This window comes from Streptomyces sp. (assembly GCF_035645055.1).
Lineage (GTDB): Bacteria > Actinomycetota > Actinomycetes > Streptomycetales > Streptomycetaceae > Streptomyces.
Window position 1 is genome coordinate 57,672 of record NZ_DASQNH010000050.1, and the last position, 109,449, is coordinate 167,120.

The 109,449-nt window shown below is 72.4% G+C and carries 96 protein-coding genes, 3 tRNA genes and 3 pseudogenes (1 of these 102 cut by a window edge); 56 read left to right on the plus strand and 46 right to left on the minus strand.

The window, feature by feature from the left end:
• The 5 genes in view from VE614_RS16630 to VE614_RS16650 are tightly spaced (at most 6 nt apart) and all read right to left on the minus strand, a layout consistent with a single transcriptional unit that may run on beyond the window.
• Positions 1–103, minus strand: the 5' portion of a protein-coding gene (locus VE614_RS16630; RefSeq protein ID WP_414719581.1) for a polysaccharide deacetylase family protein. The gene continues 674 nt to the left of window position 1, outside the view; only the first 103 of its 777 coding nucleotides appear in the window; it begins with the start codon at positions 101–103; its stop codon lies off the left edge, out of view.
• Complete coding sequence (gene murJ, locus VE614_RS16635; protein ID WP_324937198.1) at positions 87–1,724, minus strand: murein biosynthesis integral membrane protein MurJ; 1,638 nt, start codon at positions 1,722–1,724, stop codon at positions 87–89. The genes VE614_RS16630 and murJ overlap by 17 nt, the downstream gene beginning before the upstream one ends.
• A complete protein-coding gene (locus tag VE614_RS16640; RefSeq protein WP_324937200.1) occupies positions 1,721–3,079 on the minus strand; it encodes an O-antigen ligase family protein in 1,359 nt (452 codons plus the stop codon). The genes murJ and VE614_RS16640 overlap by 4 nt, the downstream gene beginning before the upstream one ends.
• A gap of 6 nt (positions 3,080–3,085) precedes the next feature.
• The gene (locus VE614_RS16645; protein ID WP_324937202.1) at positions 3,086–4,558 is read right to left on the minus strand and encodes an exopolysaccharide biosynthesis polyprenyl glycosylphosphotransferase; all 1,473 of its coding nucleotides are present in this window, start codon (positions 4,556–4,558) and stop codon (positions 3,086–3,088) included.
• A complete protein-coding gene (locus tag VE614_RS16650; protein ID WP_324937205.1) occupies positions 4,555–5,766 on the minus strand; it encodes a glycosyltransferase family 4 protein in 1,212 nt (403 codons plus the stop codon). Before VE614_RS16650 ends, VE614_RS16645 begins: the two co-directional genes overlap by 4 nt.
• Positions 5,767–6,414: 648 nt before the next feature.
• Between VE614_RS16650 and VE614_RS16655 the strand changes: the two genes are divergently transcribed.
• From VE614_RS16655 to VE614_RS16670, 4 genes and pseudogenes are all read left to right on the plus strand, one after another.
• A complete protein-coding gene (locus VE614_RS16655) occupies positions 6,415–6,693 on the plus strand; it encodes a hypothetical protein (protein ID WP_324937207.1) in 279 nt (92 codons plus the stop codon).
• Between the two features lie 293 nt (positions 6,694–6,986).
• Positions 6,987–7,403, plus strand: coding sequence for a tyrosinase family oxidase copper chaperone (locus VE614_RS16660; RefSeq protein WP_324937209.1), 417 nt, complete (start codon positions 6,987–6,989; stop codon positions 7,401–7,403).
• Positions 7,387–8,253, plus strand: a complete 867-nt coding sequence (locus VE614_RS16665; RefSeq protein ID WP_324937211.1) for a tyrosinase family protein — start codon at positions 7,387–7,389, stop codon at positions 8,251–8,253. Before VE614_RS16660 ends, VE614_RS16665 begins: the two co-directional genes overlap by 17 nt.
• Before the next feature lie 90 nt (positions 8,254–8,343).
• Positions 8,344–8,539 (plus strand): annotated as a pseudogene (locus tag VE614_RS16670) (IS481 family transposase); the annotation flags it as partial.
• Positions 8,540–9,055: 516 nt separating this feature from the next.
• Here VE614_RS16670 and VE614_RS16675 read toward each other — a convergent pair.
• Positions 9,056–9,793 (minus strand): VOC family protein, encoded by a 738-nt coding sequence (locus VE614_RS16675; protein ID WP_324937213.1) that lies wholly within the window; start codon positions 9,791–9,793, stop codon positions 9,056–9,058.
• 1,929 nt (positions 9,794–11,722) lie between these two features.
• Between VE614_RS16675 and VE614_RS16680 the strand changes: the two genes are divergently transcribed.
• On the plus strand, positions 11,723–12,031 hold the full coding sequence (locus tag VE614_RS16680; protein WP_324937215.1) for a hypothetical protein: 309 nt from the start codon (positions 11,723–11,725) through the stop codon (positions 12,029–12,031).
• Between the two features lie 364 nt (positions 12,032–12,395).
• Here the strand turns inward: VE614_RS16680 and VE614_RS16685 are convergent, their stop codons facing one another.
• Entirely contained in the window at positions 12,396–13,262 is an 867-nt protein-coding gene (locus VE614_RS16685; protein WP_324937216.1) for a DUF4365 domain-containing protein, read from the minus strand.
• Between the two features lie 484 nt (positions 13,263–13,746).
• Between VE614_RS16685 and VE614_RS16690 the strand changes: the two genes are divergently transcribed.
• On the plus strand, positions 13,747–14,307 hold the full coding sequence (locus VE614_RS16690; RefSeq protein WP_324937218.1) for an HD domain-containing protein: 561 nt from the start codon (positions 13,747–13,749) through the stop codon (positions 14,305–14,307).
• On the opposite strand, the gene VE614_RS16695 is transcribed toward VE614_RS16690, so the two are convergent.
• Both VE614_RS16695 and VE614_RS16700 read right to left on the minus strand, forming a co-directional pair.
• A complete protein-coding gene (locus VE614_RS16695) occupies positions 14,295–14,765 on the minus strand; it encodes an NUDIX domain-containing protein (protein ID WP_324937220.1) in 471 nt (156 codons plus the stop codon). The genes VE614_RS16690 and VE614_RS16695 overlap by 13 nt on opposite strands.
• Positions 14,766–14,793: 28 nt before the next feature.
• Complete coding sequence (locus VE614_RS16700) at positions 14,794–15,525, minus strand: XRE family transcriptional regulator (protein ID WP_324937222.1); 732 nt, start codon at positions 15,523–15,525, stop codon at positions 14,794–14,796.
• 158 nt (positions 15,526–15,683) lie between these two features.
• On the opposite strand from VE614_RS16700, the gene VE614_RS16705 reads away from it, so the two are divergent.
• The 12 genes and pseudogenes from VE614_RS16705 (at position 15,684) to VE614_RS16760 (ending at position 22,954) form a co-directional block, all read left to right on the plus strand.
• Entirely contained in the window at positions 15,684–16,037 is a 354-nt protein-coding gene (locus tag VE614_RS16705) for a hypothetical protein (RefSeq protein ID WP_324937224.1), read from the plus strand.
• Between the two features lie 3 nt (positions 16,038–16,040).
• Positions 16,041–17,396 (plus strand): FtsK/SpoIIIE domain-containing protein, encoded by a 1,356-nt coding sequence (locus VE614_RS16710; protein ID WP_324937227.1) that lies wholly within the window; start codon positions 16,041–16,043, stop codon positions 17,394–17,396.
• Positions 17,397–17,476: 80 nt separating this feature from the next.
• Positions 17,477–17,680 carry a hypothetical protein gene (locus VE614_RS16715; protein WP_324937228.1) on the plus strand — a complete coding sequence of 68 codons (204 nt, stop codon included), beginning with the start codon at positions 17,477–17,479 and terminating at the stop codon, positions 17,678–17,680.
• On the plus strand, positions 17,680–18,369 hold the full coding sequence (locus VE614_RS16720; RefSeq protein WP_324937229.1) for a DUF2637 domain-containing protein: 690 nt from the start codon (positions 17,680–17,682) through the stop codon (positions 18,367–18,369). The genes VE614_RS16715 and VE614_RS16720 overlap by 1 nt, the downstream gene beginning before the upstream one ends.
• A gap of 19 nt (positions 18,370–18,388) precedes the next feature.
• The gene (locus tag VE614_RS16725; protein WP_324937230.1) at positions 18,389–18,583 is read left to right on the plus strand and encodes a hypothetical protein; all 195 of its coding nucleotides are present in this window, start codon (positions 18,389–18,391) and stop codon (positions 18,581–18,583) included.
• Between the two features lies 1 nt (position 18,584).
• Complete coding sequence (locus tag VE614_RS16730) at positions 18,585–18,776, plus strand: mobile element transfer protein (protein ID WP_086741780.1); 192 nt, start codon at positions 18,585–18,587, stop codon at positions 18,774–18,776.
• 10 nt (positions 18,777–18,786) lie between these two features.
• Positions 18,787–18,942: a hypothetical protein gene (locus VE614_RS16735; protein WP_324937233.1), complete on the plus strand. Its 156-nt coding sequence runs from the start codon at positions 18,787–18,789 to the stop codon at positions 18,940–18,942.
• 12 nt (positions 18,943–18,954) lie between these two features.
• Positions 18,955–19,263 (plus strand): SpdD-like protein, encoded by a 309-nt coding sequence (locus VE614_RS16740; RefSeq protein ID WP_324937235.1) that lies wholly within the window; start codon positions 18,955–18,957, stop codon positions 19,261–19,263.
• Between the two features lie 89 nt (positions 19,264–19,352).
• A pseudogene (locus tag VE614_RS16745) lies at positions 19,353–19,892 on the plus strand (GGDEF domain-containing protein); the annotation flags it as partial.
• Between the two features lie 274 nt (positions 19,893–20,166).
• On the plus strand, positions 20,167–21,546 hold the full coding sequence (gene repSA / locus VE614_RS16750) for a replication initiator protein RepSA (RefSeq protein ID WP_324937237.1): 1,380 nt from the start codon (positions 20,167–20,169) through the stop codon (positions 21,544–21,546).
• Positions 21,543–21,731: a helix-turn-helix domain-containing protein gene (locus VE614_RS16755; RefSeq protein WP_324937239.1), complete on the plus strand. Its 189-nt coding sequence runs from the start codon at positions 21,543–21,545 to the stop codon at positions 21,729–21,731. Before repSA ends, VE614_RS16755 begins: the two co-directional genes overlap by 4 nt.
• Positions 21,731–22,954 (plus strand): tyrosine-type recombinase/integrase, encoded by a 1,224-nt coding sequence (locus VE614_RS16760; protein WP_324937241.1) that lies wholly within the window; start codon positions 21,731–21,733, stop codon positions 22,952–22,954. Before VE614_RS16755 ends, VE614_RS16760 begins: the two co-directional genes overlap by 1 nt.
• A gap of 87 nt (positions 22,955–23,041) precedes the next feature.
• Here the strand turns inward: VE614_RS16760 and VE614_RS16765 are convergent.
• Positions 23,042–23,117: transfer RNA gene (locus VE614_RS16765), tRNA-Arg, on the minus strand.
• Positions 23,118–23,437: 320 nt separating this feature from the next.
• Here VE614_RS16765 and VE614_RS16770 point away from each other — a divergent pair.
• The 7 genes from VE614_RS16770 to VE614_RS16800 all read left to right on the plus strand — a co-directional run bounded on the left by VE614_RS16770 (position 23,438) and on the right by VE614_RS16800 (position 32,498).
• A complete protein-coding gene (locus tag VE614_RS16770; RefSeq protein WP_324937243.1) occupies positions 23,438–25,048 on the plus strand; it encodes a dynamin family protein in 1,611 nt (536 codons plus the stop codon).
• 3 nt (positions 25,049–25,051) lie between these two features.
• Positions 25,052–27,178, plus strand: coding sequence for a YfjP family GTPase (locus tag VE614_RS16775; protein ID WP_324937245.1), 2,127 nt, complete (start codon positions 25,052–25,054; stop codon positions 27,176–27,178).
• Between the two features lie 224 nt (positions 27,179–27,402).
• Positions 27,403–27,891, plus strand: a complete 489-nt coding sequence (locus VE614_RS16780; RefSeq protein WP_324937384.1) for a single-stranded DNA-binding protein — start codon at positions 27,403–27,405, stop codon at positions 27,889–27,891.
• Between the two features lie 261 nt (positions 27,892–28,152).
• Positions 28,153–29,568, plus strand: coding sequence for a Cys-Gln thioester bond-forming surface protein (locus tag VE614_RS16785; protein ID WP_324937247.1), 1,416 nt, complete (start codon positions 28,153–28,155; stop codon positions 29,566–29,568).
• 168 nt (positions 29,569–29,736) lie between these two features.
• Entirely contained in the window at positions 29,737–31,401 is a 1,665-nt protein-coding gene (ettA, locus tag VE614_RS16790) for an energy-dependent translational throttle protein EttA (protein ID WP_324937249.1), read from the plus strand.
• A gap of 6 nt (positions 31,402–31,407) precedes the next feature.
• Positions 31,408–31,824, plus strand: a complete 417-nt coding sequence (locus VE614_RS16795) for a thioesterase family protein (protein ID WP_324937251.1) — start codon at positions 31,408–31,410, stop codon at positions 31,822–31,824.
• Entirely contained in the window at positions 31,821–32,498 is a 678-nt protein-coding gene (locus VE614_RS16800) for a hypothetical protein (protein WP_324937253.1), read from the plus strand. Before VE614_RS16795 ends, VE614_RS16800 begins: the two co-directional genes overlap by 4 nt.
• A gap of 51 nt (positions 32,499–32,549) precedes the next feature.
• Here the strand turns inward: VE614_RS16800 and VE614_RS16805 are convergent, their stop codons facing one another.
• Positions 32,550–32,963, minus strand: coding sequence for a globin (locus VE614_RS16805; RefSeq protein WP_324937255.1), 414 nt, complete (start codon positions 32,961–32,963; stop codon positions 32,550–32,552).
• A 102-nt stretch (positions 32,964–33,065) separates the two neighbouring features.
• Here VE614_RS16805 and VE614_RS16810 point away from each other — a divergent pair, with 102 nt between their 5' ends.
• The gene (locus tag VE614_RS16810) at positions 33,066–34,052 is read left to right on the plus strand and encodes a methyltransferase domain-containing protein (protein WP_324937257.1); all 987 of its coding nucleotides are present in this window, start codon (positions 33,066–33,068) and stop codon (positions 34,050–34,052) included.
• 17 nt (positions 34,053–34,069) lie between these two features.
• Here VE614_RS16810 and VE614_RS16815 read toward each other — a convergent pair whose 3' ends face one another.
• From VE614_RS16815 to VE614_RS16880, 14 genes are all read right to left on the minus strand, one after another.
• Positions 34,070–35,632 (minus strand): FHA domain-containing protein, encoded by a 1,563-nt coding sequence (locus tag VE614_RS16815; protein ID WP_324937259.1) that lies wholly within the window; start codon positions 35,630–35,632, stop codon positions 34,070–34,072.
• 83 nt (positions 35,633–35,715) lie between these two features.
• The gene (locus VE614_RS16820) at positions 35,716–37,062 is read right to left on the minus strand and encodes a VWA domain-containing protein (RefSeq protein WP_324937261.1); all 1,347 of its coding nucleotides are present in this window, start codon (positions 37,060–37,062) and stop codon (positions 35,716–35,718) included.
• Positions 37,063–37,164: 102 nt separating this feature from the next.
• Positions 37,165–38,790 carry a PP2C family serine/threonine-protein phosphatase gene (locus tag VE614_RS16825; RefSeq protein WP_324937263.1) on the minus strand — a complete coding sequence of 542 codons (1,626 nt, stop codon included), beginning with the start codon at positions 38,788–38,790 and terminating at the stop codon, positions 37,165–37,167.
• A 3-nt stretch (positions 38,791–38,793) separates the two neighbouring features.
• The gene (locus tag VE614_RS16830; protein ID WP_324937265.1) at positions 38,794–41,292 is read right to left on the minus strand and encodes a serine/threonine-protein kinase; all 2,499 of its coding nucleotides are present in this window, start codon (positions 41,290–41,292) and stop codon (positions 38,794–38,796) included.
• Between the two features lie 8 nt (positions 41,293–41,300).
• Entirely contained in the window at positions 41,301–42,659 is a 1,359-nt protein-coding gene (locus tag VE614_RS16835; protein WP_324937266.1) for a hypothetical protein, read from the minus strand.
• Positions 42,660–42,668: 9 nt separating this feature from the next.
• Positions 42,669–43,685, minus strand: coding sequence for a glutamate ABC transporter substrate-binding protein (locus VE614_RS16840; RefSeq protein WP_324937268.1), 1,017 nt, complete (start codon positions 43,683–43,685; stop codon positions 42,669–42,671).
• Positions 43,686–43,729: 44 nt separating this feature from the next.
• Positions 43,730–45,142: a hypothetical protein gene (locus VE614_RS16845; RefSeq protein WP_324937386.1), complete on the minus strand. Its 1,413-nt coding sequence runs from the start codon at positions 45,140–45,142 to the stop codon at positions 43,730–43,732.
• A 210-nt stretch (positions 45,143–45,352) separates the two neighbouring features.
• Complete coding sequence (locus VE614_RS16850; protein ID WP_324937270.1) at positions 45,353–46,327, minus strand: N-acetylglucosamine kinase; 975 nt, start codon at positions 46,325–46,327, stop codon at positions 45,353–45,355.
• The gene (locus tag VE614_RS16855; RefSeq protein WP_324937273.1) at positions 46,318–47,586 is read right to left on the minus strand and encodes a 6-phospho-beta-glucosidase; all 1,269 of its coding nucleotides are present in this window, start codon (positions 47,584–47,586) and stop codon (positions 46,318–46,320) included. Before VE614_RS16855 ends, VE614_RS16850 begins: the two co-directional genes overlap by 10 nt.
• Before the next feature lie 6 nt (positions 47,587–47,592).
• Positions 47,593–48,429: a carbohydrate ABC transporter permease gene (locus VE614_RS16860; RefSeq protein ID WP_324937275.1), complete on the minus strand. Its 837-nt coding sequence runs from the start codon at positions 48,427–48,429 to the stop codon at positions 47,593–47,595.
• Positions 48,426–49,370 carry a sugar ABC transporter permease gene (locus tag VE614_RS16865; protein ID WP_324937277.1) on the minus strand — a complete coding sequence of 315 codons (945 nt, stop codon included), beginning with the start codon at positions 49,368–49,370 and terminating at the stop codon, positions 48,426–48,428. The genes VE614_RS16860 and VE614_RS16865 overlap by 4 nt, the downstream gene beginning before the upstream one ends.
• Positions 49,371–49,377: 7 nt before the next feature.
• Positions 49,378–50,724, minus strand: coding sequence for an ABC transporter substrate-binding protein (locus VE614_RS16870; protein WP_324937279.1), 1,347 nt, complete (start codon positions 50,722–50,724; stop codon positions 49,378–49,380).
• A 51-nt stretch (positions 50,725–50,775) separates the two neighbouring features.
• Positions 50,776–51,972: an ROK family transcriptional regulator gene (locus VE614_RS16875; RefSeq protein ID WP_324937281.1), complete on the minus strand. Its 1,197-nt coding sequence runs from the start codon at positions 51,970–51,972 to the stop codon at positions 50,776–50,778.
• 133 nt (positions 51,973–52,105) lie between these two features.
• The gene (locus VE614_RS16880) at positions 52,106–53,200 is read right to left on the minus strand and encodes a mechanosensitive ion channel family protein (RefSeq protein WP_324937388.1); all 1,095 of its coding nucleotides are present in this window, start codon (positions 53,198–53,200) and stop codon (positions 52,106–52,108) included.
• A 319-nt stretch (positions 53,201–53,519) separates the two neighbouring features.
• Between VE614_RS16880 and VE614_RS16885 the strand changes: the two genes are divergently transcribed.
• Positions 53,520–54,056 (plus strand): HNH endonuclease, encoded by a 537-nt coding sequence (locus VE614_RS16885; protein WP_324937282.1) that lies wholly within the window; start codon positions 53,520–53,522, stop codon positions 54,054–54,056.
• Positions 54,057–54,178: 122 nt separating this feature from the next.
• Here VE614_RS16885 and VE614_RS16890 read toward each other — a convergent pair whose 3' ends face one another.
• From VE614_RS16890 to VE614_RS16905, 4 genes are all read right to left on the minus strand, one after another.
• Positions 54,179–55,531 (minus strand): FtsX-like permease family protein, encoded by a 1,353-nt coding sequence (locus VE614_RS16890; RefSeq protein WP_324937284.1) that lies wholly within the window; start codon positions 55,529–55,531, stop codon positions 54,179–54,181.
• Positions 55,528–56,238 carry an ABC transporter ATP-binding protein gene (locus tag VE614_RS16895; protein ID WP_324937286.1) on the minus strand — a complete coding sequence of 237 codons (711 nt, stop codon included), beginning with the start codon at positions 56,236–56,238 and terminating at the stop codon, positions 55,528–55,530. The genes VE614_RS16890 and VE614_RS16895 overlap by 4 nt, the downstream gene beginning before the upstream one ends.
• Positions 56,235–56,768, minus strand: coding sequence for a PadR family transcriptional regulator (locus VE614_RS16900; protein WP_324937288.1), 534 nt, complete (start codon positions 56,766–56,768; stop codon positions 56,235–56,237). The genes VE614_RS16895 and VE614_RS16900 overlap by 4 nt, the downstream gene beginning before the upstream one ends.
• Before the next feature lie 79 nt (positions 56,769–56,847).
• Positions 56,848–59,754, minus strand: coding sequence for a beta-N-acetylglucosaminidase domain-containing protein (locus tag VE614_RS16905; protein WP_324937290.1), 2,907 nt, complete (start codon positions 59,752–59,754; stop codon positions 56,848–56,850).
• A 291-nt stretch (positions 59,755–60,045) separates the two neighbouring features.
• Here VE614_RS16905 and VE614_RS16910 point away from each other — a divergent pair, with 291 nt between their 5' ends.
• The 3 genes from VE614_RS16910 to VE614_RS16920 all read left to right on the plus strand — a co-directional run bounded on the left by VE614_RS16910 (position 60,046) and on the right by VE614_RS16920 (position 62,861).
• Positions 60,046–60,285 carry a hypothetical protein gene (locus VE614_RS16910; protein WP_324937291.1) on the plus strand — a complete coding sequence of 80 codons (240 nt, stop codon included), beginning with the start codon at positions 60,046–60,048 and terminating at the stop codon, positions 60,283–60,285.
• Entirely contained in the window at positions 60,286–62,430 is a 2,145-nt protein-coding gene (gene malQ / locus VE614_RS16915) for a 4-alpha-glucanotransferase (RefSeq protein ID WP_324937293.1), read from the plus strand.
• A 149-nt stretch (positions 62,431–62,579) separates the two neighbouring features.
• Positions 62,580–62,861 (plus strand): hypothetical protein, encoded by a 282-nt coding sequence (locus VE614_RS16920; protein ID WP_324937295.1) that lies wholly within the window; start codon positions 62,580–62,582, stop codon positions 62,859–62,861.
• A gap of 104 nt (positions 62,862–62,965) precedes the next feature.
• Here VE614_RS16920 and VE614_RS16925 read toward each other — a convergent pair whose 3' ends face one another.
• Entirely contained in the window at positions 62,966–63,535 is a 570-nt protein-coding gene (locus VE614_RS16925) for a TetR family transcriptional regulator (RefSeq protein WP_324937297.1), read from the minus strand.
• A 112-nt stretch (positions 63,536–63,647) separates the two neighbouring features.
• Here VE614_RS16925 and VE614_RS16930 point away from each other — a divergent pair, with 112 nt between their 5' ends.
• Positions 63,648–65,180, plus strand: a complete 1,533-nt coding sequence (locus VE614_RS16930; RefSeq protein WP_324937299.1) for an FAD-dependent monooxygenase — start codon at positions 63,648–63,650, stop codon at positions 65,178–65,180.
• Here the strand turns inward: VE614_RS16930 and VE614_RS16935 are convergent.
• Positions 65,170–65,718 carry a DUF1062 domain-containing protein gene (locus tag VE614_RS16935; RefSeq protein ID WP_324937301.1) on the minus strand — a complete coding sequence of 183 codons (549 nt, stop codon included), beginning with the start codon at positions 65,716–65,718 and terminating at the stop codon, positions 65,170–65,172. The two genes, VE614_RS16930 and VE614_RS16935, sit on opposite strands and share 11 nt — an antisense overlap.
• Positions 65,719–65,936: 218 nt before the next feature.
• On the minus strand, positions 65,937–66,461 hold the full coding sequence (locus VE614_RS16940; RefSeq protein ID WP_324937303.1) for a MarR family transcriptional regulator: 525 nt from the start codon (positions 66,459–66,461) through the stop codon (positions 65,937–65,939).
• Positions 66,462–66,604: 143 nt separating this feature from the next.
• Here VE614_RS16940 and VE614_RS16945 point away from each other — a divergent pair, with 143 nt between their 5' ends.
• Entirely contained in the window at positions 66,605–67,555 is a 951-nt protein-coding gene (locus VE614_RS16945) for an EamA family transporter (RefSeq protein ID WP_324937305.1), read from the plus strand.
• 40 nt (positions 67,556–67,595) lie between these two features.
• Positions 67,596–67,870 (plus strand): annotated as a pseudogene (locus tag VE614_RS16950) (LysR substrate-binding domain-containing protein); the annotation flags it as partial.
• 12 nt (positions 67,871–67,882) lie between these two features.
• On the opposite strand, the gene VE614_RS16955 reads toward VE614_RS16950, so the two are convergent.
• Positions 67,883–68,368, minus strand: coding sequence for a DUF1203 domain-containing protein (locus VE614_RS16955; RefSeq protein ID WP_324937307.1), 486 nt, complete (start codon positions 68,366–68,368; stop codon positions 67,883–67,885).
• 111 nt (positions 68,369–68,479) lie between these two features.
• Here VE614_RS16955 and pepN (VE614_RS16960) point away from each other — a divergent pair, with 111 nt between their 5' ends.
• The 3 genes from pepN (VE614_RS16960) (at position 68,480) to VE614_RS16970 (ending at position 73,147) form a co-directional block, all read left to right on the plus strand.
• Entirely contained in the window at positions 68,480–71,059 is a 2,580-nt protein-coding gene (pepN, locus tag VE614_RS16960; RefSeq protein WP_324937309.1) for an aminopeptidase N, read from the plus strand.
• A 154-nt stretch (positions 71,060–71,213) separates the two neighbouring features.
• Positions 71,214–71,840, plus strand: coding sequence for an NADPH-dependent F420 reductase (locus VE614_RS16965; protein ID WP_414719584.1), 627 nt, complete (start codon positions 71,214–71,216; stop codon positions 71,838–71,840).
• Between the two features lie 86 nt (positions 71,841–71,926).
• Positions 71,927–73,147 (plus strand): MFS transporter, encoded by a 1,221-nt coding sequence (locus VE614_RS16970; protein ID WP_324937311.1) that lies wholly within the window; start codon positions 71,927–71,929, stop codon positions 73,145–73,147.
• 47 nt (positions 73,148–73,194) lie between these two features.
• On the opposite strand, the gene VE614_RS16975 is transcribed toward VE614_RS16970, so the two are convergent.
• Positions 73,195–74,223 (minus strand): aspartate-semialdehyde dehydrogenase, encoded by a 1,029-nt coding sequence (locus tag VE614_RS16975; protein ID WP_324937313.1) that lies wholly within the window; start codon positions 74,221–74,223, stop codon positions 73,195–73,197.
• Positions 74,224–74,343: 120 nt separating this feature from the next.
• Positions 74,344–76,515 (minus strand): TerD family protein, encoded by a 2,172-nt coding sequence (locus VE614_RS16980; RefSeq protein ID WP_324937315.1) that lies wholly within the window; start codon positions 76,513–76,515, stop codon positions 74,344–74,346.
• Positions 76,516–76,621: 106 nt separating this feature from the next.
• Between VE614_RS16980 and VE614_RS16985 the strand changes: the two genes are divergently transcribed.
• Positions 76,622–77,170 (plus strand): sigma-70 family RNA polymerase sigma factor, encoded by a 549-nt coding sequence (locus VE614_RS16985; protein WP_324937317.1) that lies wholly within the window; start codon positions 76,622–76,624, stop codon positions 77,168–77,170.
• A gap of 1 nt (position 77,171) precedes the next feature.
• Complete coding sequence (locus tag VE614_RS16990; protein WP_324937319.1) at positions 77,172–77,942, plus strand: hypothetical protein; 771 nt, start codon at positions 77,172–77,174, stop codon at positions 77,940–77,942.
• Between the two features lie 65 nt (positions 77,943–78,007).
• On the opposite strand, the gene VE614_RS16995 is transcribed toward VE614_RS16990, so the two are convergent.
• Together VE614_RS16995 and VE614_RS17000 are read right to left on the minus strand one after the other, a co-directional pair.
• Positions 78,008–81,313, minus strand: coding sequence for a S8 family serine peptidase (locus VE614_RS16995; protein WP_324937321.1), 3,306 nt, complete (start codon positions 81,311–81,313; stop codon positions 78,008–78,010).
• 206 nt (positions 81,314–81,519) lie between these two features.
• A complete protein-coding gene (locus VE614_RS17000) occupies positions 81,520–82,062 on the minus strand; it encodes a CGNR zinc finger domain-containing protein (protein ID WP_324937322.1) in 543 nt (180 codons plus the stop codon).
• 115 nt (positions 82,063–82,177) lie between these two features.
• Here VE614_RS17000 and VE614_RS17005 point away from each other — a divergent pair, with 115 nt between their 5' ends.
• The 4 genes from VE614_RS17005 to argG are packed head-to-tail and all read left to right on the plus strand — an operon-like array spanning position 82,178 to position 85,465.
• Complete coding sequence (locus tag VE614_RS17005) at positions 82,178–82,621, plus strand: VOC family protein (RefSeq protein ID WP_324937324.1); 444 nt, start codon at positions 82,178–82,180, stop codon at positions 82,619–82,621.
• Positions 82,621–83,511, plus strand: a complete 891-nt coding sequence (locus VE614_RS17010) for a pyridoxamine 5'-phosphate oxidase family protein (RefSeq protein WP_324937326.1) — start codon at positions 82,621–82,623, stop codon at positions 83,509–83,511. The genes VE614_RS17005 and VE614_RS17010 overlap by 1 nt, the downstream gene beginning before the upstream one ends.
• A gap of 9 nt (positions 83,512–83,520) precedes the next feature.
• Positions 83,521–84,009: an NUDIX domain-containing protein gene (locus tag VE614_RS17015; protein ID WP_414719585.1), complete on the plus strand. Its 489-nt coding sequence runs from the start codon at positions 83,521–83,523 to the stop codon at positions 84,007–84,009.
• Positions 84,010–84,016: 7 nt separating this feature from the next.
• Positions 84,017–85,465, plus strand: a complete 1,449-nt coding sequence (gene argG / locus VE614_RS17020) for an argininosuccinate synthase (protein WP_324937328.1) — start codon at positions 84,017–84,019, stop codon at positions 85,463–85,465.
• A gap of 95 nt (positions 85,466–85,560) precedes the next feature.
• Here the strand turns inward: argG and VE614_RS17025 are convergent, their stop codons facing one another.
• Positions 85,561–86,619, minus strand: a complete 1,059-nt coding sequence (locus VE614_RS17025; protein WP_324937330.1) for a hypothetical protein — start codon at positions 86,617–86,619, stop codon at positions 85,561–85,563.
• Between the two features lie 217 nt (positions 86,620–86,836).
• Positions 86,837–89,413 carry an aminopeptidase N gene (pepN, locus tag VE614_RS17030; protein WP_324937332.1) on the minus strand — a complete coding sequence of 859 codons (2,577 nt, stop codon included), beginning with the start codon at positions 89,411–89,413 and terminating at the stop codon, positions 86,837–86,839.
• 149 nt (positions 89,414–89,562) lie between these two features.
• Between pepN (VE614_RS17030) and VE614_RS17035 the strand changes: the two genes are divergently transcribed.
• Positions 89,563–90,201: a DsbA family protein gene (locus tag VE614_RS17035; protein ID WP_324937335.1), complete on the plus strand. Its 639-nt coding sequence runs from the start codon at positions 89,563–89,565 to the stop codon at positions 90,199–90,201.
• Positions 90,202–90,293: 92 nt separating this feature from the next.
• The gene (locus VE614_RS17040; protein WP_324937337.1) at positions 90,294–90,911 is read left to right on the plus strand and encodes a histidine phosphatase family protein; all 618 of its coding nucleotides are present in this window, start codon (positions 90,294–90,296) and stop codon (positions 90,909–90,911) included.
• A gap of 108 nt (positions 90,912–91,019) precedes the next feature.
• Here VE614_RS17040 and VE614_RS17045 read toward each other — a convergent pair whose 3' ends face one another.
• Entirely contained in the window at positions 91,020–91,661 is a 642-nt protein-coding gene (locus tag VE614_RS17045) for a superoxide dismutase (RefSeq protein WP_324937339.1), read from the minus strand.
• A gap of 161 nt (positions 91,662–91,822) precedes the next feature.
• Between VE614_RS17045 and VE614_RS17050 the strand changes: the two genes are divergently transcribed.
• The gene (locus tag VE614_RS17050; RefSeq protein WP_324937341.1) at positions 91,823–92,242 is read left to right on the plus strand and encodes a hypothetical protein; all 420 of its coding nucleotides are present in this window, start codon (positions 91,823–91,825) and stop codon (positions 92,240–92,242) included.
• Positions 92,243–92,484: 242 nt separating this feature from the next.
• Here VE614_RS17050 and VE614_RS17055 read toward each other — a convergent pair whose 3' ends face one another.
• Complete coding sequence (locus tag VE614_RS17055; RefSeq protein ID WP_324937343.1) at positions 92,485–93,873, minus strand: amino acid permease; 1,389 nt, start codon at positions 93,871–93,873, stop codon at positions 92,485–92,487.
• A gap of 375 nt (positions 93,874–94,248) precedes the next feature.
• Between VE614_RS17055 and VE614_RS17060 the strand changes: the two genes are divergently transcribed.
• The gene (locus VE614_RS17060) at positions 94,249–94,836 is read left to right on the plus strand and encodes a biotin transporter BioY (RefSeq protein ID WP_324937345.1); all 588 of its coding nucleotides are present in this window, start codon (positions 94,249–94,251) and stop codon (positions 94,834–94,836) included.
• A 4-nt stretch (positions 94,837–94,840) separates the two neighbouring features.
• Here the strand turns inward: VE614_RS17060 and VE614_RS17065 are convergent, their stop codons facing one another.
• Both VE614_RS17065 and VE614_RS17070 read right to left on the minus strand, forming a co-directional pair.
• Positions 94,841–96,154, minus strand: coding sequence for an FAD-dependent oxidoreductase (locus VE614_RS17065; protein WP_324937348.1), 1,314 nt, complete (start codon positions 96,152–96,154; stop codon positions 94,841–94,843).
• Positions 96,155–96,298: 144 nt separating this feature from the next.
• The gene (locus tag VE614_RS17070) at positions 96,299–97,786 is read right to left on the minus strand and encodes an amino acid permease (RefSeq protein WP_324937350.1); all 1,488 of its coding nucleotides are present in this window, start codon (positions 97,784–97,786) and stop codon (positions 96,299–96,301) included.
• 203 nt (positions 97,787–97,989) lie between these two features.
• On the opposite strand from VE614_RS17070, the gene VE614_RS17075 reads away from it, so the two are divergent.
• A complete protein-coding gene (locus VE614_RS17075; RefSeq protein ID WP_324937352.1) occupies positions 97,990–98,478 on the plus strand; it encodes a ribose-5-phosphate isomerase in 489 nt (162 codons plus the stop codon).
• Between the two features lie 68 nt (positions 98,479–98,546).
• Positions 98,547–99,356, plus strand: a complete 810-nt coding sequence (locus VE614_RS17080) for an Fpg/Nei family DNA glycosylase (protein ID WP_324937354.1) — start codon at positions 98,547–98,549, stop codon at positions 99,354–99,356.
• 10 nt (positions 99,357–99,366) lie between these two features.
• Here the strand turns inward: VE614_RS17080 and VE614_RS17085 are convergent, their stop codons facing one another.
• Positions 99,367–100,617: a GNAT family N-acetyltransferase gene (locus VE614_RS17085; RefSeq protein ID WP_324937356.1), complete on the minus strand. Its 1,251-nt coding sequence runs from the start codon at positions 100,615–100,617 to the stop codon at positions 99,367–99,369.
• A gap of 162 nt (positions 100,618–100,779) precedes the next feature.
• Between VE614_RS17085 and VE614_RS17090 the strand changes: the two genes are divergently transcribed.
• Together VE614_RS17090 and VE614_RS17095 are read left to right on the plus strand one after the other, a co-directional pair.
• Positions 100,780–102,030, plus strand: a complete 1,251-nt coding sequence (locus VE614_RS17090; protein ID WP_324937358.1) for a PP2C family protein-serine/threonine phosphatase — start codon at positions 100,780–100,782, stop codon at positions 102,028–102,030.
• Positions 102,031–102,042: 12 nt separating this feature from the next.
• Entirely contained in the window at positions 102,043–102,501 is a 459-nt protein-coding gene (locus VE614_RS17095; protein WP_324937359.1) for an HD domain-containing protein, read from the plus strand.
• A gap of 77 nt (positions 102,502–102,578) precedes the next feature.
• On the opposite strand, the gene VE614_RS17100 is transcribed toward VE614_RS17095, so the two are convergent.
• Positions 102,579–103,778 carry an acyltransferase family protein gene (locus tag VE614_RS17100; protein WP_324937362.1) on the minus strand — a complete coding sequence of 400 codons (1,200 nt, stop codon included), beginning with the start codon at positions 103,776–103,778 and terminating at the stop codon, positions 102,579–102,581.
• Between the two features lie 397 nt (positions 103,779–104,175).
• Here VE614_RS17100 and VE614_RS17105 point away from each other — a divergent pair, with 397 nt between their 5' ends.
• On the plus strand, positions 104,176–104,370 hold the full coding sequence (locus VE614_RS17105; protein ID WP_324937364.1) for a hypothetical protein: 195 nt from the start codon (positions 104,176–104,178) through the stop codon (positions 104,368–104,370).
• Positions 104,371–104,469: 99 nt separating this feature from the next.
• Here VE614_RS17105 and VE614_RS17110 read toward each other — a convergent pair.
• Positions 104,470–104,540 (minus strand) — tRNA-Gly (locus VE614_RS17110).
• Positions 104,541–104,708: 168 nt separating this feature from the next.
• On the opposite strand from VE614_RS17110, the gene VE614_RS17115 reads away from it, so the two are divergent.
• From VE614_RS17115 to clpX, 5 genes are all read left to right on the plus strand, one after another.
• Positions 104,709–104,785, plus strand: a tRNA-Pro gene (locus VE614_RS17115).
• A 197-nt stretch (positions 104,786–104,982) separates the two neighbouring features.
• Positions 104,983–106,371, plus strand: a complete 1,389-nt coding sequence (gene tig, locus VE614_RS17120) for a trigger factor (protein ID WP_324937366.1) — start codon at positions 104,983–104,985, stop codon at positions 106,369–106,371.
• Positions 106,372–106,603: 232 nt separating this feature from the next.
• Complete coding sequence (locus VE614_RS17125) at positions 106,604–107,215, plus strand: ATP-dependent Clp protease proteolytic subunit (protein ID WP_324937390.1); 612 nt, start codon at positions 106,604–106,606, stop codon at positions 107,213–107,215.
• Between the two features lie 100 nt (positions 107,216–107,315).
• Positions 107,316–107,996, plus strand: coding sequence for an ATP-dependent Clp protease proteolytic subunit (locus tag VE614_RS17130; RefSeq protein ID WP_324937368.1), 681 nt, complete (start codon positions 107,316–107,318; stop codon positions 107,994–107,996).
• Positions 107,997–108,166: 170 nt separating this feature from the next.
• A partial coding sequence (gene clpX / locus VE614_RS17135; RefSeq protein WP_324937370.1) for an ATP-dependent Clp protease ATP-binding subunit ClpX occupies positions 108,167–109,449 on the plus strand: 1,283 nt, incomplete at its 3' end.

The window sequence follows — 109,449 nt, forward strand, 5'->3', positions numbered from 1 at the left end:
CCACCGAGTGGTACATCGCCACCCACGGGGGAGGACCGGGCCTGCGCGGGGGCGTGGCCGGCGCGGGAGGGGTGGAAGGGCCGCGGTCAGCGGAAACGGGCATGCGGAAGCCTCCGGGAGACGGTGCGCAGGGCGGGTGCGAGGTGCTGCGCGCCCGAGGGCCGGGCGAGCAGGAGGAAGACGACGGTCACGGCCGTGCCGCCGGCCGCGAGCCCGAGGGCGGGGGAGTCGATGCGGCCCGCGCAGAACCCGCCCACGCCGCAGGCGACGACCGCCGCGCGCAGCGGCCTGCCCATCCCGGTCAGCACCGCCCACGTGCGGATCGGCACTCCGCGCGTCTTCATGCCGTACAGCAGGATCAGTGCGGTGAGGGTGATGCCGGCCGCGTTGGCCGCGGCGATCCCCAGCACGCCCCACGAGCCGACCGTCGCCGCGCCGATCCAGGACGTGGCGACGATCCCGGCGGCCATGGCGGCCACCGGATACCAGGTGGGCCGCCCCGCCGAGAAGTACGACCGGACGAGCACGCCCACCAGTGCGTGGCCGAGCAGCCCGAGCGCGTACACGCGCATCACGGCGGCGGTGGCCGCGGTGTCCTGCGCGGTGAACGCGCCCCGCTGAAAGAGGAGGTGGACGAGGTGCGGGGCACACGCGACGACGGCCGCGGCGCCGAGCAGCACGACGCACGACACCACCGCGAGGTCGCGTTCGACACGGTCGCGGGCCCGCTCGGTGTCGCCCTCGGCCAGCGCCTGCGCCACGACCGGAAAGGTGACCGTGCACAGCATCAGGGCGAGCACCATCGGCATCTGGCCCACCTTCTGGGCGTAGTTCAGGTGCGAGATGGCGCCGGCCGGGAGCGTGGAGGCCAGGAAGCGCTCGATGAGGACCTGGGACTGGCGGCACAGGGCGAAGAGCAGGACGGTGACGATGAGGGCGAGGTTCATGGCGCGCCGGTCCGCCGGGTCCGCCGCGTCCTCCGGGAGGACCCTCCGCTTGCGGTGCGACTGCCGGAGAACGGCGGGCAACTGGGCGACGACCATGAGCACACCGCCCACCGCGACACCGACCGCCGCCGCTCCTACGCCCCAGCGGCCGCCGAGGACGAACATCGCCGTGATGATGGCGGCGTTGTAGGCGACGTAGATGGCCGCGGGCGCGACGAACCGGCGGTGCGCGCGCAGGAACGCGCTGCAGTAGCCGGCGAGACCGAAGGTGAGGACACAGCTGCCGGTCAGCCGGGTGCAGTCCACCGCGAAATCCGGGTCCGGGATCCCCGGCGCCAGGGCCCCGACCACGTACGGCGCGCCGCAGACGAGCAGCGCCGACACGGCGGCGAACGCCAGCGACAGGCGGGGCAGCGTGCCGCGGACCAGGACACGCACCGGGTCGCCCGCAGCGCCCTGGGCTCGGCGGGCCACGGCGGCGCTGAACGCCGGTACGAGGACGAAGGCCAGCCCGTCCTCGATCAGCAGCGTCGCCGCGAACTCCGGCACGGTCCAGGCGACCAGGAAGGCGTCCGTGTCGCTCCCCGCCCCGAAGAGGTGTGCCAGCGCCTGGTCCCGGCCGAGCCCCAGCAGCGCACCGGCCAGGGAGAGGACGACGGTGACGAGGGCGGCCCGGGCGAGAAGGCCCTGCGAGAGGGGTCCGGGACCGCCGGTGTCCGTGCCGGCGGGTGCCGGGGGGAGCGTGGTGTCCCTGGCGTCGGGAGGGGTGATCGTCATCGTGCCACGGCCTTCCGGGAGGCGGCCGGGTCGTCACTCGCCAGCGCCCACCACGCCGCCAACCCGAAGCAGACGGCGGTGAGGACGGTCGTGGGCCCGCCGATGTCGGCGTACGCGAAGTCGATCAGATGCCAGATCAGCAGCCCGCAGGCGACCAGCGCGCAGTCGAGGCCGGGGCCGTTCGCCCGGCGTGCGCGGACCAGCCGCCGCAGCCCCAGCACCAGCAGGGCCAGCCAGCTCCCCGCCAGCGCCAGCAGCCCGATGAGTCCCTGCTCGCTGAGCACCAGCAGGTACATGTTGTGCGGCGACAGCAGCGGCTGCTTCCGGTACGCCGCGCCCGCGCCCTCCGTGTCGCTCCCTGAGGACAGGGCCAGCGAGGCGTGCCCGTCGCGGTGCTCGGGGAAGCCTTTGAGACCGACGCCCGTCAGCGGCCGCTCGCGCCACATACCCGCGGCCGCCGCCCACATCGTGTACCGGTCGGTCACCGACTGGTCGGGTGCGTCGGCGACCTGCCCGAGGGTGCTCAGCCTCTCCTGGAGCAGCGCGGAGCCGACACCGAACCCGCCGACGAGGAGCACGGCGCCGGCGGCCACGACCGCTCCCGCCGTCACCGCCCGCCGCATGCCCGCCAGCGCCAGCTGCGCCCCGCAGGCCAGGGCGGTGGCAATCCACGCGCCCCGGCTGAAGGACACCGCCAGCGGCACCACCAGCAGCAGCGCGCACACCACGGCCCACACCCGCCCCCAAGCTCTCGGCTCCGTTCGAGCAGGGAGGTGCCCCCTCCGTACCGGCGCGGGTCCCAGCGCCAGCCCCACCGCGCACACCAGCCCGAAGGAGACCACGCTCGCCATCGCCATGACGTCGCCCGGTCCGAAGGTGCCGACGGCGCGGATCTCCCGGCCCATGTACGAGGCGCCGGTCCCGGTCGCGTACTGGTGCACCCCGACGGCTCCCTGCCACAGCGCGAGCCCCACCACCGCCCAGGCCAGCAGCCGGACGTCGCGCCGGTCACGGACGAGCAGCAGGACGGCGGCCGGGACGAGCACGAAGATCTGCAGACAGCGCCCGAAGCCGGTGACCGCCGCGCCCGGCACGGCGGCCCCCGTCGCCGCCACCGCGAACCCGGCCACGGGCAGGCCCAGCACCACGGCGGCGGTACGCGACAGGGGGCGTCGCCGGTGGAGCAGCAGACGTACCACGCACCACAGAACCAGGACACCGGACGCGGCGTCCGCGGCGGTCGCGCCCCCCTCACCGCCCGGGGCGACGGGCACCGCGAGCAGGGCGATCACCGCCACCACCGGCAGGACGGGCGCCGCCTCGCGCGCGGCGGGCAGGGCGTACGCGTGGCTCACCGGGCTTCAGCTCCCCGTCGCGCGGACCAGCGCGGCGGCCGTGCGCAGCAGGATGCACACGTCCTGCCACAGCGACCAGTCGTCGATGTACGCGTTGTCGAACCGGGCGCGGTCCTCGATGGAGGTGTCGCCGCGCAGGCCGTTGATCTGGGCGAGCCCGGTGATGCCGGTCCGCATGCGGTGGCGGGCGGCGTAACCGGGGTAGCTCTCGCTGAACACGGCGACGAAGTAGGGGCGTTCGGGGCGTGGGCCGACGAGGCTCATGTCGCCCCGGAAGACGTTCCACAACTGGGGCAGCTCGTCGAGCGAACTGCGGCGCAGGAAACGGCAGAAGCGGCTCATGTCCCGCTCGCCCGCCACGCTCCAGCGGGTGGCGGACTCGTGTGCGTCGGACGGGCGATGGGTGCGGAACTTCAGCAGCGTGAAGGGGCGGCCGTCCTTGCCGACGCGCTCCTGACGGAAGACGACGTCCGGCCCGTCGCTGACCCGGAGCACGAGCGCGCAGGCCAGCAGCACCGGGCTGACCAGGAGCAGCAGGGTCCCGGAGACCAGCACGTCGAGGGCGCGCTTGGCGGGGCCGCCGCGGTGTCGGCCGGCCTCCAGGCGGCGGCAGGAGAAGCCGGCGATCCGCTCGCGCGGGACCCGGTCGCCGGCCGTGCGTCCGGCTTTGTCGTACGCGGCGCTCCGGGCCCGGTCGTACGCCGGTGCGTCCGCGTCGACCTCCCACAGCGCGCAGCCCGTCTCGGCCAGTGACCGCAGCAGCGGGCCGCGTTCGCCCGCCGGGCCCACGATGAGCACGGCCCGTACGCCGTTCTGGATGACGGCCCGGTGCACCTCCTCGTCGGTGCCGAGCACCGGCAGTCCCTCGCCGCCGGCCGGGCCGTCGGCGAGGACGCCCACCGGCCTGAGACCGCACCCGGGGTGGCGCAGGAAGGCGGCGGCCACGCGCTGTGCGGTGGCGGCAGGACCGACGACGAGGGCCGCGGCGGGGTGGCGGACCAGCGCCCGGCGGCGGCGCCAGTGCACCATGCCGCGGCCCGCGCAGCTCGCCGCCGACTGCAGGGCGCAGCCGGTCAGCAACGCACGGACGGACAGGGCATGCGCCGGGGCGAACGCCGCGACCAGGGCCGCGAGCACGCACCAGCTCACCGCGATCCGGGCGCAGACGGCGGGGAGTTCGTCCAGGGCGGCGGGCACGGCGGCGGGGCGGTACAGCGCCGCCCGTGCGTTCAGACAGAGGACGGCGAGCAGCAGGGGCGCGGCCAGCAGGGGGTGGGGGAGTGCGGGGGCGGCGGTGAGCGCGGCGGCCGCGTCCGCGGCGAGCAGCGGCAGCCACGGAGCGGGCCGCGCCGTGGGGCGTTGCCCTGCGGGGCGCCGCAAGCCGTCGGCGGTCCCGCGCGGCGGAATGACCGAGACGGGCGGCAATCCGTGCTCCGGTGGCTGGCTGCCGGGGGGAGCGACGGTACGTTCGGCGGTCACGAGCGGATGGACTCCCTGCACTCGGTGCGTTCCGCGCGATGGGTCCCCGTGCGTCCGGCGTCGAGGAGTTCGCGGTAGAGGGCCGCGACCGCCTCGGCCGAGTGCCGCACGTCGTGCGCGGTCAGTACGTGGCGGCGCCCCTGGTGGCCGAGCGACTCCCGCAGCAGCGGATCGAGCAGAGCACGGGCGAGCGCGTCGCCCAGCGGGCCCGGTCGGCCGGCGGGCACCAGACAGTGCGCCCGGTGACCGGGCGGCAGGCTCTCGCGCGCCCCGGCCACGTCCGTGACCAGGACGGGACGCCCGCACGCCATCGCCTCCAGCGGGGCCAGCGCCATGCCCTCCCAGCGCGACGGCAGCACCACCAGGTCGGCCGCCCGGTACCAGGGGACGGCATCGGCCACGGCCCCGGCGAACAGCACGCCCTCGGGCGCGCGGTGTCGCAGCCGCGCTTCCTCCGGCCCGTCACCGACGAGTGCCAGCCTGGCCCCCGGCACCCGCTGCAGCACCGAGGGCCACGCCTCGAGCAGCACGTCCTGCCCCTTCTGCCGGCACAGCCGCCCCACGCAGACCACCAGCGGAGCGGCCGGATCGAGGCCGGTGAGCGGCGCGAGGGCGGCTCGTGCGGTGGTGACGGCGATGGGATGGAAGCGCGCCGGGTCGATGCCGTTGGGGATGACCCGCCAGCGTGCGCGCACTCCGGCGCGCACACCTCGCTCGCGTTCCGCCTCGCTGACGCAGACCACACGGGCGGCCCACCGTGCCCCCCACCGTTCCCACGCCGTGGCGGTCGCCGCCGTGACCCCGCCGACCGCCTCGAACGACCAGGCGTGCGGCTGGAACACCGTCGGGATGCGCCCCCGTACCGCCAGCCGGGCCGCGAGCCCTGCCTTGGCGCTGTGCGCGTGCAGCACGTCGGGGCGGACGTCGTCGGCGACATGCGCGAGCCGGCGTACCTCAGCGGGTAGCGACCGTCCCGGCGCCCGCGTGGCGGGCCAGTTCCGTACGCTCGCGCCGAGTTCCCGCAGTGTCTGCGCGAGGCCGCTCTCGGGGCACGCGACCGTGACGCCGAAACCGGCCGCACGTTGCGCACGCACCAGCTCGGTGACCACTCGGGCGACTCCGCCGTCCACCGGCTGGGTGACATGGAGGACGCGTGGTGAAGCCGCCCGTGTCGCGCTGCGCGACGATCCCGAAGACCGGCTGGTCATCACCGTGCGGGACGACGCGGAGGGCGGAAGCCGCGCCCTGACGGGCCGTCGGGCAGGTGGATCCCCGTGCGTGTCGCAGTGGAAAGATCCCGGGCGTGACGCATGACCGGCGTTGCCCCTTCGTGATGAACATCAACTTCTCGGCTGAATCAGGACGCATCACTCTATCCCGAAGTTTCACATTTATCGGGCAAGAGTGACACGTGTGTTGAAACCTCCCTGATTCGCGCAGGGTTGGCGCCTGATGGCGGGGGAGGGGGGGCGGCGCCGGGCCAGTGCCGTGCGGTCCCGATCTCGCGAGGCGCATGGGCGCGAGGCGCAAGGTCGGGAGGTGCAAGGCCGCGAGGTGCGAGGCCGCGAGGTGTGAGGCCGCGAGGTGTGAGGCCGCGAGGCCTGCCGTGGAGGCTCCGATCACCGTTGTCGGGTCCGGTGAACCGGCCGGCGCCACGGACTTCATGGTCTCCCGCGTTCATCCCGCGTTCATAGGAGGATGAGAAACCCAGATAAGACATGCCCTTCATTCGGGTGAGCTTGCGCGCGGGGCACCGGAATTTTCTGTGTGCGGAGTTTCCGCGGCGTCCGGGGCTCGTTAGAGGCGATGAAGCAATTCCCCCTGGTGACTTTCCAGTTGCCGAAGAAAGGAACACGATGAAGTCTCTGAAGGCTGCCGCCGTCATCGCCGGATCCATGGTCGTGGCCGGTATCGCCGCTCCCGCCGTCGCTCTGGACGTCGCGGCGGGCAAGCCCGACGTCACCGGTGTGGTGAACAAGGTCGCCAAGGACCCCGCCGACCTGGCGCTGCTGGACCAGGCGAATGTGCTCGACAAGAAGAAGAGCGGTCTGTCGGGCACCGTCGAGGGCGCGAAGACCACCCTGACCGAGCAGGCCGAGGGCCACGTGCTGGACGGACGCACCCTGCAGGTCTGAGCGGTTCGGGCGTTCTTTCGTCTCAGGCTTTTGCCCGGACCTTCATTCCGGGCTTTCTGCTGGACTTGTGTAGCGGGCGCTTGTGCCGTCCAGGGGCCGATCCCGTCGCGTGCGGGATCGGCCTCTGGATTGTGTGCCACATGGCTGTCAGGTGTCCGTCGTGACGAGGAGGAGACAGACCCTTGCGAACCAACAGACCACTTCGGTGTCCGTCGGTGCACAGTGAGGCCGGGCCCGCTGACGACCGTCCGTCAGCCGTCGCCGGTCCCCCGCGTGCCACGGGACGGCGGCGGGTGCTGTGGGGGCTGTCCGCGTCGGCGGTCGGCGGGATGTTCGCGCCGTTCCTGACGGCGTCGAGGCCGGCCGGGGCGGAGAAGGCGCGGTTCGCCGAGACGTATCGCGGGCGCCGCATCGTCGGCGTCGGGGAGGGCGACGGGCGCGGGCGCGACGGCTCCGGCGCATGGCACGTCACCGTGGACGGGCGACCGCTGCATCTGATGCGGCGGGCGGACGGCAGCTGGATGAGCATGGTCGACCACTACTGCTCGTATCCGACCCCGCTCGCCGCCGCGCGCGCGGCCGTCGACGAACTCGGCCCCGCCGAACAACTGGGCACGCCGGACGACGGGGGCAGCGGCATGGAGCCCAGCGGTACGCCGCGCGGAGGCAAGGCAACCGAGGGAGATCACCACCATGGTGTACACGCGTAAGGACGTCAGCACCCTCACCCGGTCCGAGCGGCGCCGGTTCGTCAACGCGCTGCTCGAGGTCAAACGCCGCGGCGAGTACGACGAGTTCGTGCGCACGCACATCGAGTACTACGTCTCCGACGGCGAACGCGGGCTGCGCACCGCCCACATGGCACCCTCCTTCCTGCCCTGGCACCGCAGGTTCTTGCTGGACCTGGAGGACGCGCTGCGCCGGGTCGACGAGTCGGTGACCGTGCCGTACTGGGACTGGACGCGCACCCGCACCCCCACGGCCGTACCGTGGACCGAGGACCTGCTCGGCGGGACCGGGCGCCCGTCCGACCGGCAGGTCATGACGGGCCCCTTCGCCTACCGCAACGGCGAGTGGACCATCAAGGTGGGAATCACCCGAACCGAGTTCCTCAGGCGCGACCTGGGCCGCTCCCGGGACCCGATCGCCCTGCCCACGGCCGGCGATGTGAAACGGGCCATCGACGACCCCGTCTACGACACGGCCCCCTGGGACTCCACGTCCGCCAAGGGGTTCCGCAACAAGCTGGAGGGGTGGGGGCGAGGCCGGGGCGCCGCTTCGTGGCACACCCACAACCGGGTCCACCGCTGGGTAGGCGGCCACATGGTCGGCGGTGCCTCCGTCAACGACCCCGTCTTCTGGATGCACCACGCCTTCGTCGACCTCCTCTGGTCCCGCTGGCAGCGGCGGCACCGGGGCGCCCGCTACCTCCCCGCGAAGCCGCTCGCCCGGGGCGACGCCCAGCGCGGCCGGATCGTCGCACGGCACGAGAAGTTGCCGCCGTGGGACGTGACACCCGCCGAACTGGAGGACCACAGCGGGATCTACCGGTACGCCTAGAGCCTTCGTTCGGGATCGTCCCGACTCCGAGTGACAGTGCCTGGCCGCCTCCGCGGTCCCGGAGTGATCCGGAAGACGGTCCCTGGCCGCACGGCACCGCACCGGACGCCCGCCGCGGTCGAGGCCCACGTCTGCCGCCCACGGACCGGGCACAGGCCCGCGACCCGGCCCGCATCGGCCGGGTCCCCTGCCTGCTCGCCTCGACCGTGCACCGCGTCCCGGGCCGGTGCACGGCCTGAACCGCCTGGCCTGGCTCGACCGGCCCGCCGGCCGGCCGGCGCGCCGGCGCGCCGCTACGAGCGGGCTCTGGGGGGGGTGAGCTGATCCACGTCGCCATCAGGAGCGAGAGGAGTCGCACAGGCGAACCGGCCAGGTAGCCCGACTCCATCGCCAACACGCATTCCAGCTGCGTGGTGGGGTGGTGGGGTGGTGGGGTGCGTGCGGGTGATGGCGCTCTTCGAAAGCGGCCACCCCCTGATCGGTAGTCACCCCACACCTGCTCGATGGATCTCCCCAGCCATAGGGCACCTGACCTGCCGCCGGGCGCCACAGGGGAGAGGCCGCCATGGGCAGCCGGTTCCCCCTGCGGGCTGCCCAGGGTGACCTAGGGCCGGCGCCAAGCGCCGCCGTAAGCACCGGAACCGTACGGGCACGACCCACGACTACGGGCCGCTCGTGGCCTTCTTGCCCCCGAGGACGCGCGCTGGCTCACAGGGGACGCCTTCCCCGTCTCCGGCGGCAAGGGTTGACGCCAAGCGGTCATCGCCGCGTTCCCGGAGTCAGCCGGAGTCGTTGCTCAAGGTCAGCGAGGGGTGAGGAGGCAGAACTCGTTGCCTTCCGGGTCGGCCAGAACCGTCCAGGAGATTGCGGACTGATCGATATCGGGGTCGGTGGCGCCCAGGGCGCGCAGTCGCGCTGCCTCTGCGGCCAGGTCGTCACCGGGGTAGGGGCAGACGTCGAGGTGGACGCGGTTCCACACGCTCTTGGTGTCAGGGGTGCGGAGGAACTCCAGGTAGGGGCCTACGCCTTTGCCGGAGCGCATGGTCGCGTGGTCGTCGGTGACCTCGTGCAGCGTCCAGTCCATCGCCTCGCCCCAGAACCGGGCCATCCCTCGTGGGTCGGTGCAGTCGACCACCACTGCGGCGATCGGCCCGGTGTCCTGGTAGACCGGACGGGGCTCCAGGACACAGAACTCGTTGCCTTCCGGGTCGGCCATGACCGTCCAGGGGACGTCGCCCTGACCCACGTCGGCGAGCGTCGCGCCGAGATCCTTCAAGCGCGCGACCAACTCCGCTTGATGGGCAGTCGAGGTGGTGGCCAGATCAAGGTGCACGCGGTTCTTGACCGTTTTGGGTTCCGGGCGGGCGACGATGTCGATGCAGACGGCAACGGGGTCGGGGTAGGCGAAGCCCACGGGTTCGAGGTTGGTCACGCCGGGCCCCTCGCTGTCGACACCCCAACCGAGTGCCTCCGCCCAGAACCGGCCGAGCGCGGAGTCGTCCTGGGCCTTCATGTTGATCTGCACGAGTCGTGTTGCCATGCCGCAGATCCTAGAATTTCTGCCGGTCCAGGCCGCCGCGATCAGACATGTGCTCGACCAGGTGCTGACTGTGGTCGCGCTTGCCGAGACTTCCGACCGGGCGAGTCCTTGTGAACGAAGGCGCGCACCGACGCCGACGCCACTGACCGATCCTGCTGCTCAAGTTGGCGCCGGCCGACTCGGGCCCACACGCTCCACGAGCGGGCGACCCCAGCGGACAACCCGCGCGACGCTGGCTGAGGCACCCCACTCCGTTGAACTCCGGACCAAGTGGGGCGACGAGTAGCCTTGGCCGTTTTCCGAGATTCTCATCACGGGGGCGTTCACCTGAGCCACTCGGTGAACGGCCCATGTGCGCCGGGGCTCCAGAAGGCGAAGTCCTCCTCGATGTTGTCCACGGCCATTGCTGCTCGGTAGCCGATCACATGGAGTCCAAGTGCGGCGCCGGCCGCGCGGTGGCAGGCGGCTCCACGCCTTCTTCGCCGCGCTGTACTACTGCGGGCAACCGCGGCCCGAGGCAGCCGTGGCCATGCGGGTGGAGGACGGCAAGCTGCCGGAACCTGACGCCGAGGACCGGTGGTGCGGGCTCCTGATCCACGCGGCGACGCCGGAGATCGGAATACAGTGGACCGGCACGGGTGAGAAACACGAGCGCCGCGACCTGAAGGGCCGCGCGGAGGGCGGGACACGCACGTCCCGGGATATCCGGCTCTCACTCGCATCCTGCGCCGGTGCATCGCCGACGAACAGCTCAAGCCGGGTGATCTGCCCTTCCAGGGTGAGGTCGGCGGCGTCCTCGCCGGTTCCGTCACCGCCGGGCGTGGCGCGGTGCGCGCAAGGCCGTGCTGCCGCCGCACGTCTTCGACTCGCCGACCGGGCGGCGCGTGACGACAACCGGCACACGCGCTTGACGAGTGGCTCAACGACGGGGTTCCGCCCGCCCAGGTGGCGGAGTGGGCCGGGAACAGCGTGGCCGTGCTCCTCGCCACGTACGCACGGTGCGTCGACGGGCAGCCGCCCGATCTGAAGCGGCGGCTCGAAGCCGCGGGCGACCTGCCGGAGGCGCCCGCGCCGGCTGATCCTCCGGCCGGGATCTTCGACACGTATTCGACACAGCCACCCGCGAAAACCCGGTGACAGCCGTACGGCCCCGGATCCCGCCTTTGATCATCAAGGGGCCTTCCGGGGCCTCGCCGTGTCGCCCCGCACCCACCCTGACCAGCAAAAAGCCCTCCCATGAGGGAGGGCGGAGACTTGCGCCCCCGGCAGGACTCGAACCTGCGGCCAAGCGCTTAGAAGATGCGGGCACGCCGTGGTGAGCCGGTCCGATCGTCCCATGTCGGTATCGTGCTGGGCCGCCGAGTGCTGCTGCCGTCCGCCGTCGTTGCCGTCAGCACTGCCGTCACTGCCGTCGGCGGCGCTGCCGTGTGACCACCGCATTAGGAGTTCGATTCGCGCCCACTCCGGCTGCGGTCGGCGACTGGTGCGATGGCCGGACGAAGACACTGGTGTACGCCTCCGTCCGACGTCGTTGATGTCAGCCGTGGATGTCAGAAACCTTCTGTTCCGTAGCTCTACAGAGATCGGTCATTGAAGGTCATACGGGCTGCCGGAAGGGCCATGAGGGCTGGTGTCGGGCTCAGTCGGTTGCTGGGGTTGCTGAACTTCGCTGCCGTATCGCAGCCAGGGACGTCGCTCCCGCTGCGGCGGCCGCCCGCCCTATGCGGCTCGGTCAGCGACCGGCATCGCGACCGCTTGAGGCCCCCTAGCGAGACTCTGTCCGACAGGGGCAGCGCCGGCCACTATGGATCAGGGAGGGTGCTCAGCCAAGGTGCGAGTAGGGGGCCAGGGAGAGAGACTGGAGGAGCGCCACTGCAGACAGCGGGTGCTTAGCTTGGTGATCTTATGTCAACGGAACCTATGAAACCCGTGGACCAGATCCTCGATCGGCTCCCTAGACTGGCTCGTAAACGAAATCCGCAAGTTGCAGCGTTCTGGGGGTTCGTTTTGGGGGGGTTGGCCTTGGGAATTTACTTTAGGTCATTCATCGACTTCATCATGCCGATCATATTCGTGGTGGTGATGACATATTTTGTCGGCGATCTTGGATTTCTCGTAGGCGCGGTAGTCGCTTCGGCGTACGGGTATTTCCGGGCCGAAAATTCAAACAAGCGACTGGAAGCCGAGGAAACCCACTTACAGATGGCCGACAATGCGCCGCACGCGCTCTCAGCTTAGCTCGGGGTCTCTATGGGTGGGTTGCTGGGCTGACCTGTGAGGGCGGCTATGGGCCTGCTTGGCCGGCGGCCTGGCCTCCGTCGTTCCCGGTGGTTGCCCGCACGATCTGGCACGGATCTGGCACGACCTCTTCGTCCCGAAGCAACTTGGGTGGGCCCCTGACCTGGGGCTGGTGTGCCTCTCACCTGCTGGGATGGTCCACGAGTGTGCGTGGTTATTCGCCGCTGTCCGTCTGCGTTGTCACGCAGTTAGACACTCACCTTGGCGACGGTCGGGCAGGGGGGCTGCTGCCGTTTCGCCGGGCGCGGCGACCGCCCACCTCCCTGTCGTTATTGGCACTGCGGGTGTTGTTTCCCGAGTGCTGCTAAGGCCCCGTACGTGGTCCAGCGGCCCACCAATTCTCAATGGTGCCGTAATGTGTCAAATATAGGTGGGTTACCGCTCCGACCAACTCGCCCCAAAGTGTCTGTGGGACGCCTAGTTCGGGTTCGATACTGTCCATGTGGGCGAGAATGGACAGATGGATAGCTCCATCGAAACGCGTTTCCGGGGTGGAAAAGTAATCTGCGTCTTCGATGTTCACATAGGCGGCGCGAACCATACTGTCGAAGGCGGGGGGAGGAATGGCGTCATCAACGAAGAGCCCGATCTTCATTAAGAAACTGAAAGCGGCTGCGATCGCCACTCCGTGTGCGGCTTGCGCGCCTTCTGAATTATTCAAATCTTTGAAGTTGCGCTGCTGTGTGCGGGCGTGTTCAAGCTGCCTAGCGACGTGACGCGTGCGGGCAAGCCATGTGAGGCGTCGAGCGGCAGCGGCGTCGAATGCGTGATCGGGGTGGAAGTAAATGCCGACCGAGTCCGTTTGGCTGATCATCAAGGAAAACGGATTTATCTGCTCCTGAGGTAGGGCGTACCATCCTTTCCCTTGGGAAATGTCCCAGATCGCTATCACAACAGTGTCAGCGGTATTTGCCCAGCGAGACGCGTGACCTGTTGGGACTCTGAGTGCTGGTAGCTCGCCTTTTCGGTTCCTCTTTACTGTTTCCCGTCCTTTTACCTGCACCCAGATGCGACAGTCATCCATCTCCCCCTCCCAGGATGTCTGCACCAACAGGTCCTCTCCGTAGTCATTTCTTATCTCCTCTACGGCGGCTCCGCTCTTGATCCATTCTTGACTGACGGCGGATACGGCTAGCGCCGCAATCTCGTGACTGCGTGGCCGATTCGTCATGTCGGTCCCCCTAGTTCCTCAGTAGGGGGAAGCTACCAAGGGCCACTGACAGTGTGCCGATGGATACGCGAGAAGGTCGGCGGAGCGGCTTTGGCCGGTAGCCTGCCCGGTTTGGGGTCGAGCATGATCAGGGGGCCGTACGCTGGTTGGCAACTCGGGCAGGCTTTGGACCTGCCCGCAATGTGCACGAGTGGCCCCCTGGTCTTGCTCGACGCGGGACCCGGACCGGGGAGGTGGCTAAAGCCGTGGAGCCGACCGGCCCAGCCACAGAGGGTGTCTCCCACGTCATGCCCGCAGCTCGCCAGCGCGCCGCCGGGCGCGGCCAGCCGGGGCGAAGACAGGAGGCAGGCCGCGCCGCAGAGGCGGCGCGCGCCCGCGCCGTGCGCGGGCACTTGATGAAGTAGGGAAAGTCTTACCCCACCTTGATCGGTGCCCTCGATCGTGGCCTGTCGGCTCACCGCTCGACTCGGCTACCGTTCCATCCATGTCTTCTGCACTGGACACGCCCCAGGGAGCGGCTGAACTCGCTGAGTCCCTGCTTCCCCCGCTCGGGAACCGCTGGCTGCACACTCAGGCCGTGGCTGCTCGGGCGCGCGAGGCATCCGTGGCTGTGTCCGAGGTGGACCGGGATCTCCTCGTCGCTGCCGCGTGGCTGCATGACATCGGCTACGCACCGGAGCTGCGTGATACCGGCTTCCACCCTCTCGACGGTGCTCGGCATCTGGAATCGCTGGGTGCGCCGGCGCGCCTGGTGCGGCTGGTCGCGCATCACTCCGGAGCCGTGTACGAGGCGGAACAGCGCGGGCTGTCGGCGGAGCTGGCCGTCTACGAGCGGGAAGACTCTCCGGTCCTGGATGCCCTGATCTTCGCCGACATGACGACCGGTCCCGCCGGGCAGTCCTTCGACTTCGATGCCCGGATCGACGAAATCCTCGTGCGCTACGAGCCGGGCACTGAAGTGCACAACGCGATCAGCAAGGCGCGGCCGTACCTGCGGGGCGCTGTCGAGCGGACCCTTGACCGCATGGCTCATCAGCCGATGTAGGGCTCTGCCCGGTCGGTCAGGCCGTGCTCGATCCGCATGCGCATCGACGGGTGGATGTTCAGTTCGCCCAGCTTGCTCGGGTCGACGAAGGCCACTTCCTTGCTCTCGCTGCTCGTCCGCAGCTCGCCACCGGTGATGCGGGCGTGGAAGCAGATGGAGAACTGCTGCCGGACCTCGCCGTCGTCGTACGCCATGACGTGCCCGGGGTTGGTGTAGATGCCCACGAGGCCGGTCACCTCCACGTCGAAGCCGGTCTCTTCCTTCGTCTCGCGCACGGCTGCGTCCGGTGCTGACTCGCCCAGGTCGACGCCCCCTCCGGGTAGGGCCCAGAGGTCATTGTCGGTCTTGTGGATCAGCAGGACCTCTCCGGCCTCGTTGCGGGCGACGGCGGTCACGGAGGGAACGAGGCTGTTCGCCTTTGGGGCGTTGGGATCGTTGAAGTAGTCGACGCGGGCCATGCGTTCAGCCTTGCACGTCCGCGGCCTGTTATGCCGCCCGGCCTCGCTCCCATGCGTAGTCGAAGCTCCGCATGTAGTGCCGGAAGGTCCGCGCTCCGGGGAGGTACCGGAAATGCATCACCGGGTTCTGGCCGGCGGGAGCCCCGAGGACGTGCGGGTTCACCAGGACGTCCTCGTCGAACCGGTAGATCGAGTTGTAGAGAATCGTGTCGTGCAGCCGGACTTCGACGCCGGGCGTCGACATGGCGGGCTCTAGGTAGCGGCGGGTGATCCGGGCGCGTGCGGCCAGATCGCCATCGATGCCCTCCTCTTCGCCGCGCTGGCGGACCGCTTCGGAGTCGGGGTCGCCGAGCAGGATGCGGACCTGGGCGCCGGCCTTCGCCTTCTCGGCCAGCTGGTCGGGCAAGTCCGGGTGACTGTCGAAGAGGAACAGTCCGGCGTACACCAGGATGTCGACCTGGTCCGTTGCGTTCTCGATCAAGGATGACCAGAGCGGAGCGGGAACCGCACCACGGTGCGGGTAGTACGTGATCAGCTCGGATGCGCTGGCCTTCTCCGCTTGCTTCTCCACCGACGGCCAGAGGTAGACCTCGTCGACTCCGAGGAAACTCGCCGCCTTCCAACGGTGCCCTCGGTGCGGAGTGCGGTTGGTGGTGATCCACCGTTCGACGCTCTTGGGGTCCACGCCGACGTGCTCGGCAACGGACTGGATCGTCTCACCCTTCGCTGAGATGGCCGTCCGTAAACGCTCGTTCGCCACGTCCTGTCCTTCCGTCCGGACCTCTGGGGACGTTTTGACGGTAGCTCAGACGTCCCCAAACGTCCATACGGGCGGTGATGCGTCCACCCCCTCACGCGGTCTCCTGATTCCACCGACGGGATGTCGGTCAACACCTCACTTCAGCAGGAGATAAGACGATGCGTCAGATCCCCGTGGACACCTCCAACGCCACCGTGATGGTCGCCAAGGCCCCGCAGCCCAAGGTGAAGGACCGTCGGACCGGTGAGATCGCCACCGACAAGGACGGCGTCACCCTGATGGTCGTGGAGGTCATGTTCTCCACGCCCGACGAGGTCGAGATCCTCAAGCTCACCGTCCCGCAGTCCGGCGTCTCGGAGGACCTGACCATGGGCACCCCGGTCGTCCTGACGGGTCTGGTCGCTTCGGCGTGGGAGAACGAGTTCAACGGCCAGAAGCGGCACGGGATCGCCTTCCGCGCGGTCGCGGTGACTTCGCTGGCCGCTGCGGGCTCGGCCTCGAAGGCGGCCTGAGCCGTGGCCTGGCTGCTCGTCGCCCTGGTGCTGGTCGTCGCCACTGCGGGTCTGCTGCGGTGGCGGCGCCCTGCCTGGTACTGGCTGACCTTCGGGGTCACCCTCGCCGCGCTGCGGGTTCTGGTCCGGTATGGCTCGGTCATGGACGCCTGCGGCCTGACGGTCCCGGCCCCTCGCTGGCGTCTGGCGCTGGCCCGGATGGCCAACCGGCCTGTTCCTCGGCCTCGTGCCCCGCGCATCCTTCGGGTGCGAGTGACCCGGACGGGCTTGGTGCTGCGGCTCAAGCTCCGCCCCGGCCAGGACGCCTTCGACGTGGCCGCCTCGTGTGACCGGCTGCGGCACTCGTTCGCCATGTACGGCGTCACCTCCCGCGAGCTGCGCTCGGGTGTGGTCGAGCTGCGGATGACCGGCTACGACGTACTCAAGCGGGTGCAGATGCCCGCCCGGCTCGACAGTCGGCCGATGCGGGTCCCGGTCGCCCTGCGCGAAGACGGGGCCGTGCACTACCGCGACTACCGGGCCGTTCCTCACGCACTCACCCTCGGCGCTACGGAGTCCGGCAAATCCGTCTACCAGCGCAACCTTGTCGCCGCGCTCGCGCCGCAACGAGTCGCCCTGGTCGGCATCGACTGCAAGCAGGGCGTGGAACTGTTCCCGCTGGCCCGCCGGTTCTCCGCGCTCGCCGACAACCCCGACACTGCCGCCGAACTCCTCGACGCGCTGGTGGCCCACATGGAGGACGTGTATCAGCTCATCCGGGCCGAGCAGCGGATTACCGCTGACGTGCCGGATGCGGAGATCGCCGCCGACATCTGGGACCTGCGCGAGGACCTGCGACCGGTGCCGATTGTGGTCCTGGTGGATGAGGTCGCCGAACTCGCCCTGTTCGCCACCAAGGTAGGGGAGAAGCGCCGGGACCGGATCATCACCGCGCTCGCTCGGCTCGCCCAGCTCGGCCGCGCGGCTGGCATCTACCTGGAGATCTGTGGGCAGCGCTTCGGTTCCGAACTCGGCAAGGGCATCACCATGCTCCGCGCCCAGCTCACCGGCCGCACCGCCCACCGCGTCAACGACGAATCTAGCGCGAACATGGCCTTCGGCGACATCGCCCCGGACGCCGTCCTGGCCGCGATCCAGATCCCAACCGACACCCCCGGCGTCGCCATCACCGGCGACTCGACCGGCGGCTGGGCTCGCATCCGCGCCCCGCACACCTCCCTGCGTCAGGCCGTGAACATCTGCAACCGGCACGCCGACCTGGTCCCGGACATACCTGCCCTGGCAGCTTTCCGGCCCGCGCTCGGCACTCTCGCCTCGGTTCCGGCCCCGGCTGTCGAGTCTGCCCCGACCGCCGCCTGACCCCACACATCTGCCCCGGTCGGCGCGACCGCTTCGCGCCAGGTCCCTAGCCCCGTCATGCCAGAAACCGGAGGTGAACCGTGGACATCCGCGAGGACTTCAACCGCACGGTGCAACTGCTCAGCGCCCTGGCCCTGTACGCCCACACTCTCGGCGCCGACCCCGATTTCGTCGACGCCATCGGCCCTTCTCTGGCCGCCTCCTTGCCCGAGCCGCCGCCGGGCGTCTTCCCGCCCGGCTACGACCCCACCGACGGCCCCCAGTACCCCGGCGGGCAGTACTGATGGCTCGCCCCCCTCTCCGCGTGGACGCCGTCCTGGTGCAGGCGGTCATCGCCGGGGCGTTGTCCTTCGCCCACCTGCACGATCTGGCCGCCGCTGCCGGACAGGATGGCTGGAAGGCCTGGGCCTACCCGGTCTCGGTGGACCTGCTGCTGGTTGCCGCCTGGCGACGGCTGCGCACGGACGGGCCGTCCCGGCTGGCCTGGTGCTGGTTCCCGATCGCCCTGGTCGCCTCGCTCGGCGCCAACGTCGCCACCGCCGGACTCCTCGACCTCGGCGCCGTTCCGGCCTGGCTCCGCATCCTCGTCGCCGCCTGGCCCGCCCTGGCCTTCATGGGCGGCACCCTCCTCGCCCACACACCCACCCGACAGGAGCCGGACGCGCCGGCACCCCGCGGTCCGGACCCCCTGCCCGAACCGATCGCCGACGAACCGGCCACCGTCTCTAGGCCGGACTCAGTGGCCGAACCGGCCGAGGTTCCGGCACCCGAGGAAACCCCGGCCCTGCCCACCCCCGTACCGTCCCCGGCTTTCCCGCCTGTGCCGGTCCCGGCCGCGCTGGTCGACCACGCCCGCAAGGTCGCCACCGACCACGAGCAGCGGACCGGTTCCCAGATCGACACCGACACCCTGCGCGCCCGCCTCGGCGTCCCGCCGCACCTGGCCGACGCAATCGCCGCCCAGCTCACCTGACACCGACGGGAGACACGTCTTGACCCGTGACCCGGCCGACTTGACAGCCGCCGATCACCTCGACGCCGCCCGCGAGATGACCGCCGCCAACCGGCCCTACCTCGCCCACCTGCTCGCCGAACAAGCGGCCCGCCTCACCACCGACCCGGCCACCGCCGTCGGCATCCGCGCCGCCTTCCCCGACCCGACCACCACCCGCAAGGAGACCCACTGACATGCCCGCCCGCGACTTCTTCCACTCCGTGATGCGGATCGGCCCTGTACAGATCGGCACTCACCGCGACCGCAACGGCCAGACCAAGCACGCCGCCGTGTGCAGCAACGACGGCTGCGGCTGGTCCGCCGACTACTCCAGCCAGTCCGCCGCCCAGCTCGCCGCCCGCACCCACCGCTGCAAGGTCCGCTAGGAGGCACCTCATGGACGTCCCGCTCTGGTTCGCCCTGCTGGTTGTCGGAGTCCTCGGCGTCAAGCTCATCCGCCCGCCGCTCTGGCTGGTCCTGGTGCTGTTGCTGGGCGGCTACCTCCGCGCCGACAGCCTCCTGGCCCCGGTCATCGACACCACCGTGAAGTGAGGAGATCCGCCCATGTTCCGGCCCAAGCTCCCGGCCATGCCCCAGCCCACCGGCACGGCTACCCCGCCCGCGGTCGTCGTCGAGCCGACCACCATCACCCCCGGCACTCCGGCCTCGCCGCCTGCCCCGGTTCCGTCCCGGCCCACGGTTCAGCTCACCCCCGGCACCGTGCTCGCCCTGGTCGGCGGCGGTACCGCCGTGGTCCTGGTCGTCGGCGCCGTTCTGGTCTCCATGCTCCTGGCCGTCGCCGTCACCGCCACCTCGGTCGCCGTCTGCGCCGTCGTCCTGCGCTCACTGCTGACCTCCCAGCACCGCCGTTGACCGGCCCCGGGGCGACGCACAAGCCGCCAGCACGCCGCCGCCTCCGGGACCCCTGCTCCGCCAACCGCCGTCGTCAAGGGAGAACACCCATGGACCTGCACATAGCCGCGAGCCTGGTGCCGTTACTGGGCTGGGTCGTACACGGAGGCATCCTCACGCACCGGCTCGTCTCCGCCCGCCGCGACCCGCTCACCGGGCTGCACACCCGCGCCGGATGGACCGCCCGCGCCGAACACCTCATCCGCCGGCACCCGGCCGCGGCCGTGCTCCTGGTCGACCTCGACCACTTCAAGACACTCAACGACACCCACGGCCACGCCGCCGGGGATGCCGCGCTCATCGCCACGGCCGACCGGCTCCGCGCCTGGTGCGGCCACAACGGCACCGCCGGTCGCCTGGGCGGGGATGAGTTCGTGGCCGTCATCCGGGACTTGGCCGCCGCCGACCTCGACGCGCTGACCGCCGCATTGCACCAACCCTTGGCCTACGCCGGGAGGTCACTGCCGCTGGCCGCTTCGGTCGGCGTCTGCAGCGTCGCCGATCTGCCGATGCCGCTCCTGACCGACGCGCTCGCCGCCGCCGATGCGGCCATGTACGTGGCCAAGGGACGTGGCCGCCGGGGCGCGCGCCACTTCGCTGACCGGCCGCCGGGTGGCGCACAAGCCGCCAAGCACGCCGCCACCCGGGGCCGTTCCTTCCAACCGCAATCGAAAGGCACCACCATCATGACCCAGCACACCCCGCTCGCGCCGAGGAGCTGCCAGGCCTGCGACGGCTTCGCCTCCGCCGCGATCACCCTCGGCGGTCGAGACGCCCGTGGCCACCTGCGCATCATCAACGTCCACTGCCCGGCCTGCCACGGCACCGGAACCGCTTCCGCCCGCCGCGTCCGGGAGGGCGCTGGTGCCTGAGACGCTGCTCGACCCGGCCACCCTCGGCGACCTGCTGAGGGTGGCCTCGGCCTCCGACTACCACCGCTGGGAAGAACAGATCCGCCGCACCGGCGGCTGCGCCGACCCCATCCACCTGACCGGCTGGGTGCTGCACAAGGACAAGACCACCGGCCAGACGCTGCACCACTACTCGACCAAGGACGAGCCGGGCGGGCGCCTGAGGGTGGCCTGTGGCAACCGGCGCGCCTCCCGTTGCCCGGCCTGCGCCTGGACCTACGCGGGCGACACCTACCACCTCATCCGCGCCGGCCTCGCCGGGGACGACCGCCGCGACATCCCCGCCACCGTCCGCGACCACCCCCGCGTCTTCGCCACCCTCACCGCACCCTCGTTCGGGCCGGTCCACAACCGCCCCGACCGAGGCACCTGCCGCTGCGGCACCCGCCACGCCCCGGACGCCCCGGAACTGGGCACCGCCCTCGACCCGGAAGCGTACGACTACGCGGGCGCGGTGCTGTTCAACAACCACGCCGGGCAGCTCTGGCAGCGCTTCACCAACCGGCTCCGCCGCGAAATCGCCGCCCGCGCCGGCCTTTCCCGCCGGGAACTCGCCGACCACTGCCGCGTCTCGTACGGCAAGGTCGCCGAGTTCCAGAAGCGCGGCGCCGTGCACTTCCACGCGGTGATCCGCCTCGACGGACCGGACGGGCCCGACACCCCGCCGCCGTCCTGGGCGACGGTCGGCCTCCTCGCCGACGCGATCCGCGCCGCAGCCGCGCACTCCTACACCTCGGTCTCCGTCCCGGCCGCCGTCGACCAACCGGCCCGGACCTTCCGCTGGGGCACCCAGCTCGACGTCCGGCCGGTCAAGGCATTCGGCGACGGTTCGGAGATCACGGAACAGGCCGTCGCCTCCTACGTCGCCAAGTACGCCACCAAGGCCGCCGAGAACACCGGCACCCTCGACCGCCGCATCGGGGAACTCTCCGAACTCGACCGCCACCAGGTCCCCGACCACACCCGCCGCCTGATCGAAGCCTGCAAGGTGCTCGATCCGGTGTATCCGGAACGCCGTCTGTGGGCCTGGGCGCACATGCTCGGCTTCCGCGGCCACTTCTCCACCAAATCCCGCCGCTACTCCACCACCCTCGGCGCCCTCCGTCAGGCCCGTGCCGACTACCGCGCCGCCCAGGAACACGCCGCCCTCGGCCTGGACGACACCGAGCCGGACACCGTCCTGGTCCTGGCCGACTGGCAGTACGCCGGCCACGGCCACACCCCTGGTGAATCCGTCCTCGCCGCCACCATCGCCCGGGACATCCGGCTCAACCGTGAAACCGCCCGCGAAGCCCTGCGCGACCAACTCGCCCTGGAAGGAGCTGCCGCATGACCACCGCCACCCCCGAACTGCTGACCGTGCCCGAAGTCATGGCGCGGCTCAGGCTCGGCCGCTCCACGGTCTACGACCTGATCCGCTCCCGTCGGCTGATCTCCATCACCGTCGGCCGTTCCCGCCGCATACCCGCCGACGCCCTGCGCGACTTCATCAACCGCGAGATCGAGGAGACCGCCTGATGGCCAAGCGCAACCCCAACGGCGAGGGCACCATCTACCGCCGCAAGGACGGACGGTACGAGGGCGCGGGCTACGTCCTCATGCCGGACGGCACGCAGAAGCGCCGGCGGGTCTACGGCAAGACCTGGGAGGAAGCCCGGAAGAAACTAACCGAAATGCTCGCCAAGAGCGACCAGGGCATCCCGGCGGCCGACACGGCCGAAAGCCTCGGGCCGTACCTTGCCTACTGGCTCGAACACGTCGTGCGCCACAAGGTGCGGCCTTCGACGGTCTACAGCTACAGCAAGTGCGTCAACGCGTACATCGTCCCCCGGCTCGGAAAGAAGAAGCTGGCCCGGCTGTCCGCCAAGGACGTGCGCCTCTTCCTCGACTGGGCACGGCAGGCGTGCCAGTGCTGCGCCCAGGGACGGGATGCCGCTCGTCCGGCGGGGGAGCGCCGCTGCTGTGCCGCAACGCCCAAGCGGTGCTGTGAGCGTCGGCTGTCGCCGCGCATGGTCCAGTACCTGCACGCCGTGCTGCGGAACGCTCTGCAGCACGCCGTCCGTGAGGAGCTGGTGCAGCGCAACGTCGCGAAGCTGGTGCAGGTTCAGACGCCGCGTTACCGCGTCGGCCGCGGGCTCTCCGTCACTGATGCGAAGAAGCTGCTGGCAGAGGTGCGTGACGACCGGCTCAGCGCGGCGTACGTGCTCGCGCTCTATCTCGGCTTGCGGCGGGGTGAGCTGCTGGGCCTCCACTGGTCGGACGTTGATCTGGATGGGGGATCGCTGGAGATCCGAACGGCCCTCCAGCGTGTTGACGGAGAGCTGACGCTGACCGCGCCCAAGACGCGCCGCTCGGAGCGTCCCGTACCGCTGCCGACCGTGTGCGTGGACGCCCTGCGCCGGCACCGCGAGCACCAGGCCGAGGAACGGCGGGCGGCGGGGGAGCGGTGGCAGGAGACGGACTTGGTCTTCACCACCAGGCGGGGCACCCCGATCGAGCCGCGGAACCTGAACCGGCACTTCTACCCGATCCGTGAGCGGCTGGGCCTGGACGTCCGGTTCCACGACCTGCGGCACACCTGCGTGACCCTGCTGCTCGGCCTCGGCGTCCCGCCGCACATCGTCCGCGACATCGTCGGGCACAGCGCCCTTGACGTGACCATGAACATCTACGCGCACGCCGACATGACGGAGAAGCGGGCCGCTCTGGACCGGCTGGGGAGCCTGCTGGCCGTCGAGTGACGGGGCCGTTGCCGTCAGCGTTGCCGTCAGAGACACGAAACGCCCTGGAGGGGAGATCCCCTCTGGGGCGTTTTGGCTGGTGGCGGGTGGCGCCCCCGGCAGGACTCGAACCTGCGGCCAAGCGCTTAGAAGGCGCCTGCTCTATCCACTGAGCTACGGGGGCCGGTGTGGTGGCCTCTGTCGTGGTGCCCGGGTGTGGGCTGATCCGTGACGTTGCCGGGGACAAGGATAGGGCTCCCGGATCCTTGACCCTGTTGCTTCGCCTCCGTGGCTCGATGTGGAGGTTCGGTGAAGCGGTCCTGATAATCGCAGGCAGGTACGAATCGTGCATCGCTTTTGACGCCTGGCGCACCGGGTGTTGTGCACTCGTTATGCCTCGCCTGCGCTCCTGCCCCACTTGTCCCTTCTGTCCCTTGCGTCCAGTCGGCGCGCAGACATGCTCATATGCTTCAGAAATCCCATAAAATTGGGCATTCTTCGCATGTGGTGACCTTGGACGTACGGCCTCAGCTGCTCGACGCTCTCTCCGCGCTGCGCGACCGTGTCGCCGCCGCACGCTTCCCGCTGCCTCTGGCGGGGGCCCCACGCGCGCGTGCCAACCGCGACGAACTGCTCGCCCAGCTCGACGACTACTTGGTGCCCCGGTTGAGACAGCCCGAAGCACCGTTGCTCGCCGTCGTGGGGGGATCCACCGGGGCCGGGAAGTCGACACTCGTCAACTCGCTGGTCGGACGGCGGGTCAGCGAGGCGGGCGTGCTGCGGCCGACGACACGGACCCCGGTGCTGGTCTGCCACCCGGAGGACCAACACTGGTTCAGCGGGATGCGGGTGCTGCCCGACCTCACGCGCGTGTGGGTGCCCCAACAGGACCCCGGGAACGACGATCTGCTGCTCCCCGGCGAGAACCCCGCGCGCGTACTGCGCATCGAGACCGCCGAGACCCTGCCACCCGGCCTCGCCCTGCTCGACGCCCCCGACGTCGACTCCCTCGTCGCCGACAACCGTGTCCTCGCCGCCGAGCTGATCTGCGCCGCCGACATCTGGGTGATGGTCACCACGGCGGCCCGCTACGCCGACGCCGTGCCCTGGCATCTGCTGCGCACCGCCAAGGAGTACCGAGTCACGCTGATCACCGTGCTCGACCGGGTGCCGCACCAGGTGGTCTCCGAGGTCTCCCGGCAGTACGGCGCCCTGCTCACCAAGGCCGGACTCGGCGACGTACCCCGGTTCACCGTGCCCGAACTGCCCGAGTCCGCGTGGGGCGGCGGACTGCTGCCCGCCACCGCCGTCGCACCCCTGCGCACCTGGCTCGTCCACCAGGCCCAGGACCCCGTCGCCCGCCAGCACGCCCTGGCCCGCACCGCCTACGGCCTCCTGGACTCCCTCAAGTCCCGGATGCCCGAGCTGGCCAGTGCCGCCGCCGCGCAGTACGCCGCCGCGCTCCGCCTCACCGCCGCCGTCGACACGGCCTACGACAGCGAGCACGCGCGCGTGCGGGGCCGGCTCCAGTCCGGGGCCGTGCTCGCCGGGGACGCCCTCAAGCGCTGGCGGGCCTTCCCGCTCGACTGCACCGCCGGGGAACTGCTGGACGCGCTCGTCGAAAGCCTGGGCGACCTTCTGCTGTGTGCCGTCACCGCCGCCGACGAGCGCGTCGACGACGCCTGGCGGCGCGAACCCGCGGCCGACGCGCCCGAACTCACCGACCACGACACCGAGCCGGAGAGCGCCGAGCACCGGATCGGACTGGCGGTACGACGGTGGCGGCGCGAGCTGGAGGAGTACGCCGAGGAGGAGGTACGCGCCCTCGAACGCAGCCCGGCACCCGACCCCGAAGTGATCGCCGCACTCGTCGCCACCGCGCTGCTCGGCGGCCGCCGCGCCCGGTCCGCGGGCGAGGGGCTGGCCGAGCGGATCGGCGCGCACGGGGCGCTGCGGCTGCGCGACCGGGGCGGCCGGCTGCTCGCCGAGTACCTGGACCGCGTGATCCACATCGAACGCGAACGCCGCCTCGCCCCGCTCGACGCCCTCGACGTCCACCCCGAGCCCCAGGCCGAACTCATCGCCGCGCTGTCCCTATTGCAGAAGGAGAGGTGAGCGGTGACCGCTGTCACTGACCAGGACCACATGGATCACATGGATCACGTCGAGCAGATGGAGAACGGCGACCGCAACGGTCACCGGGATGCCGATCCCGTCGGCGCTGTCGAGCGCGTGACGGAGGGGAAGGAGGGGCCTGTGACTTCTGAGCCTTGTGAGCCTCCTGGGTCTTCTGGACCCTCCGGGTCTGCCGAGGCCTCTGAGTCCTCCGAGTCCTCCGAGTCCCGGGAATCCTGCGCCGAACCCTTCGAGTCCGAAGGGTCGTCCACGGAGTCGTCCGAGTCTTCGGGGACCGTTGTGACGTCAGGGAGCGAAACCCCCTCGAAGGACGAGCCGAAGAGTCACGCGAAGGACACGCGCGTGCGGGCCGGTGACGACAGCCCACCTCGTACGGACCGTCCGGAGGCCGGGCCCGCCTGGGACGACGGGCTGATCGCGCGGCGGGTCGCCGAAGGGGCCGCCGCGGCCGAGCAGGCCGCCGTGACCGTCGTCGAGACCCGGCTCGGCGGGCCGCAGACCGTGACCCCGCTGGCGTTCGACGGACCGCTGCGGTCGCGGCTGGACGCGCTACGGGAGCTGGTGGGACTCTCCCGGACCCGGCTGGACAGCCGTACGCTCGCCGAGGCGGGCCGGGTCCTCGACGAGGCGGCGGCGCGGCGCCGGCTCTCCGGGCAGCACACCGTCGTCGCCATCGCGGGCGCGACGGGGAGCGGCAAGTCGCAGCTGTTCAACGCGCTCGCCGGGGTCACCATCTCCGAGACCGGCGTACGCCGCCCCACCACGGCCGCGCCCATCGCGTGCAGCTGGAGCGACGGCGCGGCGAGCCTCATCGACCGGCTCGGCATCCCGCCCCGGCTGCGGCGGCGTCCCGCGCAGCACGCGGAGGCCGACGGGCAGTTGCGCGGGCTGGTCCTGGTCGACCTGCCCGACCTGGACTCGGCGGCCGTGCAGCACCGCGAGCATGCGGACCGGGTGCTGGCCCTGGTCGACGCGGTGATCTGGGTGGTCGATCCGGAGAAGTACGCCGACGCCGTGCTGCACGAGCGTTATCTGCGGCCCATGGCCGGGCACGCCGAGATCATGTTCGTCGTGCTGAACCAGATCGACCGGCTGCCCGGGGAGGCCGCCGAACAGGTCCTCGACGATCTGCGGCGGCTGCTCGACGAGGACGGCATCGCGCTCGGGGAGTACGGCGAACCGGGTGCGACCGTGCTGGCGCTGTCCGCGCTCACCGGGGACGGCCTCGGGGAGCTGCGCGACGCGCTCGGGCAGTTCGTCGCCGAGCGGGGCGCGCCGGCCCGGCGGATCTCCGCCGATCTGGACTCCGCCGCGTGGCGGCTGCGGCCCGTCTACGCCACCGGTCGGCGCACCGGGCTCAGCGAGGCGGCCCGGGACGAGTTCTCCGCGCGGCTCGCCGACGCGGTGGGCGCCACCGCGGCCGGGGAGGCCGCCGAGCGCGCGTGGCTGCGCAACGCCAACCGCGCGTGCGGGACGCCCTGGCTGCGGCTGTGGCGCTGGTGCCAGGACCGGCGCGAACCGCCCACGGGCCGGCTGCCGGTCCGTACACAGGCCGACGAGGAGGCGACCGCGCGGCAGCGGGTCGAGCAGGCGGTGCGGACCGTGGCCGACCGGGCGGCGACCGGGTTGCCCGCGCCCTGGGCGCAGGCGGTGCGGGAGGCGGCCGTGCGTGGTGCGCAGGGGCTGCCCGAGGCGCTGGACGAGCTGGCGGCACGGACCGGGCTGCCCCCGGGGCGACCGCCCCGGCCCGGCTGGTGGCCGGCGGCCGTGCTGGCCCAGGCGTCGATGACCATCCTCCAGGTCGTCGGCGGGTTGTGGCTGGTGGGGCAGATCGTGGGGGTCATGGCACCGAACCTCGGGGTGCCGGTGCTGCTGATGGTGCTCGGGATCATCGGCGGCCCGCTGGTGGAGTGGAGCTGCCGGATGGCGGCGCGGGGACCGGCCCGGCGGTACGGCATGGAGGCGGAACGCAGACTGCGCGAGGCCGCCGCCGGGTGCGGGCGGGCGCGGGTGCTGGATCCGGTGGCCGCGGAGCTGCTGCGGTACCGGGAGGTGCGGGAGCGGTACGGGCGGGTCATCGGGGTCGGAGCCGGGGCCGGGGGGAGGTAGGCGCACGTCATACGAGCGGTACAAGGCGCCCGGGGGCCAAGCCTTGGGCGACCCCGTCACCCGTTTGGGTGGCGGGGTTTTCCACAGCTCAGCGGTGGTCCACAGGGCTCGGCGGGCTGGGTGGGACAGGGGGCAGTCTGGGTGCGCGGCGATCGCGACGGACGCGGTCGCCGGTCCAGGAACTGCCGTACGGGAGGGCCCGTACGAGGGAGGGGATGACGGAGATGAACGAGACGATCGTCTGCGCGGTCGGCAACGTGGCGACCCAGCCGGTGCACCGGGAGACGCCGACGGGACCGTCGACGCGGTTCCGGCTGGCCGTGACCGCGCGCTATCTGGACCGGGAGAAGAACATCTGGACGGACGGCCACACCAACTTCTTCACGGTGTGGGCCAACCGGCAGCTCGCCGCGAACGTGACGGCCTCGGTGAACCTCGGCGACCCCGTCGTGGTGCAGGGCAGGCTGAAGGTGCGTACGGATGTGCGCGAGGGACAGAGCCGGACCTGGGCGGACATCGACGCCGTGGCCATCGGCCATGATCTGTCGCGCGGCACGGCGGCCTTCCGGCGCACGGGCCGGGCGGAGGCAGCGGCGGTGGCACCGGTCTCGCCACCGCGCCCCGAGCCCAACTGGGAGACCCCGGTGGATGATTCGGACCAACCGGAGGCTCTTACTGATCAACAGTCGGCTGAGCGCGCCCTGGTGACGTGATGTCAGACAACGCACCGGCCTGACCGAAGTGGGGGCTTATCGGTGAATGCGCTCCGAAAAGACCGGTGGATTTGTCGATAAGCCCAGTTCAAGCCCGCCCCGGCGATAACGATTACGAGTCGGATCAGCCCTCCGAAGCGATCACCGGGAAAGGCGGTGCGCACGCGTCCCTAGGATGCCGGACATGGCTCCAGGGGCTTGACGACTCTGCTGGCGGGACCGCGCCCCCACGTCAACCGGTCCTGCTCGAAGGGGAATTCTGTGTTTTCTTCGTTCTCCGCACGGTCCGCGTGCGGGCGACGCGCGGCCGGGATCGCCGCCGTGACGCTGGTGTCCGGACTCGCCGTGGCCGCGCTGACGGCCGCCACCGGGCCGGCCGCGGCCGACGACGCGGCGGGGCGGGCCCAGGGCGGGGCGACCGCCACCATCGGCGGCCTGAAGACGTACGGCGACGCCGTGGTGCACACCGAGGCCGGGGACCTGGAGCTGTCGGCGGGCCTGTTCGAGATGTCCGTCGAGGGCGGCGGCACCCTGCACACGTACTGCGTGGACATCCACAACCCCACGCAGCGGGACGCCAAGTACCGAGAGACACCCTGGAGCGGCACCTCGCTGGGTGCCAACAAGGACGCGGGCCGGATCCGCTGGATCCTGCAGAACTCCTACCCGCAGGTCAACGACCTCGCGGCGCTCGCCCGCAAGGCCGGTGTGCGCGGCGGTCTGACCGAACAGGACGCGGCGGCCGGCACCCAGGTGGCGATCTGGCGCTACTCGGACGGCGTGGACGTCGAGGCCGTCGACCCGCAGGCCGAGAAGCTGGCGGACTATCTGCAGGACAGCGCCCGCCCCGCGGCGGAGCCCCAGGCGTCCCTGACCCTCGACCCGCCCGCCCTCTCCGGCCACCCCGGCGGGAAACTCGGCCCGGTCACCGTGCGCACCAACGCGGACAGCGTCACCGTCACCCCGCCGGCCGCCGCCGTCACCAGCGGCGTGCGGGTCGTCGGCAAGGACGGCAAGGAGGTCACCACCGCGCGGAACGGCACCCAGCTGTTCCTCGACGTGCCCGCCGAAGCGCCGGACGGCTCCGCCGAGCTGACCGTGCAGGCCTCCACCACCGTCCCCGTCGGCCGCGCCTTCGCCTCCGACAGCCGCAGTCAGACCCAGATCCTGGCCGGCTCCAGCGAGTCCACCGTCTCCGCGACGGCGAGCGCCGCATGGGCGGAGACCGGTGCCATACCGGCGCTGTCCGCGGCGGAGAACTGCGCCGAGGGCGGCGTCGACATCACCGCCGTCAACGAGGGTGACGCGCCGTTCGCCTTCGAGCTGATGGGCGCCCGGCACACCATCGCCGCGGGCGAGACCCGCACGGTCACGGTCCCGCTCCAGGAGGACCAGGCCTACGACTTCACGATCACCGGCCCCGGCGGCCACGCGCAGCGCTTCACCGGCGTCCTCGACTGCCGCACCCAGGCCGCCGAGACCGACGCCGCCGGTACCACCACCCAGACCCTCGGCGAGCCCAGCCCCGCCACGGTCCCCGCCCCCGCCGCCGACGTGAACCTCGCCGCGACCGGCAGCTCCGACGCCACCCCGATGATCGGCGGCGCGGCCATCGGCCTGGTGCTGATCGGCGGCGCGGCGCTCCTGCTGGTCCGCAAGAAGAAGACGCAGGACTGACCACGCCTCCTGCTTGCCCCTTGACACCTCAACAGTGAGTGACATCGCGCTCACCCGCTGACGTGGAGCGTGCCGCCGCTCCTGGACGGGTTTCCGCCCAGGGGTGGCGGTACGGCAAGATGGGGTGTATCTGCCCACTGCCAGATTCAAGCTGCCGGACGGTTTCTCTTGGCTGAGTTCATTTACACCATGCGCAAGGCGCGCAAAGCGCACGGCGACAAGGTGATCCTCGACGACGTCACCCTGAACTTCCTGCCGGGTGCCAAGATCGGCGTCGTCGGTCCGAACGGTGCCGGTAAGTCGACCGTGCTGAAGATCATGGCGGGGCTGGAACAGCCGTCCAACGGTGACGCCTTCCTCTCGCCCGGCTACAGCGTCGGCATCCTGCTCCAGGAGCCCCCGCTCAACGAGGAGAAGACCGTCCTGGAGAACGTCCAGGAGGGTGTCGCCGAGATCAAGGGCAAGCTCGACCGGTTCAACGAGATCGCCGAGCTGATGGCCACCGACTACTCGGACGCCCTGCTCGACGAGATGGGCAAGCTCCAGGAGGAGCTGGACCACGCCAACGCCTGGGACCTCGACGCCCAGCTGGAGCAGGCCATGGACGCCCTGGGCTGCCCGCCCGGCGACTGGCCCGTCACCACCCTCTCCGGTGGTGAGCGCCGCCGCGTCGCGCTCTGCAAGCTGCTGCTGGAGGCGCCCGACCTGCTGCTCCTCGACGAGCCCACCAACCACCTCGACGCCGAGTCGGTGAACTGGCTGGAGCAGCACCTCGCCAAGTACGCCGGCACCGTCGTGGCCATCACCCACGACCGGTACTTCCTGGACAACGTCGCCGAGTGGATCCTCGAACTGGACCGCGGCCGCGCCTACCCCTACGAGGGCAACTACTCCACGTACCTGGAGACCAAGCAGACCCGTCTGAAGGTCGAGGGCCAGAAGGACGCCAAGCGCGCCAAGCGCCTCAAGGAGGAGCTGGAGTGGGTCCGCTCCAACGCCAAGGGGCGGCAGGCCAAGTCCAAGGCGCGTCTGGCCCGCTACGAGGAGATGGCCGCCGAGGCCGAGAAGATGCGGAAGCTGGACTTCGAGGAGATCCAGATCCCGCCGGGCCCGCGTCTGGGCAACATCGTCGTCGAGGTGGAGAAGCTCAACAAGGCCTTCGGCGAGAAGGTCCTGATCGACGACCTCTCCTTCACGCTGCCGCGTAACGGCATCGTCGGTGTCATCGGCCCGAACGGCGCCGGCAAGACCACCCTGTTCAAGATGATCCAGGGCCTGGAGCAGCCGGACGCCGGTTCGATCAAGGTCGGCGACACCGTCAAGATCTCGTACGTCGACCAGAGCCGCGAGAACATCGACCCGAAGAAGACGCTGTGGGAGGTCGTCTCCGACGGCCTCGACTACATCAACGTCGGCCAGGTCGAGATGCCGTCCCGCGCCTACGTGTCGGCCTTCGGGTTCAAGGGGCCGGACCAGCAGAAGCCGGCCGGCGTGCTCTCCGGTGGTGAGCGCAACCGCCTCAACCTGGCGCTGACCCTCAAGCAGGGCGGCAACCTGCTGCTCCTCGACGAGCCGACCAACGACCTCGACGTCGAGACCCTCTCCAGCCTCGAGAACGCGCTGCTGGAGTTCCCCGGCTGCGCCGTCGTCGTCTCCCACGACCGGTGGTTCCTCGACCGCGTCGCCACGCACATCCTCGCCTACGAGGGTGACTCCAAGTGGTTCTGGTTCGAGGGCAACTTCGAGTCGTACGAGAAGAACAAGATCGAGCGGCTGGGCCCGGACGCCGCGCGTCCGCACCGGGCCACCTACAAGAAGCTGACCCGGGGCTGATCGATCTTGCGGCATATCTACCGCTGCCCGCTGCGCTGGGCGGACATGGACGCGTACGGCCACGTCAACAACGTGGTGTTCCTCCGCTATCTGGAGGAGGCCCGTATCGACTTCCTTTTCCGCCCGGACAAGGAGTTCAAGCAGGGGTCCGTGGTGGCGCGCCATGAGATCGACTACAAGCGGCAGCTCGTCCACCGGCACGCGCCCGTGGACATCGAGCTGTGGGTCACCGAGATCCGTGCGGCGTCCTTCACCCTCACCTACGAGGTGAAGGACGGCGACCAGATCTACGTCCGGGCGTCGACCGTGATCGTGCCGTTCGACTTCGAACGGCAGCGGCCGCGCCGGATCACCGACGAGGAGCGCGCGTTCCTCAAGGAGTACATGGACGACGCCTCCGAGCAGGGGGCCGGCGCCGCATGACGGTGCTGCACCTCGCCGACGAGGGGGAGGCCGCGGATCTGGCGGCCTTCCTCTCCCGGCTGCTCCACTACGACCGTGGAGCGGCGGTGCGCCTCCAGGCGGCGGGCACCGCGCTCGCCGTCTTCGGACGGCCGCCGTCCTTCGAGGTGCTGGCGATCCGCGCGGTACGGCTGGTCAAGCCGTACGAGAACGGGATCGACGCCACCCTGGACGTCACCGTGTCCGCGGGCGAACTGCTGGAGGCCGTGGACGAGCAGGCGGCCACGGCCGCCGTGCCCGGCGCGGTGACCGGGCCGCCGTGGGCCGGAGTGCTGCCGCCGCGCGGCGGCTGGCAGGCCGAACCAGGGCTGCCGGCGGGGGACGCGCTGCGCGCGATGGTCGCCGCCGGGGTCGCGGAGTTCCGGTCCCGTACACAGGAGTTGGCGCCCGAGGCGCGCACCCGCGCGGAGCTTGACCGGATCGGTGGCGAAATCTGGTCCCGGACCGTCGGCGGGACCAGGCTGCCGGTGCGGGCCGTGCACGCGGCCCAGTCGCTGGGCTTCCTGCGGCCGGTGCCCGGCGCCGAGGAGCCGGCACTGCTGTCGTCCGGGGCGTGGCTGCGGCTGCGGACGCCGTACGGCTCGATCGCCGTGCGCCGGTCGGGACTCGGGGCGCTGGGCGTCAGCGTGCGCTGAGGGCGGCCCGGCACGCCCTGACCGCCCCCGCCGGCTTCCCTTTTTCCCGGCTCAGCCGGCCGTGTTCACCATCGACGCCGCGGCGTACGTCAGGTAGTTCCAGAGCGTGTGCTCATGCTCCTCGGACAGGCCGAGTTCCTCCACGGCGACCCGCATGTGCTTCAGCCAGGCGTCGTGCGCCGCGCGGTCGACGGTGAAGGGGGCGTGACGCATCCGCAGCCGCGGGTGGCCGCGGTTCTCGCTGTACGTCGTGGGACCGCCCCAGTACTGGATCAGGAAGAGCGCCAGCCGCTCCTCCGCGGGACCCAGGTCCTCCTCGGGATACATCGGCCGCAGGACCGGGTCCTCGGCGACTCCTTGGTAGAAACGGTGGACGAGCCGACGGAAGGTCTCCTCCCCGCCGACCTGCTCGTAGAAGGTCTGCTCCTGAAGCGTGCCACGCCGAATCTCTGTCACGCCCTCCATGGTCTCAGACGGAGGGACCGAGGACTCCGGGCTTAGGACCTCGCCCGGGCCCATGACCTGGGGTGCTCGCCTCGCGGGTGTGATGCGCAGCACAGTGGACCCATGGGTGCGAACGCTCTCGGCAAGGATCTGGAAGACCTCGCCGCCGCGGCGCGGGCCGCGCTGGTGCGTGAGATCGAGGTGAGCGGCGCGTGGGCCGAGGACCCGGTGTGGCGAGAGGTGTTCGCGGCGGTGCCCCGGCATCTGTTCGTGCCGTACTACTACGTCGGCGTCCTGGGCGGCTACGAACGCCGCTGGGGCGAGCACCCCGATCCGCAGGCGCGGGAGCGCTGGGTGAAGGGCGCGTACGCCGACGCCCCGCTGGCCACCCGGCTGCGCGACGGGGAACTGCTCTCCTCCAGCAGCCAGCCGTCCCTCATGGCGCTGATGCTGACCGCGCTGGGAGTGGAGGACGGGAACCGGGTGCTGGAGATCGGCGCCGGCAGCGGCTACAACGCGGCGCTGCTCGCGCACCGGCTCGGCGACGGCGACCTCGTCACCACCATCGACCTGGAACCTGAGATCACCGAGTCCGCGCGGCGGCATCTGGACGCCGCCGGGTATCACCCGGTGGTCGTCACCGGGGACGGTGGGCGCGGGGTGCCGGAGCGCGCGCCGTTCGACCGGATCATCGCCACCTGCGCGCTGCCGTCGATCCCGCCCGCCTGGCTCGCCCAGTGCCGCCCCGGCGGCCGGATCCTCGCCCCGCTCGCCACCGGGCTGGTGGTGCTGACGGTCGGTGGCCCCGGACAGGCCGAGGGCCGCTTCCTGGACACCCCGGCCTACTTCGTGCCGCTGCGCGGCGGCAGCCGGAGCGGGCCGGACCAGGCGGGGCTGGGCGCGGTGCCGAGGCGGGGGCGGGAGGACGACCTGTTCCGGTTCCTGTTCGCCCTCACCCGCGGCAGCCTCGATCCGCAGGAGGCGTACGCGCTGTGGGAGCGCGAGGGGCGGCCCCGCCGGGAGCGCTACGGCATCACGGTCACCGGCGACGGCGAGTGGGCCTGGCTGGACGACCCGGAAGGGCCGTACGCCTGGCCCCTGCCGGGTTGACCGCCGGCTCGGCCGCGTCAGCCGCGGCGGATGGTGATCGTCGTCCAGGCGCCCACGTGCACCCGGTCGCCGTCCTGGAGCGGCACCGGGACGAACGGCTGGATCGGCTCCTCGCCGCCGTTGACCGTGGTGCCGTTCGTCGAGTTCTGGTCGACGATCGCCCAGCTGCCGTCCGGCTGCTGCACCAGCACCGCGTGCTGGTGCGAGACTCCCGGGTCCTCCGGCGGCACCGACAGGTCGATGTCGGGGGTGTCGCCGGTGGAGTGGCGGCGGCGGCCGATGGTGACCTGGTTGCCGGTGAGGGTGCGCTGCTGCTCCGGGGAGTACGCGGGCAGGTTCAGGCCCGCGGCCTCCGGGCCGGAGCGCTGCATCATCGCCATGAAGTACTCGCGGTCCGGGCCGATGGTCGCCGTCCAGGTGACCGGGCCCCGCGGGGCGGCCGGACCGGGCGGCGGAGCCTGGGTCGCACCGGGGTGCGGGTAGCCGTAGCCGCCGGGCTGACCGGGAGCGCCGGGGCCGCCGGGGTGGCTCGTGCCGGACGGCGGGGAGATCACCCAGTCGTCGTCACCGCCGCCGAAGGACGGGCCGCCGGACTGGGGGCGGCCGCCCGTCTCCTGCGGGAAGGCGGGCGGGGCGGAGTGACCGCCGGGCGCACCCGGGCCGCCCGGGCCACCAGGACCGCCGGGGCCGGGCTGGTGGAACGCCTGCGGGGCGCCACCCATGGCACCGGGAGCGCCATGACCGCCGGGACCCCCGTGACCGCCCGGTCCACCCGGCGGGCCGGGCGGGGGCGGGACGGGGCGCGAGGGGTCCGCGCCGAAACCGGGCGGCGGGCCGGCCTGACCGGGCACGGGCGACGGACCGCCGGGACGCTCGCCGAAGGGGCCGCCGGGGGCACCGGGACCGCCCGGACCACCCGGACCGGAAGGCGCACCGGGGCCGCCGTGACCTCCAGGCCCGCCCTGGCCACCGTGACCGCTCCGACCACCGGGACCACCCGGACCACCGTGGCCACCAGGCCCACCGGGACCGGGGAACGCGCCGGGGCCACCCGGGCCGGGCGGCATGCCGGGTCCGCCGGGGCCGGGCCGGCCCGGCTCAGCGCCGAAGCCCGGGCCCGGAGGGATCGGCTCGGCGGGCCGGTTCACCTGCGACGGGCGGGAGCCCTGGTACTCGTACTGGTCCGCGCCGCCGTACGACGGCGGGCCGGGGGGCCGCTGGAAGCGAGGGTCGGGACCGGGGCCGGGGCCGGGACCCTGGCCGGGCGCCGACGGGCGCGGGGCGGCCGGGGTGTAGGAGGTCGCGGTGTTGGTCAGGAAGTTCCACCGGCACTCTTCGCAGAACGGCGCTCCGCCCTCGCGGGGCGTGCGGCACTGCGGGCACAGCTCCGGCTGAGCGCTCGGTGCGGCCGGTCGGCCGCCCGGGCCGCCCGCGCCGGGCTGGGGCGGCGGGAAGCCATAGCCGCCACCACCGGCAGGCGGCGGGGGCGGGGGCGGGGGCACGGCACCTGCCATGCGGTGACCGCAGACCTCGCACCAGTCGTCGGATCCCGACTGGTGTCCGTTCGGGCAGGTCGGCATGTCGGCGCTTCCCCCTCTCCTTTTCCGGTCGCTATGACCGGATTTCTCCAACCCCAAGGGGGCCGGGCTCGTTGCTTTTTACGTCACTTCTTTACACGAACGGTCTTTGTCGACCGAGTCTCGAGAGTCATCTCGTCGGCCTCCGCGACCTTCGCCTTCAGTCGCACAGTACCTGTCGCGGCGTCGACCACGTCCACCACCTTCGCAAGCAGTTTCGCAGTATCCGCGTTTCCGGAGGCGCTGGCGAGCTGAACGGCACGGCCCAGTTTGGCCGTTGCTCCATCGAAGTCTCCCGATTTGCGCAGATCCAGTCCGTGCTGGATGACCCGCGCCAGTTCGGCCTGGCCGGTGTAGTGGGCGACCTGGGGGTTGATCGACGTCGACGCGGCCATGTCGTCGGTCCAGACCGCGCGGACGAGCCCCTGCGCGCCGAGGTTCTGCGCGCTGCCGTCGGGCTGGGGGATGACCAGGGAGACCCGGGCCGCGAGCATCTCCTGGCCGATGTTCGCGGGCGGGACCTCTACGCAGAGGTGGTAGTCACGGGACTCGTCTCCCCAGGAGCCGGTGGGGTAGTCCCCGGCGCGCGGGCCCGCCTCGGTGCGCCGGTCGGTCAACTCCTCGACCCGTGGCGCCACTTGCTTGACGAACTTGATGGTCGTGCCGACCGGGGTCCACAGCCGCAGCGCGACGTCCGCGACCTCCTTGCCCATCGCCGTCTCCATCATCCGCGTGAAGTCGGCGGCGAGACCGGCCGGATCGGCGACGATGTCGGCGCTGCCGAGGAGTGCGGAGGCGATCCCTGTGACTTCTTTCACTTCCCAGTCGGTGCCGACACCGCGGGCGTCACAGGTGAACCGCCCGGCACAGGAGTCCAGGGCGGCCTTCAGGTCCTCGGGTGACTCGTGTTCATTGCGGCCGTCGGTGAGCAGGATGCCGTGGCGGATCGCCACGTCGGCGGAGGACAGCAGCCGGTCGGCGAGCCGCAGCCAGGTGCCGATGGCCGTACCGCCGCCCGCGCCGAGCTTGCGCAGCGCCTGCTTGGCCTGTTCGCGGGTGGTGGGATCGGCCACGGCGACCCGCCCGCCGCCCGGGTAGACCTCCTGGGCCACATGGGTCCCGCCGACCACCGCGAAGTGCACTCCGTCGCGCAGGGTGTCGATCGCGGCGGCGGTCGCCTCCCGGGCGTTGCGCATCTTGGTCGGCGGGTAGTCCATCGACCCCGAGCAGTCCACCATGATCGCCACGGCCGCGGACGGACCCTGGCCGGGCCCGTACAGCTGCGGGGCGGTGACGGCGGTGCCGATGGTGCCGCCGCCGGTCGCGGTCACCGTGACGATCGCGTTGACCTCCCGGCCGCCCTCCGGGAGATGCTCGTTCTGGTAGACGTCCACCGAGAACTGCGGCACGTTCGACTTCGACAATCTGGCCATACGTACTCGAATCCCCCTCGGAGCCCCGCCGGAGCGGGGTGACGGCTTATGGCCGGACCGGTCCCCTCCGGTCCGTCGAGGCTTCCCCGTCGTGCGCACGCCTCAGACGGATCCTGCCCCCTGCGGCGGGGCGGGGAACGGCAGGACGGCCACTGTTACGTTGTCGTGGCCCCCACCGTCGAGCGCGTGTCCGACCAGGACCCGGGCGCTGTGCAGCGGGCGGACGGCGGCGTCCAGGGGAACCGCGCCGGCCATCTCCTCGGCCGCCTCCGCGTAGTTCCACAGACCGTCCGTGCACACCACCACCACACCGGGGCGGTCCGGCTTGAAGGAGGCGGTGTGCGGCTCCAGTTCGTAGGCGTCCGCGCCGAGCCAGCCGGTGATCGCGTGGGCGCGTTCGTCGGCGTACGCCTCGGCCTCGCTCATCAGGCCCGCGGCGACCATCTGAGCCGCCCACGAGTCGTCCTCGGTGAGGCGGGCCGCCGGGGCGGTGCGGTCCAGCGGCACCCAGTAGGCGCGGCTGTCGCCGACCCAGCCCACCACCAGCAGACCGCTGGTGACCACCGCGCCGACCAGGGTGCAGGCCGGGGCGTTCTGGTGCGGGGCGTGCTCGCGGGCCGTCGCCGGCTCCTCCGCCAGGGCGTTGACCGCGTGGGACGCGGCGACGATCGCCTCGTGCATGGCCTGCTGCGGGTGGGTGCCCCGCGGCAGGGCGGCGAGCAGCGCGGCGCTCGCCGCCCGGGACGCGGCGAGCGAGGCGTCGTCCGGGCGGGTCGCCGAGGACACGCCGTCGCAGACGATCGCGACGGTCGCGGGGGAGCCGTCTGGCAGGGCGGCGGTGCCGAGGGCGAAGGCGTCCTCGTTGCGGTGGTGGCGCAGCCCGCGGTCGGACACGGCGGCGACGGGGCCGCACTCCTGCTCCATGTGGTCGCGTTCGCGGGGCTGGGCGTGGCCGCAGTTCTCGCAGTAACCGTCGTCGTCGACCCGGCCGGAGCGGCAGGCGACACACAGCCTGCCGGGCTCGGTGGACGCCGCGGCACCGGCCACGCGCGGGTCGGGCGCTTGAAGCGGATACTCGTCGGGCTCGCCACCGCTCCGGTCGAAACGGACGCCGGGGGCGGGGGCGGTGTACGGGTCGGCTGCCGTGGGGCAGCCGTGGCCGTCCTGCCCCACGGGCGTACCGGGGGCACCGGGCGCGCCAGGAGTGCCGGAGGCACCAGCGGCGTCCGCTGCGCCCGGGCCGCCCGAGGCCTCCGGGACCGGGGCGGCAGCGGGGCCGTAGGGCACGGAACCGTCCGGGGCCGAACTGACCCGCGTGGGACCGGCGGTGGACGCCGGACCGGCGAGTGGTGGGGCGGCACCGGGCCAGCCCTCGGCCGGGGCCGGGGCCGGGGCCGGAGCCGGGTGCGGCACCCCCCCGTTCACCGGCGACGCCGGGCCGCCGACGGCAGGCGTCCTGCCGTACTCGGCAGGCACCGCGGCCGGCGGACCATCCCCCGCGGCCACCGGACCGGCCCCCGGGACCAGTGGGCCGTACCCCGCGGCCACCGGGCCGTGTGTCCCCTGCGTAGGGCCGTTCGCGGTGGGGGTCGGGGCTTGCTGCGGGCGGGGCGGTACGGCCGACAGGTCGTATCCGCACGCTCCGCAGAAACGGTCCCCCTCTTCCAGCGGTTCCGCGCAGTTCGGGCACTGCGTCAGGGCGGCCTGCCGGGGCGGCATCTGCGACATCAACTACACCCACGTCCGGGGGCGGTAACGATTGGCACGTTCCACCAGGTCGATCCTCTCCTCGCCGCCCCGCGCCAGCCGGGCCAGCGTGCGGTACGAACGTTCCAGGCCGAAACGCAGGCCCCGTTCGTCCAGGCCGCTGCCGAGCAGCGTCCGTCCTCCGGCGGCAGGAGGGACGGAACCCTGGCCCCCGGAGAGTATCCAGTCCAGGGCGCTGCCGAGCACTTCCGTGGCCAACTGCTCGCGCCGCGTCGGGTCGAGACCGTACGCGTCGAGCGCCTCGACCTGGCCGGCGGCCGCGGTCAGATCGTCCAGGAAGGATGCGTCGGAGGCGGTCGCCGTGCGCTGCCGCAGCCGGGCGCGGACGGCGGCCACCCGGGCGGCCGTGTAGTGGATGGAGGACTCCGGGACGGACTCCAGCGTGCGCACGGCGCCCCGCCGGTCGCCCGTGGCCAGCTGGACGCGGGCCAGGCCGAACGCGGCGCTCACGCAGCTCGGATCGGTCGACCACACCAGCCGGTAGTACTCGGCCGCGTTGTCCGACTGGCCCAGCACCTCCGCGCACAGGCCGAGGGCGAGCTTGGGGGCCGCCTCGCCGGGGAAGGCGTCGTAGATCGCGTCGAAGGCGAGCGCGGCGCCCTCGTGGTCACCGGTCCCCAGCGCGGCCACACCCCGGTACCAGACCACCCGCCAGTCGTCGGGGCGTTCCTCCTCCAGCGCGGCGAGCACGGTGTGCGCGGTCGCCGTGTCGCCGTTCTCCAGCCAGGCGCGCACCTGCCGCAGTCTGGTCTCCGTCGACTGCGCCGGTACGGCGGTCAGGGCGGCGGTCAGCTCGGCCGGCGCGGAGGTCAGCAGGGCCGCCAGGAAACCGGCGTTGGGGTCGCCCGGGTCGGTCCGCGGGATGGGCAGCGCGAGCGCGGCGGCGTCGGTCCGCACCGGCTTGACCAGGGAGGCCGTGGCGGCGGGCGTTCGGGGACCGGCGACCGGTCCGCGTCGCGCGGCGGCCGTCCGCGCCCCCAGCCGTGACACCTCCCCGTCCAGCGCGGGGAACAACTGCGAGTCGGTGACCCGCAGTTCCGGACCGAAGAGGGTCGACAGCGCGGGGCGGGCGCGCCCGGTCTGGAGGGAGACGACCTCCCGCAGCACGCCCGTCAGCTGCTCCGCCATCTCCTGCGCGGAGGCGAATCTGCGGGCCGGGTCGGGGTCGGTGGCACGGACCAGGAGACGGTAGAAGGACTCGTACCGCCGGAACACCTCGATGGTGTCGGGGTCGGGCAGGGAGTCGGCGTAGACGTTGGTGTAGCCCTGGAAGTCGAAGGTGAGGACGGCGAGGGTGCGGCCCACCGTGTACAGGTCGGAGGCAACCGACGGGCCGACGTCGGCCACCTCGGGCGCCTGATAGCCGACCGTGCCGTAGATCGCGGACTCGTCGTCGTCCATACGGCGCACCGCGCCCATGTCGATCAGCTTGAGCTGGTCCTCGGTCTGGATGGCGTTGTCGACCTTGAAGTCGCAGTAGAGGAGGTTGCGGCTGTGCAGGTGGCCGAGCGCCTCCAGCGCCTCGATGCCGTACGCGCAGGCCTGTTCCACCGGCAGCGGGTCCCGGCGGCCCTCGGGGGTGCGGCGGGCGTTGGCGATCTCCTTGAGGGACTTGCCGCCGACGTACTCCATGACGATGTAGCCGTCGAGGGAGCCGGTGCGCTGGTCCAGGTGCTCCACGAAGTTGTAGATCCGCACGATGTTGGCGTGCTCGATCTCCGCGAGGAACCGGCGTTCGGAGATCGCCGCCGCCATCGCGTCCTGGTCACCGGTGTCGAGCAGGCCCTTGAGCACCACCCAGCGGTCGGAGACCGCGCGGTCCACGGCGAGGTAGATCCAGCCCAGGCCGCCGTGGGCGAGACAGCCCGCCACCTCGTACTGGCCGCGCACGATGTCACCCGCCCGCAGCTTCGGCACGAACGAGTACGGGTGGCCGCACTTGGTGCAGAAGCCCTCCGTGCGGCCGGGGCGGTCGCCGCGCGAGCGGCCCACCGGCGCCCCGCAGTCCGCGCGGGAGCAGAACCGCTTGCGCTCCGGCACCTCCGGGTTCGCCAGCACCATCGCCCGCGGATCCGGCCGCGGCACCCCGGGCACCTGCACCAGGCCCGCGCCGAGCCGCCCCCGGCCGCTGGAGGACGAGGTGGATCCCGAACTGCGCACCGACACCGAACGGCTGGTGGGCCGGCCCGACCGGGAGCGCGAGAGGCGTCCCGACACCGAGCGCCGGGACTTCGACGACTGCGACGACGTACGCGAGCTGCCCCGGCTGCCGGTGCGGGCGCTGCCGCTGCCCGCCGAGGACCGGCCGCCGCCCGTCACCCCGGTCGGCGCCGAGCCGACCAGCCCGGTCGATGAGACGACCGGGGCGAGACCGCACGTGTCGCAGTACAGCTCGCCGCCGCCGACGTCCTCGTACGCGCCGCCGCAGCCGGGCCGCTGGCAGGTGCGCGGTGCCTGACTCATGGCCTGACTCATGCCGAGGAATCCCCCCTGTGCGCCGCAGCGTCCCCCCTGCGGTCCTCGGGCCCGCCCTGGCCGGGCACCCGCGGGCCTCCGCCGAGCAGTTCGGCCGCCGCCTGCTGGTAGCGGAACACCGCCTGCTCGGCGACGCGCAGGTCGCAGGGCGCGCTCCACAGCATGCGGCGCGCCGCGTCGTACCGCTCCACCAGCAGCGGGTCCTCCGCCAGGCCGTGCCGGGCCACCTTCGCCTTGTACGCGTCCAGCCGGCCGCGCAGCTCGGCGCGGACCGCGAGCGGCGCGGTGACCGCGGTCAGCTGCTCGCGGGCGCGCAGCAGTTCGTCCTCCGCCTTCCGCTCCAGGGACTCCAGGAGCGGGGAGAGGCGGTGCCACTGCGCCTGCCTGCGGTACTCGGCGGCGGCCGCCAGCTGCTCCTGGAGCGCGGTCGGCGGACCGCTGACCACGGGCACCTCCGTCGCGGCGATCTTCGCCAGCACCTCGCCGCGCGCCGTGCGCGCCTCGGCCAGGGTGCGGTCCGCGCGGGACAGCACGTCCCGCAGCCGGATCAGCCGCTGCTCGGCGTCCTGGCGGACGGTGAGCACCGCGTCGATCTCCCGGCGCACCTCCTCCAGGGCGCGCGCCTCCCGGTCGTAGACCGTGGTGTCCGGCTTGCCGCCGCCGGGCGCCGAACTGCCCTCGGCGGGCTTCCAGAACGCCAGCGGGTCGGACACCACCTGCTCGCGCAGCTTCGTCAGGGTGCGCGTGATGCGCTCCAGGTCGTCACCGGAGGGGTGTTCGCCGGGGCGGACGCCGACGGAGTGGGCGAGGGTACGGGTGCGCTGGAGTTCGGCGGCCAGTAAATCGATCCGGGCGGGCAGCGTGGACCACACCGCGTCGGCGGCCACCACCATGTCCAGCGAGGCCGCGTACAGCTCGTTCATCCGGTCCACGAGCGCGGCCAGCGAGTAGCGGGTGCTCAGCCGGCCCGCACCGCCGTGCGGGGACGGCGCGTGGGTCACGGCGGTCGCGCCGCCGGCGACCGTGACCGGCTCGCCGCGCAGCAGCTCGGTCAGCTCCACCAGGTCCTCGCGGCTTGACCAGCGGCGGCGGGCGCGGATGTTGCGGGCGGCGCGCAGCGCGTCCGTGTAGGCGTCGAAGTACGTCCACAGCAGGGTGATCGACGCCTCGGTGGCCGCCCAGCGCTCCTCGGTGACGCCGGTCAGCTCGGCGCCTTCGAGCAGGCGGCGGCCCGCGTGGTCCTGGAGCGCGAGCAGCGAAGTCTCTATCGCCTCGTGCTCGGCGCCGAGCCGCGCCAGCGCACGGTCCACCTCGTCCCTGTCCATGACCGGACCGGAGGTTCCCGTGGCGCCCATGATCACCTCTCACCTGTAACGCGGCGTCGGCGGGGTCGCCGACTCGGAGTCCCTACCCAGCGTCGGCGACAGCCACTTGTCGTACGACGCCTTCCAACCGCCGTCCTGGCGGTAGTCCTCCAGGATCCGGTTGACCCGGCGTACCAGATCGGTGGCGTCCTTCTTCATCGCCACGCCGTAGTACTCCGTGGTGAAGCGTTTGCCCTTCAGCTCCACCGTGGGGTCCTGCGCGGCCTGGCTGGCGGCGAGCGCGCTGTCCGTCACCACCGCGTCCACCTGACCGAGTTGGAGCCTGACCAGGCAGTCGAGCTGGCTGGGCACAGTGGTGGAGATGTCGGCGGAGGCGGGCAGGTTCCCGGCCGCGCGGTCCGCGTCCAGCTTCTCGTACGCCGTCGAACCCGCCGCCGAGCAGATCCGCTTGCCGGCGAGGGTGTCGTCGTAGCCCTCCACCGGCGAGGAGTTCGGCGCCAGGACCTGCTGGCCGGTGAGGAAGTACGGGGCGGAGAAGGCGACGTCCTTCAGGCGCGCGCAGGTGATGGTCATGGTGCGGACCACCATGTCGACCTGGCCGCTCTGGATCGCCGGGACCCGCTGGTTGGTGGGGATCGCCTTGAAACGGATGCGGTCCGGGGAGCCGAGCAGCTCCTGGGCGATCCGGCGGGCGAGGTCGATGTCGAAGCCCTCCAGCTCGACCGTCTCGGCCGTGCTGTTGGGGTTGCGGTAGCCCCAGCGGTAGCTGTTCTGGTCGACGCCGACCGAGAGATAGCCGCGCTTCCTGACGGCCGCGATCGCCGGGCCCTCGACCGTGGCCGGGGGCAGGCTCCGCGCCTCCGGGTCCGCGCAGGCGCCGGCCTTCGCGAGGGTGCCCTCCGCGACGCCCCGGCCGCCGGCACCGGTGCTGCCGTCCGGGCGGGGCTGGGTGTGCGGCAGCAGCAGGGCGAAGGCCACCGCCAGGGCGCAGAGGAGGGCCATCGCGCCCACGCCGCCCCAGCCCCGCAGGCCGGCCCGCACCCGTCGTGCGTACATCCTCACGCCCCCTCTCACCGCTGTCCCTTCCACCGGTCCCCCTCTCACCGGTACTCCGACAGCCTGCGGCCGACGCCCAGCACCGCGCCCGCGGCGCCCAGCACGGCGAGGACCGCGGCGCCGGCGGCCAGCCCGGTCATCGCGTCCCGGCCGTCGCCGGCCGCCTGCGCGAACTCGCGTTCCTCGTGCGCGATGGCGATCTGGAGGCTGCGGTCGACGCCGTCGAAGCACTCTCCGGTCGGCTCGTCGCTCTTGGCGCCGATGACCTTGTCGAGGGCCGCCTGGTAGTCACCGGCGTCGTCGGCCTCGCGGGCCTGCCGGTGGCGGTCCTGCCAGACGTCCATGTTGCCGGTGGCGGCCTTCACGGGCCGGGCGCCCGCGTCGTCATCGGCCAGATCCGCGGCCCGGGTCAGGCCCTCGGCGAGGTCCTTCATCGACGCCTGGTACGCCACGTCGAACTTGTCGGCGAACTTTCCGGGCGTGGTCTCCACGGTCTCGGCGCCGCGGTTGACCAGGGTCAGGTTCTCGTTGCCGCGCGCCTTGAGGGAGGCGATGCGGGCGTCGTGCAGGACGCCGAGGGAGCGGACGCCGTGGTCGTAGGAGTCGTTGAGGCCGGCGCGGGCGACGCTGTGCCCGACGACGAGCCAGAGCAGGACGGCGGTGGTGGCCGCCGTCGCGGCCACCAGGCCGTGGTTGAGGACCCGGTTCGTGCGGCGGTACGTGCGGTGCTGGGCCCAGGCGAGGGCGGCGAGGGCGGCGACGCCGAGGGCGATGGCGGCCCACGGGTAGGGGGTGGCGTCGGCGTAGTCGGCGCGCAGGCGGCGGTTCTCCGACGTGTACAGGTCCTCGGCGGCCGGGAGCATCTCCGTCTGCATCTTGTCGTTCGCGTAGCGCAGGTAGGCGCCGCCCAGGGGGTAGCCCTGGCGGTTGTTGGCGCGGGCGCGTTCGATCAGGCCCTTGTACTCGGGGAGCAGCCGGTTGAGTTCGGCGATGGTCCGGGCGGACGGGGAGTCCGGGTCGGAGCTGTTGGCCGCGGTGATCAGTTTGGCGGCGGCGGTGCGGATGTCCTTCTCGTACCGGTCGCGGCCCGCCTCGGTCTCCTGGCCGCCGGCGAGGAAGCCGCTGGAGGCGGCGGTATTGGCGTCCGCGAGGGAGCGGTAGATGTCGGCGGCGGCGGAGGTGAGGGGCTGGCTGCTGTGCAGGACGTCGTCGGCGGCGGCGGAGCGGGCCGTGGTCTGCCAGGCGGTGACGGCGCCGAAGGCGACGACGAGGAGGGCGAGGACGGCGCCGATGATGCGCAGCCGGCCGGGTTCCGTGGTGGCGGCCGCGCGGAGCCGGTCCAGGCCCTCGGCGAAGGCGGTGCGGCGCGGGGCTGCCGACGGTGCGGTGGGTGGTGTCGGTGGTGTCGTCGGCGGTGCCGCCGGTGGTGCCGCGGTGCCGTTCCGCGTGTGTGTCACGCTCACGCTCGACCTCCCCCATGGTCATCCGACGCGGCAAGTATCGCCCGCCCGGACCGGCATCCGCACCGGCCTTCGCCGGATCTTGATCCGATCGCAGCGCGCGACGTCACACCTCTCCCCGCAGTGAATACGCCGGTGGGGGCGGTTCGGTTCCCCGCGCGGGCGTGCGCGCCCCCGGGGGCGCCCCTCCCCGGCCGGCCGCCCTGTTCAGTGGTCGAAGTGGTGGCTCGCCAGACGGGCCTGGGCGTCCGCGGGCGCGCCGACGTGGTCCAGGCCCAGCAGTGCCGCGCCCAGCACCGGGCGGGCCGTGACGACCCGGGGTACCGCTGCGGGGGCCCGTTCGGACAGCAGGGTGCGCACGGCGGAGTCGAGTCGGGGATGCCGGGCGGCGAGGATGCCGCCGCCCAGGACCACGGGCGTCTCCTCGGCCAGCAGGTCGAGGCGGGTGAGGGCGACGACCGCCATGGTGACGATCTCGTCGGCGAGGCGGTCGACGAGGGAGCGGGCCACCGGGTCGCCGGACGCGGCGGTGGCGAAGAGGACGGGGGTGAGTTCGTGGCGGCGGGCTTCCGGGATGTGCCCGAGGTGCAGCGCCTCGATGAGGGCGTACATGGTGGGCAGGCCGAAGTGGGCGGGGAGGGCGGCGGCCAGCCGGGTGGGCGCGCCGCGGCCGTCCTCCGCGCGGGCCGCGTGGAACATCGCCTCCTCGGACAGTCCCCAGCCGCCGCCCCAGTCCCCGGACATCCGGCCGAGCGCGGGGAAGCGGGCGGTACGGCCGTCGGGACGCATGCCGACGCAGTTGATGCCGGCGCCGCAGACGACGGCGACGCCGAGGGGTTCGGTGACTCCGGCGCGCAGCAGGGCGAAGGTGTCGTTGCGGACCTCGACGGTGGTGCCCCACGCGCGCGCGTGCAGGGCGGCGGTGAGGGTCTCCTCCTCGACGGGGAGGTCGGCGTTGGCCAGGCAGGCCGAGACATGCGCGACGGAGGTGACGCCCGCGGCGGCGAAGGCGCGCTCCACGGGGCCGGCCAGCGCGGTCATCGCGGTGTCCAGACCGACGGTGGGCGGGCGGAAGCCCCCGCCGCGGGCCGTGCCGAGGACGGTGCCGTCGGCGGCGACGACCGCCACGTCGGTCTTGCTGTTGCCCGCGTCGACGGCGAGGACGGTTGCGGTCAGGCCCACGCCAGGTGCTCCCGGTTGTGTGCGATCAGCTGGTCGGTGAGGGTGTCGGCGTACGCGTACTGGCCGATCAGGGGGTGTGCGAGGAGGGCCCGGAACACGCGGTCGCGGCCACCGTGGAGGGCGGCTTCCAGGGCCAGGTGCTCGTACGTCGTCACGCTCGCCATCAGGCCCGCGTAGAGCGGGTCGACCGGGGCCACGGGCAGCGGGGCGGGGGCGGCGCCGGCCCGCAGCGCCGCCGGGACCTCGATCACCGCGTCGTCGGGGAGGAAGGGCAGGGTGCCCCGGTTGTAGGTGTTGACGACCTGGTGCGGACTGCCCGCGCCGCTCAGCAGGGCCGCCGCCAGGTCCACCGCCGCCTCCGAGTAGTAGGCGCCGCCGCGCCGGGCGAGCAGCTCCGGTTTGGTGTCCAGCGCCGGGTCGGCGTAGAGACCGAGCAGTTCCCGCTCCATGGCGGCCACTTCCGCCGCCCGGGACGGTTTGGCGCGCAGTTCCCGTACGACCTCGTCATGGGCGTAGTAGTAGCGCAGGTAGTACGACGGCACCACGCCCAGGCGGTCCAGCAGGGTCCGGGGCAGGCGCAGGTCCGCGGCGATGGCGTCGCCGTGGCCGGCGAGGAGCCGGGGGAGCACGTCCTCGCCCTCGGGGCCGCGCAGGCGTACGGCCGTCTCCCAGGTGAGGTGGTTGAGGCCCACGTGGTCGAGGTGGACGTCGGCGGGGGCGACACCCAGCAGCGCGGCGAACTTGCGCTGGAGGCCGATCGCCACGTTGCACAGTCCGACCGCCTTGTGCCCCGCCCGGAGCAGGGCCCGGGTGACGATGCCGACCGGGTTGGTGAAGTCGATGATCCAGGCCTCGGGGTTGGCGCGGCGGACGCGTTCGGCGATGTCCAGGACCACCGGGACGGTGCGCAAGGCCTTGGCGAGACCGCCCGCGCCGGTGGTTTCCTGGCCGACGCAGCCACAGGTCAGCGGCCAGGTCTCGTCCTGCTCGCGGGCCGCCTGGCCGCCCACGCGGAGCTGGAGGAGCACCGCGTCCGCGCCGTCCACGGCCGCGTCGAGGTCCGCGGTGGTGACGATCCGGCCGGGGTGTCCCTGGCGGGCGAAGATGCGCCGGGCGAGGCCTCCGACCAGCTCCAGACGGTCCGCCGCCGGGTCGGCGAGGACCAGTTCGTCGACGGGCAGGGTGTCCCTGAGCCGGGCGAAGCCGTCGGCCAGTTCGGGCGTGTAGGTCGAACCGCCGCCTACCACGGTGAGTTTCATACGGTGCTAACCCTTCACTCCGGTGAGCGTGACGCCCTCGACGAACGCCTTCTGGGCGAAGAAGAACACGAGGATCACGGGGGCCATGACCAGCACGGTCGCGGCCATGGTGAGGTTCCAGTCGGTGTGGTGCGCGCCCTTGAAGGACTCCAGGCCGTAGGAGAGGGTCCACGCGGCGGGGTTCTCGGAGGCGTAGATCTGCGGGCCGAAGTAGTCGTTCCAGGCGGCGAAGAACTGGAACAGGGCGACGGCCGCGATGCCCGGCTTCGCCATCGGGAGGACGACCTTGAGCAGGGTGCGCAGTTCGCCGCAGCCGTCGACCTTGGCGGCGTCCAGGTACTCGCCGGGGACGGTCGTCAGGAACTGCCGCAGCAGGAAGATCGAGAAGGCGTCGCCGAACGCCATCGGGACGATCAGCGGCCACAGGCTGCCGGAGAGGTCCAGCTGCCGGGCCCAGAACAGGTACATCGGGATGACGACGACCTGCGGCGGCAGCATCATCATCGAGATCACCAGCAGCAGGGAGAGATTCCGGCCGCGGAAGCGGAACTTGGCGAGGGCGTAGGCCACCGGGATCGACGACACCACGGTCAGGACGGTGCCCAGACCGGCGTACAGCAGGGTGTTGCGCCACCAGGTGAGGAAGCCCGGAGTGCCGAAGACCCTGCGGTAGTTGTCCCACTGCCAGGTGTCCGGGACGAGGTCGCGGGTCAGGGCCTGCTGGTCGCTCATCAGCGAGGTGAGGACGACGAAGACGAACGGCAGGGTGAAGAAGAGCGCGGCGGCCACGCCCAGGGAGTGCACCGCGATCCACTCCAGCGCGGCCCGGCGGCGGGTGCTCATCGCCCACCCGCCTGGATCAGACCGCCCCGGCGGCGCATCAGCAGGGCCGTGAACGCCATGGACAGCGCGAACAGGACGAGCGCGACCACGCAGGCGGAGCCGTAGTCGAAGCGCTGGAAGCCGAGGTTGTAGACGAGCTGGGGCAGGGTGAGGGTCGACTTGTCCGGGTAGCCCGGCTCGAACTGCTGGCCGGAGCCGCCGATGACACCGGAGGCGACCTTTCCGGCCACCAGTGGCTGGGTGTAGTACTGCATCGCCTGGATCACGCCCGTGACGACGGCGAACAGCACGATCGGGGAGATGTTCGGCAGCGTGATGTACCGGAACCGCTGCCAGGCCGAGGCGCCGTCCAGTTCCGCCGCCTCGTACTGCTCCCTCGGCACGTCGAGCAGGGCCGCCATGAAGATCACCATGAGGTCGCCCACGCCCCACAGCGCCAGCATCGTCAGCGCCGGCTTGGACCAGGCCGGGTCCGTGAACCAGCCGGGTGCCGGGACGCCCAGCCCGTCCAGGACCGAGTTGACCGGCCCGGTGCCGGGGTTGAGCAGGAAGACGAAGGCCAGGGTGGCGGCGACCGGCGGGGCGAGGCAGGGCAGGTAGAAGAGGGTGCGGAAGACGCCCGTGCCGGTCCGGAGCCGGGTGACCAGCAGGCCGACGCCGAGGCCGAACACCACCCGGCAGGTCACCATGACCAGGACCAGCCAGAGGGTGTTGCGCAGCGCGGGCCAGAACAGCGGGTAGTCCTGGAAGACGTACGCCCAGTTGCCGAGGCCCCGGAACTCCGGGACGCCGAAGCCGTCGTACCGCATCAGGGAGAAGTGGACCGTGGACACCAGCGGATAGGCGAAGAAGACGCCGAAGCCGATCAGCCACGGGGAGAGGAACGCGGTGGTGCGCAGCGCCGAGCGGCGGCGTCTGGCGCGCAGCGTGTGCGTGGCCATCGAACGGCTACTTCGCCTGCTCGATGTCGCGGTCGATCTGCGCCGCCGTCCGCGCGAGTTCCGCCTTCAGGTCCTTGACCTTGCCGGACTCGTAGCGGAAGCCGAGGTCCTGGAGCGTCGTGTGGTACGTCGAGCCGTTGACGGAGGCCGGCGCGGTGTTCGACTCCGGGTGCCGGGCGATCTCCAGAAAGGTGCGGAAGGCCGGGTCCACCTTCAGTTCGGGCGATTTCAGCGCCGCGAACGTGGACGGCACGTTGTGAATGGCGTTGGCGAACGAGACGACGGCCTCGGTGTCCGTCGTCATGTACTTCACCAGCTCCCAGGCCGCGTTCTGCTTCTCGCTGCGCGGCGCGATGCCCATGATCGTCCCGGAGAGGAAGCCCTTGCCGTACTCGTCGGCCTCGTCGTCGGCGACGGGCAGCGGGGCGGTGCCGATCTCGAAGTCCACCCCCGCGTCCTTGGCCATGCCCAGGCGCCACTCGCCGTCGAGCTGCATCGCCACCTGGCCGGTGTGGAAGGGGTGCGTGGCGCCCCACTCGTCGCCGAAGGTGTTGCGGTACCGCTCCAGCTTCGCGTAGCCGCCGAGGTCGTCGACGAGCTTCTTCTGGTACGTGAACATCTCCGCGAACGCCGGGTCCTTCGCGACGTTCGACTTGCCGTCGGCGTCGAAGTAGGCGTGGTCCCACTGGGACATGTAGTGGCTCACGACCGTCTCGTAGCCGTGGTAGTTCGGCATGAAGCCGAGCTGTTCGTAGCCGTCGCCCCTGGGCTTGGTGAGCTTCTTCGCCACTTCGGCGAACTCCGACCAGGTCTTCGGCGGGGCCGTGATCCCGGCCTCCGCGAAGGCGTCCTTGTTGTAGTAGAGGCCGTAGGCGTCGCCGAGCAGGGGCAGGGCGCAGCGGGTGCCCTCGAACTGGGTGTAGTCCAGCATCGGCTTCGGGATGGTGGCGTCGAGGTCGAGCTTCGACTTCTCGATGAAGGGCTTCAGGTCGACGAAGGCGCCCGACGAGCAGAACGTGCCGATGTTGGCGGTGGTGAACGACGACACCACGTCCGGGCCGTTCGAACCGCCCGCGCGCAGCGCCTGGTTGAGCTTGTCGTCGTTGATGTTGCCGACGACCTTCACCTTGATGTTCGGGTGCGCCCGCTCGAAGCGGTCGACGTTGTCCTGGACGGCCTTCACCTCGGCGGGCGCGCTCCAGCCGTGCCAGAAGGTGATGGTCGTCTCGGCGTTCGGGTCGTCGGTGGCACCGGTCGCCGAGGTGCCCGCCTGGCCGGTGCAGGCGGTGGCGAGCAGGGCGAGGGAGGCGGACGCGGTGACGACCACCATGGCTTTTCTGGATATTCCGGGCATGGCGAAGTCTCCCTGGGCGAGGAGGGGCGGAAGCGGGGGAGGGGCGGCGGTTCAGCGCGAGGTGTCGAAGACCTCGTCGCGGGTGGTCGCGAGCGCGCTCTCCAGCGCGCCGCGCAGCACGGGGTGTTCGGTGACGGCGCCGACGACCAGCCGGGGCCGGGCCGCCGCCAGCTCCGCCAGCTCGGCCTGGACCAGGGCGCGCAGCGGTTCCCCGCCGCAGGTGAGGGAGGTGCCGCTGAGGACGACGAGTTCCGGGTCCAGGACCGAGACCAGGGAGGCGAGACCGGTGGCGAGCCGGGTCGCGTACGCCCGCAGCAGCCGCTGGTGACGCTCGTCGTCGGGGTGCCGGACCGCGCGGGTCAGCAGGGCGGCGGCGGTCTCGGCGTGCGAGCCGGCCGGGAGGTCCGGCAGACCGGCTTCGCGGGCCAGCGCCGGGAGTACCTGGGAGCCCGCCAGTTCCTGGTAGCCGCCGCTGTTGGCCTTGGTGACCTGGCGGACCAGGGGCGTGCCCGGCACCGGCAGGAAGCCGACCTCGCCGGCGCCCCCGGTCCAGCCGCGGTGCAGCCGGCCGCCGAGGACGAGGGCGGCGCCGAGGCCTTCCTGGTTCCACAGCAGGACGAAGTCCTCGTGGCCGCGGGCGGCGCCGAGGCGCTGCTCGGCGGCGGCGACGAGGTTGACGTCGTTCTCGTACTCGACCGGCATGGGCAGCGCGGCGGCGAGTTCGCCGAGCAGCGTGGGGGAGTGCCAGCCCGGCAGGTGGGAGGCGTACCGCAGGCGTCCGGTGTTCGGGTCGAAGGCGCCGGGGGTGCCGATGACCAGCCGGTGGACGTCGGCCCGGGTGAGCCCGGCGGCCTTCACGGCGCCGTCGAGGGCGTCGGTGACCTGCCGTACGACGGGCCGGTCCGCGCGCTTTCCGGGGGTGGCGGCCTCGTACGTGCCGACCGTGCGGCCGGTGATGTCGGCGACGGCGGCGCGGATGCGCTCGGGGGTGACGTCGAGGCCGGCGACGTGGGCGGCGGCCGGGTTGAGCGCGTAGAGCTGGGCGTTGGGGCCCGGGCGGCCCTCGCTGGTGCCGGTCGCGAGGACGAGCCCGGCGGCCTCCAGGCGGGCGAGGAGCTGGGAGGCGGTGGGCTTGGACAGGCCGGTGAGCTTGCCGATCCGGGTGCGGGACAGGGTGCCGTGCTCCAGCAGGAGGTCCAGTGCGGCGCGGTCGTTCATGGCGCGCAGGACGCGCGGGGTGCCTGCCATGCGTCTCCCTCTCTGGGACGGCCCGCCACTGTTAGGAAGGTTTCCTATTGGCGTGGGGGGAAGCTAGCCCCGCCGGGAACGAGCCGTCAAGGGAAAGGGCCCCTCGCAAGGAGCCCTCGGGGTGCGGAGACGGCTACTTCGCCGTGCTCGGCGGGCTGAGCGGGGACGCCGCCGCCGACTGCGGGGACGTCGTGCTGGCGTACGCCGACGGGGGCGCCATACCCGCCGTCGGGTCGCTCTCCGCCTCGCTGTCGGGCTGGGCCGGCAGGCCGCCGACGATCCGGATGCCCTCCGCGTCGAAGGCCCGCTTGATCCGCCAGCGCAGCTCCCGCTCGATGGTGAGGGACTTGCCCGGCATGGTCTTCGCCGACAGCCGTACGACCATGGAGTCCAGCAGCACGCTGTCCAGGCCCAGGATCTCCACCGGGCCCCACAGCATCTCGTTCCAGGGATCTTCCTTGCTCATCGTGTCGCCGACCTGGGTGAGGACCGCCTTCACGCGGTCCAGGTCCTCCGACGGGCGCACGATGACGTCGACGCCCGCGGTGGCCCAGCCCTGGGAGAGGTTGCCGACCCGCTTGACCTCGCCGTTGCGGACGTACCAGATCTCGCCGTTGTCACCGCGCAGCTTGGTCACCCGCAGGCCGACCTCGATGACCTCGCCGGAGGCCACGCCCACGTCGATCTGGTCGCCGACGCCGTACTGGTCCTCCAGGATCATGAACACGCCGGACAGGAAGTCCGTGACCAGGTTGCGGGCGCCGAAACCGATCGCCACACCCGCGACACCCGCCGACGCCAGCAGCGGGGCGAGGTTGATCCGGAAGGTGCCGAGGACCATCAGGGCGGCGGTGCCGAGGATCACGAAGCTGGCCACCGAGCGCAGCACCGAGCCGATCGCCTGCGACCGCTGCCGTCGGCGCTCGACGTTCACCAGCAGGCCGCCGATCGCGGTGCCGTCCACCGCCTGCGCGGTGCGGTTCATCCGGTCTATCAGCTTGGTGATCCCCCGCCGCACGGCCATTCTCAGCACCGCCGCGACCACCACGATCAGCAGCACTTGCAGGCCGATCGCGAGCCACGTGGACCAGTTCTCCTCGACCCAGCCGGCGGCGTTGCTCGCGCCCTCCTGGGCGTCCTGGAGGGTGGGCACCTTCGGAGCCGTCGTCTCCGAGGGCGACGGCGACGGCGAGGGGCCGGCGGCCAGTAGGACGGCGGACAAGGACACGGCGGATACCTCCAGGTGCAGCGGTCTGCCCCCGGCGGAGTCGTTCGGGCCACGGATGGTGCGGGTCACGGAAGGTCACCGGACGGGCAGAACCACCACACTAACGGGGCATTGTGTGCCCACCCGCCCGTTTCGCGAAGGAGAGACCGGACTCACCCGGGCTTGAACAGGTCCCCTTCCGGGGGATGCATCAGATGTGGTCGAAAACACTCCCAGCCCGTTACCGGGACATGGTGGCGCGTTCACCAGGCATGAGGGGAGACTGACTGCAGATCGTCCCGGCGCGAGCCACGCGCCGCCGGCGTACAAGGAGGCATCCGTGCCGCATGTCCTGGTCCTCAACGCGTCGTACGAGCCGCTCGGCGTCGTACCGCTCCGCCGCGCGCTCGTCCTCGTCCTCGAGAACAAGGCCGTATGCCTCGAGGAGTCCGGCGCCTATCTGCACAGCGCAACCGTCACAGTCCCCGCACCCAGCGTGGTCCGGCTGAAGCGATTCGTGCGGGTTCCCTACCGGGGGCCCGTTCCTCTGACCCGCCGGGCGCTGTTCGCCAGGGACGGGGGCCGGTGCATGTACTGCGGTGGCGTCGCAACCAGCGTCGACCACGTCATCCCGCGCTCGCGCGGGGGCAAGCACGTCTGGGACAACGTGGTGGCGTCCTGCCGCCGCTGCAACCACGTGAAGGCCGACCGCCACCTCGGCGAGATCGGCTGGCGGTTGCGCCACAAACCCGCCCCGCCCACCGGCCTGGCCTGGCGCATCATCGGCACCGGCCACCGGGATCCGCGCTGGCTGCCGTACCTGCGGCCGTTCGGCGCGGACGACGCCCTGGCCCGGATCGACGGCATCTCCGCCTGACGGTCCGGGCTTTCGCACAGGCCCATGGGCGCGCGGGCGCACAGGCGCGCGGGCGGCGCGCAGGCACCGCCGACGGGACCGGGGAGACCCCCGTCCACCCCGGTCCCGTCGGCCTGCCCGCGTCAGGCGTAGCGCAGCTCCCCGGGGTGCGCCGAGCGGCGCAGCAGCGGCAGCGAGGTCGCCGCGGCCAGCAGACAGGTCGCGTAGACGGCGAGCGGGACCAGCAGCGCCGCCCAGGGCACCGACCGGCTGCCGCCGTCGTCGGTGAGCGCCGCGTACCCGGTGCCGATCGCCATCCCGCCGAGGCCCGCGAGCAGCACCGCGGGCGCCAGCGGCAGCGCGGTCTCCAGCAGCAGCGCCCGGCCCAGCACCGCCCGCGGCACCCCGGCGGCGGCCTGCGCGGCCAGTCCGCGACGGCGGGTGGCCAGCGACTCGGCGGTGCCGACGGCCAGCCCGGACAGGGTGATCAGCAGGGCGATGCCGATCGCGACGGCGGTCAGGTCGATGCCGGTGGTGTAGAAGCCGCGGGACGCGCCCAGCTGCTTCTGCGAGTCGAGCACCTCCAGCAGCACCTGCCGGATGCCCACGAACGCCGTCGCGACGATGGTCACCAGCAGCACGGCCGCATGGGTGCGGGCCGCCGCCCAGGGGTCGTCGCGCAGCCGCTCCGCCGCGATCAGCACGGCGGGACGGCCGGTGCGCGCCGCCAGCAGCCGTCCGGTGAGCCGGGCCGTGGCGCCGACCAGCCACAGCGCGGCCGCCCCGGTCACCAGCAGCACGGTGAACACCAGCAGCGGGCCGGACAGCACGACGCCCCGGCCGCGGTGGTCCGCCATCAAGACGTACGCCAGGGCCGCCGCCCCGGTGAACAGCACCAGGGCCACCAGGAACAGCGGCCCCGGCCGGGTCTGCGGCCGCACCCGGCGCACCCAGCCCAGCGGCGAGGCCACCACCCGGCGCAGCGCCAGCACGCTCACCAGCACGCCCGCCACCGGCACGCCGAGTGCCACGGCGGCGATCCCGGCCCAGGCGTAGCCCGAGGGGACGCTCCAGTTCAGCACCAGCAGCAGCACCGAGAAGACGGTGGCGACCGCGGAACCGGCGAGACAGGTCAGGCCCGCCTCGACGGCGGCGATCCGCCGCACCTGTCCGGGCGTGGCGCCCGCGAGCCGCAGCCCGGCCAGCCGGCGGTCCCGGTGCACCGCGCCGATCCGGGCGCACTGCCCGAGGAACCCGAACACCGGCACCAGCAGAAGCAGCAGGCTGATCACGACGCCCTGCCGCTCGCCCGGGTTGTCGAGCAGGCCGTGGGCGATGCCGACCGCGTGGTGCCCGCGCAGCGCGGCCAGCACCACGGCGGCCAGCGCGAACCCGGTCGCCAGCAGCGCGCCGACCGCGGTCAGGGTGATCCTCCACCACTCCCGCCGGTCGGAGCCGGCCACCAGCAGCCGGGCCAGCCGCAGATCGTTCCTCACCGGGGCACCTCCACCGCGTGCGCGTCCTCGGCGACCACGGCGCCGTCGCGCAGGGTCAGCTCGCGGTCGGCGTACGCCGCGATCCGCGCGTCGTGCGTGATCAGCAGGACGGAGGTGCCGGACTCGCGGGCGGCGTGCGCCAGCGCGGTCATCACCTGCTCCCCGGCGAGCGAGTCCAAGGCGCCGGTCGGCTCGTCGGCGAAGACGACCTTCGGGCCGGTCACCAGGGCCCGGGCCAGCGCGACCCGCTGCGCCTGCCCGCCGCTCAGCTCGCCGGGCCGCAGTTCCTTCTGCCCGCGCACTCCGAACCGCTCCAGCCACTCCCCGGCCAGCGTCTGCGCCCCCGCGCGATCCCGGCCGGCCAGCAGCAGCGGCAGCGCCACGTTGTCGAGCGCGGTCAGCTCCGGGATCAGCTGCCCGAACTGGAAGACCACACCGAACTCGGTGCGCCGCAGCTCGCTCAGCCGGGCCTCGGGCAGCTGGTCGATCCGCTCGCCGCCGTAGGTGACCGCGCCCCGGTCGGGCCGGACGATCCCGGCCAGGCAGTGCAGCAGCGTGGATTTTCCGCTGCCGCTCGGGCCGGTCACGGCCAGGATCTCGCCGGCCGCCAGCTCGACCGAGGCACCGCGCAGGGCTTCGGTCCTGCCGTGCGCCTTGGCCAGGCCGCGGGCCGCGAGCAGCGGTGCGGTGCTGTTGTCGGCCGTCATCTGTGGTCTACCTCCGCGGTCAGGGACGTGAGCCGGGCCGCGGTGGTCGTCATCCAGCGCAGGTCGGCGTCGAGGTGGGTGAGGGCGTAGTCGGCGGACAGGACCGTCGACAGACCGGCGCCCGGGGCGGTCTTCACCGCGGTGAGGTCGCGCATCCGCGCCAGGTGCGCGGCGCGCTGCTCGCGCAGATAGCGCTCGGGATCGCCGCCGGCCAGGATCGCGACGACGACCTTGGCGAAGATCTCGTTCGCGACGAAGGGCGCGGGCGGGGTGATCTCTCCCGCCCAGCGGGCCAGTTCGGCCGCACCCTCCTCGGTGGAGCGGTACAGGGTGCGCTCGGGGCCGCCGTCGGCGTCGGTGCCGTCGACCTCGGCGAGGTGGTCGCGGACCAGGCGTTGCAGGGTCGTGTACACCTGCCCGTAGGCCAGCGGGCGGGCCTGCGGGAAGCGTTCGTCGTGCCGTCGCTTGAGGTCGTAGCCGTGGCTGGGACCGGCGGCGAGCAGCCCGAGCAGGATGTGGCGGGTGCTCATGGAGATCAGTATGTACCCGCTACATGTACTGAGTGAATAGTGGGGCCGGGAAAGTTTTCGGCGCGTCCCGCGCGGAGGTTCAGTCCCGGACCGCGTACGCCTCCACCGACCACAGCGAATAGCCGTACCGCGTGGCCCGCTCGTCGCCCTGCACGCGCACGTACCGCACGCCGGGCTCGTCCATCCGCAGTTCCTCGCCGCCCCCGCGGCCGTCACGCACGGTCGCCGCCGTGCGCCAGCGGCGGCCGTCCGCCGAGACCTGCACGCGATACGCCGACGCGTACGCGTCCTGCCAGCGCAGCACCACCCGCCCCAGCCGGACGGGCTCCGCCAGCTCCACCTGCCACCAGGCGCCGTCCTCCACCGGCGACGACCAGCGGGTGGCCGGATCGCCGTCGTTCGCCGCGGACGCCGGGAAGTCGGGCGTCTCGTCACCGGACGACCGCGCGATGCCGGTGCGCGCGAGGTCCGGCCCGCCGGTGGGCGGCACCGCGCGGACGGTGAGCGTGCGGGTCACCCCGCCGAACGCCAGGGTGATCCCGTACGGCCGGGCGGGCGCCCCGCGGGGGACGCGCACCTCGACCGGCACCCGGACCGACGTCCCGCGCGGGAGGGCCAGCACGCCCTCCGGGACCCGTACGGCGATGCCCCTCGGCGCCTCGGCGGTGAGCCGCCCGCGCACCTCCGCCGGCCGCAGGGAGGCCAGCCGCACCCCGATCCGCAGGGTGCCGCCGAGGTCCGCGTCGACCTCGTCGCGGTCCGTCGTCAGGGACGCGGCGGGCGCGTCGGCGTACCAGGGCACCAGATGCCGTACGCGCGACGGCGCCGGGCCGGTGACGCGCAGGGCGTCGGCGCGCAGCCGGACCGTCAGTTCCGTGGCGCCGGACGCGTCCAGGGTGCCGAGCGGGCGCCAGCCCCCGCCGGGCACCCGGGCCTCGACCGTCCCGCCGGTGCCCGGCTCCGTCAGCACCGTCACCGCGCTCAGCGCGCGGGCGCGCGCGAAGCGCACCGTGCGGCCGTCGGCGGGGCCGCCCGGCCGCGCGCCGGGCTCGCCGTCCAGGCCCGCCCACGACTCGTACGCCCGCTGCGCCCGCGCCAGGAACGGGTCCAGCACTCCTTCGCCGACCGTCACCCGGGAGGCGGTGAGCCGCGACCGCAGCCCACCGAGGGCGCGGTACGCCGTCCAGGCCGCCGCGGGGTCGCCCGCGCGGGCGGCGCGCAGCATGTCGAGCGCGGTCAGGCCCGCCTCGCCGTACCGGGCCAGCTGCCCCGTCCAGGGGGCGACCTCGCCCGCCAGAGGGGTGCCGTCGAGCCGCTCCGGGGTTTCGCGCAGCACCGCGAACGCGGCCCGCAGCCGCCGCTCGGCGCCCTCCGCGCTCCCCTCGCCGCCCCCCGCGCGCGTGCGCCAGAACTCCGCCATCAACGGCCGCAGATACGCCGACTCCTCGCCGCCCAGCACCGAGGACGCGTCGTTCCCGGCGAGGGCCCCCAGCGCCGCCTCGCGGCTCTCGTCGCCGCCCGCCAGGTCGCCGATCGCGGCCCGCCAGGATTCCTGGGGGCGGTAGGCGCGCGGGTTCCAGGCGTAGTCGGCGGCCGTGAACAGCGGGATGCGGGACGCGGTGGCCTGCTCCATCGCGTTGGCGAGCAGCGCCGCCGAGCCGGTCGCGACGGCCGGTTCGCGGCCGGTGTACGGGCCGAGGAAGACCCGTCCGGGCGCGTAGTCGTTGACCGGGTAGTTGTCCATGGTGACCAGCGGATGGCGGAACACGTCCCGCGCGGTCGCCAGTTCCCGGCCGGTGATGGTCCGCGGGACGACCCCGACCCCGGTCCACGCCACCGCCACCTCCGGGTCCAGCGCGCCCGCCAGCTCCTCCCGGTAGTCGGTGGTGCCCTCCTGGTAGTACTCCGTGGGCATCAACGTCAGGGCCTCGGCCCCGGGGTGACGTTCCGCAAGGTGCCGGGCGACCGCGTCGGTCACGCGCGCGTGGGCCCGCGCCGCCGCCTCGGGGCCCGATCCGAACCGGTCCGCGTCCGCCTCGCAGTGCCACTCGCTGTAGCTGACGTCCTGGAACTGGAGCTGGAACGCCCGGAAGCCCAGCGCCCACATCGCGTCCAGCTTCCGGGTCAGCGCCCGCACGTCCGCGTCCGACGCGAAGCACATCGCCTGGCCCGGCGCCACGGCCCAGCCGAGCGTCACATGGTTGCGGCGCGCCCGCTCCGCCAGCTCCCGGAACTCGGCCCGGCGCGCGGCCGGGTAGGGCTCCCGCCAGCGGGCCTGCCGGTACAGGTCGTCGCCCGGGGCGTACAGGTAACGGTTCTGCTTGGTGCGGCCCATGAAGTCCAGGTGGGCGAGCCGCTCGCGATGCGTCCAGGGGGTGCCGTAGAAGCCCTCCGCGGTGCCGCGTACGGCGGTGCCGGGCCAGTCGCGGATCTCCGCGCCCGCGATCGTGCCGCCGGGCCGCACCAGCTGCCGCAGTGTCTGCACGGCGTGGAACAGGCCGTCCTCGCCCGCGCCGGAGAGGGTGACGCCGTCCGGTCCGGTGACGAGCCGGTAGCCGCCGGCGGGCAGCGCCCGCCGGTCGCCGGCGCGCGCCCGTTCCGCGCCCACGCGCACCACCAGCGCGCCCGCGGGCAGCGGATCGCCCGCGGAGAGCAGCGCGATCCGGCGCGCCCCCGCCGCCCGCAGCACCTCGCGCAGCGCCGCCAGGTCGGACGCCGCGGCCGTGCCGTCGCCGACCAGCGCGACCTCCTCGGTGACCGTGGCGGGGGCGCCGGTGGCGCGCAGGGACTGCGGGCGGGGCCAGACGGAGAGCGCGGGGGACGCCGACCCGGGCGTCCTGGCGGCGGTGCCGGGTGCGGGGGTGCCGGGTGCGGTCGCGCCGGGCGCGGGCGGGGCCGCCATGGCGGCCGGGGCGCTGCCCAGGGTTCCGGCGACGACGGCGAACGCGAGCGCGGCCGCACCGCCCCTTCCACGCCGCAGCTGCACGGGCCCCTCCTTGGTCACGGGTCGCTCTCGTCGCTCTCGTAGCTGTCGTAGCTCTTCGTACGGCACCGTCACGGGTGATCGAGCCCACCATCCGGGGGTGAGGGTGTCAACGGGGGTGGCCGTAATGCGCGGATTGCCCGAATCTGGTGAAGGTGGATCGGTGTGGAATGTGACGAGAAGTGCGGTGGCCGCCCGCCGGGGCGTCTGCCCGCGCGCTCACTGGGTAGGGCTGCGGTGACCGCTCGACGCCGAACCCGGCGCCCGAGACCGCGACCGACCAGGAGGTCACCCGTGACGGCACCGGCAGAACTGCTCCTCCCCGCGCTGTCCAAACGCACGGCGCAACGCACCGCCGACCTTCCCCACGCCCCCGGTGCGGACCCCCGCGTCCAGCCCCATCCGTGCGCCTTCAGCGCCGAAGGCTCCTGCGCCCAGGCCCCGCTCACCAGCGAGCCCCCGCTCCCCGACGCCGAACCCCTCACCAGCGAGCCCCCGCTCGCCGCCCCGGACGCCGACTCCACGAGGCCGTAGATGACCGCGCCCCGCCCGGCCGAATCCGCCGAACCCGCCGAACCCGCCGACCCGGGTCTCCCCGGCGAGGAGCTGGCCCGGCTCGCCGAGCTGCACGGCGTGGCCACCTCCTACCGCCCGTCCCCCGACCGCACGGTCGACGCCTCCGCCGCCGCCGTCGTCCGCGCCCTCGGCGCACTCGGCGTCGACGCCGCCACCCCCGGGGCGGTCCGGGCGGCGCTGGCCGCCCGGCGGCGCGAACTGGACGAACGGCTGCTGCCGCCCACGGTGGTCTGCTGGGGCGGCGGCCCCGTGCCGGACACCCTCGCCGCGCTGCCCGCCGGGACCCGGCTGCGGATCGAGACCGAGCAGGGCGAGACCCACGCCGCCACCGAACAACTGCCGCCCGGCGTGCACCGGCTGACCGCCACCGCGCCCGACGGCCGCACCGCCGACGTCCATCTGGTGGTCGCCCCGGCCCGGCTGCCGAGCCCGCCCGGACGCTCCTACGGCCTGCTCGTCCAGCTCTACTCCCTGCTGTCCCGGCGCTCCTGGGGCATGGGCGACCTCGGTGACCTCGGCGAGCTGACCGCCTGGGCGGGCCGCGCCCTCGGCGCCGGATTCATCCAGGTCAACCCGCTGCACGCGGCCGTGCCCGGCGCCCCCACCGACCCCTCCCCGTACCGCCCCTCCTCCCGCCGTTTCCCCGACCCCGTCCATCTGCGGATCGAGGACGTCCCCGAGTTCGCCCACGCCCTGTGCGGCCCCGGCGGCGAGCGGCTGCGCGCGCTGCCCGAACGGGCCGCCCGGCTGCGCGAGGCCGTGCTGGAGAAGGGCGAGCTGATCGACCGGGACGCCGTGTGGGACCTCAAGCGGGAGGCGCTGGAATCGCTGTGCGCGGTCCCGCTCGGCCCCGGCCGCCAGGCCGCCTACCACGACTTCCTCGCCGAACAGGGCCAGGCCCTGGAGGACCACGCCACCTGGTGCGCGCTCGCCGAGGTGTACGGCACCGACTGGCGGAGCTGGCCCGCCGGGCTGCGCGACCCCCGCTCCCCGCAGACCGCCCGGGCGCGCGCCGGCCTGATGGACCGCGTCGACTTCCACTGCCGCCTCGCCTGGCTCACCGACAGCCAGCTCACCGCCGCCCAGCGCGCCGCCCGCGAGGCGGGCATGCCGATCGGGATCGTGCACGACCTGGCCGTCGGTGTGCATCCGAGCGGCGCAGACGCCTGGGCCCAGCGGGAGTACTTCGCCGCCGGCATGTCCGTCGGCGCCCCGCCCGACGCCTTCAACGCCCGCGGCCAGGACTGGGGCCTGCCGCCCTGGCGCCCGGACCGCCTCGCGGCCACCGGCTACGCGCCCTACCGCGCCCTCCTGCGGGGGCTGTTCCGCTACGCCGGTGCCCTGCGCATCGACCATGTGATGGGCCTGTTCCGGCTCTGGTGGGTGCCCCAGGGGCTGCCCCCGACCGAGGGCACCTACGTCCGCTACGACGCCGAGGCCATGCTCGCCGTGCTGGTCCTGGAGGCCTCCCGGGCCGGGGCGGTGGTGATCGGCGAGGATCTGGGCACCGTCGAACCGGGCGTCCGCGAACGGCTGCGCGAGCGGGGCGTCCTCGGCACCTCCGTGCTCTGGTTCGAACGCGACTGGGACGGCGACGGCCGCCCCCTGCCGCCCGAGGCCTGGCGCGCCGACTGCCTCGCCACCGCCACCACCCACGACCTGCCGCCCACCGCCGCCCGGCTCACCGGCGAACACGTCGACCTGCGCGACCGGCTGGGCCTGCTCACCCGCCCGGTCGCCGACGAGCGGGCGGAGGCCGCGGCGGACACGGGGGAGTGGCTGACGTATCTCTCCCGGCTCGGGCTGCTGCCCGGCACCGGCGGCGGCTCGGACGGGACGTCCGAGGAGGCCGGGGTGCAGGCCGTCCACCGTTTCCTGCTGCGCACCCCGGCCCGCATGATCGGCGTCTGGCTGCCGGACGGCGTCGGGGACCGCCGCCCGCAGAACCTGCCGGGCACCTGGGACCAGTACCCGAACTGGCGGCTGCCGATCGCGGACGCGCGGGGGCGGCCGGTCACCCTGGAGGACCTGGCGGGCTCACCGCGCCTGCGCGCGCTGACCGAGGTGCTGCGGGGGACACCGGGCGGGGACGGGGGCTCGTGACGTCGGCCGATGGCGGGCAGGGCCGGTGTACGGGCGTCCGTGTGGGCGCCCGCGGGGATGTCCGGCAGGGGCCCCCGGGGCGGCGCCCGGGATCGCGTACGGGCACCCCGGACGCGCGGCCCCGACCGGCGTTCGCTACTTTTGGGACCGTGGACAAGAAGAACGCCCTGCGCGCCGGCGCCCTGGCCGCCGGTACGACGCTGATGATGCTGCTCATGTCGTCTCCCGCGAGCGCGCTGACGCGCGACGACGGCGACGACCCCGGCCCGGGCCTGAGCGTCATCGAGACGCTGGGCCTCTACGTCGTCGCTCCGATCGTGCTGTTCGCGGTGATCGCGGGCCTGGTGATGGTCCTCGACCGGTCCCAGGAGAAGCACCGGGTGACCACCAGGAACATCAGGACCAAGGCCACCGCTCAGTCGAAGGCCTGACGCCCGCCCGACGTTCGCTTCCGCCGGGGGCGCCGGCCCGCCGCACGTACGCGTGTTCGCCGTACGGGGGCGAGGCCGGCGCCCCCGGCGTGTTTTTCTCCGGGTCAGGGGCTGGGCGCGGTCAGATACCGCTGGAGCGTGGGCCCCAGCCACGCCACGATCTCCTCGCGGGTCAGGTCCACGGCGGGCGGAATGCGCAGCACGTACCGGGTGAGCGCGAGGCCGAGCAGCTGCGAGGCGACGAGCGCGGCGCGCGCGGGCACCTGCTCCGGGTCCGGACAGATCCGGTGCGCGACCGGCAGCAGCTGCTCCCGGAAGACGCCCTGGATCCGCTCGGCCCCCGCCTGGCTGGCCGCACCGACCCGGACCAGGGCGGTCAGCACCTCGTTCCCCTCCCACAGATCGAGGAAGTGCGTCGCCACGGCCGGGCCGATGGTGTCGCGGGGAAGTGCGGAGAGTCCGGGCAGCCGGAGATCGATGGCGACGGCCGCCGCGAACAGGCCCTCCTTGTTGCCGTAGTAGCGCATGACCATCGAGGGGTCGATGCCCGCGTCCTTGGCGATGGCCCGGATGGTGGCGCGGTCGTAGCCGTCGCTGGCGAAGCGCTCGCGGGCCGCGTCGAGGATGGCGGTGCGGGTGGCGTCGGAGCGGCGGACCCTGGGACTGTCGGTCATGCGGACGAGGGTAGGTCCACAACCGTTGGCCAACAAGTGTTGACTTGGAGGGGTGGCCGTCCTAAGTTGCCAACAAGCGTTGACCAACAGCCGTTGGCTCCGGGAGGCAGAGATGCACGGCACAGGCACCACCTCCACCACCCCCACCCCCCAGCACTCGGTCATCGTCGTAGGCTCCGGTCCGACGGGCCTCCTCCTCGCCGGTGACCTCGCCACCGCCGGTGTCCCCGTCACCGTCCTCGAAAAGCGCCCCCACAGGATCAGCAACCTCACCCGCGCCTTCGCGGTGCACGCCCGCACCCTGGAACAGCTCGACGCGCGCGGACTCGCGGACGAACTGGAGGCCATCGGCCACCCCCTCGAACGGCTGCGCCTCTTCGGCGGCCTCGGCGTCGACCTGGGCGGCCTCCCCTCCCGCTTCAGGCACCTGCTGGTCATCCCGCAGTACGAGGTGGAGAAGGCCCTGGAGCGACGGGCGGTGGAGGCGGGAGCGGACTTCCGTCACGAGACCGAGGTGACCGGGCTGGCCCAGGACGCGACCGGTGTGACCGTCGAGGTCCAGAACCCCGACGGCCGGCCGGAAACCCTGCGTGCCGCGTACGTCGTCGGCGCGGACGGCCTGCGCAGCGTGGTCCGCGACGCCGTCGGGCTGCCCTTCCCCGGCCGCTCGGTGATCCGCTCCATCGTCCTCGCGGACGTCCGGCTGGCTCCCGAGCACGCGGACCTGATCACCGCCAACGCGATCGGTGACGCCTTCGCCCTCGTCGCACCCTTCGGCGACGGCTACCACCGGGTCGCCGCCTGGCACCGCGGCCGCGACCTCCCCGACGACACCCCCGTCGACCTGGACGAGATCAAGGAGATCGCCCGTCTCGCGCTCGGCGACGACTTCGGCATGCACGACCCCCGCTGGCTGTCCCGCTTCCACAGCGACGAACGCCAGGCGCCCGCCTACCGCGTCGGCCGGGTCTTCCTCGCCGGGGACGCCGCGCACGTGCACAGCCCCGCGGGCGGCCAGGGCATGAACACGGGCCTCCAGGACGCGGCCAACCTCGGCTGGAAACTGGCACAGGTCGTCCACGGCCACGCGGACCCGGACCTCCTCGACACCTACCACTCCGAACGCCACCCCATCGGCAGGACCGTGCTGCGCAGCAGTGGCGGCATCCTCCGGCTCGCCATGGCGAAGCGTCCCGCGGCCCTGATGTTCCGCGCGGCCGTGACCGCCTTCGCCGGCCTCGCCGGCCCGGTCCGCCGCAGGGCCCTCGGCCAGATCACCGGCATCGGCCACCGCTACCCCGCACCCCGTGGCGCCCACCCCCTGACCGGCGCCCGCGTCCCCGACGTCGCTCTCGCCGGCGGCACCCGCCTCTACGAGGCCCTGCGCGGCCTCCGCTTCGTCCTCATCACCCCGGCGCCCTGCGCTCCCGCCCCCACGCCCCGCCTCACCACCGCCCATTGGGCAAGCTCCCGCCGCGCGACCCTCCTGGTCCGCCCGGACGGCTACGTGGCGTGGGCATCGGACGCGGCGACCCCGGCGGACATCGAGACGGCACTCGCGGCGCATGTGGGCGGGGCCGGCCAGGGCCTGCCCGGCGGGTCTCGCCGGACGGGCCCCTGGCCCCGAGGAGGGCTCAGCGCTTGAGCGTGAAGGTGAAGTCGCCGGTGAGCCTGCCGCTCAGCCGGACTGCCGAGACGAGCTTCCCCTCCGTGATCAGCCGCTCGACCTGGGCCCGCGAAAGACCGCAGCCTTCAGCGATCAGCCGCACCGGCCGGACGGGGATCGGCGCCGCGAAGCGGACCGAGACGTCGATCACCTCGTGGTCCAGGTGACCCGATCCGCCCGTGTCGAGGCGCCAGGCGCCGTCCCAGTCGAGGGCGATGCGATTACGGCGCCGCACGGCCGGATCCTGGAGCAGCTCGGCCGCCAGGCCGGGGTCGTTGCCGTGCAGCCGGTCCAGCAGCTCCGGTCGGACGGAGCGCACATGCATCCGCTCCCAGACCGTGAGCTTCGCCGTGTCCCCGCACGCGGTACAGAGCACGAGGAGCCAGGCGTCGAGGAGCTTGTGGTTCGCGTTGACGCGGAACTTGCCGTTTGCCCGGAAGCGTTCGGACGCGCACGCGTGGCAACGGCGGAGAACGGTAGGCAGGCAGGTGGGTGCGACCACCCAGTCATTGAGCACAGAAGTACACCGGTTCCAGTGAGAAGTCCGCAGCAAAAAGGAGCGCGGCGCACAGGTGCGACGCGCGACGATTCAGCGCTCGGGAGGTCTCACACGGTGTACAACGGCAGGTCCTCGACTGGACGGCGTGGTCAGGCGGCACGGTAGTGGCGCACGGCGGCGCCCTTCCACTGTTTTTCTCCGGTCGGCCCGGCCTCAAGGCTCCGTGGGGGCCTGTTTCAGGCGGTTCCCGCCAGCAGTCGCCGCAGCAGGTCCGCCAGTTGACGGGCCTGTTCGTCGGTGAGGGAGGTCAGGGCCTCGGTCTGGGTGGCGAGGCCCGCGCCGACCGCTTCCTCGGTCAGGGACAGTCCCTCGTCGGTGAGGGTGACCTGGAGGCCGCGGCGGTCGTGCGGGTCGGGGGAGCGGCGCAGGAGACCGGCGCGTTCGAGCTTGTCGAGCCGGCCGGTCATGCCGCCGGTGGTGAGCATGAGGGTGGCGGCGAGCTGGCGGGGGGAGAGGGTGTACGGCTCGCCCGCCCGGCGCAGGGTCGCCAGGACGTCGAACTCGCCGCGGGAGATGCCGAAGCGGGCGTACGTCTTCTCCGTGCGGTCGGCCATCGCGCGGGACAGGCGGTAGATCCGGCCGAAGACCTCCATCGCGCGGGTGTCGAGGTCGGGGCGCACGGCGGCCCACTGCTCGATGATCGCGTCCACCGCGTCGGGGGCGGGCTGGTCCGGCTGGTTCTGGGGGCGGCTCTGCGTCATGGCAGGAGTATCCGCAGCGACTGGGTCGGCCGCAAGAAAGTAGCTTGCGGGAAACTTGCTTAGCGCTAAGCTACTTACCGTCAAGTTGAAGCCTCGTGATCCGAGCGCCCCAGCGCCTCCGTCCACCGCCGAAGGGACCCGCCATGAAGCGGTCCACGACCGTCCTGCTCACCGCCCTCGCCCCCGTCTCCTGGGGCACCACCTACGCCGTCACCACCGAGTTCCTGCCACCCGACCGCCCCTTGTTCACCGGCCTGCTGCGAGCCCTGCCCGCCGGCCTGCTGCTGCTCGCCCTCGCCCGGGTGCTGCCGCGCGGCATCTGGTGGGGCAGGGCGGCGGTGCTGGGCGCGCTCAACATCGGCGCCTTCTTCCCGCTGCTGTTCCTCTCGGCGTACCGGCTGCCGGGCGGCATGGCCGCGGTCGTCGGCTCGGTCGGACCGCTGTTCGTCATCGGGCTCTCCGCGCTGCTGCTGGGGCAGCGGCCCGCCGCCCGGACGGTGCTCACCGCGGTCGTCGCCGCGTTCGGTGTCAGTCTCGTCGTGCTCAAGGCGGCCGGCGCCCTGGACGCCCTCGGGGTGCTGGCCGCCCTGGCGTCCACCGCCTCCATGTCCGCCGGCACCGTGCTCACCCAGCGCTGGGGCCGCCCGGACGGTGTCGGGCCGCTCGCCCTCACCGGCTGGCAGCTGACCGCGGGCGGTCTGCTGATCGCCCCGGTCGCCTTCCTGGTCGAGGGAGCGCCGCCCGCGCTGGACGGCGCGGCGATCGGCGGCTACCTCTACCTCGCGCTCGCCAACACCGCGGTCGCGTACTGGCTCTGGTTCCGCGGCATCGGACGGCTCACCGCCACCCAGGTCACCTTCCTCGGCCCGCTCTCCCCGCTCACCGCGGCCGTCGTCGGCTGGGCCGCGCTCGGCCAGGCGCTGACGCCGGTACAGCTGGCGGGCATGGCGCTGGCGTTCGGGGCGACGGTGGCGGGGCAGCTCGTGACGGGCGGGCGGCGGTCGACGGTGGTGAAGGCCCTGTCGTTCACTTCTGCTGAAAAGAATGATCGAAAAGTTTCGAGGGACCTGACAGGTCCGGCGCTGCGACGGTAGATCCACCGCGATCGAACCGACCTCCGACACAGGGGCGGCGGGTGCGGCTGTTGGCGGCCGGGAGGCCGAGGCGGCACAGGCGTACGACCTGCTGACCGTCGGAGACGTCGGCCTCGCCCTCTCCCTCGCCGCCCAGGCCCCCACGGCCGCGGACCCCCGCTTCACCCTGGTCCCGCTGCTCGCCGACCCCAGCCCTGCCCCGCGACCACCCGCCGGCGGCGGCCGACGGCGTGCGGCTCGCCGACCTCGCCGCCGAGCCGTGGATCTTCGGCGGCAGCGGCCCCCTGGTCGGACATCACCCGCGGGGCCTGCGAGCGGTCCGACCGGCTAGCCCTCCTCGGGACGCCGTACCTCGTACAGGAAGCAGCCGTACTCCACGGCCCGCACGTGCACCAGCGCCACCTCCGGGTCGGCGAACGCCTGCGCGAAGGCGGACGGGAAGGACTCCTCCGGCGTCACCAGATGCCCGCCGAGGATGCGGCCCCCGGCCGAGTAGCGGCGAAGGAGGCGGTGGGCGCCTGTGAAGGGCAGCTCGTCACCCTCGGGGCCGGGGCAGTCGTCCGCGTGGATGAAGACGGGGCCCTGCTCGTCGTACGCGCCGGGGTCCGCGCCCGTGCGGGCGGCCCAGCGGCGCAGCGGGGCGTAGGAGACCAGGGCGATCGACTCGCCGGGCGCGCTGCGGCGCAGACAGCAGCGCAGCGGAGCGCCGCCCTCCTCGTCGGTCACGGGAACCATCGGGCGTCCCGCGTCGTCAGCAGAGCGCAGCTCCTTCAGGGTCTCCGGCGGGACGGGGCGTGCGGTGTACGTCGTCATGGCCCCAGCGTCACGCGCGGGCGGCCCGCTGACCGGCGGTATCCGGACATCGCGTTCGGCGGAGGTCCCGTGGAAGGATGGCGCAACCCACACATTCGAGGAGATGACCGCGTGCCTGGCACAAACCTGACTCGCGAAGAGGCGCAGCAGCGGGCGAAGCTGCTCACCGTTGACTCGTACGAGATCGATCTCGACCTCTCCGGCGCGCAGGAGGGCGGTACCTACCGGTCCGTGACCACGGTGCGCTTCGATGTCGCCGAGGGCGGGGCGGAGTCGTTCATCGACCTGGTGGCGCCGGCCGTCCACGAGGTCACGCTCAACGGGGACTCCCTGGACCCCGCCGAGGTCTTCAAGGACTCCCGGATCGCCCTGCCCGGTCTGCCGGAGGGCCGCAACATCCTGCGCGTGGTCGCCGACTGCGCGTACACCAACACCGGCGAGGGCCTGCACCGGTTCGTCGACCCCGTCGACGACCAGGCGTATCTCTACACCCAGTTCGAGGTCCCGGACGCCCGCCGGGTGTTCGCCTCGTTCGAGCAGCCCGACCTGAAGGCGACGTTCCAGTTCACCGTGCGCGCGCCGGAGGGCTGGACGGTGATCTCGAACTCGCCGACGCCCGAGCCCAAGGACAACGTCTGGGAGTTCGAGCCGACCCCGCGCATCTCGACGTACGTCACCGCCCTCATCGTCGGGCCGTACCACAGCGTCCACAGCGTGTACGAGAAGGACGGGCAGAGCGTCCCGCTCGGCATCTACTGCCGCCCCTCGCTGGCCGAGTTCCTGGACGCGGACGCCATCTTCGAGGTGACCCGGCAGGGCTTCGACTGGTTCCAGGAGAAGTTCGACTACGCGTACCCGTTCAAGAAGTACGACCAGCTGTTCGTGCCGGAGTTCAACGCCGGCGCCATGGAGAACGCGGGCGCGGTCACCATCCGCGACCAGTACGTCTTCCGGTCCAAGGTGACCGACGCGGCGTACGAGGTGCGCGCGGAGACCATCCTGCACGAGCTGGCCCACATGTGGTTCGGCGACCTGGTCACCATGGAGTGGTGGAACGACCTCTGGCTGAACGAGTCGTTCGCCACCTACACGTCCATCGCCTGCCAGGCCGCGGCTCCCGGCTCGCGCTGGCCGCACTCGTGGACCACGTTCGCCAACTCCATGAAGACCTGGGCGTACCGGCAGGACCAGCTGCCCTCCACGCACCCGATCATGGCGGACATCCGCGACCTGGACGACGTGCTCGTCAACTTCGACGGCATCACCTACGCCAAGGGCGCCAGCGTGCTGAAGCAGCTCGTGGCGTACGTCGGCGAGGACGAGTTCTTCCGGGGCGTGCAGGCCTACTTCAAGCGCCACGCCTACGGCAACACCCGCCTGAGTGACCTGCTGGGCGCGCTGGAGGAGACCTCCGGACGCGACCTGAAGGCCTGGTCGAAGGCGTGGCTGGAGACGGCCGGCATCAACATCCTGCGCCCGGAGATCGAGACGGACGCCGAGGGCGCCATCACCTCCTTCGCCATCCGCCAGGAGGCCCCCGCCCTGCCCGCCGGCGCCAAGGGCGAGCCCGTGCTGCGCCCGCACCGCGTCGCGGTCGGCCTGTACGACCTCGACGAGACGTCCGGCAAGCTGCTGCGCACCGAGCGCGTCGAGCTGGACGTCGACGGCGGGCTGACGGCCGTCCCGCAGCTGACCGGCAAGCGCCGTCCGGCCGTCGTCCTGCTCAACGACGACGACCTGTCGTACGCCAAGGTCCGCCTGGACGAGGCCTCCCTGAGGACCGTCACCGAGCACCTGGGCGACTTCGAGGCCTCCCTGCCGCGCGCCCTGTGCTGGGCGTCCGCCTGGGACATGACCCGCGACGCCGAGCTGGCGACCCGCGACTACCTGTCCCTGGTCCTGTCCGGCATCGGCAAGGAGTCCGACATCGGCGTGGTGCAGTCGCTGCACCGCCAGGTGAAGCTGGCGATCGACCTGTACGCCGCCCCGGCCGCCCGCGAGACCCTGCTCACCCGCTGGACCGACGCCACCCTGGCCCACCTGCGGTCCGCCGCGCTGGGCAGCGACCACCAGCTGGCGTGGGCCCGTGCGTTCGCCGCGACCGCCCGCACGCCGGATCAGCTGGACCTGCTGGAGGCACTGCTCGACGGCGCGCAGACGATCGAGGGCCTGGCCGTGGACACCGAGCTGCGCTGGGCGTTCGTCCAGCGGCTGGCCGCGGTGGGCCGCTACGACGAGGCGGAGATCGCCGCCGAGTACGAGCGGGACAGGACGGCCGCCGGCGAGCGCCACGCGGCGACCGCCCGCGCCGCCCGCCCGACGGCCGAGGCGAAGGCGGAGGCCTGGGCGTCGGTCGTGGAGTCCGACAAGCTGCCGAACGCCGTGCAGGAGGCGGTGATCGGCGGGTTCGTCCAGACCGACCAGCGCGAGCTGCTGGCGCCGTACACCGACCGGTTCTTCGAGGCGGTCAAGGGCGTGTGGGAGTCCCGCTCGCACGAGATGGCCCAGCAGATCGCCGTCGGCCTGTACCCGTCCGTCCAGGTCTCCCAGGAGACGCTGGACAAGACGGACGCCTGGCTCGCCTCCGCCGAGCCGAACGCGGCGCTGCGGCGGCTGGTCTCGGAGTCCCGCTCGGGCGTCGAGCGCGCGTTGAAGGCGCAGGCGGCGGACGCGGCGGCGGCAGCCGAGTAGTTCCCGCGCGGGGGCGTCCCGTACGTTCCCGTACGCCCGGAGGGGCACCCGGTTCCCGCCGGGTGCCCTTCTCCGGATCTAGGACCCATGGGGTACCGCGGACCCCTCCGCGGAGGGACGCGGGCGTCCACCCCGCGCCCCTACCGTCGAGGGCATGAAGATCGCCATTCTCGGAACGGGCACGGTGGGCCGCCATCTCGCCCAGGGCTGGCTGCGCGCCGGCCATGACGTCGTCCTCGGTTCGCGGCAGCCGGAGGAGGCCCGGCCGCGCGCCGAGGGCCTGCCGGTGGCGGACCTCGCCCCGGCCGTCGCCGACGCGCCGGTCGTGGTCAACGCGACGCCGGGCACCGCCTCCGTGGAACTGCTGACGGCCGTGGGGGCGGAGGCGCTGGCCGGAAAGGTGCTGCTCGACGTGGCCGTCGGCTTCACCGCGGACGGCTCGCTCTCCCACCCCGGGGAGAGCCTCGGCGAGGAGATCCAGCGCACCTTCCCCGCCACCCGGGTCGTCAAGACGCTCTGCACCGTCGACCGCAAGCTGATGATCGCCCCCGACTCGGTCCGGGGCCCGTCCACGCTGTTCCTGTCCGGGGAGGACGCGGAGGCCAAGCGGACGGTCGCCGGACTCCTGCGGGACCTGGGCTGGCCGGCGGACTCCCTGCTCGACCTCGGCGGCATCGCCACGGCCCGCGGACAGGAGCACTACAGCCTGCTGTTCATCGGGATAGCCGAGGCGCTGGGGTCGTACGGCTTCGGGATCCGGGTGGTGGAGGAGGCTGCCTGACCCGCCTGCCCCGCCGCCCCGCCCGACCGTGCCGGCGCGGCGCGCCGGGCCGTGGGCGACGGGCGGGCGCGGTTACCGTCGGCGGCATGGACGAAGATCGTCGAGGCTGGCGCCGGTGCCTGCTCAGCGGGGCGGTGTTCGCCGTCTGTATGGCCGGCACGACCCTGCCGACTCCCCTCTACGGTCTCTACCAGGAGAAGTTCGACTTCTCCGAACTCACGGTCACCGTCGTCTACGCCGTCTACGCCGTCGGCGTCATCGGGGTGCTGCTGCTGGCGGGCAACGCCTCGGACGCGGTGGGCCGGCGACCGGTGCTGCTGTGGGGGCTGGGGTTCGCGGCGGCGAGCGCCGTCTGCTTCCTGTGCGCCACCGCGCTGGGCTGGCTGTACGCGGGACGGCTGCTGTCGGGTCTGTCCGCCGGACTGTTCACCGGCGCCGCCACCGCGTACGTGATGGAGCTGGCCCCGCGCGGCGGCGCCTCCCGGGCCACGTTCGTGGCGACCGCCGCCAACATGGGCGGGCTGGGCTGCGGGCCGCTGCTCGCCGGGCTGCTCGCGCAGTACGCCGCCTGGCCGCTGTACCTGCCGTTCATCGTGCACCTCGTCCTGGTGGCGGGCTCGGCCGCCGTCCTGCTGCGGCTCCCGGAGACCGTGCGGGAGCGGCGTCCGGTGAGCGAGGTCCGGCCGCGGCGGCCCGGACTGCCGCCCCGGGTGCGGGCGGTGTTCGGGCCGGCGGCGGCCGCCTCCTTCGTGGGGTTCGCCCTGTTCGGGGTGTTCACCTCGGTCAGCCCGTCGTTCCTCGCCCAGTCCCTGGACGTGCACGACCGCGCGCTGAGCGGGTTCGTCGTCGCGCTGGCCTTCTTCTCCTCGACCGCCGGGCAGCTGGCCGTCGGCCGGGTCGGCGTGGGCCGGTCGCTGCCCCTGGGCTGCGCCGCGCTGCTCGCCGGGCTGGCGCTGCTCGCGGGCGCGCTGCGCTGGGAGCTGCTGCCGCTGGTGGTGCTGAGCGCGGTCGTCGGCGGGATCGGGCAGGGTCTGTCGTTCCGCGGGGCGGTGTCCGCGGTGGCCCAGGCGTCCGGCGCGGACCGGCGCGCGGCCGTGATCTCGGCGCTGTTCGTGGTGGCCTACACCGGCATCTCGGTGCCGGTGATCGGCGTCGGGGTGCTGTCGGGGCCGATCGGGCTGGAGGGCGCCGGGCTGGTGTTCATCGCCTGCATGGCCGTCCTGGTGTCCACCGCGGGCGTCTACCTGCTGCGGCGGCCGGTCCCGGCGGCGGAGAACGGCGAAGGGGCGGCCACCGGCTCCCGGTGACCGCCCCTCGGCGGGTGTGCCCCTCGGCGGGCGTGACCGCCCGAGTCCTACTGCTGCGCCTTGGTGGTCAGCTCGGCCGCCACCAGCTCCGCGATCTGCACGGCGTTCAGGGCCGCGCCCTTGCGGAGGTTGTCGTTGGAGACGAAGAACGCGAGACCGTTCTCCACCGTCTCGTCGGCGCGGATCCGGCCGACGTACGAGGGGTCCTGGCCGGCCGCCTGGAGCGGGGTCGGCACCTCGGTGAGGGCGACACCCGGGGCACCGGCCAGCAGCTCCTTGGCGCGCTCCACGCTGATCGGGCGGGCGAAGCGGGCGTTGACCTGGAGGGAGTGGCCCGAGAAGACCGGGACGCGCACACAGGTGCCGGAGACCTTCAGCTCGGGGATCTCCAGGATCTTGCGGGACTCGTTGCGGAGCTTCTGCTCCTCGTCCGTCTCGTTCAGGCCGTCGTCGACGATGGAGCCGGCCAGCGGCAGCACGTTGTACGCGATCGGCGCGACGTACTTGTTCGGCGCCGGGAACTCCACCGCCGAGCCGTCGTGGGTGAGCTTCGGGGCGTCCGCGCCGACCTTCTCGACCTGCTCGAACAGCTCGTCGACACCCGCGAGGCCGGAGCCGGACACCGCCTGGTAGGTGGCGACGACCAGGGCCTCCAGACCCGCCTCCGCGTGCAGCGGCTTCAGCACGGGCATCGCGGCCATCGTGGTGCAGTTCGGGTTGGCGATGATGCCCTTCGGGCGGTTGGCGACCGCGTGCGGGTTGACCTCGGAGACCACCAGCGGGACCTCGGGGTCGCGGCGCCAGGCGGAGGAGTTGTCGATCACCACGGCGCCCTGGGCGGCGACCTTCTCGGCCAGCGCCCTGGAGGTGGCGCCGCCCGCGGAGAACAGCACGATGTCCAGGCCGGTGTAGTCGGCCGTGGAGGCATCCTCCACCGTGATCCCGTCGAGGACCGTCCCCGCCGAGCGGGCCGAGGCGAACAGACGCAGCTCGTCGACCGGGAAGTCCCGCTCGGCGAGGATCCTGCGCATGACCGTGCCGACCTGGCCGGTGGCTCCGACGATTCCTACCTTCACGGGGACTCCTCTGAGTGGCGTATCCATGTGTGCCCGGGCCCGCCCGGACCCTTCCATCATGCGGGGGACCCCGGCGGGTGTGTCCAATCCATTGCCCGAGGTATGGACGATCAGGCCTGGTCAGCGGTGCGGCTCGATCGTCCAGTCGCCGAGCGCCCGGACGTGGAGGATTCCTTCCGAGACGACGTACGGGCCGGAAGTTGCGGTGACTTCCCGCCGCGGGAACAGATTTTCGTCCAGCTGGCACAGACGCGGGTCGCCGCAGTTCGAGCCGTACGACACGGTGGTGTCGGGCCCGATGTGACGTACGACTCCATAGCCGGTGCCCTGGGCGCGCCCGCCGAGCACGGGCACCTCGTCGAACGAGGCCGGCGCCAGCCGCCAGCGCGTGTACTCGGAGGCGGCGACGGCCACGAAGACGGAACCGCCCGGATGGACCCACAACGGGCCGAGGGCGGGACGGTCGCCGACGTCGGCGATGATCGCCGGCTCGCCGGACGGGTGGTTCCAGGCCCAGGCGGCCAGCCGCCCGCCTGCCGCGGCCGAGGCCCGCCGAAGGCGCATGAGCGCAGGCGGCCCCTGGTAGCGCAGGACCGTGCTGCCCTTGCCCTCGACCGGGCCGGTGAGCAGTGGTGCCTCCTCCTCGGGCAGCAGCCGCAGTGTCCACTCGCCCGAGTGCCTGACCCGCACGGTGCTCTCGGCCGCGCCCGAGGCGAAGGCCAGGCTCACGCCGCGGTTGCCGTGGGCGTAGCCGCTCAGCCAGCCGCTCTCGTCGCCGTGCCGGCCGACCGTCCTGACCTCCAGGCCGTAGGCGGGCTCGGCACCCCGGAACTCGTACCGGACCAGCGCCGGGCGCCCCGGCTGGGGGTTGACGAGTGTGATCGTCTTCTGGCCCCGGCCCTCGTGGACGCCGCTCTTCCGGTCCGCCGAGGGGGCGCCCGCGGACAGCGGGAGGGCGGTCAGCTCCCAGTCGGTGTGGCACTTGTCGACGACGAGGAGGAGCGGCCCGTCGCTGATCCGGACGGCTGTTCCGATCCGGCCGGAGTCGCTGTGCAGCAGCTCGGGCCGCCGGAGGCCGTCCAGGGTGTCGCCCCGGTGGCAGCTCAGCCGGAACCGGCCCTGGTGGCGGCCCGCAACGCGGATCCGCAGATCGGCCGCGGCGCCCGTGTAGGCGAGGACGTCGGGGCCTTGCCCGCGGACCGTCCCGGTGCCGAACGGGCGGGCCGCGGACAGCGGCAGGACCGAGATCGTCCAGTCACCGTCGTGGCGCACGTCCAGCCGCAGCGGGCCGCCCTTGCGTGGCGGCTGGACCAGCGCGCGACCCCGGCGGCCGGGCAACACGCCGTCGAAGACCTCGTCCGCGCGGCCGGGGAGCCGGACGGTGAGCCGGTCCTTGCCCCGGACCCGAGCCTCCACGATCACCGGCCCGGCCCCCGGCGGGAACGGGGGGTCGACGGTGAGCGTCGCCGCGCCCGTACCGCTGCGCACGTACGGCGGAGACCAGGACGGGCCGGACCAGCCGGACGCGCCCGATGAGCCCGATGCACACGATGAGCCCGATGAGCCGGGTGGGGCGGAAAACCCCGGCCTGCCGGTGGCATCCGGGGGCAGGGGCCGGGCGTCCGCGAGGGACGGCGAGGGCGGCGGCACGGCGGGGGCTTCCGTCGGGGCCGCGGGCCCCGCCGGTGCGGCGGGCTGTGCCACGGGAGGCGGTCCGGCCGTCTTCGCCACCCCGGTGGTCACGATCGGCTCCCCGGACGCGGCCGGTGCCGCCGCCCCGCACCCGAAGTCCGTCGCCAGGCCCGCCAGCCCCGAGTCGTATCCCTGACCCACCGCCCGGAACTTCCACGCGCCGTCGCGCCGGTAGAACTCGCCGAGCACGAAAGCCGTCTCGGTGGAGGCGTCCGTCACCTCGTAGTGCGCGGCGATCGTGCCGTCGTACGCCACCGCCTGCGCGTACAGCCCCGGCACCTGCCCGAACGTCCCGCCCGCGCAGGACCCGGCGATCACCACCCGCTGGACGGCCGGTTCGATGTTCGGCAGGTCGAGTTCCAGCCACTCGGCGAACTGGCCGCCACCCTGCCCGACGCCCACGTGACGCACCGCGCCGGAGGGATGCCGCGGCCGGCCGTGGAAGACCAGGTCGGCGTCGCCCCGGACCCGGCCCGCGGCGTCCAGAAGCAGCGCCGAGGCGTCCACGGCCGGCGTGCCCGGGACCGCGCCGCGGCCGACCGCGACCCGCAACGGACCGGCCGGGACGGGCGTGTTGGCGCCCTTGATGATGTGCGTCATGGGCACATGCTCCCAGCGCGGATCATATGAAGAGAAGATTCCGCGAGTCGGGGGTGAACGTTTCCGCCCCCCGCCGCGTCCTAGGGGAAACGCGGCGAGGAGAGGGGTGGCTGTGCTGCGCAGAATGGCCCGCCGCGCCCAGGGGGCGTACCGGGCGGACCACGGTGCCGACGACCCGCTGGACGCGGCCCAGGAACGACGGGTGCGGGCGGTGCTCGCCCTGGGCGGGGTGCCGCAGGCGGACCTGCTGGACGGGGTACAGCAGGTCCGCCTGCGGTTGCTGGAGCGCGCCGCCGGCGGACACGAGGCACCGCGGGACGTCTCCGCGTGGGCGGCGGTCGTCGCCTCCAACCTCGCCGTCGACTGGCACCGCGCCAAGCGCCGCCAGGAACGGATCGGTGAACGGCTGGCCTCGCTGCGGCAACTGGAGCACCCCTCCGGCGAGGACACCAGCGTGCTCTCCGTCGCCGTCGCCCAGGGCCTGGACGAACTGTCCGACGCCCAGCGGCAGGTCGTGGTGCTGCGCTTCTACGCCGACCTGCCGGTGCGCTCCATCGCGGAGGAACTCGGCATCCCCGAGGGCACGGTCAAGAGCAGGCTGCACACGGCGGTCCGGGCCCTGCGGGCCCGGCTGCACGAGGACGAGGTGGTGTGACGTGACCGTCGAACCCGACGGGCAGGACGGTTCCGGCCGCGACGACCCGTTGCTGGCCGTCGTCACCGGTGAGCCGCTGTCCGAGGAGGCCCGCGCCGACGCCGTCCTGCTGGCCGAGTACCGGGGGGCCGAGGCCGACGTCGCCCTGCTGCGGGAGCAGCTGGAGGTGATCGGGCTCGCGCTGAGCGCCGAGCCGGCGTCCCGCCCCGCCCCACGACCCGCCGCACGCCCCGTGCCGTCGCGGCGGTCCGGGCGCCGGCCGCGGGCCGTGCGCCTCGCCCTGGGCGGTCTCGTCGCCGCCGCTGCCGCCTCCGTCTTCGTCGGCCTGGGCTGGCTGGTCGCGCAGTCCGGGACGGGCGACGACGCCATGTCGGGAGCGAAGGCCGCGGACTCCGCCGGGGAGGCCTCCGCGCACGAGTCGACGGGCCCGCTCGGCTCGCCCGCCTACCTGGCCTGCGTCCGGCTGCTCGCCGAGGGAACGGTGACCGGCGTCGCGCAGGTACCCGGCACCGGGCGGGAACGCGTCACCCTGGACGTGACCCGGTCCTACCGGCCCGCCGGGGGCGGCGGGCGGACGACGAGCTTCGTCAAGGACGACGAACCCGCCTTCGGTGCCCCCGGCCGGCTCCACGCCGGCGACCACGTCCTGGTCGCCGTCCCGCGCGGCGGCACCGACGCCGACCTGTGGTTCGTCGGGGAGGAGGCGATCGCCCCGCAGCGGCAGGCGATCGCCGAAGCGCTGCCGCGGGCCCGGACCACGCCCTGTGAGTGAGCGGCCGGGGCACGCGGAAGGGCGGGCGTCCGCAACGGACGCCCGCCCCTGAGGTCCCGCAGGTGTTACGGCGTGACCTTCTCGATCTTCACGCTGCCCAGGCCCGCGGCCGTGCCGCGCGCGTTGACCAGCTGGACCTGGCCGAAGAACTCGCGTCCCTCGGGCGCGGCCGCGGCGGCCGTGACACTGCCGGAGACCGTCGCCGAGTCGCCCGTGCCGAGCTTCACCGGCGCCGACTCGTCGACCGTGACGGAGCCGAGCGCCTGGGAGAAGAACACGTCCAGGTAGTCGTAGGCGGTGGAACCGGCGGGCACCGAGTAGCCGACGACCTCGATGGTGTACGTCCCGGCTGCCGGGTTCGGCACCGAGACCGACTCCTCGGAGTCACCGTCGGCGGAGCTGCCGACCTCGGTGCCGGCCGCGTTCCTCACGACCAGGTCGAGGTCCGCGGCGGCGTCGGAGACGTTGCCGATGGTGACGTTCAGCGACTGCGCGCCCGCGGGCACCTCGACCGTGGTGGTCTGGGTGACGCCGTTCGCGATGGTCGGGCGGGCCGTCTTGGAGGAGCCCAGCGGGCCGCCGGCCAGCTTGCCCTCCAGGGCGGCGTACTTGTTGGTCACCTTCCACGAGACGGCGGCCGGGGTGCCGACCTTGGCCTCGGGAACGGTCACGGTCTCCGGCTCGAAGGCCGCGCCGAGCACGGTGACGTCCAGCGCGTACGGGTTGTCGAGCAGCGGCGACGTACGGCGCGACTCGACCTCGATCTCCCAGACGCCCGGCTGCGGGTCGGCGTAGGACCGCACGTCCGGACGGCAGGTGTTGGCCGGGTTGGCGTAGTTCGCGTAGCAGTTGATCGTCGACGTCGGGTCGGCGGGGACGCCGTACGGGTGGATGGCGATGAACCGGGTCTGGCTCTTGCCCTTCAGCCCGCCGATGGCGACCTCGAGGGACTTGGCGCCCTGGGGCACGGTCACGAAGTACGACTTGTGGCTGTTGCGCTGCACCGAACCGGACGTGGAGTAGGTGTACTTCAGCGGCGCGGCGGCCACGACCGTGTGCAGCACCTGCTTGTCGATGCCCTCGGTGCGCGGGTCGTCGACCTCCAGGATCGCGCTCTTGAGCCCGGCGGACTTCGGCGCGGCCTGCACCTTGACGGTGACCGGCTGGTTCAGCGGCAGGTTCACCTCGTCGGAGCCGACGATGCGGAAGGTGCCGCCCGCGTTGTTCTCCAGGTGCAGCTCGTGCCGGATCGCACGGTCGGCACCGGACGTACGGGTGATCGTGATCTCGTACGTCTTCTTCTGGCCGGCCTTCAGACCGCCTTCGCGGTCGTAGAGGCCGGTGCCGAAGCCCGGCGTCTTCAGGAACTGGTCGATCGCGGTGTCGACCGGCGCCTTGACGGTGTACTCGTGGGCCTTCGCGCCGTCCAGGATCGAGTCCCAGGCGTCCTCGATGTTGATCAGGCCCGCGCCCTCCTCGTAGGCCTGCGTGCCCGGGATGTGGTCGGCGGTCGAGGTGAGCGCCGTGCGCAGGGTGGCCGGCGTCAGCTCGATGCCCTTGCGCTCGGCGGCGGACAGCAGCAGCGCGGCGGCGCCGGTGGCCTGCGGGGAGGCCATCGAGGTGCCCTGGAGCATGGAGTAGCCGGGCGGCAGGCTGTAGCCGGCCTCGGCGACCGGGCCGCCGGGCGACCAGGTCTGGGTGGTGTTGATGGCGGCGCCGGGCGCGGAGAGCGTCGGCGTGAAGCCGCCGTCCTCACGCGGACCGCGCGAGGAGAACGGCATCATCGCGTAGTCCTTCTCCACCCGTGACCCGTAGTTGGCGGCCCAGGTCTCCTGGGAGATGGTCGCGCCGACCGAGATCACCTTGTCGGAGAGGGCGGGGTCGCCGATGGTGTTGGCGCCGGGGCCGGAGTTGCCCGCGGAGATCACCAGCTGCACGCCGTAGGTGTCGATGAGCCTGGTGTACAGCTGGGCGCGCGCGTTGTTGCCGTCGTTCAGCGCCGGCAGACCGCCGATCGACATGTTGACGATGTCGACACCGCGGTTGACGACGAGGTCGATCATGCCCTCGGTGAGCGCGACGTTGGTGCAGCCGCCGGACCAGGTGCAGGCGCGCGAGGAGACCAGCTTGGCGCCGGGTGCCGCGCCGTTCATCTCGCCGCCGAACAGGCCGTTGGCGGCGGTGATGCCGGCCACATGGGTGCCGTGCGAGCCCTCGATGACACCGATGCTGACGTAATCGGCCTTGGCGCCCGAGGAGTTGTAGACGACGTCCTTGCGGACCTCGACGACGAACGGGATGCGCTCGGCGATCTCGGTGGCGGGGTTGTCGGTCCCGAAGTAGCCGACCTGGAAGCCGTCCTTGTACGGCTTCATCGCCTCGTCGTCCGTGAAGTCGAGGTCGTCGTTCAGGTCGACGCGGACGGTGCCGGCGGCGGCGTCGTAGAGCACGCCCCAGACGTCCGTCTTGTCGCCGTCCCGGTTCAGGTCGCCGGCCATGTCGCCACCGGTGGTGGCGGACTCGGAGAAGTAGTTGAACCGGTAGGCGCCCGCGGGGGCCTTGAAGGTCTCCGTGCCGAGGGCGGCGGTGGTGATGGCGAAGGCCGGGCCGGCGACCGAGGTGGTCATCCGGCGCCAGGTGCCGTCCCCGTCGGCGACCGGGTCGGTCGCGGTGACCCAGTCGACGATCTTGCGCTCGCCGGTCGTCGTCTTCTGGAGCGCCGGGTGGCCGAGGTCGACACCGGAGTCCAGGATGCCGATGGTGACGCCGCGCCCGTCCGCCTTCGGGTGGTCCTCGACGAAGTCGACGGCACCGGTCTCGAAGGACGGGTTGTACGGGTTCTCGGCGGGGGTGTCCTTGCCGGGGGCCGGGTAGCTGCCGGTGGCGCTCGCGCCCCGGGCGGCGCCCGCGTTCGGCGACGGGTCCTCCAGCGGGATCTCCTGGCGCAGGTCGATGCCGTGCACGGAGGAGAGCTTGGCGGCGGCGGCGATGGCCGCGTCGGCCTTGCCGGTGGGGACGGTGGCGCGGACGTAGCCGAGCTTGTCGTACGTACGGCCCACGAGACCGCCGTCGACCGCGTCGAGCTGCTGGGCGACCTGCTCGGTCTGGCCGGGCGCGGTGGCCACCATCATGGTCACGCTCTTGTCGCCGTTGGCCTTGGCCTCGGCGAGCAGGTCGGCGTCGTCGGAGCCGAGCTTGTCGTGGGCGGACTTGGCGCCCGGGTCGGCCGCCGCGGGGGCGGCCGGGTCCGCGGCGAAGGCCATGGGTATCGGCCCGGCGGCGGAGAGCGCGGCGACCAGACCGGCGGCCACGGCGATGCGGGCCACGCGTCTCGCGCCCGGTATCGGGTCGCTCTGGGGGGTGTGGGTCATCGGCATCCCTTGTAGGTGAGGGAACGAGCGTGTCGCTTGTCGTCCGGAATGCGACACCGGACGACCGCTCAGCCTTACTCAAGGGACCGGTGTTTGGGGGAGGTTGACCGAAACGATATGGATGTATGGGGAAAACCCGCGATGTGATGTGGGTGGATAACGCCTGAACGGGGCGATTCGCCTCCCGTCGGCTGCCGGTGCGCGCCTCAGGCGTCCTTGGAGCGGGCGTAGTGCCGCGACGCCTTCGCGCGGTTTCCGCACACCGCCATCGAGCACCAGCGGCGCGTGCCGTTGCGCGAGGTGTCGAAGAAGTGCAGCACGCACGCCTCGTGGGCGCAGGGGCGGATGCGGTCCGGGGCGGCGGCGAGCAGTTCCAGGTAGTTGCGGGCGGCGAGCCAGCCCGGCCCCCAGGAGGCGTCCGGGAACTCGGCCTCCTCGCCGGGTCCCGCCTCGGTGAGGGTCGCCCGGATCCGGCCGTGCGCCAGGACGGCGTCCACCTGTGCCGCGCCGGCCGCGAGCGAGCCGTCCACCGCCGCCAGCAGCGCCTCGCGCGCCCGCAGGGTGTGCCGCAGCGTGTCCGCGTCGGCGGTGAACCGCCCGTCCAGGCCGTTCGCCGCGAGCCAGACCGCCAGTCCGTCCGTTCCGTCGAGGAGATCGTGCGGGGCGCCGTCGTGGACCCATCGGGTGTTGAGCAGGTCGAGCGCGAGCGGCTCGCCGGTGAGCGGGCGGGGGTCGCGGGCGGCGGACATCGGTGGCCTCCTTCGGGGCTAACCCCTCAAGACTAAATCACCGGTTGACGCTCGTCGGATCTAACCTTTAAAGTCGCTCACAGCGGTTACAAACGTCAGCTGAATGGGGACAGTCATGACCTTGCGCACCGGCCACGTCGGCCTGAACGTCACCGACCTCGGCCGCTCGCTCGCCTTCTACCGGGACGTCCTGGGCTTCGCACCGCTCGTCGAGGGCAAGGAGGAGGGCCGGCGGTTCGCGCTCCTGGGTGACGGCGAGCGTCTGACCCTGGCCCTCTGGGAGCAGGCGGAGCGGCCGTTCGACGGTGGCCGGGCGGGCCTGCACCACCTCGCCCTGGAGGTGGACTCCGTCGAGCGGGTCAGGGAGTACGAGGAGGCGCTGCGGGCGTACGGCGCCCCGTTCGCCTACGACGGCGTGGTGGCCCACCGGGAGGGCGCGGCCTCGGGCGGCATCTTCTTCCACGACCCGGACGGCATCCGCCTGGAGATCTACGCGCCGACCGGGGCCGAAGGTGCCCCGGCGCCCAACGAGTCCGCTCCGACCTGCGGGTTCTTTTAATGACCGGCGTCTATCACGAGGGCTCGCTCGCCGTGCAGGAGCGGGTCGGCGTCCGCGACCTCGCCGACCACGTCGGCCGCTCGATCGGGTCCGGCATCAAAACGGTCGCCGCCGCCTTCCTGGAGCAGCAGCCGCTGCTGGTGGTGGGCGCGGCCGACCCGGCGACCGGCCGGGTGTGGGCCTCCGCGCTCACCGGCACCCCCGGCTTCGCCCGCGCCACCGGTCCGCACCGGGTCTCGGTGGCGGGAGGGCCGCCCTCGGCCGACCCGCTCGCGACCGCACTCGCGACCCGCGGTACCGAGGTCGGCACCATCGCCCTCGACCCGCGCACCCGTCGCCGGATGCGCCTGAACGGCGTGGCCGAGCCGACGGCGCGGGGGTTCGCGGTGGCGGCGGGGCAGGTGTTCGCCAACTGCCCGAAGTACCTCCAGAAGCGGGAAGCGTACGAGGTGGTCGCGGACCGCACGCCGGGGGCGCGGCGCCGAGGCACCCGGCTGACCGACGCGCAGGCGGCGTTCCTGGCGGCGGCCGACACGGCGTTCGTCGCCACCGTCCGCCCCGAGGGCGCCGACGCCAGTCATCGCGGTGGCCACCCCGGCTTCCTCCGGGTCGACTCACCGCACGAGCTGTCCTGGCGCGACTACCCGGGCAACGCCATGTTCCTCACTCTGGGCAATCTCGCGGCGGACCCGCGCGCGGGCCTGCTGGTCCTGGACTGGACGACGGGCACCACACTCCAGCTGACCGGCGAGGCGCACACGGAGTTCGCCCCGGACGGGGAGCGCACGGTCCGCTTCGCGATCGAGGAGGCCGTCGAGACCCCGGCCGCGCTCCCGCTGCGCTGGTCCGCGCCCCGGTACTCACCCGCCAACCCGCTCCCGGCGCGCTAGCGTCCCCGAATGCGGAGAAAGCTGAGGGTGGCGGCCTGCGCCATATGCGTCCGCGACGGCCAGGTCCTGCTCGCCCGTTCCCCGGCCGACGACGGCACCCCCGAGCGGGTGCTGCCGGGCGGCGGCATGGAGCACGGCGAGGACCCGTACGACACGGTCCGCAGGGAGCTGCTGGAGGAGACCGGCTACCGCGTCGAGGTGACCGGTCTCCTCGGTGTGTCCTCCTTCCGGCGTCCGCTCCCGCGCCGGGGGCTGCGCCGCCGCGTCGACCATCACTCCGTACGGCTGCTGTACGCGGGGCGTCGTCGGCGGCGAGCCGGCCTTCGAGGTCGGGGGGCTCGACGGACATGGCGGCGTGGCACGCCCTGGACGCGGTGGACGGGCCGGTCAGGGTGCCGCTGGTGGACATCGGGCTGGGGATGTGGAGGGAGCGGCGGGAGTCCGGGGGAGGTGCATGACCATGCGCGGGCTTGCATGACAATGCGAGATGTTGCATAGTTTTGCCATGTCCAAGGTCCTCACCTCCCTCCCTGTCGGCGAGCGCGTCGGCATCGCCTTCTCCGGCGGGCTCGACACCTCGGTCGCCGTCGCCTGGATGCGCGACAAGGGCGCCGTCCCGTGCACGTACACCGCCGACATCGGCCAGTACGACGAGCCCGACATCGCCTCGGTGCCCGGCCGTGCCGCGCAGTACGGCGCCGAGATCGCCCGCCTCGTCGACTGCAAGGCCGCGCTGGTCGAGGAAGGGCTGGCCGCGCTCGCCTGCGGCGCGTTCCACATCAAGTCCGGCGGGCGCCCCTACTTCAACACCACCCCACTGGGCCGCGCCGTCACCGGCACGCTGCTCGTCCGGGCGATGCTGGAGGACGGCGTCCAGATCTGGGGCGACGGCTCCACCTTCAAGGGCAACGACATCGAGCGGTTCTACCGCTACGGCCTGCTCGCCAACCCGCACCTGCGGATCTACAAGCCCTGGCTGGACGCGGACTTCGTGACCGAGCTGGGCGGCCGCAAGGAGATGTCCGAGTGGCTGGTCGCCCACGGCCTGCCCTACCGGGACTCCACGGAGAAGGCGTACTCCACCGACGCCAACATCTGGGGCGCCACCCACGAGGCCAAGACGCTGGAGCACCTGGACACCGGCATCGAGACCGTCGAGCCGATCATGGGCGTCCGCTTCTGGGACCCGTCCGTGGAGATCGCCCCCGAGGACGTGACGGTCGGCTTCGACCAGGGCCGCCCGGTCACGATCAACGGCAAGGAGTTCGGCAGCGCGGTCGACCTCGTCATGGAGGCCAACGCGATCGGCGGCCGGCACGGCCTCGGCATGTCCGACCAGATCGAGAACCGGATCATCGAGGCGAAGAGCCGCGGCATCTACGAGGCGCCCGGCATGGCCCTGCTGCACATCGTCTACGAGCGCCTGGTCAACGCGATCCACAACGAGGACACGGTCGCCGCGTACCACACCGAGGGCCGCCGCCTCGGCCGGCTGCTCTACGAGGGCCGCTGGCTGGACCCGCAGGCCCTGATGGTCCGCGAGTCGCTCCAGCGCTGGGTCGGCTCCGCGATCACCGGCGAGGTCACCCTGCGGCTGCGGCGCGGCGAGGACTACTCGATCCTCGACACCCGCGGCCCGGCGCTCAGCTACCACCCGGACAAGCTGTCCATGGAGCGCACCGAGGACTCGGCGTTCGGCCCCGGCGACCGCATCGGCCAGCTCACCATGCGCAACCTGGACATCGCCGACTCCCGGGCCCGCCTGGAGCAGTACGCGGGCCTCGGCATGGTCGGACCCGACCACCCCACCCTGATCGGCGCCGCCCAGGCGGCCTCCACCGGGCTGATCGGCGCCATGGACCGCGGCGGCGCCGAGGCGATCGCCTCCCGCGGTGAGGCCCCGGAGGAGGAGACCATGCTGGACCGCGCGGCGATGGAGTCCGGCACGGACTGAGCCCCGGCCCACGGTCGTACGGCCCGACGGGCCCCGGTGGATCCCCCTCCGCCGGGGCCCGTCGGCGTCCCCGTCCCGCAGCCGCCGTGCTGCCGCTAGCGGGGCAGAACCTGGACGTGCGCCGCCGGGTCCCGGTCCACCGAGGCCATCAGGGCCGTGCGGACGACGGTGGCCTGCTGCTCCAGGCAGTCGCGGAGCTTCCTCGGCGTGATGTGCACGACCGTGATGCCCAGCCGCTCCAGGTGCTCGCGCTTGCGGGCGTACTCCGGCCACATCGCGTCCTCGTCCTGGCGCGGCGCCCGGGTGTCCAGTTCGACGGCGACCGCGTGCTCCGGCCAGTAGGCGTCCAGGCCGCCGAGATGGGGGCCGCCGGGCAGCCTCAGGTCCACGTTCCAGACCGGGTCCGGAAGGCCGTACTCCCGCACCATCCGGTACAGCCGGCCCTCCGCGATCGCCCGGCCCTCCGCCAGCAGCGAGTCCACCGCGTCCACCACGTGCGGGCGGCTCAGCAGCTTCGCCTCGGTCAGCGCGCGCACCACCGACGCCGGGTCGCAGTGGCCGCCCCGGACCGCCTCGGTGAGCAGCCGGCGCACCGTGCCCGCGTCCGGCAGGCCCGCCACCGCGTCGGCGAGGGCGCGCGGCACCGGGGCGACGGGCAGGCCCGTGACCTGCTCGGGGGCGGGAAGCGCCGCGGTGCGCAGGATCCGCGCGAAGCCCGTCGTGCGCAGCCGGCGCAACCGGGGGACCAGGACGTCGATCCGGTCCAGGGCGGGCAGCGGGGGCGAGGAGGTGAAGCCGTGCAGGGTGAGGGCGGCCAGGCCGGTGATCACCGCGTCCGGGTGCGCCGCTCGGGGCGGTCGCGGCGGCGCGCCGGTGCCCTCCGCGCGCGGCTGGGACGGCACCGCCGGGGTCGCGGTCTCCCGGGCCGCGTAGGTGAGGACCGCGTGCAGGCGCTCCTCGCTGGTCGGCGGGCCCGGGTGCAGGACGTAGACGCCGGGCAGCAGTTGCTGCCAGGGGCCGCCGGGGCGGCACCGCGTGGCGAGTTCGGCGGAGGGGATGCCGTGGGCGCGCAGCTGGGCGGCGGTCAGGACGTGGCGGCTGCCGTCGGGGAGGTGGTGCAGGGGGCGGGGGGAGAGCGGGGTGTTGTGGGTCATGCACCGGAGATTCCCGCGCCCGATCCACTTCTTAACCGCTGTTACACGCCCGTCGACACATCCGGACAATCCCGCGCTAAAGGACGGGTGTTCGGATGTCGATGAGGCGCCGAAACCCCTGGTCCGAACGGGGTGGCCCAGGGGTTACGGTCGCTCGTGCCCAGATTTCGTAACGGTCACCCGCGGCCCTGGCTTTGGCCAGAGCAACCGTGACGGCTCACTCCGCCGCCGCGTCGCACTCCTGCCCGCGCAGCGCCCGCGCCAAGTCGTCCCGGGCCTCCAGGACCAGCCGGCGCAGGGCCGGCGGCGCGTCCTCGTGGGCCGCGAGCCAGCCGTCCGTCGCCGCCAGCGTCTCCGGGGAGTCCTGGAGCGACGGGAACAGACCCCGCACCACGTCCATGCCGATCTGGATGGACCGCTCGGCCCACACCCGCTCGATGACGGCGAAGTACTTCTCCGCGTACGGCGCCAGCAGCGCCCGCTGCGACGGCTGCGCGAAGCCCGTGATGGTCGCCTCCACCAGCGCGTTGGACAGCGCCTCGGACTCCACGACCCGCGCCCACGCCTGCGCCTTCACCGCCGCGGACGGACGCGCGGCCAGGCAGCGCACCTGGTGGCGCTTGCCGGACGCGGTGTCGTCCCGGGCCAGTTCCGCCTCCAGCGCCTTCCCGTCCGCGTGACCGTGCGCGACCAGCGGCTCCAGGAACACCCACCGCAGCTCCTGGTCCACCTCCAGGCCGTCGATCTTCTCGGTGCCGCCCAGCAGGCCCTTGAGCAACTCCAGATCCGAGCCGCGGGACGCCGTCGCGGCGAAGAACCGCGCCCACGCCAGCTGGTGCTCGCTGCCCGGCTCGGCCGCCCGCAGCTCCCGCAGGGCGCCCTCCGCCAGCAGCCGCTCCCCCTCCGCCCTCCAGGCCGGGGCCGCGTAGTGGACCAGCGCCGAGTTCGCCCAGGCGTGCAGCATCTGGAGCACGCCGATGTCCGACTCGCGGCCCGCGAACCGCAGCACAAGGCCGATGAAGTCACGGGCGGGCAGCAGCGCGTCCCGCGTCATGTTCCACAGCGCCGACCAGCACAGCGCCCGCGCCAGCGGGTCGGTGAGGCCACCGAGACCCTCCTTCAGCGTCTCCAGCGACGTCGCGTCGAACCGGATCTTGCAGTAGGTGAGGTCGTCGTCGTTGACCAGCACCAGCTCGGGCGCCTCGGCACCGGCCAGCTCCGCCACCACCGTGCGCGGGCCGTCGACGTCCGCCTCGGCGCGCGCGTACCGCTCCAGCGCGCCCTCCGCCGTACGCCGGTACAGGCCCACCGCGACCCGGTGGGGGCGCAGCTCGGGGTGCGACTCGGCGGCCTCCTGCACCACCGCCAGCTCCTCGACCCGCCCGTCCGCGGCCAGCAGCACCTGCGGGGTCAGCGCGTTCAGCCCGGCCGTCTGGAGCCAGGAGCGCGCCCACGCCCCCATGTCCCGGCCGGACGTCTCCTCCAGCACCGACAGCAGGTCGCCGAGGCGGGTGTTGCCGTACGCGTGCCGCTTGAAGTAGCGCCGGGCGCCTTCCAGGAACGCGTCCTGGCCGACGTACGCCACCAGCTGCTTGAGCACCGAGGCGCCCTTGGCGTAGGTGATGCCGTCGAAGTTGAGCTTGGCGTCCTGCAGATCGCGGATGTCGGCGGTGACGGGGTGCGTGGAGGGCAGCTGGTCCGCGCGGTACGCCCAGGCCTTGCGGCGGTTGGCGAAGGTGATCCAGCCGTCGGTGAAGCGGGTGGCGCCGACCAGCGAGAACGAGCCCATGAAGTCGGCGAAGGACTCCTTCAGCCACAGGTCGTCCCACCACTCCATGGTGACCAGGTCACCGAACCACATGTGCGCCATCTCGTGCAGGATCACGTTGGCCCGCGCCTCGTACGACGCCCGCGTCACCTTGCCCCGGAAGATGTACTCCTCGCGGAAGGTCACCAGGCCCGGGTTCTCCATCGCGCCGAGGTTGTACTCGGGCACGAACGCCTGGTCGTACTTGCCGAACGGGTACGGGTAGTCGAAGTGGTCGTGGAAGAAGTCCAGGCCCTGCTTGGTGACCAGGAAGACGTCGTCGGCGTCGAAGTACGGGGCGAGGCCCTTGCGGCACATGGCGCCCAGCGGGATCTCCAGCCGCGTGCCGTCCTCGAAGACCCGCTCGTAGCGGTCCGTGACGTAGTGGTACGGGCCCGCCACCACACAGGTGATGTACGTCGAGATCGGCTTGGTCTCCGCGAACCGCCACACCCCGTCGGCCCGTTCGCCGGCGCCGTTGCTCCACACCGTCCACTCCTCGGGCGCCCGCACCTCGAAGCGGAACGGGGCCTTGAGGTCCGGCTGCTCGAAGTTCGCGAAGACCCGCCGCGAGTCGGCCGGCTCGTACTGCGTGTACAGGTAGACCTCGCCGTCCTCCGGGTCGACGAAGCGGTGCAGGCCCTCGCCGGTGCGGGAGTAGGCGCACCGCGCGTCCACGACCAGCTCGTTCTCGGCGGCCAGGTCCTCCAGCAGGATCCGGGAGCCGTCGAAGACCTCGCTCGGGTCCAGGTCGCGGCCGTTCAGCGAGACGGCCGTCACGCTGGGCGCGATCAGGTCCGCGAAGCTGGACGCGCCCGGCTCGGCACAGCGGAAGCGGATCGTGGTGACCGAGCGGAAGGTGCGCGGGCCGTCACCGGCGTGGTCGCCGACGGCGGAGCGCACGTCGAGGGACACGTCGTACCCGTCGACCGACAGCAGAGCGGCCCGCTCACGGGCCTCGTCGCGGGACAGATTCTCACCGGGCACGGGCGGCACTCCCTCGTACGTGATGACTACGCCTGAACAGGACCGATCCTGCCATGCGCCCCTGACGCGGGGCAGCAGGGAATGAGCGGGCAGGGCGGCGGCGTTCTCCCGGACGTTGCCGCGGAGAGCGTCACTGCCCAAGGAGAGACATGTCCGAGAAGACCCCCGTCGACTTCTGGTTCGACCCGCTGTGCCCCTGGGCCTGGATGACCTCCCGGTGGGTGCTGGAGGTCGAGAAGGTCCGTGACATCGAGGTCCGCTGGCACCTGATGAGCCTCGCCGTGCTGAACGAGGACAGGCTCGACGAGCTGGAGGAGTGGTACCGGGAGCTGCTCACGACCAAGGCGTGGGGTCCCGTCCGGGTCGTCATCGCCGCGCAGGAGGAGCACGGCACCGAGGTGCTGGGCGACCTGTACACCGCGATCGGCACGCGCTTCCACAACCAGGGCATGGGCCCGGAGAAGGAGGCGGTCGCCGCCGCCCTGGAGGAGGTCGGCCTGCCCGCGTCGCTGATGGACCACTGGGACGACACCCCGTACGAGGAGCAGTTGCGCGTCTCCCACAAGGAGGGCATCGAGAAGGTCGGCCAGGAGGTCGGCACCCCGATCATCGCCGTGCCCGGCCCCGGCGGCGAGCAGACCGCCTTCTTCGGCCCGGTCGTCACCCCCGCCCCCAAGGGCGAGGAAGCCGCCCGCCTGTGGGACGGCACCCTGGCCGTGGCCTCGATCCCCGGCTTCTACGAGATCAAGCGCTCCCGCACCAAGGGCCCGGACTTCAGCAACCTCTAGGGCCTGTCGCCGATCATGCCGGGCCCGACGAGACACCCCTAGCCCGCCGCTCCACATGCGGGCGGACGGACGGAGCGGGATACTCACGGCCCATGACCGCCCTCCTCCTCCTCGCCCGCCACGGGCAGACCGTCTGGCACGCCGAGAACCGCTACGCCGGTGTCAGCGACATCCCGCTCACCGGCACCGGGCGCGCCCAGGCGGAGGCCCTGGGGCGCTGGATCGGCGCGCAGCCGGTCGACGCGGTCCGGACGTCCCCGCTGTCCCGGGCCGTGGCCACCGCCGAGCCGGCCTGCCGGGCGCTCGGGCTGACCCCCGGCCGCGAACCCGACCTGCGCGAGTGCGACTTCGGGGTGCTGGAGGGCCGTACCCTCGCCGAGTTCGCGCAGGAGGACCCGGAGCGCGCGGCGGCCTACCGGGCCGACCCGGTGGCCCACCCCTTCCCCGGCGCCGAGGACCCGGCGGCCGCCGCCGAGCGCGGAGCCGCCGCCCTGCGCCGCGTCGCGGCGGCCCACCCCGGCGGACGCGTCCTCGTCGTCGCCCACAACTCCCTGCTGCGCCTGGTGCTGTGCCGGCTGCTCGGCATCCCGCTCGCCGACTACCGCCGGGTCTTCCCCAAGCTGCGCAACGCCGCCGTCACCGAGCTGCGCCTCGACCCGCAGACCGGCACGGCGGGGCTGCTCTCCCTGAACGTCCCCACCGGGCCGTAGGGGACGCGGAAAACCCCCGCGAGTCACGTCCTCGCGGGGGTTCTCCTCTCTTCCGCCCGCCCGCGTGAAGGGTGAGAAGACGATCACGAGGCGGGACGTCTCAAGGGGTCAGGGCGCCAGCAGCAACGCGTTCGCGCGGGACTTGGCGGCCTCGTAACGGCGGGCGACGTCCTGCCAGTTGACGACCTGCCACATCGCCTCGATGAAGTCCACCTTCTGGTTCCTGTACTGCAGGTAGAAGGCGTGCTCCCAGGCGTCGAAGACCAGGATCGGCGTCGAGCCCTGGCCCACGTTGCCCTGGTGGTCGTAGACCTGCTCGACGATCAGCCGGCCGCTCAGCGGCTCGTACGCCAGTACGCCCCAGCCGGAACCCTGGGTGGTGGCCGCGGCCTTGGACAGCTGGGTCTTGAAGGCCGCGAAGGAGCCGAACGACTCGGCGATGGCGTCCGCCAGCTCGCCCACGCCGTCCTTGTCCAGCGGCTCGCCCCCGCCCTCACCGGTCATGTTGTGCCAGTAGATGGAGTGCAGGATGTGGCCGGACAGGTGGAAGGCCAGGTTCTTCTCCAGGCCGTTGATCGACCCCCACTGCTCCTTGTCCCGTGCCTCGGCCAGCTGCTCCAGCGTGTCGTTGGCGCCCTTCACATAGGCCGCGTGGTGCTTGTCATGGTGCAGCTCGATGATCTCCGGGCTGATCACGGGAGCGAGCGCGGAGTAGTCGTACGGCAGTTCAGGCAGCGTGTAGACGGGCATGGCGGGTCCCCTCCGACCTCTTATTGCAAGTCACTTGCAAGTGCAGATTAACAGCATCAAGCTGCCGCGGAGAGGAGGCGAGGGCAGGGTGTCGCCGCCGGTCCCTGGGCCCGGCGGTCACGCGCGCCCCACCATGGCGCTCTGGGGACGGAGGGGGCGCCATGGACGGCCGCGATCGCCGAACGGGCCCGCGTGACCGGGACGACCGTGGTCACGCTCATGACCACGCAGATGGGGAATCGGTACGCGACGGGCTCGTCGCCCTCTCGCGGCGCGTCCAGCCCGAGCGGGCGGAGACCGTCGGCAGCGAACCGCAGGACGCGCGCGACGAGCTGATCCCGGCCCAGGAGTCCGGTGACTCCGGCACCGAGGCGGAGCGCACCGCCGAGTGGAAGGCGCGCGGGCGCCGGCTCCCGCTCGCCCGCCCCGAGATCGCCGGCGAACTGCGCCGCGGCCCCGCCCAGGTGCGCCCCGAGCCGCCGCAGCCGCTTCCCGCACCGCGGGTCCGGCTCCACGTCGATATGTCCGGCAGCGGCCGGGTCCACCGGGCGGGACGCGACCAGCGCATCACCGAGCGATGAGCGAACCGGACGGCCGCGCCTTCGGCCACGGCCGGGTCTTCCGGGCCGGCGTCACCGGGTCCGGCGGCGAGATCCACGTCGTGCGCGCATGGGCGGCCGCGGCACTGGCGATGGCGACACCGCGGGAGGTCACCGAACGACGAGAACGGGTGCTCGGACCCGAGCACCCGTTCATCGAGGAGAACACGACCTGGCTCGCCGCCTGGGAAGCGGAAGCCGCCCAGGCCCGACCGGGCCCGGCGTCAGCTCACGGCGCGCCTGCGCTGCCAGAGGTATCCGACGGCCGCCAGGAACAGCGTCATGCCGCCCGTCGAGTACAGCTGCACCCGGGTGTCCGGCTCCCGCGCCATCAGGACGAAGATCGCCGCCATCCCGGCCAGCGCGACCCAGGTCAGCACCGGGAACGCCCACATCCGCACGACCAGCTTCTCCGGCGCCTCGCGCTCCACCCGGCGGCGCAGCCGCAGCTGGGAGACCGCGATGAAGATCCAGACGACCAGGATCACGGCGCCGATCATGTTCAGCAGCCAGGGGAAGACGTCGTCCGGCCGCCAGTAGCTGAGCAGCACGCACACGAACCCGAACACCGAGGAGGCCAGCACCGCGATCCGCGGCACCCCGCCGGACACCCGGCCCAGCGCCTTCGGGCCCTGCCCGCGCTCCACCAGCGAGTAGGCGATGCGCGAGGCGCCGTAGATGTTGGCGTTCATCGCGGACAGCAGGGCGATAAGCACGACCACGTTCATCAGCTGGCCCGCGCCGGGGATGCCGAGGTGGTCGAGGGTGGCGACGTACGGGCCCGACTCGACGATCTCCTTCGAGTCCCACGGCACCAGCGTGACCACGACCGCCATCGAGCCGATGTAGAACAGCGCGATGCGCCACATCGCCGTACGGACCGCGCTCGCCACCCCGCGCACCGGGTCCTCGGACTCGGCCGCCGCGATGGTCACCGTCTCCAGGCCGCCGTACGCGAACACCGAGGCGAGCAGGCCGATGACCAGCCCCTCACCGCCGCCCGGCAGGAAGCCTCCCTCTCCGGTGAGGTTCGCGGTGCCCGGCGCGTCGGTGCCCGGCAGCACGCCCAGGATGGCGAGCACGCCCAGCACCAGGAACAGCGAGATCGCGAGCACCTTCAGCGCGGCGAACCAGAACTCGAACTCGCCGAAGTTCTTCACGGCGGCCAGGTTCGCCCCGCAGAAGACCACCATGAACAGCGCCACCCACGCCCACTCGGGCGTCCCCGGCAGCCAGCCGCTGACGATCTTCGCGGCGCCGATGCCCTCCAGGCCGACCGCCGTGCACAGCAGCACCCAGAACGACCAGCCGGCGGTGAACCCGGCCCAGGGGCCGATCGCCCGCTCGGCGTGCGCGGAGAAGGAGCCGGACGACGGGTAGGCGGCGGACATCTCGCCGAGCATCCGCATCACCAGCATCACCAGGAGGCCGGAGAGGACGTAGGCGATGATGATCGACGGTCCGGCGGCGGCGATGCCCGCGCCGGAGCCGACGAACAGGCCCGCGCCGATCACACCGCCGAGGGCGATCATCGACAGGTGGCGCTGTTTCAGGCCATGGGAGAGGGAACCGTCCGCCTGCGGCGGGGTCTCCTGAGCGGTGGTGCTGGGCATGGGCGCGGCTCGTCCATCCGTGAGCGGGGACAGGTAAAAGCGCCCACAGTCTGGGTGGCGGCCCCGGTGACAGGACACCACCGTTCACTATGCGGACGCGCGGAATACGGAGTGTACGGCCCCCCTCACCCGACGGGGAGAGCACGATTCCCGCCGGGTTGGCGGAAACCTACAGCCTGCCCTGCCCCGCCCCACGTGACGCACACGTCCCCACCTCAGTGACCGTTATCACGTCGCCGGGGGTGTGATCGGCACTCTTTGTGCGCACCCCACCACACCCGTGCTCCCGCCTTTGTCGACCGGTAACGGTGATCGGTCCGACCGCCCTGGGTTAGCGTCACGGTGTCCCGTACCGCCGTCACCCGCGGAGTCCCCATGAGCACCGCCACCGCCACCTCCCTCGCCCGTCCGGGCCAGGTCCTCGCCGACCTGCTCCCGGCCTCCCGCGTCCGCGACATCGCCCTCGTCGCCGGCGGTGCCGCGCTCACCGGCCTCGCGGCCCAGATCGCCGTGAACGTGCCCGGCTCCCCGGTCCCGGTGACCGGCCAGACCTTCGCCGCGCTCCTCGTCGGCACCTCCCTGGGCGCCGGCCGCGGTTTCCTTTCGCTCGCGCTGTACGCGCTGGCCGGCATCGCGGGTGTGCCGTGGTTCGCGGAGGGTGCCTCCGGCGTGGGGATCCCGTCCTTCGGCTACGTCCTCGGCATGCTGCTCGCCGCCACCGTCGTCGGCGCCCTGGCCCGCCGCGGCGCCGACCGCTCCCCGTGGCGCATGGCGGGTGCGATGCTGCTCGGTTCGGCGATCATCTACGGCGTCGGCGTGCCCTACCTGGCCCTGTCGCTCGACCTGTCCGCCTCCGCGGCGATCGCGGCGGGCCTCACCCCGTTCCTGATCGGCGACGCCCTCAAGGCGGCCCTGGCGATGGGCGCGCTGCCCGCCGCCTGGAAGCTCGTCGGCAAGCGGTAACCCCTCAGGCGGTACGGAAGAGGTTCGCCGGGTCGTAGGACGACCTCAGCCCGGCGAGCCTCTTCCGCGTCTGAGGGTCGTGCAGCCCCTCGGCGCGGTCCCCGGCGCCCAGCGCGAAGTTGACGGACCGCCCGAGCGTCTGCGGCGCGAGCAGCGCGAACGCCGGGTCCAGCAGGGCGCGGGCCGGCTCCCGCCCGACCACGGTCAGCAGCCGCACCAGGAACCGCCCGTCGCGGAACGGCACCGCGTTCGGCGCGGGCCGCGCCAGCGCCCCGCCCAGATGGTTGACCTGTACGACGATCATGGCCTCCGCGTCCGGCCCGGTGCGCCGCAGCACCTCGCCCGCCCGTTCCACGTCCAGCTCGCGCACCACCGCGCTGTCCCCGTAGTAGGAGTGCGGGAAGTCCGGTTCGCTGTGGATGGTGTGGCTCTCCGTGTACGGCATCTCCCGCAGCGAGTCGGCCAGGACCGGCCCGATCTCCCGCAGCGGCGCCACCAGCCGTTCCCCGTCCGTCCCGGTGTACGCCACACGCACGGACACCTCGTACCGGCCCCGCAGATGCGGCGGCATGGCGGGCACGTCCGGATACGGCAGGGCGGCGAAGGACGACGTCAGCCCGTCCGGCACGGTCCGCGTCCACGCCTCGTACGCCGCCAGCGCCGCCGCCGGGTCGACGCGCCGCCCGTCGAAGGCGAGCGAGCCGCCGTACAGCCGGGCCACCGGAACCAGCCCGATCTCCAGCTCGGTGACGATCCCGAGCCCGTGACCGCCGCCGAGCAGCCCCCAGTACAGCTCGGAGTCCTCCCGCACGGCCCGGTGCGGGCGCCCGTCGCCGGTGACGACGTCCAGGGAGCGCACATGGTCGGCGGCATAGCCGAACTCCCGGGCCAGGAGGCCCAGCCCGCCGCCCAGTGTGTAACCCACGGCCCCGACGGAGGGGGCCGAGCCGCTGAGCGGCGCCAGCCCGTGCGGGGCGGCGGCCGCGACGACCTCGCTCCAGCGGACCCCCGCCTGCACCCGGGCGGTGCGGGCGGCCGGGTCGACGGTGACGCGGTTCATGCGCCGCGTGCCGACCAGGACCCCGCCCTCCACGTCACCGGGCGTGCCATGGCCGGTCGCCTGGACGCCGAGCGGCAGGTTCCGTTCGGCCGCGTACCGCACGGCGGCCACCACGTCCTCGGCCGAGGAAGCGCCGAAGACCACGGCGGGCCGCCGTACGAACCCGGTCTGGAAGCCGGCGGTCTCCTCCGCGTACCCCGCGTCACCGGGGCGGAGGACGAGCGGAGCTGCGGTGATGTCGGTGCTGGTGAGATTCATGCCGCCGAGGATGGCGGCATAACCTGACAACGGCCGTCAACTTTTCCAGCGCCGTGCTGTGAGAAAGGGCCTCGCGGCGCGTGCCGCGAGGCCCTTGAGGTGCCGGACGGGCCGCGAGGCCCTTGAGGCGCCGGACGGCGAAGGTCAGCCGGCCGCGACCTCGTCCCGCTCCCGCTCCCGCTCCTGCTCCCGGTCCTGGCCGGAGCCGAGCTTCTGCCGGACCACGGCGATGGCCAGCACCACCGCCGCCACCAGCAGCGACAGCAGCACGGTCTTGCGGCCGTCGTGCTCGGTGTCGGTGAGCATGTAGCCCAGGATGAAGACGATCAGCGCGGCGGTCGCCCAGGTCAGATACGGGTACAGCCACATCTTCACGACCAGCTTCTCCGGCGCCTCGGCCTGGATGATCTTCCGCATGCGCAGCTGCGAGAAGCAGATCACCAGCCAGACGAACAGCGCCACCGCGCCGCTGGAGTTCACCAGGAAGAGGAAGACGGAGTCCGGGAACTTGTAGTTGAAGAAGACGGCCACGAACCCGAAGACCACGGACACCAGGATCGCCGTACGCGGCACACCGCGCGCGGTGGTCCGGGCGAACGCCTTCGGCGCGTCCCCGCGCTCACCGAGCGAGAAGGCCATCCGGGAGGCGGTGTAGAGGCCGGAGTTGAGACACGACAGCACCGAGGTCAGCACGATGAAGTTCATGATCTGACCGGCGTGCGCGATGCCCAGCGAGTCGAGCGCGGCGACGTAGGAGCCCTTGTCCTGGATGGACTCGGAGTCCCACGGCAGCAGCGAGACGACCACGAGGATCGAGCCGAGGTAGAAGACGCCGATACGCCAGATGATGCTGTTGGTCGACTTGGTGACGGCCCGCTGCGGGTCCTCCGACTCACCGGCCGCCAGGGTCGCGATCTCACTGCCCATGAAGGAGAAGACGACCAGCAGCACACCGGTCAGGATGGCTCCCGGCCCGTTGGGCAGGAAGCCGCCGTGCTCGGTCAGGTTGGACAACCCGGCCTGCTCGCTGTCGACGCCGGGCAGCACGCCGAACACCGCGAGGCCGCCGATGACGATGAAGGCGCCGATGGCGACGACCTTGATCCCGGCGAACCAGAACTCGAACTCGCCGTAGGAGCCGACGGAGACCAGGTTGGTGCCGGTCAGCACCACCATCACGATGAGCGCCCAGGCCCACTGCGGTACGGCGGGCACCCAGCCCTCGAGGATCACGGCACCGGCGGTCGCCTCGACCGCGAGCACCACCACCCAGAAGAACCAGTAGAGCCAGCCGATGGAGAACCCGGCCCAGCGGCCGAGCGCGCGGTCGGCGTGCGCGGAGAAGGAGCCGGAGGTCGGGTTGGCGGCCGACATCTCACCCAGCATGCGCATCACCAGCACCACGAGCGTGCCGACGAGCGCGTAGGAGAGGAGGATGCCGGGGCCGGCGGTGGCGATACCGGAGGAGGACCCCACGAAGAGTCCGGCGCCGATGACACCGCCGATGGCGATCATCGACAGATGGCGATTCTTGAGCCCTGCCTGGAGCCCGCCGCCGGAACCGGGATCGCCGGTTCCTCCGGGGCTTCCGGGGCCGTCGTCGGCCTTTGTCAGGGTCGGCTGCGAAGTCATGGGACGGATTCCTTTGCGCCGGAATGATCAGTTCCCGTACGAACGGCGTACGAGCCGGACCAGTGAATCCGAGGTGAACGAATTCTTGAACCTTTGAATCCGGATTGTTACTTGAGGTTTCCCTGAGGTTCGGTGGTGTTCCTCTGCTTTCGGCGCCGCCACCCCACCCTGCTGCCCGGCCGCGCGCATGTCACACTCATCCCATGCGCGTGTATCTCGGCTCGGACCATGCCGGCTTCGAACTCAAGAACCACCTCGTCGAATGGCTCAAGTCGGCGGGCCACGACCCCGTCGACTGCGGCCCCCACATCTACGACGCCCAGGACGACTACCCGCCCTTCTGCCTCCGCGCCGCGGAGAAGACGGCCGCGGACCCCGGCTCCCTCGGCATCGTGATCGGCGGCTCCGGCAACGGCGAGCAGATCGCCGCCAACAAGGTCGAGGGCGTCCGTGCCGCCCTCGCCTGGAGCGAGGAGACGGCCGCGCTGGGCCGCCAGCACAACAACGCCAACGTCGTGGCCGTCGGCGCGCGCATGCACAGCGAGGAGGAGGCGACCAGGTTCGTCGAGGTCTTCCTGGGCACCCCCTTCTCCGGCGACGAGCGCCACATCCGCCGCATCGACATGCTCTCGGCGTACGAGACCACGGGTGACCTGCCGCCGATCCCGGCGCACCACCCGCAGCAGGACTGACACCGCTCCCCGGGGCGGGCAAGGAAATACGGCGGGTGCCCCTCGGGGGCTGGAAGGACGCGGGAGCCGTGCCAGAGGGGCACACGATTCACCGGCTGGCGCACGACTACGCCACCCGCTTCTCCGGCACGGCCCCCCGGGTCACCAGCCCCCAGGGCAAGTTCTCCGACGCCGCCGACCTGCTCGACGGAGCCGTCCTCACCGCCACCGAGGCCCACGGCAAGCACCTCTTCCTGCGCTTCCGCGACGCCGACTGGGTCCACATCCACCTCGGCCTGTTCGGCAAGGTCGCCTTCGGTGACGCCCCGGCGCCCCCGCCCACCGACACGGTCCGGCTGCGCCTGGCGAACGACACCTCCTACGTCGACCTGCGCGGCCCCACCGCCTGCGCGCTGATCACCGACGCGGAGAAGCGGGCCGTACACGACCGCCTCGGCCCCGACCCGCTGCGCGAGGACGCCGACCCGTCCCTGGCCTACCGGCGGATCTCCCGCAGCCGCACCACCATCGCCGCCCTGCTGATGGACCAGAAGGTCATCGCCGGCGTCGGCAACGTCTACCGCGCCGAAGTCCTCTTCCGGCACGGCATCGACCCGTACCGCGCGGGCAAGGACATCACGCCCGCCGAGTGGGCCGCGATCTGGACGGACCTCGTCGAGCTGATGCGCGAGGGCGTACGGCTCAACCGCATCGACACCGTCCGCCCCGAGCACACCCCCGAGGCGATGGGCCGCCCGCCCCGCGTCGACGACCACGGCGGCGAGGTGTACGTGTACCGCAGGGCGGACCTGCCCTGCCACATCTGCGGCGGCGAGATCCGCACCGCCGGCCTCGCCGCCCGCAACCTCTTCTGGTGCCCCGCCTGCCAGCGGGCCTGACGCACCCGGCTCAGAAGCCGTGCGGCAGCCAGGGCGCGAGCCCCGCCGCCCCGAACGCCACCGAAGCCTCCGCCAGCGCCCCGGCGCGCAGCTCCCGCACCCGCCCGGCCGCGCCCAGTGCCGCGAGGCGCACCCCGCCGAGATACACCGAGCCCAACTCCCGTACGGACAGCGCGAGATCCGCCGCGTCCGCGGTCCGCTCGCAGGTCGCCCCCTTGGTGTCCCCGCTCAGCCGCCAACGCCCCGCGTTCCACGGGCAGAAGGCGTCCTCCACGTCCAGCACCACATCCACCGGCGCCGCGTACGTGCGCGCCTCCAGCGCCGCCCCCACCTCGACGGGCCGCAGATACAGCGAGTCCCGCAGCCGGGGCCGGCACCGCCGGGTGTCCGACACCAGGTACTGCCAGGTGTCGTCGACCGGCCGCCCTCGCGCCACCAGCGTGGCGGTCAGGTCGATCCCGAACAGGAACCGCCACAGCGCCGCGTCCACGGCCGGATCCGGCGCCGCCAGGTCCTCCAGGAACACCGTGCCGTCGTGTCCGCTCTCGCCCCAGCCGATCTTCACCCGGTACCGCGCGTACCCCACGATCCGGCCGTCGCGCTCGGCGACCACGCACTGCAACGGCGACGCGCCCTCCCGCTCGCTCTCCGGGTCCAGCAGCCCCACCCGCTCCCACTTCGGCCGCCGGGCCAGCATGCCGGGCCGCCGCGGCACCAGCTGGGCGTAGACCGCCTCGCACGCGTCGAGCACCTCGGCGGGCGCCGCGTACCGCAGCCGTACGTCATCGGTCCCCGCGGGCACCGACAGCCGCACCCGGCCGGTGTCGATCTCCGCGCCCAGCGCGTACGTCGCCACGCCGTACCCGAACCGGCCGTAGATGTCCGGCTCGGAGGCGGTCAGCACCGCCAGCGGCTCGCCCCAGGAACGGACGTCCTCCAACTGCCGCCGCATCATCGAGGTCAGCACCCCGCGCCGCCGGTGCGTGGCGGCCACCCCCACCATCGTGACGCCCGCCGCGGGCACCGACGCCCCGCCGGGCACGGTCAGCCGGAACGAGAACGCCCCGGACGTCCCCACACAGGCACCCCCGTCCCAGACGCCCAGGGAACGGTCGAACTCGGTCAGCTCGCGCCACAGTTCCCGCTCCTCGGGCGCCTCCGGCACACCGCCGAAGGCACGCAGCAGGGTGTCGTACCACACGTCCCAGTCGTCCGGCCGCAGGACGCGCAGTCCGTCCGGCCCCTCGCTCGCCATCGCCATGGTCCATGCCTACCAGGGCAATGGTGGGCGAGCCACGGGATTTCCGGCAGGCGGCGGCACGGCGGCTTTCCGTGGAGTTCACTGTGAAGTCGAGCCTCGGACGGGGGACAAGTGGGACCTCCCGTGCCGAGCGACAGGTCCGATGGATAGGGTCCCGAACTAATGGCAGCAGGACGAGGTCGGCGCGCGGCGGCCGAGAGGTTCCCGGCCCGGTGGAAGATGCAGTGGCACCGGGTCCGCGTCGGCCTGCGCAGAAGCGCCGTCGACTACTTCCGCGGCGACGGCTCCGACTGGGTCGCCCTCGCCGGCCTGCTGCTCACCGTCCCGTTGATCGCGATCACCACGCTCGCCAACCCGGTGTGGTGCTCCCCGGCCGCGCTGGTCCTGCCGATCGTCGCGGGCGGCCTGCTGCTGCGCCCGGCGAGCCTGCTCGGCCTGTACGCGGCGGCGGCGACCGCGCTGATCGTGGAGTCCGTCCAGCTGGGCCCGTACACCGAGGGCCCCTCCCGGGTCACCCCGGGCGTGGTGCTCGTCGTCGCGGCCTGCGGGCTCTTCGGGCTGCTCATCGCCCAGTTCCGCAGCCGGGTCGGCGTGCCCTGGCGGCGCGGCGGCACCATGCTGTTCGACCTGCGCGAGCGCATCCGCACCCAGAGCCGGCTGCCCAAGCTGCCGGCCGGCTGGCACCGCGAGATGGCGCTGCGCCCGGCCGGCGGCCAGTCCTTCTCCGGCGACTTCGTCGTCGCGGCCCGCACCAACGGCGGACGCACCCTGGAGGTCGTGCTCACCGACGTCTCCGGCAAGGGCATGGACGCCGCCTCCCGCGCGCTGCTGCTGGCCGGCGCCTTCAGCGGCCTGCTCGGCTCGCTGCCGCCGCACGCCTTCCTCCCGGCCGCCAACGGCTATCTGCTCCGCCAGGACTGGGACGAGGGCTTCGCGACCTCCATCCACCTCGTCCTGGACCTGGACTCCGGGGACTACGAGCTGTACTCGGCGGGCCACCCGCCGGGGCTCCAGCTCAGCGCGGGCAGCGGCCGCTGGGAGGAGAAGGCGGCCGAGGGCCCGCTGCTCGGTGTGTACGAGGGCGCCCAGTTCGACCCGGTCAAGGGCTCGCTGCGAGCCGGTGACGTGCTCATGCTGTTCACCGACGGACTGGTGGAGACCTCCGAGCGGGACATCGTCGAGGGCATCGACCGGCTCACCGGCGAGGCCGACCGCTATGTCGCCGGCGGCTTCCACGGCGCCGCCTGGCACCTCATCGAAGCCGTCGCCAAGGACGTCAACGACGACCGGGCCCTGCTGCTGATCTGCCGCGAGGGCCCGACCGCCCAGGCCCAGGCACAGGCACAGGCCCAGTCGTCGCAGGCCCAGTCGTCGCAGGCCCGGTCATCGCAGGCGCAGCCGGCGGCCCGCTGAGACACTGGCGGGGTGACCGAGACTCCGCAGACCCTCCCCCTCGCCGAGGTGGAGGCCCTCGCCCGGGCCGCCCACCAGGGCCAGACCGACAAGGCCGGCCGACCCTACGCCGAGCACCTCCAGGCCGTCGCGGAGGGCGTCCGTGCCCGCGGCGGCGACCCCGAGCAGATCGCCGCCGCCTGGCTGCACGACGCCGTCGAGGACGACGCGATGCCCGAGCGATGGCTGGATCAGGCCCCGCTGAGCGACCGTACGAAGGCCATCGTGCGGGCGGTCACCAAGCGGGCCGGGGAGCCGCCCGAGGCGTACGCCGCCCGGATCCTCGCCACGCCCGGCGCGCTGCTGGTGAAAGAGGCCGATCTGGCCCACAACGCGGACCCCGCCCGTCTCGCGGCCCTGGACGAGCCGACCCGCACACGGCTGACCGAGAAGTACACGCGGATGCGCGCACTGCTCGGCCTGGAGGGATGACGCCGAGACGGGTGACGCCGGGGAGGCATGACGCCGGGTAGGCATGAGGCCGGGAGAGACGACGTCGGGAACGGGCTTCAGACGTGAGCGGTCTCCCGCCTGACCTGGTCGCTCTTCTCGCTCTCGCTCTCGCTCTCGCTCTTCTCGCTCTTCTGGCGTTCCCGGGCGGCTTGGGCGGCGTCCTGCCGGAACGCCCAGTCCATCCGCGGCTCCATCACGCACCGGAACACCCGCCGCACGGGCCGGGTGCACAGCAGCGTCACACCGATCGCGGCGAGCGCGGTCACGAACAGCTCACCGAGCGGCCGGTGCAGCCACGCGTGGTCGAACCAGCCCTGGTAGATACCGGCCTTGACCACGAAACCGTGCAGCAGGTAGCCGTACAGCGTGCCCGCGCCCAGCGCCGTGAACCACATGCGGCGGCGCGGCACCCAGGCGAAGAAACAGGCCGTCAGCACCAGCGAGCAGCCGAACATCGCCAGCACCATCATCGGACCCATCCACCACGGCACGCCCAGCTCCTGCGCTGAGTCCCGGTGGTAGAACCAGGCGGTGTCCATCCGCGGCACGGCCCACCAGCCCATGGCCAGCGCGGCGGCGAAGACCGGCACCGACAGGATCCGCACCGAGCGGCGGCGCACCAGGTGGAAGTGCTCGGCCCGCACGCACAAGCCGAGCACGAAGTACGGCAGGAACTGCAGCACCCGCTGGAGGTCCAGGTCGTTCCCGATCTCCGGGCTGACCGACGCGGCCATCGCGATGCCGAGCGCGACCGGCAGCGGCCAGCGGACCATCCTCCAGATCGGAGTGGTGAGCCGCCACACGAACAGCGCGCACAGAAACCAGGTGAGATACCAGGGATCGAGCAGGGTGATCTCCTGCCCCGGATCGCCGTCCACGATCCGCTTGAAGAGCGGATAAGCGGTCTCGAAGACGATGTACGGCACGGCCACACCGGTGATCAGCCGCTTGAGCCGGCTGGGGCGCAGGTCGAAACCGCGCGAGAAGAAGCCGGAGATGATGATGAACGCCGGCATGTGGAAGGCGTACACGACGTTGTACGCGCCTTCGAGGACGCGGCTGTCGCCCTTCAGCGGCTCCCAGGCGTGACCGATGGCCACCAGCGCGATCGCCAGGTATTTGGCGTTGTCGAAGAACGCGTCGCGCTGCTTTCCGGACTGCGGACCCTGCGCTGACCGCGGGCCCGGCACCCCCGAGGCCGGCGGCTGTGCCGGGGGGAGCGGCGCCCTGCGGCGGAAGGAGGCGGCGTGAAACATCTGAGGCACCCTAGCGTCGTCCGTGGGGTCCCGTAAAACCCTCCACGTCATTCCTGGTTCAGCGCTCGGTCACACGCTTTGCGCACGTGAAAAGGCCAGTTGGGGGCAATTCGATTTACCTGCCCGCATGGTGTGTGGGCAGGGAAAGCAACGTGTCGCGTTTCTGTCGCGAGCATGCCTTCGAATTGCTGTGCGGATTAACGTGCGGATTGCTGTACGACGCCTCCGCGTACGGGTGTTGACGGCAGCGGCGGAGTGCCTGCGGAGCACTGCCGTGACCGACGTCGCGTCATGGGCCGCATAGGGTGGGCCGGTTGGTGGCACGATGGTTCTGGCGGGGTGCGCGCGGCTGCATGCCCCGGCCGGGAAAGCCGACCGACCGAGGGTGGGATCTGTTGTGGCCATTTCACTGTCAGTGGTGCTGCTGTTGGCGATCATCCTGGTCGTGATGATGCGTGGCGGTTCGATCAAGGCCGGGCCCGCCGTCGTGGCGATCCTCTTCGGCTTCTTCCTCGCCTCGACCGGCATGGCGCCGTCGATCAATCGTTTCCTCAACTCGATAGCGGAAACGATCAACTCCATCAGCTTCTGAGCCCGGCCGGCTCGCGCCTGGCAGGCGATCGGGGCCGGGCGCGCAAACGCGTCAGGGCCGGCCGGAGAGATGATCTCCGGCCGGCCCTGAGCCGTAGAGAGCGGGCGACGGGAATCGAACCCGCGTAGCCAGTTTGGAAGACTGGGGCTCTACCATTGAGCTACGCCCGCACGCAACGCGCCGCTTGTCGGACGACCGCGGCACTCAGGCATCCTAGCGGGTCGGCCCCGTTCGGCGCACACCCCTTCCGGCGCCACGCCGACGCCCACGCGCGGGCGCGCCCCGAATACGGCGGCCGAGCAGCCCCTGGGCATGTACCCTACGTGTCGCACACCAGACGGGGTGTGGCGCAGCTTGGTAGCGCGTCCGCTTTGGGAGCGGAAGGCCGTGGGTTCAAATCCCGCCACCCCGACCACCGGCTGATCACCTTGAGTGATCGACCTCGCCATCGCGGACGATCGCCTTTTGGGCCGTGTACCCGCTGCCGTTACTATGCAAGCTGCACGCCCGTGTGTCCGGCCTAGCGGCCTATAACTCCTCCGGGCGGCGAAATCCGCCGGACCAGTCTGGCTCCGGCAGAACCCGAGCAGTCAGCCACAAGGAGACCGAACCGTGAAGAGCGCCGTGGAGAACCTGAACCCGACCCGGGTTCGGCTCACTGTCGAGGTGCCCTTCGAGGAGCTCAAGGACAGCCTCGACGCGGCGTACAAGAAGATCAACCAGCAGGTCACGGTGAAGGGCTTCCGCAAGGGCAAGATCCCCGCCCGGGTCATCGACCAGCGGTTCGGCCGCGGCGCCGTGCTGGAGGAGGCGGTCAACGACGCGCTTCCGAAGTTCTACACGGAGGCGGTCAACGAGGCCGAGCTGAACGTCCTCGGCCAGCCCGAGGTCGACATCACGGAGCTGAAGGACGGCGAGACGCTGAACTTCACCGCCGAGGTCGACGTCCGCCCGGCGATCGAGATCCCGGACTACTCCGGTATCGAGGTCGAGGTCGACGCCGTCGAGGTCACCGACGAGGACGTCGAGAAGTCGGTCGAGCAGCTCCGCGAGCGCTTCGCCTCCACCACCCCGGTGGAGCGCGCCGCCGAGGACGGCGACGTGGTCACCGTCGACCTGGAGGCCAAGGTCGAGGGCGAGGTCCTGGAGGACGGTGTCGCCAACGGCGTCTCCTACACCATCGGCTCCGGCGAGCTGCTGGACGGCATCGACGACGCCGTGAAGGGCCTGGAGGCCGGTGGCGAGGCCACCTTCACCTCCGAGCTGAAGGGCGGCTCGGCGGCCGGCAAGGAGGCCGAGGTCACCGTCAAGGTCACCCAGGTCGCCAAGCGTGAACTGCCCGAGCTGGACGACGAGTTCGCGCAGATGGCCTCCGAGTTCGACACCCTGGACGAGCTGAAGGCCGACAGCCGCAAGCGCCTGGAGAACATGAAGCAGTTCGACCAGGCCACGCAGGCGCAGGAGCGCGTCCTGGAGAAGCTCCTCGAGCTGGTCGAGGTCCCGGTCCCCGAGAAGCTGCTCGAGGACGAGATCAACACCCGCAAGCACAACCTGGAGCACCACCAGCTCGGCCAGATGGGCCTGACCCTCGACAAGTACCTGGAGCTCCAGGGCAAGACCGCCGAGGAGTTCGAGAACGAGACCCGCGAGGCCGCGGTCAAGGGCATCAAGACCCAGTTCGTGCTCGACGAGCTGGTCAAGCAGGAGAAGCTGAACGTCAACCAGGAGGAGCTCACCGAGCACCTCATGCGGCGCGCCGCCTCCTCCGGCATGTCCCCCGACCAGTTCGCCCAGGCCGTCGTCGAGCAGGGCCAGGTCCCGCTGCTCGTCGGCGAGGTCGCCCGTGGCAAGGCGCTGGCCGTCGTGGTCGAGAAGGCCACGGTCAAGGACACCAACGGCGAGATCATCGACCTGTCCGACGAGGACGAGTCCGAGGCCGCCGCCGAGTCGGCCGACGCCGAGTCCGCCGAGGCCGCCGCCGAGGAGAAGTCCGAGGGCTGAGCCGTACGGCACCTCTGAGCACGTCACGACGGACCCCGGGTACTCGCTGCCCGGGGTCCGTCGCCTTGTCCCCGGACTTGCCCGCGCGGAGATCGACGCTACGCCCCCGGCGAACACTCCCATTACCGGGATTCCCCCGGAGGGCCCCCGCGTTAGGGTCCATGAATACGTAGTACACGTGAGACGGCCCGGCGCCGTCGTAAGACGAGCAGGTGGATACGTGACGAATCTGATGCCCTCCGCCGCCGGCGAGCCTTCCATCGGTGGTGGCCTCGGCGACCAGGTCTACAACCGGCTGCTCGGCGAGCGGATCATCTTCCTCGGCCAGCCGGTCGACGACGACATCGCCAACAAGATCACCGCGCAGCTGCTGCTCCTTGCCGCTGACCCGGACAAGGACATCTTTCTCTACATCAACAGCCCCGGTGGTTCGATCACGGCGGGCATGGCGATCTACGACACCATGCAGTACATCAAGAACGACGTGGTGACGATCGCCATGGGCCTCGCGGCCTCCATGGGCCAGTTCCTGCTCAGCGCGGGCACCCCCGGCAAGCGTTTCGCCCTGCCGAACGCCGAGATCCTGATCCACCAGCCCTCCGCCGGCCTGGCCGGCTCGGCCTCGGACATCAAGATCCACGCCGAGCGGCTGCTGCACACCAAGAAGCGCATGGCCGAGCTCACGGCGCAGCACACCGGCCAGTCGGTCGAGCAGATCACCCGCGACTCGGACCGCGACCGCTGGTTCGACGCGTACGAGGCCAAGCAGTACGGCCTCATCGACGACGTCATCGCCACGGCCGCCGGCATGCCGGGCGGCGGCGGCACCGGGGCGGGCTCCTGAGGCCCGTAGCGGCCCCGCACCGGCCCTGACGGCCCCCGGCGGGGCCCACCCGGCCCCCTCGCAGCCCAGTCACCGCCCCAGCCCCTTTTCAGGAGACACCGTGAACGACTTCCCCGGCAGCGGCCCCTACGGCAGTGCGCGCGCCGAGTACACCGGCCCCACGGCCGAGTCCCGCTACGTCATCCCGCGTTTCGTCGAGCGCACCTCCCAGGGCATCCGCGAGTACGACCCGTACGCGAAGCTCTTCGAGGAGCGGGTGATCTTCCTCGGCGTGCAGATCGACGACGCCTCCGCCAACGACGTCATGGCGCAGCTGCTGTGCCTGGAGTCGATGGACCCCGACCGGGACATCTCGGTCTACATCAACAGCCCCGGCGGCTCCTTCACCGCGCTGACGGCGATCTACGACACGATGCAGTTCGTCAAGCCGGACATCCAGACGGTCTGCATGGGCCAGGCGGCCTCCGCCGCGGCCATCCTGCTGGCCGCCGGTACGCCCGGCAAGCGCATGGCGCTGCCGAACGCCCGCGTGCTGATCCACCAGCCGTACAGCGAGACCGGCCGCGGTCAGGTCTCCGACCTGGAGATCGCCGCCAACGAGATCCTGCGGATGCGCGCGCAGCTGGAGGAGATGCTGGCCAAGCACTCCACCACGCCGATCGAGAAGATCCGCGAGGACATCGAGCGCGACAAGATCCTCACGGCCGAGGACGCGCTGGAGTACGGGCTGATCGACCAGATCATCTCCACCCGCAAGATGAACAACGCAGCCGTCCGCTGACGCGGACACCGTTAGGATGTGCCGCCCCTTGGCACAGTGCACGTCGAAGTGAACCGCGCCAAGGGGGGCCCGAACGGGGGGCTCGGCAAGGTACCGTCGGACATAAGGCAGCACGAGGAGCCGCTGGACGCCCGCGTCCAGACGACTCCCAGGCGAAGGGGAAGCACACCGTGGCACGCATCGGTGACGGCGGCGATCTGCTCAAGTGCTCGTTCTGCGGCAAGAGCCAGAAGCAGGTCAAGAAGCTCATCGCAGGCCCCGGTGTGTACATCTGCGACGAGTGCATCGATCTCTGCAACGAGATCATCGAGGAAGAGCTCGCGGAGACCAGCGAGGTCCGCTGGGAGGAGCTGCCCAAGCCGCGCGAGATCTACGAGTTCCTCGAGGGATACGTCGTCGGCCAGGAGGCCGCGAAGAAGGCCCTCTCCGTCGCGGTCTACAACCACTACAAGCGGGTCCAGGCCGGCGAGAACGGCGGCAGCAGCCGCGAGGACGCCATCGAGCTGGCGAAGTCCAACATCCTGCTGCTGGGCCCCACGGGCTCCGGCAAGACGCTCCTCGCGCAGACCCTCGCCCGCATGCTGAACGTCCCGTTCGCGATCGCCGACGCCACGGCGCTCACGGAGGCGGGCTACGTCGGCGAGGACGTCGAGAACATCCTGCTGAAGCTGATCCAGGCGGCCGACTACGACGTCAAGAAGGCCGAGACCGGCATCATCTACATCGACGAGATCGACAAGGTCGCCCGTAAGAGCGAAAACCCGTCGATCACCCGGGACGTCTCCGGCGAAGGCGTCCAGCAGGCGCTGCTGAAGATCCTCGAAGGCACCACGGCCTCCGTGCCGCCGCAGGGCGGCCGCAAGCACCCGCACCAGGAGTTCATCCAGATCGACACGACGAACGTGCTGTTCATCGTGGGCGGCGCCTTCGCGGGCCTGGAGAAGATCATCGAGTCGCGGGCGGGCGCCAAGGGCATCGGCTTCGGCGCGACGATCCGCTCCAAGCGTGAACTCGAGTCCAAGGACCAGTTCGAGGACGTCATGCCGGAGGACCTGGTCAAGTTCGGCATGATCCCCGAGTTCATCGGCCGTCTCCCGGTCATCACGTCGGTCCACAACCTCGACCGCGAAGCGCTCCTGAAGATCCTGGTCGAGCCCCGCAACGCCCTGGTCAAGCAGTACCAGCGCCTCTTCGAACTCGACGGCGTCGAGCTGGACTTCGAACGCGAGGCCCTGGAGGCCATCGCCGACCAGGCCATCCTCCGCCAGACCGGCGCCCGCGGCCTGCGCGCCATCATGGAAGAGGTCCTCCAGGGCGTCATGTACGAGGTCCCCTCCCGCAAGGACGTGGCCCGCGTGGTCATCACCGCCGACGTGGTCCTCTCCAACGTCAACCCGACCCTGATCCCCCGCGACTCGCGGGGGCGGGGGGCGGGGGAGCAGAAGACGGCGTA

What these genes read in the sequence shown, in the direction of transcription:
- murJ (WP_324937198.1), bottom strand. Translation starts at nt 1,724, where the DNA reads ATGACGATCACCCCTCCCGACGCCAGGGACACCACGCTCCCCCCGGCA.
- VE614_RS16650 (WP_324937205.1), bottom strand. Translation starts at nt 5,766, where the DNA reads ATGACCAGCCGGTCTTCGGGATCGTCGCGCAGCGCGACACGGGCGGCT.
- VE614_RS16655 (WP_324937207.1), top strand. Translation starts at nt 6,415, where the DNA reads ATGAAGTCTCTGAAGGCTGCCGCCGTCATCGCCGGATCCATGGTCGTG.
- VE614_RS16665 (WP_324937211.1), top strand. Translation starts at nt 7,387, where the DNA reads ATGGTGTACACGCGTAAGGACGTCAGCACCCTCACCCGGTCCGAGCGG.
- VE614_RS16675 (WP_324937213.1), bottom strand. Translation starts at nt 9,793, where the DNA reads ATGGCAACACGACTCGTGCAGATCAACATGAAGGCCCAGGACGACTCC.
- VE614_RS16685 (WP_324937216.1), bottom strand. Translation starts at nt 13,262, where the DNA reads ATGACGAATCGGCCACGCAGTCACGAGATTGCGGCGCTAGCCGTATCC.
- VE614_RS16690 (WP_324937218.1), top strand. Translation starts at nt 13,747, where the DNA reads ATGTCTTCTGCACTGGACACGCCCCAGGGAGCGGCTGAACTCGCTGAG.
- VE614_RS16695 (WP_324937220.1), bottom strand. Translation starts at nt 14,765, where the DNA reads ATGGCCCGCGTCGACTACTTCAACGATCCCAACGCCCCAAAGGCGAAC.
- VE614_RS16705 (WP_324937224.1), top strand. Translation starts at nt 15,684, where the DNA reads ATGCGTCAGATCCCCGTGGACACCTCCAACGCCACCGTGATGGTCGCC.
- VE614_RS16720 (WP_324937229.1), top strand. Translation starts at nt 17,680, where the DNA reads ATGGCTCGCCCCCCTCTCCGCGTGGACGCCGTCCTGGTGCAGGCGGTC.
- VE614_RS16730 (WP_086741780.1), top strand. Translation starts at nt 18,585, where the DNA reads ATGCCCGCCCGCGACTTCTTCCACTCCGTGATGCGGATCGGCCCTGTA.
- VE614_RS16735 (WP_324937233.1), top strand. Translation starts at nt 18,787, where the DNA reads ATGGACGTCCCGCTCTGGTTCGCCCTGCTGGTTGTCGGAGTCCTCGGC.
- VE614_RS16740 (WP_324937235.1), top strand. Translation starts at nt 18,955, where the DNA reads ATGTTCCGGCCCAAGCTCCCGGCCATGCCCCAGCCCACCGGCACGGCT.
- VE614_RS16755 (WP_324937239.1), top strand. Translation starts at nt 21,543, where the DNA reads ATGACCACCGCCACCCCCGAACTGCTGACCGTGCCCGAAGTCATGGCG.
- VE614_RS16760 (WP_324937241.1), top strand. Translation starts at nt 21,731, where the DNA reads ATGGCCAAGCGCAACCCCAACGGCGAGGGCACCATCTACCGCCGCAAG.
- VE614_RS16780 (WP_324937384.1), top strand. Translation starts at nt 27,403, where the DNA reads ATGAACGAGACGATCGTCTGCGCGGTCGGCAACGTGGCGACCCAGCCG.
- VE614_RS16800 (WP_324937253.1), top strand. Translation starts at nt 31,821, where the DNA reads ATGACGGTGCTGCACCTCGCCGACGAGGGGGAGGCCGCGGATCTGGCG.
- VE614_RS16805 (WP_324937255.1), bottom strand. Translation starts at nt 32,963, where the DNA reads ATGGAGGGCGTGACAGAGATTCGGCGTGGCACGCTTCAGGAGCAGACC.
- VE614_RS16810 (WP_324937257.1), top strand. Translation starts at nt 33,066, where the DNA reads ATGGGTGCGAACGCTCTCGGCAAGGATCTGGAAGACCTCGCCGCCGCG.
- VE614_RS16815 (WP_324937259.1), bottom strand. Translation starts at nt 35,632, where the DNA reads ATGCCGACCTGCCCGAACGGACACCAGTCGGGATCCGACGACTGGTGC.
- VE614_RS16820 (WP_324937261.1), bottom strand. Translation starts at nt 37,062, where the DNA reads ATGGCCAGATTGTCGAAGTCGAACGTGCCGCAGTTCTCGGTGGACGTC.
- VE614_RS16825 (WP_324937263.1), bottom strand. Translation starts at nt 38,790, where the DNA reads ATGTCGCAGATGCCGCCCCGGCAGGCCGCCCTGACGCAGTGCCCGAAC.
- VE614_RS16830 (WP_324937265.1), bottom strand. Translation starts at nt 41,292, where the DNA reads ATGAGTCAGGCACCGCGCACCTGCCAGCGGCCCGGCTGCGGCGGCGCG.
- VE614_RS16835 (WP_324937266.1), bottom strand. Translation starts at nt 42,659, where the DNA reads ATGGGCGCCACGGGAACCTCCGGTCCGGTCATGGACAGGGACGAGGTG.
- VE614_RS16840 (WP_324937268.1), bottom strand. Translation starts at nt 43,685, where the DNA reads ATGTACGCACGACGGGTGCGGGCCGGCCTGCGGGGCTGGGGCGGCGTG.
- VE614_RS16855 (WP_324937273.1), bottom strand. Translation starts at nt 47,586, where the DNA reads ATGAAACTCACCGTGGTAGGCGGCGGTTCGACCTACACGCCCGAACTG.
- VE614_RS16860 (WP_324937275.1), bottom strand. Translation starts at nt 48,429, where the DNA reads ATGAGCACCCGCCGCCGGGCCGCGCTGGAGTGGATCGCGGTGCACTCC.
- VE614_RS16865 (WP_324937277.1), bottom strand. Translation starts at nt 49,370, where the DNA reads ATGGCCACGCACACGCTGCGCGCCAGACGCCGCCGCTCGGCGCTGCGC.
- VE614_RS16870 (WP_324937279.1), bottom strand. Translation starts at nt 50,724, where the DNA reads ATGCCCGGAATATCCAGAAAAGCCATGGTGGTCGTCACCGCGTCCGCC.
- VE614_RS16875 (WP_324937281.1), bottom strand. Translation starts at nt 51,972, where the DNA reads ATGGCAGGCACCCCGCGCGTCCTGCGCGCCATGAACGACCGCGCCGCA.
- VE614_RS16895 (WP_324937286.1), bottom strand. Translation starts at nt 56,238, where the DNA reads ATGACGGCCGACAACAGCACCGCACCGCTGCTCGCGGCCCGCGGCCTG.
- VE614_RS16900 (WP_324937288.1), bottom strand. Translation starts at nt 56,768, where the DNA reads ATGAGCACCCGCCACATCCTGCTCGGGCTGCTCGCCGCCGGTCCCAGC.
- malQ (WP_324937293.1), top strand. Translation starts at nt 60,286, where the DNA reads ATGACCGCGCCCCGCCCGGCCGAATCCGCCGAACCCGCCGAACCCGCC.
- VE614_RS16925 (WP_324937297.1), bottom strand. Translation starts at nt 63,535, where the DNA reads ATGACCGACAGTCCCAGGGTCCGCCGCTCCGACGCCACCCGCACCGCC.
- VE614_RS16930 (WP_324937299.1), top strand. Translation starts at nt 63,648, where the DNA reads ATGCACGGCACAGGCACCACCTCCACCACCCCCACCCCCCAGCACTCG.
- VE614_RS16940 (WP_324937303.1), bottom strand. Translation starts at nt 66,461, where the DNA reads ATGACGCAGAGCCGCCCCCAGAACCAGCCGGACCAGCCCGCCCCCGAC.
- VE614_RS16945 (WP_324937305.1), top strand. Translation starts at nt 66,605, where the DNA reads ATGAAGCGGTCCACGACCGTCCTGCTCACCGCCCTCGCCCCCGTCTCC.
- VE614_RS16955 (WP_324937307.1), bottom strand. Translation starts at nt 68,368, where the DNA reads ATGACGACGTACACCGCACGCCCCGTCCCGCCGGAGACCCTGAAGGAG.
- VE614_RS16965 (WP_414719584.1), top strand. Translation starts at nt 71,214, where the DNA reads ATGAAGATCGCCATTCTCGGAACGGGCACGGTGGGCCGCCATCTCGCC.
- VE614_RS16970 (WP_324937311.1), top strand. Translation starts at nt 71,927, where the DNA reads ATGGACGAAGATCGTCGAGGCTGGCGCCGGTGCCTGCTCAGCGGGGCG.
- VE614_RS16980 (WP_324937315.1), bottom strand. Translation starts at nt 76,515, where the DNA reads ATGACGCACATCATCAAGGGCGCCAACACGCCCGTCCCGGCCGGTCCG.
- VE614_RS16995 (WP_324937321.1), bottom strand. Translation starts at nt 81,313, where the DNA reads ATGACCCACACCCCCCAGAGCGACCCGATACCGGGCGCGAGACGCGTG.
- VE614_RS17000 (WP_324937322.1), bottom strand. Translation starts at nt 82,062, where the DNA reads ATGTCCGCCGCCCGCGACCCCCGCCCGCTCACCGGCGAGCCGCTCGCG.
- VE614_RS17005 (WP_324937324.1), top strand. Translation starts at nt 82,178, where the DNA reads ATGACCTTGCGCACCGGCCACGTCGGCCTGAACGTCACCGACCTCGGC.
- VE614_RS17010 (WP_324937326.1), top strand. Translation starts at nt 82,621, where the DNA reads ATGACCGGCGTCTATCACGAGGGCTCGCTCGCCGTGCAGGAGCGGGTC.
- VE614_RS17015 (WP_414719585.1), top strand. Translation starts at nt 83,521, where the DNA reads ATGCGGAGAAAGCTGAGGGTGGCGGCCTGCGCCATATGCGTCCGCGAC.
- argG (WP_324937328.1), top strand. Translation starts at nt 84,017, where the DNA reads ATGTCCAAGGTCCTCACCTCCCTCCCTGTCGGCGAGCGCGTCGGCATC.
- VE614_RS17025 (WP_324937330.1), bottom strand. Translation starts at nt 86,619, where the DNA reads ATGACCCACAACACCCCGCTCTCCCCCCGCCCCCTGCACCACCTCCCC.
- VE614_RS17035 (WP_324937335.1), top strand. Translation starts at nt 89,563, where the DNA reads ATGTCCGAGAAGACCCCCGTCGACTTCTGGTTCGACCCGCTGTGCCCC.
- VE614_RS17040 (WP_324937337.1), top strand. Translation starts at nt 90,294, where the DNA reads ATGACCGCCCTCCTCCTCCTCGCCCGCCACGGGCAGACCGTCTGGCAC.
- VE614_RS17045 (WP_324937339.1), bottom strand. Translation starts at nt 91,661, where the DNA reads ATGCCCGTCTACACGCTGCCTGAACTGCCGTACGACTACTCCGCGCTC.
- VE614_RS17050 (WP_324937341.1), top strand. Translation starts at nt 91,823, where the DNA reads ATGGACGGCCGCGATCGCCGAACGGGCCCGCGTGACCGGGACGACCGT.
- VE614_RS17055 (WP_324937343.1), bottom strand. Translation starts at nt 93,873, where the DNA reads ATGCCCAGCACCACCGCTCAGGAGACCCCGCCGCAGGCGGACGGTTCC.
- VE614_RS17060 (WP_324937345.1), top strand. Translation starts at nt 94,249, where the DNA reads ATGAGCACCGCCACCGCCACCTCCCTCGCCCGTCCGGGCCAGGTCCTC.
- VE614_RS17065 (WP_324937348.1), bottom strand. Translation starts at nt 96,154, where the DNA reads ATGAATCTCACCAGCACCGACATCACCGCAGCTCCGCTCGTCCTCCGC.
- VE614_RS17070 (WP_324937350.1), bottom strand. Translation starts at nt 97,786, where the DNA reads ATGACTTCGCAGCCGACCCTGACAAAGGCCGACGACGGCCCCGGAAGC.
- VE614_RS17075 (WP_324937352.1), top strand. Translation starts at nt 97,990, where the DNA reads ATGCGCGTGTATCTCGGCTCGGACCATGCCGGCTTCGAACTCAAGAAC.
- VE614_RS17085 (WP_324937356.1), bottom strand. Translation starts at nt 100,617, where the DNA reads ATGGCGATGGCGAGCGAGGGGCCGGACGGACTGCGCGTCCTGCGGCCG.
- VE614_RS17090 (WP_324937358.1), top strand. Translation starts at nt 100,780, where the DNA reads ATGGCAGCAGGACGAGGTCGGCGCGCGGCGGCCGAGAGGTTCCCGGCC.
- VE614_RS17100 (WP_324937362.1), bottom strand. Translation starts at nt 103,778, where the DNA reads ATGTTTCACGCCGCCTCCTTCCGCCGCAGGGCGCCGCTCCCCCCGGCA.
- VE614_RS17125 (WP_324937390.1), top strand. Translation starts at nt 106,604, where the DNA reads ATGCCCTCCGCCGCCGGCGAGCCTTCCATCGGTGGTGGCCTCGGCGAC.